The organism is Halomonas sp. DN3, assembly GCF_024137905.1.
GTDB lineage: Bacteria > Pseudomonadota > Gammaproteobacteria > Pseudomonadales > Halomonadaceae > Halomonas > Halomonas litopenaei.
The window spans coordinates 2,129,718-2,245,060 of sequence record NZ_CP099965.1 but is presented as its reverse complement, the minus strand read 5'-3'; the positions used below and the strand labels follow the sequence as shown (position 1 = coordinate 2,245,060).

The 115,343-nt window shown below is 63.9% G+C and carries 93 protein-coding genes and 1 tRNA gene (2 of these 94 cut by a window edge); 46 read left to right on the top strand and 48 right to left on the bottom strand.

From position 1 onward, the window contains the following. The 5 genes from NKF27_RS09680 to NKF27_RS09660 all read right to left on the bottom strand — a co-directional run. Positions 1-517, bottom strand: partial view of a helix-turn-helix domain-containing protein gene (locus tag NKF27_RS09680; protein ID WP_253556271.1) — the 5' portion only. It extends 443 nt beyond the left edge of the window; 517 of the gene's 960 nt are visible here — the first part of the coding sequence; its start codon is at positions 515-517; its stop codon lies off the left edge, out of view. Between the two features lie 110 nt (positions 518-627). Next, on the bottom strand, positions 628-2,715 hold the full coding sequence (locus NKF27_RS09675) for a hydantoinase/oxoprolinase family protein (RefSeq protein WP_253556270.1): 2,088 nt from the start codon (positions 2,713-2,715) through the stop codon (positions 628-630). Between the two features lie 9 nt (positions 2,716-2,724). Further along, positions 2,725-4,470, bottom strand: a complete 1,746-nt coding sequence (locus NKF27_RS09670; RefSeq protein WP_253556269.1) for a hydantoinase B/oxoprolinase family protein — start codon at positions 4,468-4,470, stop codon at positions 2,725-2,727. 223 nt (positions 4,471-4,693) lie between these two features. After that, a complete protein-coding gene (locus tag NKF27_RS09665) occupies positions 4,694-6,022 on the bottom strand; it encodes a cytosine permease (RefSeq protein WP_253556268.1) in 1,329 nt (442 codons plus the stop codon). A gap of 224 nt (positions 6,023-6,246) precedes the next feature. After that, positions 6,247-7,164, bottom strand: coding sequence for a LysR family transcriptional regulator (locus NKF27_RS09660; protein ID WP_045991484.1), 918 nt, complete (start codon positions 7,162-7,164; stop codon positions 6,247-6,249). A gap of 193 nt (positions 7,165-7,357) precedes the next feature. Here NKF27_RS09660 and NKF27_RS09655 point away from each other — a divergent pair, with 193 nt between their 5' ends. Together NKF27_RS09655 and ppnN are read left to right on the top strand one after the other, a co-directional pair. After that, a complete protein-coding gene (locus NKF27_RS09655; protein ID WP_045991485.1) occupies positions 7,358-7,696 on the top strand; it encodes a YfcL family protein in 339 nt (112 codons plus the stop codon). 26 nt (positions 7,697-7,722) lie between these two features. Further along, positions 7,723-9,096, top strand: a complete 1,374-nt coding sequence (gene ppnN / locus NKF27_RS09650) for a nucleotide 5'-monophosphate nucleosidase PpnN (RefSeq protein WP_108447897.1) — start codon at positions 7,723-7,725, stop codon at positions 9,094-9,096. An 82-nt stretch (positions 9,097-9,178) separates the two neighbouring features. On the opposite strand, the gene NKF27_RS09645 is transcribed toward ppnN, so the two are convergent. Next, positions 9,179-9,547, bottom strand: a complete 369-nt coding sequence (locus tag NKF27_RS09645) for a hypothetical protein (RefSeq protein ID WP_045991487.1) — start codon at positions 9,545-9,547, stop codon at positions 9,179-9,181. Beyond that, positions 9,547-10,011 (bottom strand): flavodoxin domain-containing protein, encoded by a 465-nt coding sequence (locus NKF27_RS09640; protein ID WP_045991488.1) that lies wholly within the window; start codon positions 10,009-10,011, stop codon positions 9,547-9,549. Before NKF27_RS09640 ends, NKF27_RS09645 begins: the two co-directional genes overlap by 1 nt. A gap of 152 nt (positions 10,012-10,163) precedes the next feature. On the opposite strand from NKF27_RS09640, the gene NKF27_RS09635 reads away from it, so the two are divergent. Together NKF27_RS09635 and NKF27_RS09630 are read left to right on the top strand one after the other, a co-directional pair. Beyond that, positions 10,164-10,370, top strand: a complete 207-nt coding sequence (locus NKF27_RS09635; RefSeq protein WP_045991489.1) for a DUF2788 domain-containing protein — start codon at positions 10,164-10,166, stop codon at positions 10,368-10,370. A gap of 241 nt (positions 10,371-10,611) precedes the next feature. Beyond that, complete coding sequence (locus NKF27_RS09630; protein WP_253556267.1) at positions 10,612-11,991, top strand: uracil-xanthine permease family protein; 1,380 nt, start codon at positions 10,612-10,614, stop codon at positions 11,989-11,991. 276 nt (positions 11,992-12,267) lie between these two features. On the opposite strand, the gene ihfA is transcribed toward NKF27_RS09630, so the two are convergent. The 13 genes from ihfA to NKF27_RS09565 all read right to left on the bottom strand — a co-directional run bounded on the left by ihfA (position 12,268) and on the right by NKF27_RS09565 (position 25,067). After that, positions 12,268-12,564, bottom strand: coding sequence for an integration host factor subunit alpha (ihfA, locus tag NKF27_RS09625; protein ID WP_045991491.1), 297 nt, complete (start codon positions 12,562-12,564; stop codon positions 12,268-12,270). Positions 12,565-12,621: 57 nt separating this feature from the next. Then, positions 12,622-15,003, bottom strand: a complete 2,382-nt coding sequence (pheT, locus tag NKF27_RS09620) for a phenylalanine--tRNA ligase subunit beta (protein WP_253556266.1) — start codon at positions 15,001-15,003, stop codon at positions 12,622-12,624. Positions 15,004-15,068: 65 nt separating this feature from the next. After that, positions 15,069-16,088 carry a phenylalanine--tRNA ligase subunit alpha gene (pheS, locus tag NKF27_RS09615; protein WP_045991493.1) on the bottom strand — a complete coding sequence of 340 codons (1,020 nt, stop codon included), beginning with the start codon at positions 16,086-16,088 and terminating at the stop codon, positions 15,069-15,071. 176 nt (positions 16,089-16,264) lie between these two features. Beyond that, complete coding sequence (gene rplT / locus NKF27_RS09610; protein WP_045991494.1) at positions 16,265-16,618, bottom strand: 50S ribosomal protein L20; 354 nt, start codon at positions 16,616-16,618, stop codon at positions 16,265-16,267. Between the two features lie 37 nt (positions 16,619-16,655). After that, the gene (gene rpmI, locus NKF27_RS09605) at positions 16,656-16,850 is read right to left on the bottom strand and encodes a 50S ribosomal protein L35 (RefSeq protein ID WP_045991495.1); all 195 of its coding nucleotides are present in this window, start codon (positions 16,848-16,850) and stop codon (positions 16,656-16,658) included. Between the two features lie 88 nt (positions 16,851-16,938). Next, complete coding sequence (infC, locus tag NKF27_RS09600) at positions 16,939-17,478, bottom strand: translation initiation factor IF-3 (RefSeq protein ID WP_083970214.1); 540 nt, start codon at positions 17,476-17,478, stop codon at positions 16,939-16,941. 94 nt (positions 17,479-17,572) lie between these two features. Then, positions 17,573-19,471 carry a threonine--tRNA ligase gene (gene thrS / locus NKF27_RS09595; protein ID WP_045991497.1) on the bottom strand — a complete coding sequence of 633 codons (1,899 nt, stop codon included), beginning with the start codon at positions 19,469-19,471 and terminating at the stop codon, positions 17,573-17,575. Between the two features lie 267 nt (positions 19,472-19,738). Beyond that, entirely contained in the window at positions 19,739-20,551 is an 813-nt protein-coding gene (locus tag NKF27_RS09590; protein WP_045991498.1) for an OmpA family protein, read from the bottom strand. 319 nt (positions 20,552-20,870) lie between these two features. Continuing rightward, positions 20,871-21,338, bottom strand: coding sequence for a DUF2489 domain-containing protein (locus NKF27_RS09585; protein ID WP_253556265.1), 468 nt, complete (start codon positions 21,336-21,338; stop codon positions 20,871-20,873). Between the two features lie 158 nt (positions 21,339-21,496). Continuing rightward, complete coding sequence (gene cyoE, locus NKF27_RS09580) at positions 21,497-22,414, bottom strand: heme o synthase (RefSeq protein WP_253556264.1); 918 nt, start codon at positions 22,412-22,414, stop codon at positions 21,497-21,499. Beyond that, positions 22,407-23,447: a heme A synthase gene (locus tag NKF27_RS09575; RefSeq protein WP_253556262.1), complete on the bottom strand. Its 1,041-nt coding sequence runs from the start codon at positions 23,445-23,447 to the stop codon at positions 22,407-22,409. The genes cyoE and NKF27_RS09575 overlap by 8 nt, the downstream gene beginning before the upstream one ends. After that, positions 23,440-24,093, bottom strand: a complete 654-nt coding sequence (locus tag NKF27_RS09570) for a hypothetical protein (RefSeq protein ID WP_253556260.1) — start codon at positions 24,091-24,093, stop codon at positions 23,440-23,442. Before NKF27_RS09570 ends, NKF27_RS09575 begins: the two co-directional genes overlap by 8 nt. Before the next feature lie 218 nt (positions 24,094-24,311). Further along, positions 24,312-25,067, bottom strand: a complete 756-nt coding sequence (locus NKF27_RS09565; protein WP_253556259.1) for an SURF1 family protein — start codon at positions 25,065-25,067, stop codon at positions 24,312-24,314. Between NKF27_RS09565 and NKF27_RS09560 the strand changes: the two genes are divergently transcribed. Beyond that, positions 25,066-25,257, top strand: coding sequence for a DUF2909 family protein (locus tag NKF27_RS09560; protein ID WP_045991503.1), 192 nt, complete (start codon positions 25,066-25,068; stop codon positions 25,255-25,257). The two genes, NKF27_RS09565 and NKF27_RS09560, sit on opposite strands and share 2 nt — an antisense overlap. Before the next feature lie 21 nt (positions 25,258-25,278). On the opposite strand, the gene NKF27_RS09555 is transcribed toward NKF27_RS09560, so the two are convergent. The 7 genes from NKF27_RS09555 to NKF27_RS09525 all read right to left on the bottom strand — a co-directional run bounded on the left by NKF27_RS09555 (position 25,279) and on the right by NKF27_RS09525 (position 31,210). Further along, complete coding sequence (locus NKF27_RS09555; RefSeq protein WP_222569057.1) at positions 25,279-26,142, bottom strand: cytochrome c oxidase subunit 3; 864 nt, start codon at positions 26,140-26,142, stop codon at positions 25,279-25,281. Continuing rightward, a complete protein-coding gene (locus NKF27_RS09550) occupies positions 26,139-26,774 on the bottom strand; it encodes a cytochrome c oxidase assembly protein (protein WP_253556258.1) in 636 nt (211 codons plus the stop codon). Before NKF27_RS09550 ends, NKF27_RS09555 begins: the two co-directional genes overlap by 4 nt. Positions 26,775-26,789: 15 nt before the next feature. Continuing rightward, complete coding sequence (gene ctaD / locus NKF27_RS09545) at positions 26,790-28,421, bottom strand: cytochrome c oxidase subunit I (protein ID WP_045991505.1); 1,632 nt, start codon at positions 28,419-28,421, stop codon at positions 26,790-26,792. Positions 28,422-28,631: 210 nt separating this feature from the next. Further along, complete coding sequence (gene coxB / locus NKF27_RS09540; protein WP_253556447.1) at positions 28,632-29,744, bottom strand: cytochrome c oxidase subunit II; 1,113 nt, start codon at positions 29,742-29,744, stop codon at positions 28,632-28,634. A 135-nt stretch (positions 29,745-29,879) separates the two neighbouring features. Beyond that, positions 29,880-30,053, bottom strand: coding sequence for a DUF2970 domain-containing protein (locus tag NKF27_RS09535; protein WP_083970217.1), 174 nt, complete (start codon positions 30,051-30,053; stop codon positions 29,880-29,882). Positions 30,054-30,128: 75 nt separating this feature from the next. Beyond that, positions 30,129-30,857 carry an LrgB family protein gene (locus NKF27_RS09530; protein WP_253556257.1) on the bottom strand — a complete coding sequence of 243 codons (729 nt, stop codon included), beginning with the start codon at positions 30,855-30,857 and terminating at the stop codon, positions 30,129-30,131. Next, the gene (locus NKF27_RS09525) at positions 30,857-31,210 is read right to left on the bottom strand and encodes a CidA/LrgA family protein (protein ID WP_045991507.1); all 354 of its coding nucleotides are present in this window, start codon (positions 31,208-31,210) and stop codon (positions 30,857-30,859) included. The genes NKF27_RS09530 and NKF27_RS09525 overlap by 1 nt, the downstream gene beginning before the upstream one ends. A gap of 205 nt (positions 31,211-31,415) precedes the next feature. Here NKF27_RS09525 and NKF27_RS09520 point away from each other — a divergent pair. Next, a tRNA-Pro gene (locus NKF27_RS09520) sits at positions 31,416-31,492 on the top strand. Positions 31,493-32,158: 666 nt separating this feature from the next. Here NKF27_RS09520 and NKF27_RS09515 read toward each other — a convergent pair. Further along, a complete protein-coding gene (locus NKF27_RS09515) occupies positions 32,159-33,175 on the bottom strand; it encodes a transporter substrate-binding domain-containing protein (RefSeq protein WP_253556256.1) in 1,017 nt (338 codons plus the stop codon). 1,251 nt (positions 33,176-34,426) lie between these two features. Between NKF27_RS09515 and NKF27_RS09510 the strand changes: the two genes are divergently transcribed. From NKF27_RS09510 to NKF27_RS09490, 5 genes are all read left to right on the top strand, one after another. Continuing rightward, positions 34,427-35,725: a hypothetical protein gene (locus NKF27_RS09510; RefSeq protein WP_253556255.1), complete on the top strand. Its 1,299-nt coding sequence runs from the start codon at positions 34,427-34,429 to the stop codon at positions 35,723-35,725. Between the two features lie 407 nt (positions 35,726-36,132). Continuing rightward, on the top strand, positions 36,133-39,879 hold the full coding sequence (gene recC / locus NKF27_RS09505; RefSeq protein ID WP_253556254.1) for an exodeoxyribonuclease V subunit gamma: 3,747 nt from the start codon (positions 36,133-36,135) through the stop codon (positions 39,877-39,879). Continuing rightward, positions 39,876-43,880, top strand: coding sequence for an exodeoxyribonuclease V subunit beta (gene recB, locus NKF27_RS09500; RefSeq protein ID WP_253556252.1), 4,005 nt, complete (start codon positions 39,876-39,878; stop codon positions 43,878-43,880). The genes recC and recB overlap by 4 nt, the downstream gene beginning before the upstream one ends. After that, positions 43,877-46,114 carry an exodeoxyribonuclease V subunit alpha gene (gene recD / locus NKF27_RS09495; RefSeq protein ID WP_253556250.1) on the top strand — a complete coding sequence of 746 codons (2,238 nt, stop codon included), beginning with the start codon at positions 43,877-43,879 and terminating at the stop codon, positions 46,112-46,114. Before recB ends, recD begins: the two co-directional genes overlap by 4 nt. A gap of 156 nt (positions 46,115-46,270) precedes the next feature. Continuing rightward, positions 46,271-47,266, top strand: coding sequence for an ion transporter (locus NKF27_RS09490; protein WP_253556248.1), 996 nt, complete (start codon positions 46,271-46,273; stop codon positions 47,264-47,266). A 261-nt stretch (positions 47,267-47,527) separates the two neighbouring features. On the opposite strand, the gene NKF27_RS09485 is transcribed toward NKF27_RS09490, so the two are convergent. Further along, positions 47,528-49,942, bottom strand: coding sequence for an AAA family ATPase (locus NKF27_RS09485; RefSeq protein WP_253556247.1), 2,415 nt, complete (start codon positions 49,940-49,942; stop codon positions 47,528-47,530). A gap of 778 nt (positions 49,943-50,720) precedes the next feature. Here NKF27_RS09485 and NKF27_RS09480 point away from each other — a divergent pair. The 3 genes from NKF27_RS09480 (at position 50,721) to NKF27_RS09470 (ending at position 54,151) form a co-directional block, all read left to right on the top strand. After that, positions 50,721-51,170 carry a LexA family transcriptional regulator gene (locus NKF27_RS09480; RefSeq protein ID WP_253556246.1) on the top strand — a complete coding sequence of 150 codons (450 nt, stop codon included), beginning with the start codon at positions 50,721-50,723 and terminating at the stop codon, positions 51,168-51,170. After that, positions 51,167-52,435 (top strand): Y-family DNA polymerase, encoded by a 1,269-nt coding sequence (locus NKF27_RS09475; RefSeq protein ID WP_253556245.1) that lies wholly within the window; start codon positions 51,167-51,169, stop codon positions 52,433-52,435. Before NKF27_RS09480 ends, NKF27_RS09475 begins: the two co-directional genes overlap by 4 nt. A 450-nt stretch (positions 52,436-52,885) precedes the next feature. Further along, entirely contained in the window at positions 52,886-54,151 is a 1,266-nt protein-coding gene (locus tag NKF27_RS09470; protein WP_253556244.1) for a beta-propeller fold lactonase family protein, read from the top strand. A gap of 197 nt (positions 54,152-54,348) precedes the next feature. On the opposite strand, the gene NKF27_RS09465 is transcribed toward NKF27_RS09470, so the two are convergent. Together NKF27_RS09465 and NKF27_RS09460 are read right to left on the bottom strand one after the other, a co-directional pair. Continuing rightward, positions 54,349-55,476, bottom strand: a complete 1,128-nt coding sequence (locus NKF27_RS09465) for a DUF2955 domain-containing protein (RefSeq protein WP_253556243.1) — start codon at positions 55,474-55,476, stop codon at positions 54,349-54,351. Next, positions 55,466-56,527 carry an HlyD family secretion protein gene (locus tag NKF27_RS09460; RefSeq protein WP_253556242.1) on the bottom strand — a complete coding sequence of 354 codons (1,062 nt, stop codon included), beginning with the start codon at positions 56,525-56,527 and terminating at the stop codon, positions 55,466-55,468. The genes NKF27_RS09465 and NKF27_RS09460 overlap by 11 nt, the downstream gene beginning before the upstream one ends. A gap of 268 nt (positions 56,528-56,795) precedes the next feature. On the opposite strand from NKF27_RS09460, the gene NKF27_RS09455 reads away from it, so the two are divergent. Further along, positions 56,796-58,415, top strand: a complete 1,620-nt coding sequence (locus NKF27_RS09455) for a glucan biosynthesis protein (protein ID WP_253556241.1) — start codon at positions 56,796-56,798, stop codon at positions 58,413-58,415. Positions 58,416-58,508: 93 nt separating this feature from the next. Here the strand turns inward: NKF27_RS09455 and NKF27_RS09450 are convergent, their stop codons facing one another. Both NKF27_RS09450 and NKF27_RS09445 read right to left on the bottom strand, forming a co-directional pair. After that, entirely contained in the window at positions 58,509-58,784 is a 276-nt protein-coding gene (locus NKF27_RS09450) for a type II toxin-antitoxin system RelE/ParE family toxin (protein WP_301271190.1), read from the bottom strand. Next, positions 58,781-58,978 carry a stability determinant gene (locus NKF27_RS09445; protein ID WP_253556239.1) on the bottom strand — a complete coding sequence of 66 codons (198 nt, stop codon included), beginning with the start codon at positions 58,976-58,978 and terminating at the stop codon, positions 58,781-58,783. Before NKF27_RS09445 ends, NKF27_RS09450 begins: the two co-directional genes overlap by 4 nt. Positions 58,979-59,462: 484 nt before the next feature. Here NKF27_RS09445 and NKF27_RS09440 point away from each other — a divergent pair, with 484 nt between their 5' ends. The 4 genes from NKF27_RS09440 (at position 59,463) to NKF27_RS09425 (ending at position 62,704) form a co-directional block, all read left to right on the top strand. Beyond that, the gene (locus NKF27_RS09440) at positions 59,463-60,500 is read left to right on the top strand and encodes a TRAP transporter substrate-binding protein (RefSeq protein WP_108133743.1); all 1,038 of its coding nucleotides are present in this window, start codon (positions 59,463-59,465) and stop codon (positions 60,498-60,500) included. Continuing rightward, positions 60,501-61,001 carry a TRAP transporter small permease gene (locus NKF27_RS09435; protein WP_253556237.1) on the top strand — a complete coding sequence of 167 codons (501 nt, stop codon included), beginning with the start codon at positions 60,501-60,503 and terminating at the stop codon, positions 60,999-61,001. It begins immediately after the preceding gene. Continuing rightward, positions 60,998-62,251, top strand: coding sequence for a TRAP transporter large permease (locus tag NKF27_RS09430; protein WP_108133744.1), 1,254 nt, complete (start codon positions 60,998-61,000; stop codon positions 62,249-62,251). The genes NKF27_RS09435 and NKF27_RS09430 overlap by 4 nt, the downstream gene beginning before the upstream one ends. A gap of 183 nt (positions 62,252-62,434) precedes the next feature. Then, positions 62,435-62,704, top strand: coding sequence for a hypothetical protein (locus NKF27_RS09425; protein ID WP_349622582.1), 270 nt, complete (start codon positions 62,435-62,437; stop codon positions 62,702-62,704). A gap of 60 nt (positions 62,705-62,764) precedes the next feature. Here the strand turns inward: NKF27_RS09425 and NKF27_RS09420 are convergent, their stop codons facing one another. Continuing rightward, on the bottom strand, positions 62,765-63,805 hold the full coding sequence (locus NKF27_RS09420; RefSeq protein ID WP_253556235.1) for a LacI family DNA-binding transcriptional regulator: 1,041 nt from the start codon (positions 63,803-63,805) through the stop codon (positions 62,765-62,767). 167 nt (positions 63,806-63,972) lie between these two features. Between NKF27_RS09420 and NKF27_RS09415 the strand changes: the two genes are divergently transcribed. The 4 genes from NKF27_RS09415 (at position 63,973) to NKF27_RS09400 (ending at position 67,923) form a co-directional block, all read left to right on the top strand. Beyond that, positions 63,973-64,956: a TRAP transporter substrate-binding protein gene (locus tag NKF27_RS09415; protein ID WP_253556234.1), complete on the top strand. Its 984-nt coding sequence runs from the start codon at positions 63,973-63,975 to the stop codon at positions 64,954-64,956. A 141-nt stretch (positions 64,957-65,097) separates the two neighbouring features. After that, a complete protein-coding gene (locus NKF27_RS09410) occupies positions 65,098-65,610 on the top strand; it encodes a TRAP transporter small permease (protein ID WP_253556232.1) in 513 nt (170 codons plus the stop codon). A gap of 6 nt (positions 65,611-65,616) precedes the next feature. Next, positions 65,617-66,909 carry a TRAP transporter large permease gene (locus NKF27_RS09405; RefSeq protein ID WP_253556230.1) on the top strand — a complete coding sequence of 431 codons (1,293 nt, stop codon included), beginning with the start codon at positions 65,617-65,619 and terminating at the stop codon, positions 66,907-66,909. Positions 66,910-66,972: 63 nt separating this feature from the next. After that, a complete protein-coding gene (locus tag NKF27_RS09400) occupies positions 66,973-67,923 on the top strand; it encodes an NAD(P)-dependent oxidoreductase (RefSeq protein WP_253556228.1) in 951 nt (316 codons plus the stop codon). Between the two features lie 110 nt (positions 67,924-68,033). Here the strand turns inward: NKF27_RS09400 and NKF27_RS09395 are convergent, their stop codons facing one another. Beyond that, positions 68,034-68,729, bottom strand: coding sequence for a DUF938 domain-containing protein (locus NKF27_RS09395; RefSeq protein WP_253556226.1), 696 nt, complete (start codon positions 68,727-68,729; stop codon positions 68,034-68,036). A gap of 167 nt (positions 68,730-68,896) precedes the next feature. Between NKF27_RS09395 and hutC the strand changes: the two genes are divergently transcribed. Next, the gene (gene hutC / locus NKF27_RS09390; RefSeq protein WP_222516867.1) at positions 68,897-69,604 is read left to right on the top strand and encodes a histidine utilization repressor; all 708 of its coding nucleotides are present in this window, start codon (positions 68,897-68,899) and stop codon (positions 69,602-69,604) included. A gap of 85 nt (positions 69,605-69,689) precedes the next feature. Here hutC and NKF27_RS09385 read toward each other — a convergent pair whose 3' ends face one another. Continuing rightward, positions 69,690-71,012, bottom strand: a complete 1,323-nt coding sequence (locus tag NKF27_RS09385; protein ID WP_213229000.1) for a YjiH family protein — start codon at positions 71,010-71,012, stop codon at positions 69,690-69,692. A 705-nt stretch (positions 71,013-71,717) separates the two neighbouring features. Here NKF27_RS09385 and hutI point away from each other — a divergent pair. From hutI to hutU, 3 genes are read left to right on the top strand one after another with little or no spacing between them, the layout of a single operon-like run. Continuing rightward, positions 71,718-72,929, top strand: coding sequence for an imidazolonepropionase (gene hutI, locus NKF27_RS09380; RefSeq protein WP_253556224.1), 1,212 nt, complete (start codon positions 71,718-71,720; stop codon positions 72,927-72,929). After that, entirely contained in the window at positions 72,922-73,905 is a 984-nt protein-coding gene (gene hutG, locus NKF27_RS09375) for a formimidoylglutamase (protein ID WP_213228996.1), read from the top strand. The genes hutI and hutG overlap by 8 nt, the downstream gene beginning before the upstream one ends. A 36-nt stretch (positions 73,906-73,941) precedes the next feature. Further along, on the top strand, positions 73,942-75,633 hold the full coding sequence (gene hutU / locus NKF27_RS09370) for a urocanate hydratase (protein WP_213228994.1): 1,692 nt from the start codon (positions 73,942-73,944) through the stop codon (positions 75,631-75,633). A gap of 213 nt (positions 75,634-75,846) precedes the next feature. Here hutU and NKF27_RS09365 read toward each other — a convergent pair whose 3' ends face one another. The 3 genes from NKF27_RS09365 to hrpB all read right to left on the bottom strand — a co-directional run bounded on the left by NKF27_RS09365 (position 75,847) and on the right by hrpB (position 80,048). Next, entirely contained in the window at positions 75,847-76,314 is a 468-nt protein-coding gene (locus NKF27_RS09365) for a YchJ family protein (RefSeq protein WP_253556222.1), read from the bottom strand. A 108-nt stretch (positions 76,315-76,422) separates the two neighbouring features. After that, positions 76,423-77,355 carry a glutaminase gene (locus NKF27_RS09360; protein ID WP_205254609.1) on the bottom strand — a complete coding sequence of 311 codons (933 nt, stop codon included), beginning with the start codon at positions 77,353-77,355 and terminating at the stop codon, positions 76,423-76,425. A 110-nt stretch (positions 77,356-77,465) separates the two neighbouring features. After that, complete coding sequence (gene hrpB, locus NKF27_RS09355) at positions 77,466-80,048, bottom strand: ATP-dependent helicase HrpB (RefSeq protein ID WP_253556220.1); 2,583 nt, start codon at positions 80,046-80,048, stop codon at positions 77,466-77,468. A gap of 299 nt (positions 80,049-80,347) precedes the next feature. Here hrpB and NKF27_RS09350 point away from each other — a divergent pair, with 299 nt between their 5' ends. Further along, positions 80,348-81,775, top strand: coding sequence for an NCS2 family permease (locus NKF27_RS09350; RefSeq protein WP_239452598.1), 1,428 nt, complete (start codon positions 80,348-80,350; stop codon positions 81,773-81,775). 186 nt (positions 81,776-81,961) lie between these two features. Here NKF27_RS09350 and NKF27_RS09345 read toward each other — a convergent pair whose 3' ends face one another. After that, on the bottom strand, positions 81,962-82,633 hold the full coding sequence (locus tag NKF27_RS09345) for a TetR/AcrR family transcriptional regulator (RefSeq protein ID WP_253556219.1): 672 nt from the start codon (positions 82,631-82,633) through the stop codon (positions 81,962-81,964). A 364-nt stretch (positions 82,634-82,997) separates the two neighbouring features. On the opposite strand from NKF27_RS09345, the gene xdhA reads away from it, so the two are divergent. The 6 genes from xdhA (at position 82,998) to NKF27_RS09315 (ending at position 92,078) form a co-directional block, all read left to right on the top strand. Further along, a complete protein-coding gene (xdhA, locus tag NKF27_RS09340) occupies positions 82,998-84,476 on the top strand; it encodes a xanthine dehydrogenase small subunit (RefSeq protein WP_253556218.1) in 1,479 nt (492 codons plus the stop codon). After that, positions 84,460-86,868 carry a xanthine dehydrogenase molybdopterin binding subunit gene (gene xdhB, locus NKF27_RS09335; protein WP_253556217.1) on the top strand — a complete coding sequence of 803 codons (2,409 nt, stop codon included), beginning with the start codon at positions 84,460-84,462 and terminating at the stop codon, positions 86,866-86,868. The genes xdhA and xdhB overlap by 17 nt, the downstream gene beginning before the upstream one ends. Beyond that, positions 86,865-87,704, top strand: a complete 840-nt coding sequence (xdhC, locus tag NKF27_RS09330; RefSeq protein ID WP_213228980.1) for a xanthine dehydrogenase accessory protein XdhC — start codon at positions 86,865-86,867, stop codon at positions 87,702-87,704. The genes xdhB and xdhC overlap by 4 nt, the downstream gene beginning before the upstream one ends. A gap of 269 nt (positions 87,705-87,973) precedes the next feature. After that, positions 87,974-89,269, top strand: a complete 1,296-nt coding sequence (gene guaD, locus NKF27_RS09325) for a guanine deaminase (protein ID WP_253556444.1) — start codon at positions 87,974-87,976, stop codon at positions 89,267-89,269. A 152-nt stretch (positions 89,270-89,421) separates the two neighbouring features. Continuing rightward, positions 89,422-90,468, top strand: a complete 1,047-nt coding sequence (locus NKF27_RS09320; RefSeq protein ID WP_108447844.1) for a rhodanese-related sulfurtransferase — start codon at positions 89,422-89,424, stop codon at positions 90,466-90,468. A 647-nt stretch (positions 90,469-91,115) separates the two neighbouring features. Then, positions 91,116-92,078: a cytochrome-c peroxidase gene (locus NKF27_RS09315; protein ID WP_253556216.1), complete on the top strand. Its 963-nt coding sequence runs from the start codon at positions 91,116-91,118 to the stop codon at positions 92,076-92,078. A gap of 154 nt (positions 92,079-92,232) precedes the next feature. Here the strand turns inward: NKF27_RS09315 and NKF27_RS09310 are convergent, their stop codons facing one another. From NKF27_RS09310 to NKF27_RS09285, 6 genes are all read right to left on the bottom strand, one after another. Continuing rightward, positions 92,233-93,228, bottom strand: coding sequence for an adenosine deaminase (locus NKF27_RS09310; protein ID WP_253556215.1), 996 nt, complete (start codon positions 93,226-93,228; stop codon positions 92,233-92,235). 47 nt (positions 93,229-93,275) lie between these two features. Next, on the bottom strand, positions 93,276-95,078 hold the full coding sequence (gene cydC / locus NKF27_RS09305) for a thiol reductant ABC exporter subunit CydC (protein ID WP_253556214.1): 1,803 nt from the start codon (positions 95,076-95,078) through the stop codon (positions 93,276-93,278). Continuing rightward, the gene (gene cydD / locus NKF27_RS09300) at positions 95,062-96,726 is read right to left on the bottom strand and encodes a thiol reductant ABC exporter subunit CydD (RefSeq protein WP_301271193.1); all 1,665 of its coding nucleotides are present in this window, start codon (positions 96,724-96,726) and stop codon (positions 95,062-95,064) included. The genes cydC and cydD overlap by 17 nt, the downstream gene beginning before the upstream one ends. 115 nt (positions 96,727-96,841) lie before the next feature. Then, entirely contained in the window at positions 96,842-97,840 is a 999-nt protein-coding gene (gene cydB, locus NKF27_RS09295; RefSeq protein WP_253556212.1) for a cytochrome d ubiquinol oxidase subunit II, read from the bottom strand. Positions 97,841-97,844: 4 nt separating this feature from the next. After that, positions 97,845-99,254: a cytochrome ubiquinol oxidase subunit I gene (locus NKF27_RS09290; RefSeq protein WP_253556211.1), complete on the bottom strand. Its 1,410-nt coding sequence runs from the start codon at positions 99,252-99,254 to the stop codon at positions 97,845-97,847. A gap of 311 nt (positions 99,255-99,565) precedes the next feature. Next, on the bottom strand, positions 99,566-100,555 hold the full coding sequence (locus NKF27_RS09285; RefSeq protein ID WP_253556210.1) for a calcium/sodium antiporter: 990 nt from the start codon (positions 100,553-100,555) through the stop codon (positions 99,566-99,568). 194 nt (positions 100,556-100,749) lie between these two features. Between NKF27_RS09285 and NKF27_RS09280 the strand changes: the two genes are divergently transcribed. From NKF27_RS09280 to NKF27_RS09240, 9 genes are all read left to right on the top strand, one after another. Beyond that, positions 100,750-102,177, top strand: coding sequence for a paraquat-inducible protein A (locus tag NKF27_RS09280; protein WP_253556443.1), 1,428 nt, complete (start codon positions 100,750-100,752; stop codon positions 102,175-102,177). Further along, positions 102,174-103,862 (top strand): intermembrane transport protein PqiB, encoded by a 1,689-nt coding sequence (gene pqiB, locus NKF27_RS09275; RefSeq protein ID WP_253556209.1) that lies wholly within the window; start codon positions 102,174-102,176, stop codon positions 103,860-103,862. Before NKF27_RS09280 ends, pqiB begins: the two co-directional genes overlap by 4 nt. A gap of 82 nt (positions 103,863-103,944) precedes the next feature. Further along, positions 103,945-104,526 (top strand): membrane integrity-associated transporter subunit PqiC, encoded by a 582-nt coding sequence (locus NKF27_RS09270; protein WP_253556208.1) that lies wholly within the window; start codon positions 103,945-103,947, stop codon positions 104,524-104,526. Positions 104,527-104,744: 218 nt separating this feature from the next. After that, on the top strand, positions 104,745-106,091 hold the full coding sequence (locus tag NKF27_RS09265) for a DEAD/DEAH box helicase (RefSeq protein ID WP_253556207.1): 1,347 nt from the start codon (positions 104,745-104,747) through the stop codon (positions 106,089-106,091). A gap of 95 nt (positions 106,092-106,186) precedes the next feature. Then, complete coding sequence (locus NKF27_RS09260; protein WP_253556205.1) at positions 106,187-106,687, top strand: hypothetical protein; 501 nt, start codon at positions 106,187-106,189, stop codon at positions 106,685-106,687. 82 nt (positions 106,688-106,769) lie between these two features. After that, complete coding sequence (locus tag NKF27_RS09255) at positions 106,770-107,999, top strand: MFS transporter (RefSeq protein WP_253556203.1); 1,230 nt, start codon at positions 106,770-106,772, stop codon at positions 107,997-107,999. Positions 108,000-108,042: 43 nt separating this feature from the next. Further along, positions 108,043-109,089, top strand: coding sequence for an asparaginase (locus NKF27_RS09250; RefSeq protein WP_253556201.1), 1,047 nt, complete (start codon positions 108,043-108,045; stop codon positions 109,087-109,089). A gap of 98 nt (positions 109,090-109,187) precedes the next feature. Continuing rightward, positions 109,188-109,424: a DUF2789 domain-containing protein gene (locus NKF27_RS09245; RefSeq protein WP_253556200.1), complete on the top strand. Its 237-nt coding sequence runs from the start codon at positions 109,188-109,190 to the stop codon at positions 109,422-109,424. A gap of 245 nt (positions 109,425-109,669) precedes the next feature. After that, the gene (locus NKF27_RS09240; protein ID WP_253556199.1) at positions 109,670-111,175 is read left to right on the top strand and encodes a diguanylate cyclase; all 1,506 of its coding nucleotides are present in this window, start codon (positions 109,670-109,672) and stop codon (positions 111,173-111,175) included. A gap of 63 nt (positions 111,176-111,238) precedes the next feature. Here the strand turns inward: NKF27_RS09240 and NKF27_RS09235 are convergent, their stop codons facing one another. After that, complete coding sequence (locus tag NKF27_RS09235; RefSeq protein ID WP_045990888.1) at positions 111,239-111,649, bottom strand: SRPBCC family protein; 411 nt, start codon at positions 111,647-111,649, stop codon at positions 111,239-111,241. Positions 111,650-111,747: 98 nt separating this feature from the next. Next, on the bottom strand, positions 111,748-113,064 hold the full coding sequence (gene yegQ / locus NKF27_RS09230) for a tRNA 5-hydroxyuridine modification protein YegQ (RefSeq protein WP_253556198.1): 1,317 nt from the start codon (positions 113,062-113,064) through the stop codon (positions 111,748-111,750). Positions 113,065-113,321: 257 nt separating this feature from the next. On the opposite strand from yegQ, the gene queC reads away from it, so the two are divergent. The 3 genes in view from queC to NKF27_RS09215 are tightly spaced (each overlapping or abutting the next) and all read left to right on the top strand, a layout consistent with a single transcriptional unit that may run on beyond the window. After that, a complete protein-coding gene (gene queC / locus NKF27_RS09225) occupies positions 113,322-114,053 on the top strand; it encodes a 7-cyano-7-deazaguanine synthase QueC (protein ID WP_253556197.1) in 732 nt (243 codons plus the stop codon). Further along, positions 114,046-114,699 (top strand): 7-carboxy-7-deazaguanine synthase, encoded by a 654-nt coding sequence (gene queE, locus NKF27_RS09220; RefSeq protein WP_253556196.1) that lies wholly within the window; start codon positions 114,046-114,048, stop codon positions 114,697-114,699. The genes queC and queE overlap by 8 nt, the downstream gene beginning before the upstream one ends. Further along, positions 114,699-115,343 carry the 5' portion of a 6-carboxytetrahydropterin synthase gene (locus NKF27_RS09215; RefSeq protein WP_253556195.1) on the top strand. Its footprint extends 201 nt past the window's final position, so the window shows 645 of its 846 coding nt (coding positions 1-645); it begins with the start codon at positions 114,699-114,701; its stop codon lies beyond the right edge, outside the window. The genes queE and NKF27_RS09215 overlap by 1 nt, the downstream gene beginning before the upstream one ends.

Here is a 115,343-nt window from a genome sequence, read left to right as displayed (position 1 = left end):
GGGAGCACTCATCGAAGCGACTGGCACAGATCGCCAGAAACTCGACGAAGGCCCGCCCCATGCCAGTGTTAGCCTCGAAGCAGTGCTGAGCGTAGCGCTCGACACCGCGCACCCGATGTTTCATCGAGGCATCCGGCACCTTGAACACCCACATGGCATTGGCCTGCTCGTAGCCGAAGCGATAGGGAAGATCCCCTCGCTCGACCAGAAACTGCCCCGGCTCGCAACGCAGCGAACGTCCACCCTGCTCGAAGAACACGCCGGCACGCTGGGGTATGGTCACCAGGAAAGAACTCTCCGGATCGGCGGCGATCTGCGCCTGGTCGCGGGAATACACTAGCCCGTCGGAACGGAGGCGTGACAGCGAGAAGTCCTGGTCGTCGGTCTTCCACACCTTGAGATCGCCGCGAAATGGCGCGTTTTCGTCGCGGTAGCTCAGGCTCAGGGGAAAGTAGGTGTCGGAGATCCAGCGCGACCAGCGCGCCCTGGTATCCTGTGTCGCGACCATGTCACTCATGCCAACCTCCTCGGCACTCGTGCCTCTCGTTATTGTTGTTGCGGTCTGGTGTGGCTGTCTCGTGGCGCAGAAGCCGGGATCGATCCTGCCGACCCCGGGAAACCGTCGCCTCAGCCGTCGATCGGGCTGAGCACGTAGCTTGCAGTGCTCGACAGTGCCGCCTTCCAGCCGGGTGGCAGCACGATATTGGTGGTGGCCTCCTGGATGACCGCTGGCCCTGTCACCTCATGCCGGGGGTCCAGTGCCTCGCCGTCGTAGACCGGCGTGGGCACGGGTTCGCCTTCACCGTCGAACAGCATATCACGGCGACCCAGCAGCGCCGCCTCAAGCTCCCCCCCTCGGGCCTCCAGGGTCGGCATGGTCGGCGGTTCCACCTCACCGATCACCGAGCACTCCAGGTTGACCAGCTCCACCTCGCTGTCCGGCTCGCAGTAGGAATAGAGCGCCTCATGGCGAGCGTGGAAGGCGTCGCGCAGCGCGCGCCAGCCGGCCTCATCGAATTCTCCGCGCTCGCTCTCGACCGTACACTCGTGGATCTGGCCCCGATAGCGGATCTCGAAGCGATAGCGGCAGGCAATGGCGTTATCCTCGAAACCGTCCCGCTTGAGCTCGGCGACGCCTTCATCACGCAACTCGGCAAGGCGCCGGTTGACCCGCGCGCGGTGCTCCGGGTCGTCATCCAGCGGCAGCACCAGCGAGGTCAGCCGCTCATGCTGGACATTGGAGATGATCTGGCCGAAGGCGCAGAGTCCTGAGGCCACCTTGGGCACCAGCACCTGGCGCACGCCGATCTCCTCGGCCAGGCGCACCAGATGCATGCCGGCCGCGCCACCGGCGCCGATCAGGGTGAAGTCGCGGGGATCGTAACCCTGCTCCACCGATACCCGGCGAATGCCATTGACCATGTTCAGATTGACCAGGGTGCAGATGCCGAAGGCCGCACGCTCGACGCTGATGCCCAGTGGCTCGGCGATCCTTTCGCGAATCGCCGCCACCGCCGCTTCACGGTCGAGGCGCACGGTACCGCCGAGCACCGCTTCAGGGTCGAGGTACCCAAGCACCAGGTTGGCGTCGGTGACGGTGGGTTCGCGTCCTCCCTTGCCGTAGCACACCGGCCCCGGCGAGGCGCCGGCGCTGCGCGGCCCCACCTGCAGCATGCCCTGTTCGTTGAGGTGGGCGATGGAGCCACCGCCGGCCCCCAGGGTCTCGACCTGGATCATCGGCACCCCGATGCGCTGGCGCAGGAAGTCCACATCCTTGCTGTAGTTGGTCTGGCCACCCCGGGTCAGGGTGATATCGAAGGAGGTGCCGCCCATGTCCACGGTGATGACGTTGTCGACACCGAGCGGCCCGGCCATGTAAAGCCCGGCCTGGGGCGCCGAGGCCGGGCCCGAGTTGATCGCCGCCACGGCCTTCTCGCGCATCACCTTGCCCAGCGCCAGTCCGCCGTTGGACTGGAAGTACTGTACCGGCTGGCGAGCGCCCAGTTCCTCGAACAGGGCGTCGATGCGCGAGACATAGCGCTGCATCACCGGACTCAGATAGGCGTTGACCACGGTGGTCGAGGTGCGGGTGTATTCGCGCACCTGGGGATAGACCTCACTGCCGCAGCAGACGAAGGTGTCGGGCATCAGCTCTCGCACGATGGCCAGGGCGCGCTGCTCGTGGTCGGTGTTGGCCACCGACCACAGAAACGAGATCGCCACCGCGTCCACCCCTTCACGCTTGAACAGCGCAACTGCGTCACGAATCGCCTCCTCGTCCAGCGGCTGACGCTCGCTGCCGTCGGCCAGCATGCGACCGCCGATCGGCCGGCGAAGATAGCGCGGCACCAGCATATGCGCCGGGGGATACTCCGGATCATAGCGATAGCCGTCTTCCTTGTGACCGAGGCGGATTTCCAGGCTGTCTTCATGGCCCTCGGTGCACAGCAGGCCAACCTTGGCGCCCTGACGCTCGATCAGTGCGTTGAGCGCCACCGTGGTGCCGTTGATGCAGAGGTCCGCGTTGGCCACCACCTCACTGGCGGGGCGTCCCAGCGCATCGGCGATCTGGGCAAGTCCTGCGCGGATCGCCTGGGTGCCGTCCTCAGGGGTTGAGGGGCTCTTGAACAGGCTGACGCCCTTGCCCCGCTCTGCCAGGATGAAATCGGTAAAGGTGCCGCCGGCGTCGATGCCGAGTCGATAGATTGCGGTCATGGGAATCTCCTAGCGTGTCTGGCGCAGTTGACGGGTGGCGGACTCATCCAGGTGCAGCTGGTCATCGACCACTACCCCGTAGTCCTGGCGGGCGCCCTCACGGGACACCAGACCATCACGGACGTCGCCGGCAACCTCCTGCGGCGGTCGTGTCCAGGGGTCGCCGAAGCCACCGCCACCAGGATTGACGTTGATGACCCGCTCGCCGGGTTCGATGGTCAACAGCGCATTGCGGTCATATACCGTCTCGCTGCCGTCTCCGTGGCGATGCACCAGCCGCCCGAGCTTGGGCTCGACCAGGGCATTGCGCGCACCGCCTGCGCCAGCAGTGGCGTACTGTCGTCCCTCGCCGAAGGCTACCGCCGTCATGGCGTGGTCCAGCGGCTCGATTTCCAGCCAGGTCCCGGACCCGCCGCGCCGCTCTCCCGCACCACAGCTGTCGGTCACCAGACCATAGCGATGGATCAGGATCGGATAGGAGGTCTCGAGCAGTTCGATGTCACCGGACATCAGCGCACCGAAGCAACACAGCGGGCCCCGTGAGTGCCAGCCGTCCATGGTCCGGGTGGCACCGGCGCCGGAGATGATCGACGCCAGCACCATGGTCACGTACTGCTCGTTGCCATGACGTGGGTCGAAACCGGCGATATTGATGCCGCTGGCGTGCCCCCAGGACGCGCTGACCCGCTCGGGCGCCGCCTGCTCGAAGGCCAGGCGTACCGCATCGGTCAAGGTCTCCATGGGCGTGGTGGTGCAGTTGGCGTGGGGTGCCGGCTCGCTGGCGTTGCACAGGGTCCCGGGCGGGCCCATATCGACGCTCAGGCAACGATAGAGCCCCTCGTTGTAGGGAGGCGGCAGCTGGGCGAACATCATCAGCCCCAGCAGCACACCTGACATCGAGTTGCCCTCATAGGAGTTGATGAAATAAGGCACCTGAGGGGGGCTGTCGATACGAATGGCCACCTCGTCGCCCTCAATCTTCACATGGGCGGTGATCTCGAGATCGCCAAGCCCATGGCCGGAATCCTCCAGCACGGCGGTGCCGCTGTACTCGCCGTCGGCCACCTCGGCGATCAAACTGCGCATCTGGCGGTCCGCCATCGCCTTGAGTTCGGCGATCGCCGCCTTGACGGTGTCCACACCGTAGCGCTCGAGCAGTCGCAGCAGGTGACGCTCGCCGACGCCGCAGGCACCGTATTGGGCATTGAGATCCCCTTCCTGATGCTCGCGGGCACGCATGTTGGTCAACAGCAGATTGATCACGTCTTCGCGACGGCGCCCCTTCTCCCACAGCTTGACCGGGGGAATCCTCAGGCCCTCGGCGTAGATCTCCTTGGCGTCGGGGTTGTAGCCGGCCGGGACCGGGCCACCGATATCCGTCAGGTGGCCCTTGCACACCGTCCAGAACACCAGTTCGCCCTCGAAGAACACCGGCTTGTACATGCAGCAGTCGATGATATGACTGCCCTTGTAGGCCGGGTCGTTGTGGTAGACGACGTCCCCGGGCGCGATATCCTCGCCGTAGAAGCCGGCCACCGCCTTCATGGCGGGAATCAAGGAACCCAGATGTATCGGGATGTCCTGGCCCTGCAGGATCATTTCGGGTACGGCATCGAACAGGGCATTGGAATAGTCATGGGCCAGATTGAAGACGCTGGATCGTCCGGTCTTTTCCAGCGTCAGGGTCATCTCGCGCTGCGCCGTCTCCAGCGCTCCCCGGACGACCGCCAGGGTAATGGGATCCACAGTTGTCATGGTCACTCCGCGCTCTTGTGGTTGTTGGAGTCGAAGCGGTGCGCCGCTCCTCATCGTCATCTTCTCGCCGACGGCCATCCAGGGATTGGCGTTGAAGGAGGCAGGAGTTGACACTGAGTGCACTGGAGGGTGGGCTGGCGACAAATGCACAGGGTCCGCGCCTGCGGAGGGAAACTCCGAGCGCGGACCCTCGTCGCCTGGGCACCGGGAGCCCTTGTGCAGGTCAATCCCGGGACGGCGATAATCCAGCGACGTCGATGGAACCGCCTGGCAGCATGCGTGACAGGGTGAAGGCCAGCAGGAAGGTGGCCGGTGCCGAGAAGCTGGCGAGGGTCGGCTGGTGCATCAGCACCACCCCGACCAGGCAAGCGCCAGCCCAGGCGCCGAGCCCCGCCAACCGGTAGACCGGCTCGTCTTCCTCGACACTGGCGGGTGCAGTTTCACGAGCGGCGCGGGACAGGATATGACTGAGCGCGACCCCGACCCAGGCGACCACGAAGATGCCTTGATAGGCCAAGGCCGTGAGCAGATAGCCGAACACATCGGCCGACATCAGCGCCCAGGCCAGGGCCGCCACCAGTGCCATGGCCAGTCCATAGCACGCCTTTCCAGGGCGCCACTGTCCCAGCAGGCTGGCGAGATTGGAGGTCGCCAAAAAGTAATTGGCGGTATTGATGCGGCTCTGGGTCACCCACACGAGCACAAGACCCGCCAGCCCCATCAGCTCCAGCAGGCCCATGACGATGGCCGCCTCGGAGAGCCCTGCGGTGGGCAGGGTGGCGTCCAGCAGGATGCCCACCACGGCGCTGAAGCCGAAGGCCAGCGCGTAGAACGGCAGGCCGAAGGTGATGCGAGCGTGGAAGCGACGATCGCGGTCCTTGCCGAAACGGGCGTAGTCGAAGGTAAACATCATCAGCACCCAGATACCCATGTAGTAGGTAAAGGTGTGCCACCAGCCGAAGGCCGGGGCGCCACCTTCAGGCACCCGGGTCAGCCAGCCCTCGGGATAGCCGTATCCATCGATGGCCAGCCACACTGCCGCCAGCATGCCCAGCAGATAGACCGGCAACAGCCAGGCGTTGAAACGGTCCAGGAAGCGCTGGACGCCGGCGCCGATCAGGGCGATACCGACGATCACCACGACCAGGGTGGTCAGCGCCATCGGCCAGCCACTCTGGTGGCTCAGCGCCAGGGCCATCACGTAGCCTTCGAAGACGGCGTAGTACAGCGCCGTGGCAAAGAAGATCAGGGTCGCCACCAGGGCTCCCATGCGACCGAAAAGCGTGCGGGAAAACTCGGCAACGGTGAGACCGGTGCGCTGGGCGAAACGGCTCAGTACCGCGTTGATGGCGCTGTAGACCAGGATGCTCATGACGATCCCGATCAGCGCATTGGCGGTGCCATAGCTTCTGGCCATGGCCGCCGCCACGACCAGATAGAAGATGGCGCTGAGCACGGCCCACCAGGCCATCATCAGGCTGGAGCGGGACATCCGGTCAGCGTCTTCCTGCGCCTCGCTTGGGCGGTGTTCAGTGATGGGGGGACTAGCCATGGTGATTTCCTCTTGTTGTTGTCGGCATCCGGATCGGACCGCAGCGAGCTAGTGAACGTCAGACGCCTGTCGGGCGTCGGCGGGCAACTTGCCCAGCGCGGATCACGGCACTGCCAGACTGAAAGGTCACAAGAGAAAAGGCTTGGCGCTCAGCGCCCCGGCGCTTGCGTCACAGGGCACTGACGGAAAACTGGCGGTTGATACAAGGAGGAAGGACTGACACCTCAACCCTCGGCCTGGCGACCCTCGGGGTGGCCGAAGCGCTCCAGATGACGCTGCTCGCGAAAGGCCTCGAGCAGGTGGTGGTAGCGACTGGGGACCCGCGCCCCGCGTCGACTGACGAGGTAGAGCGTCTCGTCCATGGGGTGGGTCAGGGTCATCTCGCGCACCTGACGTTGCCAGGGCGAGGTCTCGAGCACCAGGCGCGAGACCACGCTGAAGCCGAGGCCACGGGCCACAGCGTCGAGCACCATGCCCACCTCGTTGGTGAAGCCCTGTCGCGGGAAGTGGCTCATGGAGCTGAAGTCGTCGGGAAAATTGGCTCGCAGCAGGCTACCGGCCTTGTCCAGACCATCGGTATAGCTGATGAAGCCGAGCCCCAGCAGGTCATTGAGGCTGGTGCCGGTAAAGTCCGCCGGCACTACCAGGCTCAAGGGTTCGTCGTGCCACGCCTCACACTCGAGATCCGGGTGACGGGTGACCTCGGTGACGATGCCGAGATCGTGCCGACCGGCCAGCACATCGGCCAGGATCTCCTGATGAAAGGCGAAGCAATAGGATACGGTCAGTCCTGGATGCCGCTGCTGCTGGCCCAGGATAAACGGATAGAGCATGAGCCCGATGCTGCCGGGTGACGCCAGCCGACACTCGCCACTGTCGAGACTCTCGTCGTCCAGAGAGTGACGAAACTGTTCATGCTCGGAAAACAGCTTTACCGCGTAGTCGTAAGCTCGGCGGCCGGCCTCGGTCAGCCGGAAGCGGCGCCCCTGGCGCTCCAGCAGGGTCTTGTCCAGATAACGCTCGAGCTTGCGCACGTGCTGGCTCACCCCCGGCTGGGTCATCTCGAGACGCTGGGCGGTACGGGTGAAGCTGCCGGTCTCTACCAGGGTGATGAAGGTGCGGAAGTACAGGGCATTGAACATGGAGTGACGCCAGGGTGATCCGTCCGGTTTGCAGGCCAGCGACAAGCCAGGTCGTGGCTACTGCAAACCAAGGCCAATTGAGGAAATGCCCACGCAGTGAACGAGGCCCTTTCCTTGGGTCGGCATAGTCTACCACTTCGGCACGAAGCCCGCAGCGGTGCGCCCTGACGCCCGGCCGTGGTAGCATCGAGCCATGATCGAGCGTTCATTTCACACCACCTCCGACCAAGAGTTCACCACCATGCATGACCCCATCGCCGCCCGTGCCGACGCCATCCATGATGCCCTGATCGACATGGAGCGTGACGCCAGCGCCGAGGAGCTGTTTCCGCTGGGCTATCTGATTCCCCAGATCCCCCTGGTGGTGGACCAGCTGGACTACGACCCGAGCGAAGTCACCAGTGACGATTTCGACGCCGTCTTCCATGAATGGCTGGACGGCGCCTTTGCCCAGGACGGCATGAGCGACGCGGATCAGAGCGCCGTGCGCGCCCTCTTCAATCAGGCGTGTGCCAAGGCCCCTGCGCCCTGACAACCGCCCAGACAAGGAAGCCTTTTATGCCCGAGACCATTTCCACCACGATCTCCCCCGAGGGCAGCCTCGAGATTCTGTCCCAGCACGAGGTCAATCGTCTGCGCGACAGCTCCCAGACCGGCCTGCACGAGATGCTGCGCCGCTGTACGCTGGCGGTGCTCAATTCCGGCAACCCCATGGATGACGGCCTGGCCCTGCTGGAGACCTACCCCAACTTCGATATCGAGCTTTTGCAGCAGGACCGCGGGGTACGTCTGAAGCTGACCGATGCCCCCGCCGAGGCCTTCGTCGACGGCCGCATGATTCGCGGCATCCGCGAGCATATCTCCAGCGTGTTGCGCGACATCGTCTACGTCTACAACGAGATCCAGAACCAGTCGCGCTTCGACCTGGCCACCGGCGAAGGCACCACCAACGCGGTGTTCCATATCCTGCGTAAGGCCGGCACGCTCAAGCCTAGCCGGGATCCCAGCCTGGTGGTGTGCTGGGGTGGCCACTCGATCTCCCGCGAGGAGTACGAGTACACCAAGGACGTGGGCTACCACCTGGGGCTTCGCGATCTCGACATCTGCACCGGCTGCGGCCCCGGCGCCATGAAGGGACCGATGAAGGGCGCCAACGTCGCCCACGCCAAGCAGCGCCGCTACCCCGGCCGTTACCTGGGGGTGTCAGAGCCCGGCATCATCGCCGCCGAGGCGCCGAATCCCATCGTCAACGAACTGGTGGTGATGCCGGATATCGAGAAGCGCCTGGAAGCCTTCGTGCGCCTGGGCCACGGTATCATCGTCTTCCCCGGCGGGGTCGGTACCGCCGAGGAAATCCTCTACCTGCTCGGCATCCTGCTGCACCCGGACAACGCCGACATGGAGTTCCCGGTGGTGTTCACCGGCCCCGCCAGCGCCGCCGAGTACTTCCAGCGAATCGACGAATTCCTGGTCTACACCCTCGGCGAATCGGTGCGCGAGCTCTATCAGATCATCATCGATGACCCGACCGAGGTGGCCCGCACCATGCGCGCCAACATCGACAAGGTCACCGAGTATCGTCGCGCCCGCCAGGACGCCTTCTATTACAACTGGCGCCTGACCATCGCGCGTAACTTCCAGGAGCCCTTCGTGCCGACCCACGAAGCCATGGCGTCGCTGGCGCTGAACCGTGAACTGCCCAAGCACGAACTGGCCGCCAATCTGCGCCGCGCCTTTTCCGGCATCGTCGCCGGCAACGTCAAGGAACAGGGCATTCGCGCCATCGAGGCCCACGGCCCCTTCCGCCTGCACGCCGAGGCCGACCTGATGGAGAAGCTCGACGCCCTGCTGACGTCCTTCGTCGCCCAGGGTCGTATGAAACTCGCGGGTGACTATGTCCCCTGCTATACCCTGGGCGGCGCTGTCGCCTGATCGCCCTCATCCGTATCCGCAGCACCATAAACACATCGCCCCGAGCCGCAAGGCTCGGGGCGATGTGCATTGAGACCTTCAATCAATCCCGCTTCGAGAACACCAGCACCACGGCGTGCAGCAACAGCCCCGCGGTCGCCCCCTGGGAAAGCACCGCCAGACCAAGCGCCATGCCATCGACCAGGGTGCTGTAGATCGCCATTACCACCAGGCCCACGACCATGCAGCCCAACAGGGTGAACAGCATGCGTAGAAAGCGCGAGCGTCCCGCGCCATCGAGCAACCGCCACTGAAACAGGCTGGCCAGGGCCAGTACACCGAGCACGATATAGCCCAGCGTCTCGCGGGTATCGAGACCGGCCATCTGGTAGCGCGGCAAGGTCAGCGCCAGCACCAGCATCAGGCCGACCATCAGGCTCAGGCGAGCTGGGCTCGCGATCGCCCTGGCCATCAGGCCACCTTCAGGTTCTGACGGGCAATCCAGCCCTCGACCCAGGGCAGCGCCTCGTCATCGGCCATGAAGGTCTCCATGGCGTCGATCTCGAGCCGGTCGTCGAGGCGTGTTGCGCCCTGTTCCTCGAGCAGCTGGTCCAGGCGGCGCCCGGCGCCGCAGAAGGTTTCTCCGTAGGAGCTGTCGCCCAGGGCGATCAGGCCATAGCGAAGCTGCCCAAGGCCGGGGCTCTTGTCCTGCAACTCGCGCACGAAGCTAACGAAATTTCCCGGGAAGTCACCGCTGCCGGTGGTAGACACGCAGAACAGCGCCAGATCGGGTGCGTCGTCGGTGACGTCGGCCAGGGTCGGGTTTTCGAGCACCGAAACCTCGTAGCCCGCGTCCTCGAATAACGGCTTGACCTGTTCGGCTACGTCGAGAGCACCACCGTACATGGTGCCAACCAGTATCTTGAGAGTAGGCATGTGATGGAATTACCTGAGAATTTTGGTCGGATTCTAGCACGTAGGCTGGCGCCTGCGCATCCCTCGGGCGCTGCAAGCCGTGTCTGGACCGGATACCATGGCAGGCCAGTTCACACTCCCCCGCCCACCGCCACCACACAAGCGAGAGCCCCATGCGCGAGACCTTCGAGGCCTGGATCACCCCCATCATGATCGGCGGCCTGATCCTGTTCATGTGCTTTATCATCTGGGACCTGGCGAAGCAGTCCAAGGCTGGCCGCTTCGGCACCCTGATGCTGTTCATCGTGCTTGGCGCCGGCATGCTGGGCTACGTGGCAAAGGTCGTCATTACCTGGTATCTGGAAGGCAAGGGGGTCTAGCACCGCTCCTGGCGACACTTGCTCTCGTCGACTCTTCCACCAGAGCCTCGGCCTCCAGGTCGACATCGCCATTGTCCATGGCGTCGTTGTCTTACCGATTCTGCCGTTTTGTTCGTACCGCCGATATCAGGTATCGAACCATTGTTGTATACAGTTTGTCGTCCTACATTGGATACACTAGCGCTGCATAGTGTATTCAGTGACTAGAGACGCCCTGACAACAACCACAATGGCCAGGATCATGCAGACACCCCCCACGACACTGTTCGACTTCCACGGCCGGCCCGGCATAGCCCGGGCGCTGCCCATCTCGCTTCAACACGTGCTGGCGATGATCGCCGGTGTCATCACGCCGCCGCTTATCGTCGCCGGCGTGGTCGGCGCCACCCCGGCGGAAAAGCTCCAGCTGATTCAGGTAGCGGTGCTTGCCTCCGGCGTCTGCACCCTCTTCCACCTCTACGGCGTCTGGAAGTTCGGCGCCCGCCTGCCGGCCATCTTCGGTGTCGGCTTCGCCTATGTGCCAACGCTGATCGCCGTCGGCGCCCAGTACGGCATCGAAGGCATCCTGGGCGCCCAATTGATCGGTGGCATCACCATGATGGTGGTGGGCTACTTCATCCAGTTCATCCGCCACCTCTTTCCCCCGGTGGTGGCGGGCACCGTGGTGCTGGTGATCGGACTGTCGCTCTATGACATCGCCATCCGCTACATGGCTGGCAGTGGCAACGTCAACGCCGAAGGCTTCGGTGATCTCGTCAACTGGGGCCTGGGCGTTCTGACGCTGGTCACCGTCCTGGTGGCGTCCCAGTTCGGGCGCGGCGTGGTCAAGCTGTCGGCCATCATCATCGGCATGCTGGTGGGCTATCTGGTCGCCATACCGCTGGGCATGATCGACTTTTCCCCGGTGAGCAACGCCCCATGGCTGGCGGTGCCGGAGTTGATGCCGTTCGAGATGGAGTTTCACTCCGCGGCCATCATTTCCATGGTGGTGATCTGCGTGATCAATTCGGTCCAGACGATTGGCGATCTCTCCGCGACCAGCGTGGCGGGGATGAACCGGGAACTGGCGACAAAGGAACTCACCGGCGGCCTGCTCGGCAATGGCCTGACGACCACCCTGAGCACCTTCTTCGGTGCCCTGCCGACCTCCACCTACAGCCAGAACGTCGGCATCGTGGCGATCACCAAGGTCATCAGTCGAAGCGTCTTCATGCTGGCGGGTGTCATCGTGCTGCTGGCCGGCCTCAGCCCCAAGTTCGGCGCGCTGATGACGACCATCCCCTATCCGGTCATCGGTGGCGCCACCATCACCGTGTTCGGGATGATCACGGTGACCGGCATCCAGCTGCTGATCAAGGACGAGATGACCGCCCGCAACATGACCATCGTCGGGCTGTCTCTCGCCCTTAGCCTGGGCATCACCTCGGTGCCGTCGGCGATCGAACAGTTCCCGGAAACGGTCAAGGACGTGGTCACAGGTGCACCCATCGTGATCGCCGCGATCAGCGCCTTCCTGTTGAACCTGCTGTTGCCGCGCAAGACACTGGCCCAGGAGGCCCAGGAAAGAGAGGAAGAAGCCCGACAGACGAATCTCGATCGCCAGAGCACCGAGGAAGGCTGACGCCCGGTGCACCGGTGACCTTGATATCAGCCACGGCTGCAAAGGCTCTGTTGCAAGGCTCCACTCCAGCCCCGCCACAAAAAAAGCGCCGCCCTCTTGGGGCGGCGCTTTTTCCGATAACACTTTCCGTCACGACCTTCGGTTACGACACTTCTTTAGGGTGACGCCTTTACGGGCCGGAACCTTTCAAGACGGCGCAAGACGTCGCAAGACAACACTATCGTGGAGCGACGCTTGGCGATCGGGCGAGGCCGGCAAAGCCAAGGCTTCACACCTCTAGGCTTCCTCGGGATGCCCCACCTGGCTTTTCAATTTCTGCCCGGGCCGGAAGGTCACCACACGCCGAGCCGAGATCGGAATCTCTTCTCCCGTCTTGGGATTTCGCCCAGGCCTTTCACGCTTGTCGCGCAGATCGAAATTGCCGAATCCCGACAGCTTGACCTGCTCGTTTTCCCGCAGACAGGCGCGAATTTCCTCGAAGAAGGCTTCCACCATGGTCTTCGCCTCCCGCTTGGACAGGCCGAGCTCGGTATGCAGATGCTCGGCCAGTTCTGCCTTGGTCAACGCTCCCATGTTCTTATCCTCATGGTGATGGTCACGCCAACCGTCCGCGCCCGTCAGGGGAAAGCGTCAGGCACGCAGCTCGGCATCGAGTCCCTGCCGAGCCGTTGCCACGATGGCATCGACCAACTGATTGATTTCTTCGTCATTTAGCGTGCGCGAAGGATGCTGCCAGGTCAAGCCCAAGGCCACACTCTTACGACCTTCGGCTACGCCTTTACCCTGATAGACGTCGAAAAGCCCCAGTTCGGTGAGCCATTCACCGGCTTCGGCACGCACGCGGTCGAGCAGCGCCTGCACCGGCTGGTCCTCATCCACCACAAAGGCCAGGTCGCGACGCACCTCGGGATACCGTGACAGCGGCGCAAAGGCAGGGATGCTGCCCTGGCTGAGCGCGTCGAGGCGCACCTCGAACAACACGGCGTCGGTCTTGAGACCAAGCTTGGCCTTGACCGCCGGGTGCAGGGTGCCGATCCAGCCGGCTTCCTCGCCGCGATGGAGGATGCGCGCGCACTGTCCGGGATGCAGTGACGGGTGCTCGCCCGGCTCGAAACGCCAGGCGTCGGCGCTGCCGGTTACTTCGAACAGACTCTCGAGGTCACCCTTGAGATCGAAGAAGTCGACCTTGTCGCGACCGCCGGCCCAGCCTTCGGGAAGGCGCGAGCCGCAGACGATGGCGCCGAGCATCGGCACCTGCTCCAGTTCATCGAGCTCGCCGCGGAAAACGAGGCCGCTCTCGAACAGGCGCACACGGGGCTGCTGGCGATTGAGATTGTGCTCAAGCGCCCTGACCAGGCCCGGGAACAGGCTCGCCCGCATCACCGACAGATCCGCAGAAATCGGGTTGGCCAGCACCGGCGACACCGCTTCGGGCAGCAGCACACGCTGCAGCTCCGGGGCGACGAAACTGTAGGTGATCGCTTCCTGGTAGCCACGTGCGGTCATCTGACGACGCAGCCGCGACAACGGGCTTCTGGCCTCATGGTCTGCCTTGAGGGCCAGGCGCACGGCTGGGCGACGCACCGGCAGACGGTTATAGCCGTGAATCCGCGCCACTTCCTCGATCAGGTCTTCCTCGATGGTGACGTCGAAACGCCAGCTCGGCACCTTGACCCGGAAGCCAGCGTCGATGCTTTCCACCGCCATGCCCAGGCGCTCGAGGATCTCGCCGACCTCGGCGTCGTCCAGGCGCTTGGACAGCGCCTTGGCCAGCCGATCGGTGCGCAGGGTCACCTCACGCTGAGCCGGCAGGTGCGCGTCGGATGCCTGCTCATTGAGCGGCCCGGCTTCGCCGCCGCAGATGGCGATCAGAAGCTCGGTGGCCCGCTCGATGGCACGGCGCGTCAGCTCGGGATCGACGCCGCGCTCGAAACGATGCGAGGCATCGGTGTGAAGCCCGTAGGAGCGCGCTTGCCCGGCCACCGCCAAGGGGGTGAAGAAGGCGCCTTCCAGGAAGATATCGCGGGTGGCCTCGCTGACACCGGAGTGTTCGCCGCCCATCACGCCGGCCAGGGCCAGCGGTCCCTTCTCGTCGGCGATGATCAGGGTGCTCGGGTCGAGGCTGACGGTCTGGCCATCGAGCAGCACAAGCTCCTCGCCCTGGCGCGCCAGACGCACGATCACGGCACCCTCGAGGTTGGCACGATCGAAGGCATGCAGCGGCTGACCCAGTTCCAGCATCACGTAGTTGGTCACGTCCACCGCCGGATCGATGGCGCGCACGCCGCTGCGGCGAAGACGCTCCACCATCCACATCGGCGTGGGACGGTTGATATCGACGCCCTTGATCAGACGGCCGATATAGCGCGGACAGCGCTCAACGTCCTCGACCCTGACCGGGAAGGTTTCGTCATGACTGGCCGCAACCTCGGAGATCTCCGGCTCGTTCAGGCCAAGACGGTTGAGCACGCCGACTTCGCGGGCCAGGCCCTGGACGCTCAGACAGTCACCGCGGTTCGGCGTCAGATCGACCTCGATGGTGTGGTCATCCAGGCCCAGGTAGTCACGCAGGGCGGTGCCCACCGGAGCGTCCTCGGGCAACACCAGGATGCCCTCGGAGGTGCCCTCCTCAAGGCCCAGTTCGGAAGCTGAGCAGATCATGCCGCGGGACTCGACGCCCCTGAGCTTGGCCTTCTTGATCTTGAAGTCACCCGGCAATACCGCGCCCACCCGGGCGAACGGGATATGCTGGCCGGCGGCCACATTGGGGGCGCCACATACCACCTGCACGGTCTCGCCGCTTCCGTCGTCGACCTGACAGACGTTGAGCTTGTCGGCATCAGGGTGCTGGGCCTTGTCGACCACCTTGGCCACTACCACCTCGCTGAAGGCCGCCGCCACGGGTTCGACGGCGTCCACCTCGAGCCCCGCCATGGTGATCTGGTCGGCAAGCCCCTGGGTGGAAAGCTGCGGAGATACCCACTCACGCAGCCACTGTTCGGATACTTTCATGAGGACTCCTTGACGTCCTGTTCCTGCATTCGATGTTCTTTATCGGGCCCTCTGGCCCGCAGCGCTCAGTGAAACTGACGAAGAAAGCGCAGATCGTTTTCAAAGAACAGGCGCAGATCGTTGACGCCATAGCGCAGCATGGCCAGGCGCTCGGCACCCATACCGAAGGCGAAACCGGTATAGCGCTCGGGATCGATGCCGCCGTGACGGAAGACTTCCGGGTGGACCATGCCGCAGCCCATCACCTCGAGCCAGCCGGTGTGGGAGCACACACGGCAACCTTCACCGGCGCACATCACGCAGGCGATATCGACCTCGGCGGAGGGCTCGGTGAAGGGGAAATAGGACGGACGGAAACGTACCGACAGGTCATCGCGCTCGAAGAAGGCATGCAGAAAGTCTTCGATAGTGCCCTTGAGGTCGGCAAAACTGACGTCTTCCTCGATCAACAGGCCCTCGACCTGATGGAACATCGGGGTATGGGTCAGATCCGAGTCACTGCGGTACACACGACCCGGGCAGACGATGCGGATCGGCGGCTCCTCGGCCTTCATGGTGCGCACCTGGACCGGCGAGGTGTGGGTGCGCAGCAGCCGGGTGGCGTCGAAATAGAAGGTGTCGGCCATGCCCCGCGCCGGATGGTGGGCCGGGATGTTCAAGGCTTCAAAGTTGTGGTGGTCGTCTTCGAGCTCTGGCCCCACCGCCACCTCGTAGCCGATGCGACGGAACAGGCCTTCGATACGCTCCAGGGTGCGTGTCACCGGATGCAGGCCACCGGTCGGCTGTCCACGACCCGGCAGGGTCACATCCAGGCGTTCTGCGGCAAGCTTGGCGTCGAGCTCGGCCTTGGCCAGGGCCTCGCGCCGGGTATCGAGTTCCTTGGCCAGCTCCTGCTTGGCCTGGTTGATGCGCTCACCGGCCGCCGGGCGCTCCTCGGCGGGCAGCTTGCCGAGCCCCTTGAGCAGCGCGGTCAGTTCGCCCTTCTTGCCCAGGTACTTGACGCGAATCTCGTCGAGTGCGGCCATGGAGTCGGCTGACTGGATGGCGTCGCGAGCTTGTTGAACCAGGTCGGGAAGGTGGTCCATACGTTGAGCTCCGATATCGTTGATCGTTCAGTGGTGGAGTGGTCGCGCAATAGTAGAGAGATCGCGATGAAAAAGGGGTCGCCAAAAAAACAGGGGAAGAGCGGCTGCTCTTCCCCTGGGGCGATCATGAACGCTCTTCTCTCCATGGGGAGAGCTCGCTCATCATTCGAACGCGCTTACTGGGCAGCCTTGGCCTTCTCGACGATGGCAGCAAAGGCTGCCTTCTCGTGAACGGCCAGGTCAGCCAGGACCTTGCGGTCGATTTCGATACCGGCCTTCTTCAGACCACCGACGAAGCGGCTGTAGGACAGACCGTGCTGACGGGCACCGGCGTTGATACGCTGGATCCACAGGGCACGGAACTGACGCTTGCGCTGGCGACGGTCGCGGTACGCGTACTGGCCGGCCTTGATGACGGCCTGCTTGGCAACGCGAAAGACGCGCGAACGGGCACCGTAGTAGCCCTTGGCCTGCTTCATGATCTTCTTGTGACGACGACGGGCGACGACACCACGCTTGACACGAGTCATAGCACTCTCCTGACGTTAAAGGGGGTTCACCAAGGGTTTATACGTACGGCAGCATGCGACGCACGAGTGCCTTGTCGGCGTCGTGGATCTGCTGCATGCCGCGCAGCTGACGCTTACGCTTGGTGGACTTCTTGGTCAGAATGTGACTACGGAAGGACTGCTTGTGCTTGAAGCCGTTGGCAGTCTTCTTGAAGCGCTTGGCAGCGCCGCTGTTGCTCTTGATCTTCGGCATGAGAATAACTCCGCTCGAGTTTCTTTAGAAAATCCGGGGCCAATGGCCAGCCTTCACAGGCTGACCAATCGTTGAACCGGCCGTCGGATCACTTCTTCTTGGGGGCAATGATCATGATCATCTGGCGCCCTTCCATCTTGGGGAAGGATTCCACGGTCCCGATTTCCTCGAGATCCGCTGCGATCCGTTCCATCAGCTTGCGGCCGATGTCCTGGTGCGCCATTTCACGCCCGCGGAAACGCAGGGTGACCTTGCCCTTGTCGCCACCTTCGAGGAATCGAATCAAGTTCTTCATCTTGACCTGATAGTCACCCTCGTCGGTGCCAGGACGGAATTTGACTTCCTTGACCTGGATTTGCTTCTGCTTCTTCTTCTGAGCAGCCTTCTGCTTCTTCTGCTCGAAGACGAACTTGCCGTAATCCATGATCTTGCAGACGATCGGATCGGCATTGGAAATCTGTACGAGGTCCATCCCTTCCGCTTCGGCACGCTCAAGGGCGTCGCGGGTATCCACGATGCCAAGCTGTTCGCCGTCGCTGGCGATCAGGCGGACCTGATCTTCGGTGATGCGCTCGTTCATTGGCGGACGCTTGTCCTGGGGGCGTCCTCTGGGGTTGCTTCTCTTGATGGTTCCGTCTCCACTGTAGCTTTGGAAGGTGCGAGAGCTGGGAAGGTGCGTGCCTAGAGCCTCACACGAGGGGGCGACCCATGCCGCCTACCCGTTAGTACCGCTCGGCCTGAACTCGTTCAATAAAGGCGTCCACGGTCATGGTGCCCAGATTTTCGCCGCTGCGCGTACGCACAGCCACCGAGTCGGCCTCTACTTCCTTATCTCCGACCACCAGGAGATAGGGTACCTTCTGCAACGTATGCTCGCGAATTTTAAAGCCGATCTTCTCGTTCCTCAAGTCCGACTTGACGCGAAGACCGATTTTTTGCAGTCGTGAGGTCAAGGCTTCGGCGTATTCCTTCTGGGCATCGGTGATGATCATCACCACCGCCTGCTCCGGCGCGAGCCACAGCGGCATGGCGCCGGCGTAGTGCTCGATCAGGATGCCGATGAAGCGCTCCATCGAACCGACGATGGCACGGTGCAGCATGACCGGCGGCTTGCGCTCGCCCTCTTCGGTCACGTACTGGGCACCCAGGCGCGTGGGCATCATGAAGTCGACCTGCATGGTGCCGACCTGCCACTCGCGGCCCAGGCAGTCCTTCATGTGATACTCGATCTTGGGACCATAGAAGGCGCCCTCGCCCGGCAGCTCCTGCCACTCGACCCCACAGGCCTCCAGCGCGCCACGCAGGGCGTTCTCGGCACGATCCCAGGTGTCGTCGTCGCCGATGCGCTTTTCCGGGCGCAGGGCGATCTTGATCGCGATATCCTCGAAGCCAAAGTCGCTGTAGACCTTGAGCGCCTGGCGATGGAAGCTCGTCACCTCAGGCTGCACCTGCTCTTCGGTACAGAAGATGTGGCCGTCGTCCTGGGTAAAGGCGCGCACTCGCATGATGCCGTGCAGCGCGCCGGACGGCTCATTACGGTGACAGCCGCCGAATTCGCCGAAGCGCACCGGCAGTTCACGGTAGCTGCGCAGGCCGGAGTTGAACACCTGGACGTGGCCCGGGCAGTTCATCGGCTTGAGCGCGTACTCACGCTTCTCGGACTCGGTGAAGAACATGCCGTCGGCGTAGTTATCCCAATGGCCGGACTTCTTCCACAGCGACACGTCCATGATCTGGGGACAGCGAATCTCCTGATAGCCGCCCTCCTTGTAGACGCCACGCATGTACTGCTCGACGCGCTGCCACAGGGTCCAGCCGTTGGGGTGCCAGAACACCATGCCCGGCGCCTCTTCCTGCATGTGGAAGAGATCGAGACGACGCGCCAGCTTGCGGTGATCGCGCTTCTCGGCCTCCTCGAGGCGGTGCAGGTAGGCCTTGAGCTGCTTCTTGTCGCCCCAGGCGGTGCCGTAGATGCGGGTCAGCATGGCGTTGTCGGCATTGCCGCGCCAGTAGGCACCGGCCAGCTTGGTCAGCTTGAACGCCTTGAGGTGACGCGTGTTGGGCACGTGGGGCCCACGACACATGTCGGTATATTCCTTGTGGCGGTAGAGGCGAATAGTGTCGCCTTCGGGAATCCCGCGCACGATTTCCTGCTTGTAGGGCTCATCGCGATGCAGGAATTCCAGCATCGCGGCATCGCGATCGACGTACTCGCGGACCACGTCGTACTCTTCATCGATCAGCTGCTTCATGCGCTTCTCGATGGTCTCGAGGTCTTCCGGGGTGATCGACTGGCCGAAATCGATGTCGTAATAGAAGCCGTCGGTGATCACCGGGCCGATGGCCATCTTGGCCTCGGGATAGAGCTGCTTGACCGCGTGCCCGATCAGGTGGGCACAGGAATGCCGGATGATCTCCAGGCCTTCCTCGTCACGTGCGGTCAGGATCGCCACCTCGGCGTCCGTCTCGATCAGGTCCGCGGCGTCCACCAATACGCCGTCGATCTTGCCGGCCACGCAGGCCTTGGCAAGTCCCGGGCCGATGCTCTCGGCCAGTTCCATGACGCTAAGGGGGGAATCGAAGGTTCTCTGACTGCCGTCAGGCAGTGTCACGATGGGCATGCAAGCTGTCCTTGTGCGCAGTGGTGATCCATACCAGGGATCACGTGTCGCCAAAATGGATTCGAGGGGTGAAACAGCGACATAGAATATCAGAAATGGCGCCACCGGCGCCATGCTCTACCCCTGCGAAGGGCGTCGCGACACCTCTGGCGAGCGGGATGGCAAGACAGGCCACCATCACCCAAAACGCAGCGAGGCGCCCGAAGGCGCCTCGCTGATGTCATCGCGCTCGATCAGACGATCGAGACGGACTCGGTCAGGGCAGACTTACTGCCACTCACCCAGTTCCACACGACGGTTTTCCGCACGACCTGCATCGGTGTCGTTGGTCGCGATGGGCTGCTCTTCACCGTAACCGATGGCACGCATGCGGTTCGGCTGAACACCCTGGCTCGCCAGGAAGCGAGCAACGGAAGCGGCACGCTCCTGAGACAGCTGCTTGTTGTAGCTGTCGGAACCGACGCTGTCGGTGTGACCTTCGATGCGCACGCCGACGTTCGGGTTGGCGCGCAGACGCTCGGCAACACCAGCCAGAACCTGCTCAGCCTGAGCGGTCAGGACGGCGGAGTCGAACTCGAAGTTCACGTCACGCAGGACCAGGTCCTTCTCGCAACCGAGGGAGTTGACCTCGACGCCAGCCGGAGTACCCGGGCACTGGTCCTGGAAGTCCGGCACGCCATCGTTGTCGGAATCCAGCGGGCAACCCACTGCGTCCACGGCGACACCGGCCGGAGTACCCGGGCACTGGTCGTTGGCGTCGTAGACGCCGTCACCGTCGGAATCCTTCGGAGCGTTCATCGGCTCCTTGTTCGGCTCGGCACACAGCAGAGCGCCAGCCACGGTGCCGACGGTCGCGCCGACAGCAGCGCCGGTTTCCTCGTCGTCATCGCTGGTGGTGCCGTAGCCGATACCACCGCCGATCAGACCACCGGCGATACCACACACCATCGGGTGCTGGTACCACGGCTTGGCGTCAGATGCGCTCATGCCGGAGGAGGACTGAGAGGCGGAGCTGGCGCAGCCGGAGAGGCCGACAACCAGTGCAGAACCGAGCAGCAAGCCAGTCGTTGATTTTTTCATGTAAGACTCCTTCTTCTATCTGACACTCAATGCTGAATACGGGTAACCCTGTTCTTCAGCGGGTCCAATGTTGTGCCGATCGAGAAACAGGATAGGTACCCTACTTCCTCATAGGCAAGAAAAGCATGAAATACAGCGCCTAGCCAGTCTATTAGTCGCCAATATCTCAACGTCTTCTGCCAACGGCCCATCGTGCAAGACAATTGCTGCACGACCAATCCCTTGCAGGCGATATCATGACGTATCGCTTCTGTACAATCAAACTAGCACAGGCGATACCCGCCCGTCATTCACTTCATCGAACAGTGTTCGAGATCGCTCAATTGAGAGAGTCGGGGTAACGGGCTTGAAAATCCAGCGCAGCCTGTGCCGCAGCCAGCACATCGTCGCGATTCGCTTCTTCCACGGCCAGTCGCTGCTTGTCTTCAGCGAACCGCTCCTTGGGCGTAAGCTCTTGACGCGCCTGATGTGTGTGCAGATGACGGGTCTGTTCGTAGACCTCGGCAAAGACCCTGAACTCGCGCCGCTCAAGCAGTGCCGGATCGATGATCTCGAACAATACTTTCAACCGCCAGCAGCCTTCGGTCACATCGACCTGACGCTGCAATAGCGCCGACGCAACCAGACCGAGGTTTTCCAGGCCATTTTCCCTGGCACGACGTTCCTCGTCCCGAATCACTCCCTCTCGGCGCCGCACCTCAATCTTCAACGACCAGGCGTACCACGCCAACGCGGCAATGATGACAATGCCAAGCCCGAGCAAGGCATAAGCGAGCGTCGTGGACATGCAGCCCCCTGTGCGATGGTCAAAGGGAGCATTCTACACATCTGCCAGGGAGGCTGAACCATCCATCACGAGAAAGGCCGCTGACTACCGTCTGCATTGTTGCCACCTGTCGATGTCACTTCTGTGACACCGAACCGTTGAACGAAGGTAGTCGGCCCTCACGGACTCAAGGCGATGCTCAGATAGTGATCCAGCAACAAGGCCAGAAAGACGCCAAGCAGATAGCGGATGGAAAACCAGAAGGCCTGCAAGGGCGCCTGGTCGTCGTGTCCACGCCAGACCCTGAGATTCCACTGCATGAAGCGTAGATTGAGCACACAGACGCTGACCAGATAGAGCCAACCACTCATGCCGATGGTGAACGGCAGCAAGGTGGCCGCCACCGTCAACCAGCCATATAGCCAGACCTGCAGTCTGGCAAAGGCGAGGCCATGGGTTACCGGCAGCATCGGTACGCCGGCCTCGGCGTATTCATCGCGCTTGTAGATCGCCAGCGCCCAGAAGTGCGGCGGCGTCCAGGCAAAGATGATCAACATGAGCAGCAGCGGTTCGGCTCCCACTGTCCCGGTCACGCTGGTCCAGCCCAGCAGTGGCGGCGCGGCACCTGCGACACCACCGATGACGATATTCTGCGGCGTGGCCCGTTTCAGAAATACCGTGTAGATCAACGCATAACCGACCAGCGACCACAGCGTAAGCCAAGCGGTCAACGGATTGACGGTCAGCGCCAGCAGCGCCACCCCTGAGGTGGACAATGACAGCGCCCAGGCCAGCGCCAGTGGCGTCGACAAGCGACCGGACGCCAGCGGGCGCCGCGAGGTGCGATGCATCCGCGCATCCAGCTTGCGATCCACCACGTGGTTGATCGCCGCCGCCCCGGCGGCGGCCAGTGCAATCCCGATAAGCCCGCACACCATGGCGTTAAGCGCAGCTGGCGATATCGCACCGGGGATCGCCAGCAACATCCCCACCAGGGCGCATACCAGCATCACCATGACCACTCGCCATTTGCACAACGTCAGCAAGTCACGCCATAGCGGATGGGTCGCTGCCCCCATGGCCTGTGCATCACGCATGGAGCCACCCTCCTCTGGTCTGGCGTTGACGTCCCTTCACCGCCTGTCTTGAATGGCGCAGCTTCCACGCTACCAGGGTAAAACTGAAGACCAGCAGTACCGCGCCGGCAGTATGTAGAAGCGCCAGGCCCAGCGGCAGCCACAGCAGCACATTGGCGATACCCAGGGCGACCTGCAAAGCTGTCGCTCCTGCCAGCGTCAGCAGCCAGGGCCGCATCTCACGGCGATGCCAGCGACGGATCACCACCAGTGCCAGCGCCAGCGTCAACGCCAGCGCTCCCAGCCGATGGGCCAGATGGATCGTCGTGCGTGCTTCGGCGTGCAGGGCCCCGTGCAGATAGTTGGGCCCCACCGTCTGGGTAAGGTGAAAGCCCTCACCCCAGTCGGTGTCGGGCACCCACTGGCTATTGCAGGTGGGAAACCCCTGACAGGCGATGCCCGCGTAGTTGCTGGAGGTCCAGCCCCCCAGCGCCAGTTGCAGCACCAGCAGCATGGTGGCCACCCCCATCAGCGCCCCCAGTGGTCGGGCAGCGAGCGCCGCCTCGTCCCTGGCGACACGACGCAGGCGCAGATGCAGCCAGACGAACAGCGTCATTACCGTGAGTCCACCCAGCAGGTGAAGGGTTACCACCTGGGGCCACAGCTTGAGGGTCACGGTGTAGGCACCGAAGGCCCCCTGCACCATCAAGGCGGCGAACAGCATCAGCATCAGACGCCAGGGAAACCCAGGCTTGCGCCGCCTGGGCCAGGCCAGCACCAGCAGGGCCATCACCATGACCCCGAGACATCCGGCCAGGTAGCGATGAATCATTTCCATCCAGGCCTTGGATGCCTCCAGCGGTGCATCCGGACTATGCAGCAGAGCGCTGCTTGCATCGGGCACGACCAGCGCCCCATAGCACCCCGGCCAGTCGGGACAACCCAGCCCCGCATCCAGCAACCGGGTGAAGGCACCGGCCATGATGACCAGGGCGGTGAACAGCGCCCCCACAAGACTCAGGAGCCGCAGCGTCGCCAGGCGTCGATCATTCATGGCGCACCTCCTGGCGGGCGTCTTCGCTGGCACCTTGGCTGTCGTGAAGACTGACCAGATCAGCAGTACCTGCGGTAGCCTCGGCCTCACCGGGATCTTCGCCCAGGGCAGCAAGCGGTGGCTCGGGGTTGCGCTTGAACAGATGCTCGATGTCGTCCATCACCGCCCGGGTCTCCACCCCGGCAGGATAGGCGACCGCCACCCACCCCTGGGGATCAAGCAGCCACGCCTGCCCCTGACTGGCCCACTCCGGCGACTCGGTCCAGGTCATCAGCGACTCGCCAGGCAAGGCGGCAGCGTCTCCGCCTACGCGCAACCGACTCAGACGATGGGCGTCCTTGCCCAGCGCCCGGTGCAGGCGCCACCAGCGATCCGCGTCTTCGGCGCAGCTATCGCCGCAATCGTAGGCCAGGGTCCAGGCATGCGCCGCGAGCTCCCCTCCACGATCGCGACTGGCAATGTCTGTGCGCTCAAGAGCCGGCCACCGGGACAGCGGCGGCACATCGGCATCAAGCGCCCCGTGGGCGGTACGGTTGTCGGGAATCCCGATACGGAACTCGACCATGCCCCAGGCAAGCGCCATGGGCATCACAAAGATCGCGATCAGTGCGACCAGCTTCAGCCGCTGCCACCCCATCGTCGTCATCCTCGCACCTCCACTCCTTGCGTCGACACGTTCCGTCCTGTCGTGTCCGCTGGGCTATCGGGTATCTGTCGTTCTCGCGCTAGTGTCGTGCTCTCGCGCTAGCCTCTTGTCCTCGCCGATGTCGCTTGTCTTTCGACCCTTTCCTGTCCTTCGCGGCGTTGTTGTCTTCCGCGGTTTTCTTTCGCGGTTTTCTTTCGCGGTCTTGCCATCTCACGGCCTTAGCGTTCTTGCCTCGCGGTCATGTCGGCGATCGACGTTTCAGGGCGTGAGGTACCCGCCGCCCACAGGTCACGATAGAGTCGTCGACCTCCAAACAGCAGCGCCAGCAGCGCCACCAGCGAAAGCCCCCACCACTGCAGTGCATAGGCCAGATGTCGCTCTGGTGGCATGACGTTAGGCGTCCACCAGTCCTCCAGATGCCCGGGACCCTGGCGCTGATGCAGCCAACCGGCAAAGCTGAACTCCTCGTTCCAGGCTCCGAGTTCGATGCGCTGCAGTCTCGTGCCTTCGAGGTTGTCACCGAACCGCGGCGTACGCCGGCCATCCGCCTGCCAGTCACCGCTCAGCGACACCAGCCCCTTCGGCGTCTCTGCGTAGGGCGCCTGGCGCGACACCCCTGTCTCGAGAAAGCCGCGCTCCACCAGCCACCGCTGTCCCTCGACGTCGACAAAGGGCGTGAGCACCGCCACCCCGAGTCGATTGCCAAGCATCCGATTGTCCAGGTAGAGGGTTTCGTCGGCCTGAAAGACGCCTTCGAGTGACAGGCGGCTGCCGTCCGGCGGCAATGTCCCTGGCATGTTCAAGGTCGGTGCCTCGGCAAGGTTTGCAAGATAGTCGCGCTTGCCGGCGGCGCGCTCCCACTGCCATAGTCCAAGGCCGATACCCAGCACCATCAGCGCTGCACACAGCAGGCACCAGGCCACCAGCCGCCCCGGACCACGCCTTTTCCCCTCACTCGAACGGACTCTCACCATGCTGCTCAAGATCCTGATTCTGATCGTGTTCGTGGCCATGCTGGCCAGTCTCGCGGCCGGGGTCGGCTTCCTGCTCAAGGACGACAGCCACTCACGCCGCCTGCTGGTCTCGCTCAAGATCCGGGTAGCCCTGGCCGCCCTGCTGCTGGCGTTGCTGGCCTATGGCTTCGCCACCGGTACGATCGGCTGAGCGGCCCCCACGCCGCCTGCCTCAGAACACGTAGACGAAGATGAACAGCCCCAGCCAGACCACGTCGACAAAGTGCCAGTACCAGGCAGCCGCCTCGAAACCGAAGTGATTGTCGCCACTGAAATGGCCCTTGCGGATACGCATCAGGATGCTGGCCAGGATGATGGTGCCGATGATGACGTGGAGGCCATGGAAGCCCGTCAGCATGAAGAAGGTCGAGCCGTAGATGCCCGCCTCCAGGGTCAGGCCCAGATGATGGTAGGCCTCGTAGTATTCGACCCCCTGGATGATGATGAAGCAGGTACCCAGCAGCACCGTGCCGAACAGCCAGTTGTGGGTGGCACGACGCTCGCCCATCTTCAACGCTTCGTGGGCCACCGTCAGGGTAATGCTCGAGGACACCAGCAGCAGGGTGTTGACCAGCGGCAGCTGCCACGGGCTCAGGGTCTCTGTCGGCCCCGAGATGGCGCTGTCCGGTGGGTTCTCCAGCGGCCAGCTGGCGGTGAAGTCGGGCCACAGCAGCGCCGTCACGCCCTTCGCCCCCTCACCATCGAGCCACGGCAGCGCCAGGGTCCGCACGTAGAACAGCGCCCCGAAGAAGGCACCGAAGAACATCACCTCCGAGAAGATGAACCAGCCCATGCCCCAGCGGAAGGAGCGATCCATCTGGGCGTCGTAGAGCCCGGACATGGACTCCTTGATGACATCCCTGAACCACAGCACCATCACCGCCAGGATGCCCACCAGACCCGCCAGCATGATCGGCGACCCCGCCGCCCCGTGCACCAGCCAGGTGCCCCCGCCGACCATCATCACGCCCATGGCCAGGGAACCGAGGATCGGCCACTTGCTGGTCGCGGGTACGTAGTAGCTGCCACCACTCATGCTTCACCTCCTGGATCTTCGCCAGACGCCGGTCGGCGTCCCTTGTCACTGCCCGGTGCGCCGTCGGCCACCGTCGTCACCGCCACGTCCGGTCCCTGGTCCTGCGGGTAGAGCGTGTACACCAGGGTCACGGTCTTGATCTCTTCGGGGAGATCGCGGGTCAGTTGAAACACCAGTGGCGCCTCGAAACTCTCCCCCGGCGCCAGCCGTTGATTGTCGAAACAGAAACAGGCCAGCTTGCGCAGATGTAGCGACGCCGGAGACGGGGTCACGCTGGGCACCGCCCTTGCTACCAGCGCCTGGTCACCCAGATTGCGAAAGGTGAAATACACCTCCGTGCTCTGCCCTGGGTGAACCCGAACCTGGCGACTGTGGGCCTCCAGCTTCCACGGCAGTCCCGCACTGCCACGGGTCACGAACTGCATCGTCACCGTGCGTTCGGTATCGACCTCTTCGTGCACCAGCGTCTGAGCGCTGGTCGAGGTCTTGCCGTTGAGGCCCGTCACCTGGCAGAAGACGTCATACAGCGGGACCAGGGCAAACGCGAAGCCAAACATCCCCGCCAGCACCACCAGAGTCTTCACCACGGTTCGTCGAACCTGGGGACTGCGATCCTCGACGACGTCCGTCATGGCGACACTCCCGACTCAGTGCTCCACCGGCCGATACTGGGGCGGGTGCTCGAAGGTATGCAGAGGCGCCGGGCTCGGCACCGTCCACTCAAGATCCTCGGCACCATCCCAGGCCTTGGCTGGCGCCTTCTTGCCGCCCCGCACGCACATGATCACGATGACCACGAACAACAGTTGCGAGAAGCCGAACATGAAGGCACCGATACTGGAGAGCATGTTGAAGTCGGCAAACTGCAACGAGTAGTCGGGAATTCTTCGCGGCATGCCGGCAAGCCCGGAAAAATGCATCGGGAAGAAGGTCAGATTGACCCCGATCATCGACAGCCAGAAGTGCCACTGGGACAGGCGCAGGTGCGGGTAGTGGCCGGTCCACTTGGGAAGCCAGTAGTAGACCCCCGCCATGATCGAGAACACCGCGCCGGGCACCAGCACGTAGTGGAAGTGCGCCACCACGAAGTAGGTGTCGTGGTACTGGAAGTCCGCCGGCGAGATCGCCAGCATCAGCCCCGAGAAGCCACCGATGGTGAACAGCACCACAAAGGCGATGGCGAACAGCATCGCCGGCTCGAAGCTGATCGAACCCCGGAACAGGGTGGTGATCCAGTTGAACACCTTCACCCCGGTCGGCACTGCGATCAGCATGGTGCTGTACATGAAGAACAGCTCCGCCACCAACGGTAACCCCACCACGAACATGTGGTGAGCCCACACCAAAAACGACAGGATGGCGATGGAAGCGGTGGCGTAGACCATGGAGGCATAGCCGAACAGCCGCTTGCGGGCGAAGGTCGGAATGATCACCGAAACGATGCCGAAGGCCGGCAGGATCATGATGTAGACCTCGGGATGCCCGAAGAACCAGAACAGATGCTGGAACAGCACCGGATCACCACCGCCGCCGGCATTGAAGAAGCTGGTGCCGAAGTTGATGTCCATCAGCATCATGGTGACCACCCCGGCCAGCACCGGCATTACCGCGATCAGCAGGAAGGCGGTGATCAACCAGGTCCAGACGAACAGGGTCATGTCCATCAGGCGCATGCCCGGTGCGCGCAGGTTCAGGATGGTGGCGATGATATTGATCGCCCCCAGGATCGAGCTGATACCGGCGATGTGCAGCGATAATATAAAGAAGGTGGTGGACGGCGGCGCGTAGGTGGTGGACAGCGGCGCATAGAAGGTCCAGCCGAAATTCGGTGCCCCACCCGGCATGAACAGCGTACTCAACATCAGGGTAAAGGCGATCGGCAGCAGCCAGAAGCTGAAGTTGTTGAGCCTCGGCAACGCCATGTCCGGCGCCCCGATCTGCAGCGGCACCATCCAGTTGGCCAGTCCGACGAAGGCCGGCATCACCGCACCAAACACCATGATCAGGCCATGCATGGTGGTCATCTGGTTGAAGAACTCGGGCTGCACCAGCTGAAGACCGGGCTGGAACAATTCGGCCCGTACCACCAGCGCGAAGACCCCACCGATCAGAAACATGGTCAGGGAGAAGATCAGATAAAGGGTACCGATCTCCTTGTGATTGGTGGTCAGTACCCAGCGCATCAGACCGCCTGGGCGATAGTGATGCTCGTCGTGTCCCGCCGAGCTGGCCTCGGAGGCCGACGACTCGAGTCGATGCTTGGGAGGCAGTGACGCCATGGCGAAGATCTCCCCTGTTGGCCGCCTGCCTGACTCTTGGCGGGCGTCGATGGTGCGTTCAACGTGACTCCTGAGAGCCCCCGGTTGCTCGGACTGGTCGTTCGTCGACCATCCCTTGTTCGCTATTCCCTTGCTCGTTCATCTCTTGTGCTTGCATTTCCCGGCACCTGAACGGCTCTCCAATCGCGATCCCGACAGCCGTTCGTCCGGCTACTCGGACAGCATGTCGGCGATATCGGCCGGCTGGGTCACCTCGCCTGTCTCATTACCCCAGGCATTGCGTTCGTAGGTGATGACGGCGGCGATCTCCACCGGATTCAGGGTGGTGCGGAAGGCCGGCATGGCGGTACCCGAGACACCATTGACGACGGTATCCAGATGGCGCTCCGGCTCGTCCAGCAGTGCCTGGTTGCCCGCCAGCGCCGGGAAGGCAGGCGGCAGGCCACTACCATCGGCCTGGTGACAGGAGGCGCAGATGGAGCCGTAGACCTGCTCGCCACGCTCCATCAGTTCGTCCATGGACCACTCGCGATCCACCCCCTGGGCCTCCTGGGCAGCAGCGGCCTTGCGCTCGGCCAACCAGGTATCGAACTGCTCCTGCTCGACCGCCTCGACCACCACTGGCATGAAACCGTGATCCTTGCCGCAGAGTTCCGCGCACTGGCCGCGATAGATGCCGGGCTCGTTGATGCGCACCCAGTTTTCGTTGACGAAGCCTGGCACCGCGTCCTGCTTGACCGCCAGTTCGGGCACCCACCATGAGTGGATGACGTCGTCGGCGGTCAGCAGCAGGCGTACCTTCTTGCCCACCGGCAGCACCAGTGGTTCATCGACTTCGAGTAGATAGTTTTCCCCCTTCTCGCTCTCGCCGGAGATCTGCTCGCGGGGGGTCGCAAGGTTGGAGGTAAAGTCGACATCTTCACCCAGGTAGCTGTAGTGCCAGCGCCATTGCTGGCCGGTCACCATCACATCCAGGTCGGCGTCGGAGGCGTCGTACATCTTCTTGAGCGTGGCGGTAGCCGGCACTGCCATGCCGACCAGAATGAGCAACGGCAGGGCCGTCCAGATCACCTCGACGGTGGTGTGCTCATGGAACTTGGCGGCCTTTGCGCCCTGGGAGTGACGATAGCGGAACAGCGAGTAGAACATGGCGCCGAAGACCACCACGCCAATGATCACGCAGATCCAGAAGATCGTCATGTGCAGCGAATAGACCTCACGACTGACGTCCGTCACCCCGACCGGCATGTTCCAGTCGGACGCCTGGAGGTGCCCTCCGAGTCCTGCGAACAGCGTTCCCGCAGTCATCCACACATGCCGCATGCGCATCGATGCCTCCTGGAGCTCGTTGTTATCTTGTTCGCTCGCCAATGGCTCGAGTATAGAAGAGCCTGGTCACTGCCCCGCCTGTAGCGGGCCGAGCCTTCAACGCAAGACGCCACCCTGCCAACGGGTCGATCAACCCGCCGCCAGGGTGGCGATCACGATCAGAATCACGACAAACAGCACCCCCATGAGGATGCCTACGACGATAAAGCTGGACGCCTTGCCGGTGGTGAAGTCTTCCTGACGCCGGGACTCGCGTTGCACGCCGAAAAACGCGGCGAGTACCGACTTGATGGTCTTCCACATCTTGACCTCCGGCCCAGTCCCTTCGCTTGACCATAGTTCAGCCGGAGACAATTTGCGTTGCGCATTAGACGAAGGTCAGAGTCCGAATATCGCCACAATCAGTGGAAGCAAGAAGGCGGTGATCAAGCCCGTCAGTCCCATGGCAAGCCCAGAGAAGGCACCGGCCATGGCCCCCAGCTTGGCGAACGCCTGGGCCGTACCGAAACCGTGGGCCGAGAGCCCCATGGTAAAGCCCTGGATCACCGGGTCCTTGATGCCAAGCAGACGAAAGATGAACGGCCCCAGCGCACAGCCGATGGAGCCGGTAATCAAGACGAGTCCCGCCGCCAGTGACGGAATACCGCCAATCTTCTCCGCCACCCCCATGGCAATGGGCGACGTCACCGAGCGCGGTGCCAACGACAGCACGGTCTCGGGCGCCGCCCCGAACAGCAGCGCAATACCTAGGGTCGAGGCCACCGCGGTCACGATACCCGCGCCGCAAGCCACCAACAGGGGCAGCAGCAGCTGACGCACCCGCTCGCGATGGTCATACAGCGGGATGGCCAGCGCCACCGTGGCGGGCCCCAGCAGAAAGTGGATGAACTGGGCGCCCTCGAAGTAGGTGGCGTAGTCGATCCCGGTGACCAGCAGGAAGGTGATGATCAGGGCAATGCTCAGGGTTACCGCGTGAAGCAGCGGCGTGCCGCCCAGCCACTTGTTGATGCGCACGGCCAGGGCAAAGGCCAACAGCGTGACCAGCAGCGACAACAGCGGATTGCCGGACAGATAGACCCATAGCTCGTCGAGTTCGGCCACATCCATTACTGACCTCCCCGGCGAGCGGCCAGCCTTGCCATGACCCAGGCGGTGACCGCCAGGGTCAATGCCGTGGACAGCACCAGCGTCGCCGCAATGGCGAGCCAGTCATCGGCTATCAACCGGCCATGCACCATTAGCCCGACACCCGCAGGCACAAACAGAAGCGTCAGGTAGCGCAGCAGACCCTCCCCTGTCGTACGCAGGCTCTTCGGCACCTTGCCGCGAATCGACAGCCCGATCAGCAGGATCACCATTCCGATCACCGGACCGGGTATCGGTAACGTCAGCCCCCGCGCGATCAACTCACCAGCGAACTGACACGCCAGCAGTAGACTCATTCCCAGAATCAGCGGCATTCCCTGGTCCTCCTCGTGTCCCATTGCCTACCATTAGTGTGTCAGAGCACGGACAAAGTGGGCAGCGCTGACGCCCGGGGCTGGTCAATTTCCAACCAATTGAAATAAAAGCGCAAAAGGGGCTTTTCATTTTGAAATGAACGCGCTAGTATACGCCTCGTCTTCGGGGGACAGGCCAGACGGTCACACAACCCATAGGCCAAGTCGGAGCGTGGCGCAGCTTGGTAGCGCGTTGCAATGGGGTTGCAAAGGTCGCAGGTTCGAATCCTGTCGCTCCGACCACTGAATTCAAGAATCAGGCTCTTGCGGACATTTTCGCGAGAGCCTTTTTCGTTTCTGAAGCCCCTATCCCCTCCAGGTGTCAGCACGCACCACTTTGTGACCAGATGATCCCCCGCCCTTCCCGACGCCTCACAACGAAAAGACCCACGTTCGACCCGATGCATGTGCAAGTGACTTACCGCTTGCCGCCCACGCACATCGCCACGCGGTCAGATTTTCCGTGCCAAGACGATTGGTTACGCCTCAACATCCAACAAGCCTCCTCTGCCCTGCCCAAGAGCCGCCTACAAGGCTATCTGAAGACCGCTAGAGAACCGACAGGGCCAAGGCAGCTTGAGAACCGAAGGGCTTACAGAGCCCCACTGGACGCCACAGACAGGTTTCCAGTGAAGAGAACCGGGATATTTCAAGCAGGGGGTACGGGAGCCGGTGGGGGTCTGTTCAAGAACAATGGGACGTTTTGAGCTCTTGGAGACCCCCTCCCTCTTTTGGAGAGTGGAGGCCGAAGTAAAGTACTTGAATTTTTTGGTGTTTTCCACGTTAAACGCTATGACTGACATACCAATGGCAAGTGTCAGGTCCCGGGCAGGGGTACACATGTATCAAGCGAATAGCTTCTCGACAAGATCAATAGAGAACGTGGCGGGCCATGCCCGCCACCTGATATTACAAATGCCTAGCAGCCACCTCCCGGAACTGCCCATTTTCCTGAATAGACTTCAACCCCTGGTCGATCCGGCGCAAGATGATTCGAGTTTGTGGATTAGTTCGCATCCCCACCGCATGGAGCGTCTGAATTGTTGACAGATCAATCACCTCAGCGGTGCGTTCTTCCATATCTAGGCTTTGGATGATGCGGTCAGAGGTGTCAATGTTGACGGAAACAAGGTCCACCTCCTTCGAGGCCAACATCTCGAAGCAATCCTCCGGTGTGGCAGGACTAACCCGGGTAACACTCGGCTCAACAAGCCCCGCTGCTTCAAGGTCGTGTGTGAAATACCCATCTGGCCGGCATAGCGTCATGCCGTTTGCATCCTCAGCTGAACTGATATTTTCTACTTCCCCCGCGCGCCCATAGAAAGTCACAACAATTTCGTGTAAAGGACGCGACCAAAGCAGGTTTTCACAGCGCCAGACAGAGCCTTTCCCGAGATTACCGGTGCTGCTGCAATCCGGTTTGAACCAAGGATACGCAATGTCATAATCCCCCTCTTCCAAGAGTGGCGAAAGATGGACTGACCAATCCCCGATTGGTCGGATCAGGTAATCGGCCGGTTGCCCTCCAAACTGCAATGCGCGATGAATAAGTTCCGTACTGAAGCCTCCTTCAGGAAGACCTTCTCCAACATATGGCGCGTAGTTCTTACCTGTAAGAATCCTAATATTCTGTGAGCTCGCATCCTTTATTTCTGGCAATTGTCCAGTGGGTCCTGGCTCGCTCAAACAAGGAACAAACAGATCTTCACCTACGGGAACAATATTCGGGCTAGTCAGAACACCCGGGTTGAGATCGAAGATTTTTTGGTATGCTCTGGGGTTATCGTAAGCACGCATTGCCATATCTGAAAGAGAGTCTCCACGCTGTGTCGTATAAGTAGAATTACAGGAAATCTCTTGTGCCTGGGTCGAAACTGCTCCCGAAAGAAGCAACGTCAGAAGCGGAAGACCGAATAACATTTTCATCGAATTCACCTTGATTCCCCTCCATTAGCTGATAAAACTGAACCTCTCTACCCTAAAGCAGGCCTTATACCAATGAGCTATCACTAAAACCTTTTCTATTTTATTACTAAAAATCACATTAGTGTATTACGATTATTGGTTAGAAGTTCGTGTGAGCCTGGGCCTCATGTCGTTGAATCAACTTTTAGCCTCTACCTCCAATAACGGATATTCAGTAATTTTCTTTTCGTCAATATAATATACCTCCAACCTTCTTCAACCCTTGAGCAGGCCGATCCCCGCATTCTAAAGCAGTCAATCCCCACCACTTACCACACTCTTCATTGCCGTATAAGAAAACGTAATAAGAGCACCTACAGGATTCACGCGACCTGAAGGCCAACGATCTCCATATCATTACCACAAGCGTAGTGAAGATTTTTAAGAAGCACACACCACTTCACGAACCTCTGCCGGGGAAGAATTCAGCAAGGGGTTTGGGAGAGTACTTTTCCATCGAAGAGAGGTTTAGATCGTTGGTACTATTGCACCAGAGGCAATACGGACACGATATTCAACCGCCCTGCGACCCGAACTACTATTTATTCCGATGTCGTGCACTACACTTCACATCGGCTTTAGTGCCAACCTTTGCTCGCTGTGTCTAGCTGATTAGATTGTAGTAGAGTGAGACTTCAAGCATCTTCGCCATGGACCGATGCAGGTGCTGACTCGAGAAAGCATCAGGTAAGATCGGCAAGAGATGATCCCGGCATCGTCCAGGCACATCGCCACGCTATCGAGTATCAATATCTTTCAGCAGCCATGATCAAATAATTGGTTGCTATCGGACATCGTGCAGAGGTCTACTTACAGACGATACCAAGCCCCATTGGATTGCCAGCGACATCTTTGTTTGCAAAATAGAATTGTTCTCATTGGGGCTCATTCGCCAATACGACACCGGGACCTACGAGCATTAGAATTTCCAACCATACACCTCATCATTGGACACTATCTGCTACCAACCGGGAGGCACCTCTATTCGCCATAGCACAGCAGATGCCAAGATCTACTGCTGCTCAAGCGGAACTTATTATCCTTCACTGAAGTGCTTCGTCTTGTCAGACATGAGCTACTTAACCTAGAAATTACTTTTCTCGTAAACACCTTGTAGATATCTACTACAATCAACACCAATCAAATTAGAACTATCCATTCACGTTATGCAGCTACAATAAAGTCAACAATGAATACTAGAGGTATCTGGACATGCTCCGGTCTAAACGATCGCGTGCAGCATTCTCAGCGCTTTCGCCATATAGCCTCGTTCCCGCCGCCATGGTGAGAATATCCGCAACTGCATTGCCAAAAAACAATCGTTTGATCAAGCTTTCAGCACAGCATTTGCTTTCGCCAGTCACCGTACTGTCTTGTCTGATCTATCTCATGGCACTGTCGGTTGACGCCACTGCAACACAGAGTGATACCAAGCAAGAAGCCTTTTCGATGGAAACGTTGCGCGCTCTCGTAGAGCTTTCCCAGGACGACAGCAACAGTGCCTACTCGGTACACCCCTCCTATCCCAGAGACTGGGAGAGACGCGAAAGAAGGCTTATCACCATCTATGAGCGCGGTGTCCCCGTCATGGTCCACTCTCACCGCTACTACGGCGCTACCGGCTGGGATATCGGTATGTCATTCAGTTGTGCGCCCGGCAACAAGGTGCACTACACCCAAATGCTATTTGCCGGCGGGGACGGGTACGACCTTTCGCCCGACGCGGACCTTTCGCTCAGAATATTCCCATACGGCGGCGGCCAAACGGTGATTCCGGTGACGCTGATCGAGGCGCTGCCTGATGCAAGGGGGCTTATCCGTGTCCACAGTACCTTTTCTCCTACCGAGCGATTTTTCTCCTCTCTAGGCCCTACGACCAACTTTCAAGTCCAGTTGAAAGAGAACGGACAATCGGTGCCGTACTCAAGTGGTACAGACTTCTCGACCTTCCATGAAAACGTCAAGCCCGTGCTCGATGCCTGCGCTGGTATTCAAACGAGTGGCCCCGCCAGTAATCTCGCCCAGAAAGAGGGGCAAAGCTCAGCGCCTCGGTCACCCCCTCACTCGCCCGGAGTCTGGACACCCAACGAACATGACATCCTGTTGGCACTGCGGGCCGCTGTCGAGGCAAAGATGGCGCAGATCGACGCCTTCGCCAGCCAATGCGAGACCGTGGGTGAGACCCAAAACCCCTTCGCGGCCTTAGCTTGTATTGGTACTGGCTTCGGCTCCTTCAACTCCGACAGCATGAACCTCGACGTTCGGTCTGTGTCACTGGATGAGTGCGTGCGTTCGCAACAGGATTTTGCCTATTGCCGCTACACTGTGGATGCCGACTTCAGCGGCACTGGCCTGATGGGCGAACTTTCGGGCTTATTCAACACCTCCATGGCGATGGGGGGAGCGAGTTACGGGCAATTCTCCTTCCGGGATGGCCGCTGGTATCTCGAACGCACCTACGAACGGTGTAGCTGGGGTGGGGAGCAAATCCGGTGTGAGTGGAAGGAATAAGATGCAGCGATACCGCCCCCCTATCCCTCCACTCATTGGCGGTATCACCGCTGGCTCCAGCGCATTGACTCCGACACGATGATATGGCTGCACGATCGGCCTACGGCTCCGTGAGCTGCTACTGAGCCCTGCTCACGCACGAATCGTCTCCGACTCACGAAACGCCTCTGATCGATGTCAGCCCGCCATCGACCTAGCCCGGTCTCTCCGGCGCCCCCCCATCGGCACCGCTCGAGAGCAAGATATGGGTGCTTCAAGCCGCCTGTCGCCTCAATGCGGATGATCCCCGCCGCCGCATCCATTAGGCTATGCCGAGACGTCCCGACGATAGCGATGCGTGTTCTGCTTAAGCTAGCGCCGTCACCGCCTCGGGCTGCCACGCCTTCACGCAGTACAGAGAACTCGCCATGACCGATACCACCGCCGCCTCGGGCTTGATCGTCCTGCAGGGCAACCGTATGGAGGATCTGCGTGATCTGACCCTGAAGTGGCTGGGGCGACGCCCGCTGCATCCGCTGGCGCGCACCCTTTTTCTGGTGCAAAGCAACGGTATCGCCCAGTGGCTCAAGACCTCCATCGCCGAGCGCCAGGGCGAACCGGGCTACGGCGTCTGCCTCGGCACCGACGTTGCCCTGCCCGCGCGCTTTCAGTGGCAGGCCTATCGAGCGGTGATCGAGGCGGTGGAAGGCCCAGGCCAGGTGCCGACCACCTCTCCCTGGGACAAGAGTCGCCTGCGCTGGCACCTGATGAAGCTGCTGCCCGAAGCCCTGGACGACCCGCTGTTCGAGCCGCTGGCGCGCTACCTGCGCGAGGACGATGAGCAGCGCAAGCGTTACCAGCTGGCCGAGCGCCTGGCTGACCTGTTCGATCAGTACCAGGTCTATCGCGCCGACTGGCTCACCGCCTGGGAGGCCGGCAACGATGTGCTCACCCTGCCCGGTAACCGTGTCACAGAGGTCCCCGATGACCAGCGCTGGCAGCCGGCACTGTGGCGCAGGATCAGCGACGCCCTGCCCGCCGACCAGCGCCACAGCCACCGCGGCGCCGTGCACCAGCGCTTCAAGCGGGCCGCCGAACAGCTGACCCGCGAGGTCGAACAGGGCGAGACGGCCTGTCCCCCGGAAATACCGCCGCGTATCGTGGTATTCGGCATTTCGTCGCTGCCCCAGCAGACCCTGGAGGTGCTGGCCGCCCTGTCCAGCATCAGCGAGGTGGTGCTGTGTCTGCTCAACCCCTGCCAGTTCTACTGGGGCGAGATCATCGAGACCCAGGAGGTACTGCGCCGCCACGTGCGCCAGCGCCGTCGCCAGGGTATGCCAGTGGAGCTTCACCACTCGCTCGAACACCTGCATCTACACGCCCATCCGCTGCTGGCAGCATGGGGCAAGCAGGGCCGCGACTACCTGCAGCTACTCAGCGAACATGACCACACCGACGTGGAGGCGTTGAGCGCCCTGCTCGACGACTCGGTGGATCTGTTCCTGGCGCCGCCCACCGACACCCTGCTGGGCCAGCTGCAGGACGACATCCTCAATCTGCGCCCGCTGGCAGAGACCCAGGCCGAGTGGCCAGCGCTTGATCCCGAGCAGGACCACTCGATCCGTTTTCACATCTGCCACAGCCCTCAGCGTGAACTGGAGGTTCTGCACGACCAGCTGCTCGAGGCCTTCGCCGAGGATGCGACTCTCGAACCCAGGGACGTGATGGTGATGGTGCCGGACATCAACGACTACGCGCCCTATATCGACGCGGTATTCGGCCAGTTCGCCCCGGGCGAGAAGCGCCACCTGCCCTACCACGTGGCCGACCAGCAGGAACGCCATCGCGAACCCATGCTGGTGGCACTGGAGACCCTGCTGTCGCTGCCGCGTCTGCGCTTTCGCGCCAGCGAGATCCTCGACCTGCTGGACATCCCGGCCATCCGCACGCGCTTTGGCCTTGGCGAGGGTGACCTTTCCACCCTGCAACGCTGGATTCGCGAGGCCAACGTGCGCTGGGGCCTCGATGCCTCCCAGCGAGCCGAACTCGGCCTGCCGGAACACGACGAGCTGCACACCTGGCGCTTCGGCCTCGAGCGCATGCTGATGGGCTACGCCGTGGGCGAGGCCAGCGACGACGGCGAGGACTGGGGCGACATCGTGCCCTACGACGAAGTCGCCGGCCTCGACGCCACCCTCGTGGGTCCGCTGTACCGGCTGATCATGACCCTCGACGAAGTTCGTCAGAGCCTGCTCGAACCCAAGACGGCCAGCCAATGGGACCATGTTCTGGGAACCATGCTGGAGCGCACCCTGGCCCCCGGCTCCAGTGCCGAAGAGGCCTTGCTCGGGCGCATCCAGGCGGCGCTCGAGACCTGGCACGAGGAGGTCGACTCGGCCGAGGTCGGCATCCGTCTGCCCCTGGCGGTGGTGCGTGAAAGCTGGCTTTCGCGCATCGACCAGCCCCAGCTGTCCCAGAGCTTCATGATGGGTCGCATCACCTTCGCCACCCTGATGCCCATGCGCGCGATCCCCTTCCGCCACGTCGTGCTGCTGGGCATGAGCGACGGCGCCTACCCGCGCCGCGCCGAGGCCATGGACTTCGACCTGATGGCCATGCGCGGGCACTATCGCGCCGGCGACCGCTCCCGGCGTGACGACGACCGCTACCTGTTCCTCGAGGCGCTGCTGTCGGCGCGGGACCGGCTGACCATCAGCTGGTGCGGACGCAGTCCCCAGGACAACGGCGAGAAGCCGCCCAGCGTGCTGGTCGGGCAACTGCGCGACCACCTCGGCAAGGGCTGGCGCCTTCCCGACCAACCGCCCCACGATGAGCGCTCGCTGGCCGAAGAGCAGCAGATGGCCGAGGCCCTGCTCACCGCCCTGACCACCGAGCACCCGCTGCAGCCCTTCGGCGCCGGCTACTTCCTGGCGGACTCGCCGCTTTATACCTATGCAGACGAGTGGCAGACCCTGCACCAGCGTGATTCACGTCACCCGGACCCCATGGCGGCCACCTCAGCCGATGAGGCGCTACCACCCTGGCGCCCCGAGGGCGCCATCGGCCTGTCGCAGCTTTCTGGCCTGCTGCGCGATCCCGTCAGCGCCCTGTTCCAGCAGCGCCTGTCCACCAGCATGCGCGACGAGCAGACGCTGAGTGACGACGACGAACCCTTCGCCTTCGCCGGCCTTGCCAGATGGCAGCAGCGCGAGGCCTTAGTGCAGCCGCTTGGCCAGCGTCTGGCCCACGACCGCGCCTGCGATCCCGCCCTGTTGATCGAACGCCAGGTCCAGCGCCAGCAGCGCGCCGGCCACTATCCGCCGCCACCGGTGGGCCCGGTGATCCGCCGCCAGTTGCTGGAGCGAATCCCCGACGCCCTCGACCACTACCGCGAACTGCTAGAGCGCTACCCGCGCTCGCTAGAGCGGGCACCGCAGCTTCGCCACGACAGTCGCCTTCCCTTGCCCGACTCCAGTGAGACCCTGGTATTGGAAGACGCCCTGTCCCACCTGCACGCGACACAGGCGCCGTCCCAGCCCGAGGCCACCGAAGAGGGCGACGCGGGCCCTGGTGAGGTCGCCCGCATCGTGCTGTTGACCAGCCAGATCCACCAGGGCGAGCATTTTCACTGGAGCCAGATTCTGCGCCACTGGCCGGCGCACCTGGCGCTGCAGTGCCTCTACCCGAATTCGCCGAGCCACCTGGTATCACCCAGCGGCGTGCTGGAGATCCCCGGCATGTCCCGCGAACAGGCTGCAAGACGGCTGGATGCGCTGATGAGCTGCTGGCTCACCGCCATGCAGGGGGCCACGCCCTGCCACCCCGACATCGCCTTTGCTCTGCTCGAGGAGTACCCCGTGGCAGAGGATACAGCCTGGCCGCCGGCAGACGCCCGGTCATCAGCCACACTGCGCAAGGCCTGGGAGCAGGCCAGGGAAAAGCTGCCGGAGCGAAGCCCGCTGCTGCTGCGCGAGTTTCCAAGCCTGGATGAGCTGATCGGCGACGATGGCTTTGTCGAGGCCTGTCGTGAGCTCTACGCCGACCTGCATGGCTGGATCAGCACCGCGCGCAGCGCTCGCAAGGGCTCTGGCAATGGCTCTGACAAGGGCTCTGACAAGGGCTCTGACAAAGCATCGGGCAAGAGTAACGCCACCACCGGGAAGGAATCCTCATGAGCCTGCCGTCCGACCTTTTTTCCACCGACGACCAGCCGCCCTCCCCGGACAACGCCGGCCAGACACCGCTGCCATTGGCGCTGCCGCTGCGGGGCAGCCAGTTGATCGAGGCCAGCGCCGGCACCGGCAAGACCTTTACCATCGCGCTGCTCTACGTGCGTCTGGTGCTGGGCCACGGCCAGCCCGACAACCCGGCCAGTCGACGCGACAATGGCTTCAGCCAGCCGCTGGTGCCGCCGGATATCCTGGTGGTGACCTTTACCGAGGCCGCAAGCCAGGAGCTGCGCGATCGTATCCGGGCGCGCCTGGTCCAGGCCGCCGAGGCCTTTCGCGCCGGCGACAGGGACGACGGCTCGACCACGGCCCCGGACGACGGCCTCGCCGAACGCGACCCGCTGCTGGCCGCACTGCGCGACGACTTCGAGCGCGACGCCTGGCCCGCCTGCGGCCGACGACTGATGCTTGCCGCCGAATGGATGGACGACGCCGCCATCTCGACCATCCATAGCTGGTGTCAGCGAATGCTCAAGGAGCACGCCTTCGACAGCGGCAAGCTGTTTCGCCAGGAGGTGGTCAAGGATCTCGGCGAAATGACCCAGGAGGCGGTCACCGACTACTGGCGCACCCGCGTCTACCCCCTCGACGAGCCCCTGGCCGCGTCCATGGTCGAGCTGTTCGGCTCGCCCCAGGGGCTTAACAAGGCGCTGCGCAACCTGCTCGGCCGCGAGGATGCCAGCCTGGTCTTCTGCGGCGAGCCATTGGCCGCTGGCGATTTCGGTGCCCATCTCGCCCAGTTCAGCGACGCCCGTGGGAGCGCCGACAGGCTGGAAGACGCCGCCCGCCGCGCCTACCTAGATGACAAGGAGACGGTGCACGACTGCCTGCGCACGCTGCGCCCGGCGATGCACGGCAGCAGCTTTCGCGGCAAGGATGATGACGACACCTTCGACGGCTGGCTGGAACAGCTCGGCGACTGGGCAAACGGCAAGCTGCCCCTTGCCGAGGCGAAGTTCGTGCAGAAACTCGCGCGCTCCAAGCTGCGGGTAAAAAAGGGTACCGAGGTGCCTGAGCTTGGCCTGTTCGAGGCCCTGGAGGCGTGTCGCGATAACGACGAGCAGGTCGAGATACTGCAGAGAGAGCTCTACCCCCAGGTGCTGGCGGATGCCCGTGACTGGGTCAGCCAGCGGCTGTCCGAGCAGCTCGAGGCCAACGCCCAGATGGGCTTCAACGACATGATCACCGGGCTTGCCGGGGCCCTGGACGGCGACGGTGGCGAGACCCTGGCACGGCGCATTCGCCAGCAGTTCCCGGTGGCCATGATCGACGAGTTCCAGGACACCGATCCGGCCCAGTACCGCATCTTCGAGCGGGTGTATCGTATCGGCGATGCGACCACCGCTGAGCCAGACGCCCAGCACGACCTGGATGGGCCAGGCGCTCCTGAGCATGACGCCACGGCGCTGATCCTGATCGGCGACCCCAAGCAGGCGATCTACGGCTTTCGCGGCGGCGACATCTACACCTACCTGGGCGCCCGTCACGCCACCCTCGGGCATCACCACAGCCTCGACACCAACTTCCGCTCGAGCGAGGCCGCCGTGGCGGCAGTCAACCGGCTGTTCGCGTTTGCCGAACGTAGCCACCCCCGCGCGGCCTTCCGCTTCGCCGCCGACGACCACAATCCATTGCCCTTTCAATCCGTCGGCGCCAATGGTCGCAAAGAAACCCTGTGCCTGGATGGCAAGCCCGCCACGGCGCTGACCGGCTGGCTGATCGCCGACGGCAACAAGGACAACGGCTGTCTCAACAAGGAAGGCTACCTGCGCGAGGCATCCCGCCACTGCGCCGACCGCATCGCCGACTGGCTCAATCAAGCCAGTCCTGGCGAGGGCACTCCAAGCGCCGGTTTCGCCACCTCAAGGAACGCCGGTGACGACAAGCTCAAACCGCTGAAGGCCGGCGATATCGCTATTCTGGTGCGCGATCGCAGCGAGGCCAGCGCCATCCGCAACGCCTTGAGCGAGCGCGGCCTGGCCAGCGTCTACCTGTCGGATCGTGACAGCGTCTTCGCCACCGCCGAGGCCCGCGACCTGCATCACTGGCTGAAGGCCATGGCCAACCCGGAGTCGGTGTCGACCCTGCGCACGGCCCTGGCCACCGCCACCCTGGGCCTGGGGCTGGCCGAGCTTGACCGGCTGCAACGCGACGAGACCGCCTGGGAGCGGGTACAGGAGCGTTTTCTTGGCTACCGCCTGCGCTGGCAGCGTAGGGGCGTGCTACCGGCGCTGCGCCAACTGCTGCACGACTACCGGATTCCCGAGCGACTGCTCGGCGCCCACCAGGGCCAGCGTCGTCTGACCAACCTTCTGCACCTGGCCGAGTGGGCCCAGCAGGCCAGCGATACCCTGGACGGCGACCACGCCCTGATTCGCGTGCTCGCCGAACACCTGGACGACCCCGGCCACGACGAGCAGATCCTGCGCCTGGAAAGCGACGCCGACCTGATCCAGGTGGTGACCATCTTCAAGTCCAAGGGACTAGAGTATCCGCTGGTGTGCCTGCCATTTCTGTGCACCTACAAGGAGATCAGCGGCCAGTCCGGAACGCCGCTCTACCACGTCGACGACCGGCCGCTGCTCGAGCTGGCGGCCAAGAAGGAGATGGCCAAGGAGGGCTTTGAGCTGGCCGACGACGAACGGCTATCCGAGGAGGTGCGGCTTCTCTACGTCGCCTTGACCCGAGCGCGCCACGCTACCTTCGTTGGCCTTGCGCCCCTCAAGCTCGGCAACGCCAGGAGCGCCACCCTGCACAAGTCAGCGCTGGGCTACCTGCTGGCCGGCGGTGAGGCGATCCCTGACCTGACAAACCTGCGCGAGCGCTGGGAGAGCATGAGCGGTGGCTTCGAGGCCATCGCCCTGGACGCCATCGACGCCAACAGTGATAGCCCCCAGATCCAGTACCACCCGGTCACCACCGAGCTCGCTACCAAGGGCGCGCGCACGCCCAGCCACCGGCCCTTTGCCCCCTGGTGGATCGCGAGTTACTCCTCGCTTGCCCAGAAGGGAGCCACCGCCCCCGAGACACCCGAGGCCGAAGTGCTCGAGGAAGAGCATCTGGACGCCCGCCTGGTGCCCGCGGCGCGAGAAGCCGGTGCCCCCCAGCCCGGCACCCTGCACGCCTTCCCGCGGGGCCCTGGCCCTGGCACCTTCCTCCACGGCGTGCTGGAGGCGCTGGCCGAGCACGGCTTCAACAGCGCGCTTGACGATACCGGCCTGCTCGCCCGACTGGCCCAACGCTGCCGCCGCCGGGGCTGGGAAGAACACACCCAGGCGCTGACCGATGGCATCCGTCGCTGGCTGACCACGCCGTTGACCTCGACCACACAAGAGCGCCCCGACGGCGAGGTTGTCGACGATGGGCCGGTGCTGGCGAGCCTTGAGCGCTACCGCGCCGAGCCCGACTTCTGGTTCGCCACCCATGACGCCATCACCCCGGCCATGGACAAGCTCACCCGCCAGCACCTGTTTCCCGGCGAGCCCAGGCCCCAACTGGGCTATCAGCGCCTCAACGGTCTGCTCAAGGGCTTTATCGACCTGTTGGCCGAGCATCAGGGGCGCTTCTATATCATCGACTGGAAGTCCAACTGGCTGGGCCCCGACGATGACGCCTACCATCAGGACGCCATGCGCGCCGCCATGCTCGACAAGCGCTACGACATGCAGCTCGCGCTCTACCTGGTGGCGCTGCATCGCCACCTGCGCCAGAGCCTGCCGGACTACGACTATGACCGCCACGTTGGCGGGGCCATGCTGGTCTTTCTGCGCGGTATTGCCGCTCCCTCGCGCGGCGTCGCCGCGATCAAGCCGCCCCGAGCCTTTATCGAGGCACTCGACGATATCCTGGCGGGACAGGCGGGCAGCGCTGCAACCACCGCCCGGAGCAGTGATCCAGGCGATGACATGATCGATGATCAGGACAGCAGCGGGGAGGCAATGGCATGAGCGAGACTAACCCTGAGGTTCACAGCACAGAGAACGGCGAGACTCCGAGCGCAATGACCACGACCGCCCTGCCGTCCACGCCCTTTGCCAGCCCGGAACAGGCACTGGCCGACCCCGAAGCCCTGCTGTCGCTGCTGTTTGCCTGGGCAGAGCACGGCTGGATCCGTGATCTGGACGCGGCACTGCCCCATCGGCTGGCCAGGCTCGCCCCGGACGGCGACGCCAGCTGCCTGCTGGCGGCCATGCTGGTCAGCCACCAGGCCGGCCAGGGCCATCTGCTGCTGGACCTGAATCAGGCCCGCCGCCAGCCCGAGTCGCTGATCGCCGTCGCTCGCGACGTGGCGCGTGACGACACCGCCCCGCCCCCGCCGGAGGCCCTGCTCAGCCGACTCGGCGACGACTGGGTACACCGGCTTCAGCGCTGGTCGGCGGTGGCGCAAGGCCCAGGCGCAAGCCCCCTGGTTCTCGAGGCAGAGCGCCTCTATCTACGCCGCTACTGGCGCAACGAACAGCGAGTCGCCAGCGCCATCGCCGCGCGGCTGTCGACGTCCGACGCTCCAACCAAGGATCATCCAACCGAGGACACTCCAACCGAGAACCATCCGACCGCCGACAGTGACGCCGCCCGCCTGCGTCCGGTACTGGACACCCTGTTTCCACCGTCCGATCCGCGTGCCGCCCAGGCCGCCTCCCAGAAGCTCGCCTGTGCGCTGGGCGCACGCGCGCCCTTCGCGGTGATCACCGGCGGCCCCGGCACCGGCAAGACCACCACCGTCATCCGTTTGCTGGCGCTGTTGCAGACCCAGGCCATCGCTGAGCGCGGCGCCCCCCTGGCGATACGCCTGGCCGCCCCCACCGGCAAGGCGGCGGCGCGACTCAGCGAGTCCATTCGTGACCAGATCGCCGCCCTCGACGAACTGCCGCTGCCCGACGCCGCCCGGGTGCGCGCATCGATTCCCCACGAGGTCTCGACTCTTCACCGGCTGCTCGGCGCCCGGCCCGATACCCGTCACTTCCATCATCATCGCCTCAACCCTCTGCCACTGGACATGGTGGCGGTGGACGAAGCGTCGATGGTCGATATCGACATGATGGCGGCACTGCTCGACGCCCTGCCGCCCCATGCTCGCCTGGTGCTCCTCGGCGACAAGGATCAGCTCGCCTCGGTGGAGGCCGGCGCGGTGCTTGGTAACCTGTGCGCCCGGGCCGAACAGGGTCACTATCGCAACGATGTCAGCCACTGGCTCGAAGCGGCTACCGGCCTTTCGTTGCCCGAAGCGCTGCACGACAGCGACGGCCGGGCGCTGGATCAATCCGTCGCCATGCTGCGCCACTCCTTTCGCTTCGATGACGCCAGCGGTATCGGCCAGCTCGCCCGCGCCATCAACGCAGGCGACAGCCGGCGGGCACTCGCGGTGCTGGACGACGACGCCTTTCCCCAGGCCCAGCGCCAGGCCCTTCCCCGCGCCAACGAGCGGCGCCTGATGACCCTGGCGCTGGACGGCCGAGGCCAGGACGCAGCCTGGGGCTATCGCTTCTATCTGGGCGCCATCACCCCGCGCCCCGACACCCCGGAAGCTGGCGCACTCGAGCAAAGCGGCCTGCTGCGGCCACGCCCGGCGCTCTCGTCCGAGCGAGTCGAGTGGGACCGTTGGGCCTCTGCCATCCTCGAGGCCCACGCCCAGTTCCAGTTGCTGACGCCGCTGCGCGCCGGCCACTACGGCGTCGAATCGCTCAATCAGCGCATCGAGCAGGCGCTGGCGCGGGCCGGACTGATCGACAAGCCGGATCACAGCACCCACTGGTACGAAGGCCGTCCGGTGCTGGTCACCGGCAACGACTGCGCGCTCAAGCTGATGAACGGGGATATCGGCATTGCCCTCAAGGTACCGGTGGAGTTCGCCAACCCAGAGGCCGGCACCACCCTGCGCGTAGCCTTCCCCGCCGGCGATGGCCAGGGCGGCATCCGCTGGGTGCTGCCCAGCCGGCTGCAGCGGGTCGAGACGGTATTCGCGATGACGGTGCACAAGTCCCAGGGCTCCGAGTTCGTCCATACCGCCCTGGTGATGCCGGACACCCTGTCGCCGATCCTGACCCGCGAACTGGTCTACACCGCCGTCACCCGCGCCAAGAAGACCTTCACTCTGCTCAGCGCAAGCGACGTGGTGCTGGCCAAGGCCATCGAACGGCGGATTGCGCGTCAGAGTCGGCTGTTTCAGTCGCCCGGAACATAGGCCCTGCAAAGTCCCGGTCGCACTACCTGTCAGCAGAAAGCCGCGTCCTCACAGCGCCAACGACGCTTTGGCACAAGGCGAGGTGGGGATGCGGCCAACGCAAGGACGCTCTAGGCTGGTGAAGAAAGGAGTGTCACACGCATCCAAGGAGGATTCATGCCCGCCACCCGCACGACCTCGCCCGCCCTGGAGCGGGCTCATCTGGTGTGGGACCTGTTCATCATCGCGCTGGTGATCGCCAACCTGGCGCTGTTGCTGTTCGACAGCCTGTTTCTGCTGCCACCGCTCAACGCCGCCTTCGAGGCGGCGGCTCCCGGCCTGCACGGCGCCTACGACCGGCATATCCATGCCAACTTCTTCAGCATCGACTTGGCCTTCGTCGCCGTTTTTCTGTTCGACGTACTGCTCAGCTGGGCCGTCGCCATCTACCAACGGCGCTACCACCGCTGGTTCTTCTACCCCTTCGTGCACTGGTACGACGTGCTGGGGTGCATTCCCCTCGCCGGCTTCCGCCTGCTGCGTATCCTGCGTGTGATCTCGCTGCTGCACCGTCTCCACCGCCTGGGCCTGATCGACGTGCGTCGCTGGTATCTCTACTCGGTTGTCGCCAAGTACGCCGACATTCTGATGGAAGAACTCACCGATCGTATCGCCATCCGCCTGCTCGACAACGTCCAGGAGGAGCTCACCAGCGGCGACGGCCTGGCCTCACCGGCCATCGAGAAGATCGTCACGCCGCGCAAGGAGGCCCTGGTGCGGGAAGTCAGCCAGCGCCTCGAGACCATGGTCGGCGACATCGCCTACCACAACCGTTTCGCGACACTGGCCTACGTCCGCGGCCTGGTCGCCCGAACCCTGGCCGAAACGCCAGAGCTTCAGCGACTCAAGCGTCTGCCCATGGGCTCCCAGCTCACCCAGGGGCTGGAGTCATCGATGTCCGACCTCGCCTGCCACCTGGTCGATGAAGCCCTGAATGGCCTCAAATCCAGGGAGTTTTCCTCGCTGGTCGAACACATGGCCGACACCGGCTTCGACGCCTGGCTGCGCACCGACCCCGAGACCGAACAGATCACCGAACAGGTGCTGGTCGACATGCTGGAACTCCTCAAGGAACGTATCGCGGTCAAGCGCTGGCACGACAAGTACGCGTGAACCGAAATGGGCCACGGGAACTTCCTGTGGCCCCCTCTGGGTTCAGGGGGGCCTGTCATTCGGTTGGCAGGTTTCGGCCAGAAGCGGACTTTCGGAGAGTCTTCATGTACGCTTGCAGCAGGGGCGCGACTTCAGGAGCGCCCCTTTCCTGTTCTTCTTTGCCTATTTGCTCATTGAGACCGCCATCTCCTTTTCGCATAACGCCCGCATTTTCGGCTGGTTTGGAGCGCAGAGGAAAACCAGTCCAACTGCGTACTTTTGTTAGGCATGTTCTACCCCAATACTTTGAAGTAACGCGGAATACTGGTCTGGATCTTTCTCTTCAATTTTACGTAATATAAAACTCGCCGTTGTCTTCATCTCAGGAACATCAATGGGTAAAACACTTCTCTCAAAGACACCCGCCAAATGGGAGAACTCATTATTGATGCGATCCGTTAATGACGCAGCCAATGCATTATCTCCGAAAAAGCGCGCCAATTTGTCATCTTTTTCTACTGCATTTGGATACTTATAGTACAAAAAAGCCTCTAGAAACTTACGGGCATTTTTCCCAAAATTATAGTAGCAATCATGATTTTCATCACCGTCTATTTTGGCATGTGCACACTTATAAATTTGGTGGAACAGGAAATTGAACTCTGTGACGTAGTCTTTCAGGTATCGAGGCATCAACATAATATCACTGACTTGATCTGTTCGCGCAATGATAAAATATTGAGATTTATTTTTATTCAATGCACCGGGGAGCCGCTTCAGATACTTCAAAAAATCCAAGTTGTGAGTTGAAATAAATAGCTGCTTAAAACGATCACGTTCTTTTATCTCACCACCATCTTCATATTTCTCCGGCGTTACAATCTCAGCGTTAATAAGACTGTAAACAAAAAAGATATGATTTGCATCCAAACTGGAGATAGGGTCGTCGATCCAGATTATTGGCTGGTTGCCTTTAGTCTCTATGTCATCAAGTTTAGCCATGAAGTAACAGAAGGCTATCAAACTACATTCACCTTCACTGAGGTGGAATGCTTTTTTGTCATTTCTAGTTACCTCAAATCGGTATCCAGATGATGTATCCCCGGGGATTGCTTCAATGGCTTTGAGTGAAAGATTCTGATGGCCGAAGAAATCATTCAAATAATCATTTACACGGTCAGCGCCCTTGCTTTCATCTTTTAGCTGAGTCTTCAGTTCAGCTATTTTCTCTCGTTTTGCATTAACTTTTTCTTTCGCCGAATTCCTAGCTTCCTTCGCTAAGCCCATAGCGTCATTCAGAAATTCAATGGCCGTATTCTCTTCTTCATACTTTATGTCAGTTATGAATGTAAAAACCTCATGGAGGCGGAGAGCCGCACGAGCTTCATATTGTTCAGAGCTTAGTGAAGCCGTAAGCTGGTTGGATTCGTGTCTGAGTTGCTCATACAATCCCCTGACCGCATTCAAATCTTTTTCAACCGACTCAGGTGTATTGAATTCAAGAGGTGTGAAAATTTCATCTCTTCGTTTTTCGATCTGTTCTTTTATCGAATCCAGACTCTCAATGTAAGACGCTGATAGGGTCGACAACTGTTCTGTCAGCGAATCCAAGTTAGCTGTATAGGTAGAGTAGAAATCCGTTTTTTTGACTTTCAGTAGATCAGGAACTCTGGATCGCTCACGTTCAATCGATCCAAGCAGGGTTTCCAGCGCTTGACGAAGAGCTTCAGACTCCTGATTAAAATGCTTGTCCAGCTTCTCCCACAAACCTTCTGGAAGGTCGCTACCACAAAATGCGCACTTATCTCTTTTCTCTTGATGGTGGCCCCGACCAACCCTTACCCACGCTGCCAGAGCCGCATCGTTCAGCAACTCCTGAATTGGTTCAGATGCCTGAATCTTTTTTTCGATTAACTCTTTTGCCTTTGAAGCGATTACAGAGTATTGGAGATTGAAAGAGGTTGATTCAGGGATTTCCGATTTGGGTTCTTCTCTGAGGAGGTCATAAAACTTACCTACTTGCTCGTCAGTAAGCGGAGAGTAAGTGTCTTCAGTGACAGCCGAAATATCTATCTTTATTTTAGAAACATTGTAGTTGGCATCACCAAACGCTTTATTATGTTTGATTCCAGTGCCTGCCTTATTGGCTTTATCACGTAACTTTCCCTCCAATTCTGACAACTTGTCGCCATGGTCTTTTCGGGCTTTTGTGAAACTCTCCTCAGCACCGACGAACTCCCCCAGCAGTCCAGACTTGTTCTCTTCATTGCCAAGGTCGGCTTCATGCTTCTCGATTTCTTCTTCAAGCTTTGTATTATCTTCCCCCAATATAGCGAAAGAATTGATAGCCTGTTCATTATCAACAATGAAACGCAGATTGTCCCTGACAAAGTCCTCATTGAATACCCGAACGACTTGACCATGATTGCTTAGTGAATTCTGCGTAGCAGTGCTGCCTCCATCAAAAGACACCCGAAACTCGGGTGAACTATATTTCTCTGAGATACAACCGACTTCTAAAGCTCGAAGGATTCGAGAAAGCGTTGTTTTTCCAGAATAATTGCGCCCGTACAGAATGTTTAGTCTTTTAAATTCTGCAACATTATTCCCAGTGTCTCGCACGGATGATGACCACTGAAAATCATCATAGACAGCCATACCTTTTATTGAGTCTATTTTTTTAATATGTCCGCTCATGCATGTCCTTTTTGCAAATGTCTAACAAGTATTAGACGGAACGTCTCTGATATTTAATGAACACGCCGACACGTTCATCAATATTTACTTAATGCTGTACTTTCCATAATCTACTAAGAAATATTCGAACTAAGTATAGATAGGCTGTATAACACCGATGAACGTGCTGGCGGCCTTTGCCAGCATGGCCGCTTTGGGTCGAAACCAGAACTTCTGGCATATCCCAGTGTGCTCCCCTCAACCTCTACGTTTTTCCAACGCTTTGCTGGAGTAAATAAAACGCAACCTCGGCATTAGATACGCCAGCGGCTTTTGAAATTCTCGCTCACCGTATAAAGACTAATATCCCAACATTGATCGCGCCAGCACAATCCCCCCCCCTCTTTCGTCGAAAACGCTGACTCACTTGATCAACGTCTGCTGTCCTTACTTACCCACTTGCGCTACGGCAATCAGCCATGCAGAACGCACGCTACCACCAGAATGTCACCGGCCTTGGAGCTATCGCCCTATCCCTTGGCTTTCATCCACGGCCTGGCTCATGCGTACCAGGCCTCGTCAGTCGCTAAACCTCACCATCCTTCGCTCTCGCAAAGCAGACTCATCCCACCAAACTAACTTTGCCCCCTGCCCTCCTGTGCTGGCGCAGCCATGCACGTCCTGATACTGTATATTAAAACAGTATCTGCGATTCAGGAGGCCCCCATGCGCGACGACTATTCCCTTGTTTGGCGAACCCTTTCGTGTAGCGCCTATGGCAACGACGGGAGCCTGTGCCATGAGTCTTGAGGTGGAGGTGCTGGGGCAGGTCGATCCCCACGCGCCCGCAACCGCCTTGCCGCTGGCGGCGGCCGAGGTTCGCGCGGGCTTTCCGTCACCGGCCGATGACTACCTGGAGGGACAGCTCGATCTAGTGGCGCATCTGGTGCCCCACCCCAGTGCCACCTTTTATCTACGCGCCAAGGGCGAGTCGATGAAGGGCCTCGGCATCTTCGACGGGGATCTGCTGATCGTGGATCGCTCGCTGGAGCCGCGCAGCGGCTCGGTGCTGATCGCCAGCGTCGACGGTGAGCTGACCTGCAAGCAGCTTGGCTATATCGGCAATCGTCCCTACCTGCTGGCGGCCAACGAGGCCTTCGCGCCGATTCCACTCAACGGTCGCGACTGCGACCTGTGGGGCGTGGTCACCCACAATATCCACGCCCTGGCAGCAGGAGTCGCGCGGTGATCGCGCTGGTCGACTGCAACAACTTCTACGTCAGCTGTGAGCGGGTCTTCGACCCCTCGCTTCGCGGCAAGCCGGTGGGGGTGCTGTCCAACAACGACGGCTGCGTCATCGCCCGCAGCCAGGAGATCAAGGACCTCGGCGTTGCCATGGGCATGCCTGCCTTCAAGATCGAGGGCGCGCTGCGCAGGCAGTGCATCCTGCTGTCGAGCAACTATGCGCTCTACGGCGACATGTCACGTCGGGTGGTCGATACGCTGCGGGAGTTTGCTCCCGCCGTCGAGGTGTACAGCATCGACGAGTGCTTTCTCGACCTCGCTGGCATGGCGCCCGCCGGGCTGGACGCCCACTGCCGGCGCTTGCGACACACGGTGATGCGCCACACCGGCATTCCGGTCGGCGTCGGCGTGGCGACCAGCCGCACCCTGGCAAAGATCGCCAACCACCAGGCCAAGAAGGATCCCCACGCAGACGGCGTCCATGTGCTCGAGGCCGATTCAGCGGCAACCCGGGCGCTGCTGCAACGCCTGCCGGTCACCGAGGTCTGGGGCGTTGCCGGGCGCACCGCCGCCCGGCTTGGGCAGCTCGGCATCGAGTCCGCCTGGCAGCTACGTGAAGCCGACCCCAAGCATATTCGCCGCCATTTCAGCGTGGTGCTGGAACGCACGGTACGCGAGCTTCGCGGCGAATCCTGCATCCGCCTCGACGACGTCGGCGCCCCGCGCGAACGGATCATGACCAGCCGCTCCTTTGGTCGGCCCACCGACGATATCGCGCAGTTGCGCCAGGCAGTGCGCGCCCACGCCGGCCGCGGTGCTGAAAAGCTGCGCGGTCAGGGCTGCGTGGCGCGGGCGCTGCTGGTGTTTCTGAAGACCAACAAGCATCGCCAGGATCTGCCCCAGCACCATCCTTCGCTGGTGGTTCCGCTGGAGCGTCCCAGCGACGACAGCCTCGAGATCGTGGCAACCGCGACCCGGGCGCTTGCGCGTATCTATCGCCCAGGACACCAGTACATGAAGGCCGGCGTGATGCTGCTCGACCTCGCCGACAAGGCAAGCCTGCAGCAGGATCTGTTTGCCGTCGACGACGCCAGACAAGCGCGCAATCAACGCCTGATGGACACCCTGGACGCGATCAACCAGAAGCACGGTCGCGGCGCCTTGAGCCTTGGCAAGACCAGCGTGGACGCGGCCTGGCAGCTCAAGTGCGAACATCGCACCTCGCGCTACACCACTCGCTGGGATGAGCTGCCAATTGCCAGGCTGTAGCAGTCGGTATGACACACACCTTGACGGGCGGCCACCCTCTTTTCCCCCAAGATACCAACACGACGAACGGAAAATCTGTGCGCCAGGCCATCACACAGGCTATCGCCGGAAGCAGTCAGAAATTCTCAAACCTTTACGCGCGTTTGACGACAGTCACCTGCATCATGGCGGCGCAATCTTGCCTAAGCTTTATCTCAACAACGATTCTTTAAAGCACAGTTTCTGCTAGATGCTCTCACTCCGGCAACTTCAACGATGGCAATTGAATGACGTGCACGCTGATCCCGGCGACGCCGTCGAGGCCATGGCGCGAGCCAGCTGACCTGGGCTGCTTGCCCTGGTAGGCGTAAGGACTCACCGGCGAGCACCTACATAAACCACGACTAGCCCGAGTGCCTGGAACTGCCGGCATCGCGGCACAAGAAAAGCAAAAACTGACCAAGGTACGCTATGAAAAATCCAGTCTTGATGGGCCTCGTCCTGCTTTCGGTTTCCCTGCCTGCCATGGCCAGGGACGTGACGGGTGGTGTCTACGTCGCCACCAACAACGCCGACGAGAACTCGCTGATCGCCTGGCGCCAGTTTGACGATGGCACCCTGGAGAAAGTCGGCGAGTACACCACCGGCGGCACGGGCAACGGCATGGATGGCGGCCTCGACCCGCTCGGTTCGGCCTACGGCGTGTGGCGTTCGGCAGACAACCGCAACGTACTGGTGGCCAACGTCGGCGACGGCACCCTGTCGTCACTTCACGTCGAAGACGACCTGACGCTGACGCTCAACAATGTGGTGGATGCCGGCGGCGCCAAACCCAAGGCCATCGACGGCCATGGCGACATCGTCTACGTCGCCAGCACCGATGGTGCCAACGAAGAGCCTGGGGTGATCAAGGGCTTTACCATCGATGGCGATGGCAAGCTGAGCGAGATCCCCGACTCCGTTCGCCCGCTGGACGATTCTCCGGTCAGCATGGAATTCACCGAGGACGGCAGGTACCTGACGCTGGTCGGTTTTCTTACCGGCATGGTGCATGTCTATGCGGTGGAAGACGATGGCCTGCTGTCCGAGGAACCGATCTCGAGTCTCGAGTCGCCGCACCTGAGCGAGGAGCGCTTCTTCGCTCTGCCCATTGGCACCAAGCTGGTCACTCGCCCGGACGGTCACAGCACCCTGCTGGTGACCGAAACCCGCTATATCACCCAGGGCTATCAGTTCCACCCGTCATCCGAGGAGTCCAAGGCCAAGTATCCCTTCCTGCAGGAATACGAGGGCCAGACCGGCTCCATGTCGTCCTACGACATAGACGAGAACGGCAAGCTGACCCTGGTGTCGGCGGATGTGATGACTGGCGACGACATCTGGGGTGGCGAGCAGGCCGCCTGCTGGGTCACCACCTCGGAAGACGGCAAGTACGCCTGGACCACCAACTCCCATACCTCGAGCCTGTCGACCTTCAGCGTCGATCCCGAGGACGGCAGCATCGCTCTGCTGGAAGAAGCCGCCTACCGCGCCGAGGATTACAACGAGTATTTCGCCGACATGGACCTGAGCGCCGACGGCAACTACGTCAACATCATCAGCGGCAACACCGGCAAGACCTGGGTGTTCGAGATCCAGCACGATGATGGCAGCCTGAGCGTCGTCGACGCCTATCCGGGCAGTGCCGAAGTCCACTCCTACGGGCTGGTGACCATCCCTCTGCCCCAAGGCGGCTAGGCGACTTCTTGGAGAAGGCCCGGGCGTCCACGACCAGAGCCACGACGCTGGGCCAGAAGGCTATGTCACAAAGCTATGCCACAAAGCTTCACCAGAGAGCTGACCAAAATCGCCAGATCAAGCGGGTAGGTAAAGTAGCTAAAAGAGGGGGCCGTGCTGACACGGCCCCCTTCTCTATTGCAAGCAGCATAAAAAACTCAGCTCGTGTGAGGTGCTTCCCGGCTCGAGACCGCAGGCCATAGATCCAGCAGCCGATGCAGTACCGCCATCACCGCCAGGGTGGCCAGCAGTGCCACGCACATCGAGCTGAACCGATAGACGGCGTCGACGACCAGATCCTGATCGGGTCTCAGGTACTGGCCAAACAGGATACCCAGGGTCGTCAGCCCGCCGAAGCCGATGCCGGAGCCGGCGTTCTCGATGACGTGCTCCCGTGCGAACAGCAAAAGACCGATGGCGTAGGCCAGCAGCACCAGCAGCAGATGATCGCTCTTGGTGAACAGCACCAGTTGCAGCACCAGTGCCAGGTTGCAGCCCAACAGAGTGCCGATGGCACGACGCCAGGCCGACATCCGGGCGCCATGGTAGCCGAGGGCAAACAGGATCAGGATGGTCGCCATCTGCGCGGACAGGGAGTCGCGCAGATCGAGCAATTGAAACACCAGAAAGGACAGGGTCGCGGTCAGCGCCCCGATCAACGCCTGATGGCGCTTCAGCGCCGCCGTCTTGGCCTGACGTGGTGGCGGCTGTCGCGGCGTGACATCGGGAAACAGCCAGTGCATCAGGGCGGCGATGGCCACCGCCAGAAAACTCGCAACGGTGTTGCTGGCCAGCAGGTCGAACAGGTCGAGGTCGGGGTAGCTGGCGAAATGCAGCATGATGCTCAGGGTCAGCACGCCGTTGGCGCCGAACACGAACAACGGCCCCCTGGCCATCAGCGTGAAGCGTCCCAGGAACATCAGGAACACCAGTCCCGTCATCACCACCGGCAGATGCTGGGTCAACCCCACCACCAGGCTGATCTCGACCACATTGAGGCAGGCGTTACCCAGGAACTGGCGCACCACATGGGCGTTGAACACCGGAATGATCCCCAGCAGAAACATCGGAAAGACGGTGAAGAAGACACCATAGTTCCAATGCATCAGCTGGCTGATCAGAAAGCCGAGCCAGGCCCCCACCGCGATACGCAGACACTGGCGCAGGCCGTTGTCGCTGAGCTTCGAGGCCTTCGGTTGCTGCTGCCCTGACGACGCCCGTGGCAGCTTAATAGACGACGCCCGTTGCTGCTTGTTAAACGACGCCCGTAGCCGCTTAGTAAACATAATGCAGCCAGGACATCAGCCGAATCTGCAGCGCCCCCAGCGGATGGGCCAGCGGGTGCTCCCCAGGAAACAGCTGCACCGTGGCGCGGGAGCCGGTGGGCAGACTCGTCGGAGCGTCCCCGGCCAGCGAAAGGTGCAGGCGAAGGCGCTGGGCGTCGCGCAGCCAGCGGTCGCTGGTGGGGATGTCGGCCAGGTTACCGTCGGCGCTGATCTGTCCGTCGTAGACCCCGGCGTCGCGCTTCTCTACCCGGGCGGCAAAGACCTGGCCGGGCATGGCGTCGAACACCACACGGGCCTCGTCGCCGGCGGCGACCTTGCGCAGGCTCTTCTCGCGGAAATCCGCGATCAGTTCGACCTCATCAGTGATCAGCGCCAGCGCTGGCTGTCCCTGGGTGGCGTAGTCACCCACCTCGAGTTGCAGGTTGCTCAGCGTGCCGGAATGCTGGGCCCGCACCAGGGTGTGGTCGAGATCGAGCTCGGCCTGCTCCAGGGCGTTGCGGGCCTGACGCAAACGCAAGTTGGCTTCCCCTTCGGCGCCCAGTTCGGCCTCCAGGCGCGCCACTTCGGCCTCGGCGGACTTGACCTCGGCCTGGGCCTGACGGTCGGTGGCTACCAGGCCATCGAGGCGCTGGCGCGAGATACTGTTCTGGCTGATCAAGCGCTCACCTCGCCGGCGCTCCTGGGCGCTCTCCTGGGCCCTGGCGCGAGCCGCTTCGAGGGCGGCGCGGGCCGATGCGATGCTGGCGCTCAAAGTCGCGTTCTGCTGACGCGCTGCCTCCAGTTCCAGTCGCGCCTGCTCAAGCGCCAGCTCGAAGGGCGCGGGGTCGATACGAAACAGCGGATCACCCGCCTCGACATGGTCGTTGTTGCTGACGTGGACCCGCTCGACGGGGCCGCTGACTTCCGGGGCGATACGCACCACCGGGCGCATGACCCGCGCCTCCGGGGTCATCGGCATGTAGGTATCTGCCACCACAAAATAGGCAAACATCAGGACGAACATGCCCAAGGCCAGGCGAACGATCCACCTGAAGCGCTGGTCGGGGGTCATGGTATTCCTCTTGGTTACACGACGGGCTGACTTGACGGGCTCACGTGACGGAGCCGCTCGGTATTTGACGAAGGCGTCCCCCGTCGACCGGCCGCGTAGACTAGCACTTTGTTAGCCTGTTAACAATATTGCGATCCTTCATGCACCCTTCCTGAACCTTTGCCGATTCGTGCAGTCGTACCCTTCGACGTGCTCGACCAGGCGTAGCGACTGCTTACCCAGGCAGTCGCCCGACACCCGACATGCTCGACCCACAAGGATGATGGATATGCAGCGACGTGACTTCCTCAAGGCGGCCACCGCCCTCAGCGCCTACGCCCTGCCAATCTCTCCGCTGCTGGCCGCGCTGGACCAGCGGCTCATGACCACCGGAGAAAAGGTCTCCTTCGACTACGCCTGGCTGAAAGGCTTCGCCCGCCATCTGTCGGGGCAACCTCACCAGGATCACGAAGGCGAACTGCCCGACCAGCTCAAGTCCCTTTCCTGGGACGACTACCAGGCCATCGGCTACCGCGCCGACCACGCCCTGTGGAGCAACAGCGACGCGCCCTATACGGCCCAGCTGTTTCACCTGGGTCGTGGCTTCACCACCCCGGTCAGGATCTACCAGGTCAGCCAGGGACAGGCGCAGGAACTGGCCTACGACCCGGCGCTATTCAACTTTTCCGCGGGCGATGGGGATAGCGTGGTCGATACCGATACGCTGTCCGAACGCCTCGGCTTCGCCGGCTTCCGCCTGCACCATCATCAGGACCCCAAGCGCGATATCGCGTCCTTCCTGGGCGCCAGCTACTTCCGTGCGGTCAGTCAGAGCATGCAGTACGGCATGTCGGCCAGGGGCCTGGCCATCGACACCGCCGGCAGCGAACCCGAGGAATTCCCCGACTTCACCCGCTTCTGGCTGGAACAGCCCGAGGGTGAAGACAAGGTCATCGTCTACGCCCTGCTCGAGTCGGAGAGCACCACCGGGGCCTACCGCTTCGATATTCGTCGCGACGTCGAAGGCGTGGTCATGGACGTGGCCGCCACCCTCTATCCGCGCAAGACGATCGAGCGTCTGGGCATCGCGCCACTGACCAGCATGTACCTGGTCGGCGAGAACGATCGTGACGTCAACTATGACTGGCGCCCGGAGATCCATGACTCGGATGGGCTATCGATCCACACCGAAAGCGGCGAATGGCTGTGGCGCCCGCTGGTGAACCCGCCCCAGCTTCGCTACAACGCCTATTCCGCCACCAATGTTCAGGGCTTCGGCCTGGCCCAGCGCGACCACGACTTCGACCACTACCAGGACGATGGCGTCTACTACGATCGCCGACCCAGCGTGTGGGTCGAACCTACCGAGGGCTGGGGCGAAGGCAGCGTGGACCTGGTCGAGCTGCCTGCCAAGGACGAGACCTTCGACAATATCGTGGCCTACTGGCAACCCAAGACTCCGGTGGAGGCCGGCCAGGAGCTGCGCTACGCCTATCGTCTGAGCTGGTACGACCTGCCGCCACAGCAACCCAGCCTGTCGCGCTGCGTGGCGACCCGTACCGGACTGGGTGGCGTCGTCGGCCAACGTCGCGAGTACTTCAGCTGGCGCTTCGCGGTGGACTTCCGCGGCGGTCCCTTCCCCTTCGATGACGCAAGCGAGGTCGAGGTGGAGCCGGTCATCGAGACCAGCGCCGGGCGTATCGAGATCACCTCGGCCCGACCACTGGACGCCATCCAGGGCTACCGGGCCATGTTCGATGTGGTGCCACCGGACGAGGGCACCGAGCCGATCAATCTGCGCCTGTATCTGCGCGATAGCGAAGGCAAGCCGCTGTCGGAGACCTGGATCTACCAGTGGACGCCGCCTCCCGGCGATGAGCGCGAGCTACATAACCCCGATCACTTGTAGTCGCCCCACCCACCGCTGATGCGGGGCGTCGCAAGGGCGCGCCGCATCCCCCGACACGAGCTGGCCACGCCTTGTTACCGGACGGTGAAAAGGTCAGGGATAATTCTGGCGAGCGTGAACCACTGCGGTAACTTCGATGCGATCCGTTACCTGATAGATCACGATAAAGTTGGGGTGGACCACTATCTCCCGTGTACCGGGAACCCGCCCTACTTGATGGAGGAAAGGGTGCTCGGCAACCGAGGTAACAGCAGATTCGAGTCTACTGCGAAGTCGCAGAGCCGCCTGGGGATCACGTTCTGCAATGTAGCTGATCACTTCCAGCAAATCGGCAACAGCGCCGTCGTGCCAATGGATTGGCAGACTCACGCCTCTTCGCCACCGCGTCGCTTCCTCGCATCGTTGATGATGATGTCGACCTTGGCCATGACCTGATCATGAGACATTCCCTGGCCTGGATGATCGATGCTGCGCTGAACCTTTTCACGCAACCAGCGATCATGGCTCTCCGCCTGCTCCTGCGTCTCGAACTCGGAAATTATCGGATCCAGCTTGGTGGTCATGAAGTTTCTCCTTCAGACTCCCTAGGCGCTGTCGGAAAAGTCGACGAGCGATGGTTAGACAAGGCAAAAATCGGTGAGAAAGCGCAGTTTACGGGGTGTAAATGAGCATTTTGACCGGGCTGGCGCACCAGCCGATTTTTAACGCCGTATTACCGAGCGCAGGCAGTATTCAGACAAGCCCTAGTCTAGCGGACGTCCTGGCGTTTGACACTGGTCCTCGACAAGCCATGGCATCAAAGAGATCACTGCTAGCGACAACGCCGGCCTCCGTTTCGGCATTAGTCTGCCACGCTCCATTTTTTCCTTCCTGTCTCCCCCCCCCCTCAACCCGGCCGAATTGACCGCGTGGCGCCGCTTCCGGCATGATCGTGGCTGCTAGATCACTCCAACCTCTCAACAAAAACAAGGCGCTAGGCGGCTACCATCGTAAAGTGACGGCCCGCCGAGAAGACGCCATTTCGCTGAACACCACCAAGGAACCCCCATGACACGCCACATCGCGCCCCGCCCCCTTGCCCTGACCACCCTGGCCGCCGGCATCGCTCTGTCCACTGCGCTTGCCACGTCCGCCGCCCAGGCCAACGACTTCGCCGACATGGACCCGGTCAAGCTGCGCCTGGCCCACGTGGTCAACGAGCAGGACGGCTTCCATATCGCCGCCACCAAGTTCGAGGAACTGGTCGAAGCCCGCACCGAAGGCAAGGTCGACGTCGAGATCTTCCCCAACGCCACCCTGGGTGATGAGCGCACCCTGCTCGAGGGCATGCAGATCGGCACCGTCGACATGGGCGTGATCACCAACGGCCCGGTGGCCAACTTCGTCGAGCCCATGGCGGTGTTCGAACTGCCGTTCCTGTTCGCCTCGCCCGAGGAGGCCTACTCGGTACTCGACGGCCCCATCGGCCAGGAACTGCTCGACAGGCTGGCCGACGTCAACCTCAAGGGCCTGGCCTACGCCGAGCGCGGTTTCCGCAACCTGACCAACTCCGAGCGCCCGGTGGCAAGCCCCGAGGACATCGACGGCCTGCGCATCCGGGTCATGGAAAACCCGGTCTACGTCGACACCTTCCGCGAACTCGGCGCCAATGCCGTGCCGATGGCCTGGACCGAGGCGCTGACCGCCATGCAGCAGGGCACCATCGATGGCCAGGAAAACCCGATCAACGTGATCCACTCGTTCAAGCTTAACGAGACCCAGGACTACATGACGCTGTCGCGCCACACCTACGCCCCGGCGATCTTCGTCATGGGTATGCCGTCCTGGCAGAAGCTGCCCGAGGCCGCCCAAGAGGTCGTCGAGGCCGCCGCCCAGGAAGCCGCCGAGTACGAGCGTGAGCAGAACGCCGCCATGGCCGAACAGCAGCTTGCCGAACTCAAGGAAGCCGGCATGCAGATCGAGGAGTCTCCCGACATCGCCGCCTTCCAGGACGCCGTCGCTCCGGTCTACGAGACCTACGGCGAGCAGTTCGGCGACTACCTGCCGCGCATCCAGGAAGCGCTGAAGGCCGGGGAGTCCAAGTAAGTGCTGTCCCTGCTCGAACGCCTTGAGCGGGGACTCGACGCCGTGACACGCCCGGTGGTGTTCGCCGCCATGGCGGCGTTGATCGGCGTCATCTCCCTGCAGATCATCTCCCGGGTGGCCTTCACCGCGGTGGGCTGGACCGAAGAGGTCGCACGCTTTCTGCTGGTCTGGATCACCTTCCTGGCCGCTACCCTGGCCTACCGCGCCGGCCGTCATATCGCCGTGACCTTCGTGGTCGACGCCCTGCCCGGCCTTGGCGGACGAGTCGCCAAGATCATCGCACACCTGGTGGTGCTGGCCTTTCTGCTGGCGCTGATCATCATCGGCTGGAACTACATGCAGTTGCAGAGCTTCCAGAAGTCGGCGTCACTGCGCCTGTCGATGACATGGATCTACGCGGTGATGCCGCTGGCGGGCGCCTTGATGGCCTTCACCACCCTGGTGGCGATCGTGCGAGAGCTCACCGGCCAGACGCCGGCGAGCCCGCAGGAGGTGACGTGATGCTGTTGCTGTTCATCTCCTTCGTGGTGCTGATGCTGATCGGCGTGCCCATCGCCTTCACCATCGGCGCCAGCACCCTGGCGACGCTGGTAGTCCAGGGCACACCGCTCGCGGTAGTGCCCCAGCAGATGTTCCAGGGCATCAACACCTTCGCCCTGGTCGCGGTGCCGATGTTTATCCTCACCGGCGACCTCATGGCCCAGGGCGCGGTCAGCCGCAAGCTGGTCGACTTCGCCGACAGCCTGTTCGGCTTTCTCAAGGGCGGGCTTTCGCTGGTGTCGGTACTGGCCGGGATGTTCTTTGCCGCCATCTCCGGCTCCGGTGCGGCCACCACCGCTGCGGTGGGCTCGAGCCTGGTGCCGGAACTCAAGCGCAAGGGCTATGACCCGGCCTCCGCCGCCAGCCTGATCGCCGCCAGCGGCACCATCGGCGTGGTGATCCCACCCTCGGTGCCGATGATCATCTACGCGGTCATCGCCCAGGAGTCGGTGTCGGACCTGTTTCTGGCGGGCTTTCTGCCGGGGCTGGCCATGGGTCTTGGCCTCGGTGCCATCGCCCTGGTCCAGGCCCACCGCCGCCAGTACCCCCACGGCAGCCCGCTGTCGCTGGCGACCATCTGGCGGACCCTGCGTGCAGCAAGCTGGGGGCTGATGACGCCGGTCATCATCCTCGGCGGGATCTTCTCGGGGGTCTTCACCCCCAGCGAGGCGGCGGTGGTGGCGGTGGTCTACGCCCTGCTGGTGTCGCTGTTCGTCTATCGCGACCTGACCTATCGGGACGTCTACGCCGTGATGATCCGCTCGGCGATCACCACCTCGGTGATCATGCTGGTGATCGCCACCTCGGCGGTGCTGAGCTGGACTTTGTCCAGCGCCCAGGTGCCGGCCCAGATCGCCCAGTCGGTGCTGTCGCTGTCCACCGATCCCTACGTCATCCTGCTGCTGGTGGTGGCGGTGATCCTGCTGACCGGGGTGTTCATCGAGACCGCCAGCGCCCTGATCATCCTGACCCCGGTACTGTTGCCGCTGGTGACCCAGCTCGGCATCGACCCGGTGCACTTTGGCCTGATCATCGTGGTGGGGCTGGCGATCGGCATGATCACCCCGCCGGTGGCGATCAACCTGTACGTGGCCTCTTCGGTGACCCAGCTGCCGCTCGAGCGTATCACCCGTGCCATCCTGCCCTACCTGCTGGGGCTGATCGGCGTGCTTTTGCTGGTGGTCTACGTGCCCCTGTGGCTATCCTCCTGACGCCGGAGGCTATCGTCCTGACGCTGGAGGCGAAAAAGCCTATTTAGCGCCAACCAGCGAGCCGCGGATGCTGTCACCAGGATCCGCGGTTTTTTCTTTGCTGCCACAGCGCCATACTGGCGATGGACCGCTTCATCGGCGACTCCTTTGCAGCTTCACCGTACCCTGACATCCGGAGCCCTCATGTCCCTTCGCCTGCCTGTCGTTGCCCGTCCCGGCCTTCGCGCCTTCCTGCACCAAGCAAGGATCGGCCTGCCGAACCGCGCCATGATCACCGCCATGATCGCCGCCCTGCTGCTGGCAAGCCTCGCCGGCTGCACCACTTACACCTACGATGACGGACACAAGGAGACGGTCTGGGGCGTTCCCCCGGTGGATGAGCACAAGACCGAACAGGAGCGCCAGAACGAAGGCGTCAAATATCGTGAACCGGGCGTTATCCCGGAAGAATGATGGCCCGATTTACCCCCCCACTTCACCGGTGGTACAGGCCTCGCCAGGACCTGCTGACGCTCAGGTGCTGCCGCCCTTCACCAGGGTGAATCCTAGATCGCGGATCGGCTGTTCCGGAGTCTTGCCGGACAGACGCTCGAGCAGCAGTTCCGCCGCCTGGGTGCCCATCTCGCTGCGGGCCACCGCCAGGGTGGTCAGCTTCGGCGTCAGGTGCTCCGCCAGCGGCAACCCCAGATAGCCACCCACCGCCAGCTCCTCGGGAATCCTGATGCCCTGGCGGCTGGCCGCCAGCAGCACGCCGCTGGCGACGATATCGTTGGAGCAGTGGATGGCTTCCGGTCGCGGTGTCATCGCCATCACATCCTCCAGCGCTCGTACGCCGACCTCGTAGGACGCCGGCTCGTGGTACTCCAGCACCCCGCCACAGGCCGCGCCCGCCTCCTCCAGCGCTCGCTGGTGGCCCTCCAGGCGCTGTGCCGCCCGGTAGTCATGCCCCAGGTGAGAGCCGACGAAGGCGATACGCCGATAGCCCTGCTCAAGCAGATGGGACGCCATAGCGTGACCCAGGGCAACGCCGTCCACCCCCACGTTCATGTCGATGGGGTCGTCACCCACTTCCATGATCTCCACCACCGGGCGCCCCCAGTCCCTGAGTCGCGAGATCACCCGGGGCCGGTGGCGTAGACCGGTCAGGATCACCCCGGACGGCGAATAGCCGAGCACCGTATCGACCAGACTCGCCTCGCGGTCCAGATCCCAGTCGGTGGTGGCCAGCAGCATCTGATAGCCCGCCGCCTCCAGTCGCTTCTGGATGGCATCGATGACCTCGATAAAGGTCAGGATCGCCAGCGACGGCACGATCACCGGGATCACCCGGGTGCCCGCTGCGGCAAGCCCCCCGGCGATCAGGTTGGGCACATAGCCAAGCGCCTCCACCGCCGCGTCGACGCGTTCTTTGACCTCGGCGGAGACTCGCCCCGGCGTATTCAGCGCCCGCGATACGGTGATCGGCGCGACCCCCGCCTGCCGGGCCACGTCGGCCAGGGTCACTCGGCCCTTGCCCCGGTGGCGCTTGCGTGAGCGAATTTCCTGGCTGTCCATCGGCGTCCTTCCTCGCAGATTCCTTTGGCCACAGTGTAACCCAAGACCAAAGTATGGGTAGCGCTACCATCTTAATGGTAGCGCTACCCATGCAATGTCGGCTACCTTTCGACTACGCCTCGACGCAACAGCGTCGTCGGACGATACGCCCCGAGGAGACAACGACAATGAACGCACGCAGCCTCACCCCCCTTGCCCTGGTCACCGCCATCTCGCTCGGCGCCGCCGGCACCGCCGGCACCGCCGCCGCCGAAGACCTGGCCATCGCCATCCACACCGACCCGTCCCACGCCATGTTCAAGATCGGCGAGCGCCTCAAGGACACCATCGAGAGCGAGTCCGATGGCGAGCTGACGGTAACCCTGCTAGGCACCGAGGTCGGTGGCGAGCGCGACCACCTGGAAGGCGCCAGCTACGGCGAGTACGCCATCGCCCTCGGTGGCTCCATGCCGATGACCCTGTATGCCCCCGAGTTTGCCGCCGCCGACCTGCCCTTCGTCTACGACTCCAGTGACCAGGCCCGCAAGATCTACGAAGGCGAGATCGGCGAGGCGCTGAATCAGAGCCTGATCGCCAAGGGCAACATGCGCCTGGTGGGCCTGTCGGCACGCAACCCCCGCAACCTGACCTCAAAGACCCCGGTCAAGACCCCGGAGGACGTCAGCGAGGTGCGCATGCGCGTGCCGGAGATCGCGCCCTGGGTCGCGGTATGGGGCGAGATCGGCGCACTGCCGAGCCCGATCGCCTGGCCGGAGGTCTACACCTCGCTGCAGACCGGCGTCATCGACATGCAGGAAAACCCGGTGGACAACATCTACGCCGGCAAGCTGTTCGAGGTGCAGGACTATGTCAGCCGCACCGAGCACGTCTACTCGTTCTTCCACTGGCTGATGAACGAAGACGTCTATCAGGAACTGTCCGACGAACACCGTGACATCGTCCTGTCCGCCATCGACGACGCCACCACCTGGGGCGATCAACTGGTCAGCGATGGTCAGGCGGAGCTGTTTGAAAAACTCAAGGAAGAAGGCATGGAGGTGGTCGAGCCCGATGTCGCCGCCTTCCGTCAGGCCGCGCGCCCCGCCGTGGAAGAGATCGCCCAGGACTACGACCCGGCCGTTCGTGACTATGTGCTGTCACTGATCCAGTAAGTCCGAGGCGGCGCCAACCCCAAAGGCGTTGTTGCCTCGAGGGTTTGCACAGCATCTGACCGTCCCACGGGGCCTCGCCGACCGAGGCCTCCCTCTCTTGAGTCAAGTCCCCGCCACCCGGCGGGGGCAACGGAGTGTCCGATGACCTCTTCTCCTACCCTGTCCCGGGCACTGGGTGCTTTCTGGTGGTTGTTGACCACCGTGGTAGTCGGTGCCTTCGGCCTGATGCTGCTGGTCATGGCCATTCAGGTAATCGCACGCTATGCCCTCGGTGTCGCGGTGCCCTGGACCGACGAGGTTTCCCGCTATCTGTTCCTGGCGGAGATCTTTCTCGGTTCCGTGCTGGCACTGCGCTACCAGGAACACATCCGCATCACCGTCGTCACCGACCTGCTGCCAGCGGGCGCCCAGCGCTGGGCGGCGGTCGCCGCCGACGCCATCAGCATCCTGGTGCTTCTGATGATCATGGGGGGCGCCTTCAACATGATGGAGCGCACCGCCGGCATCTTCGCCAGCACCTTCGACATGAGCTTTTCCTACCTGTACCTGATGCAGCTGGTCGCTGCCGGCCTGATGGCACTGCTGCTGGTGGAGGACCTCGTCGTTCGTCTGCGCGGCAAGCCTCCCACCTTGCCTGACGAACCCAAGGAGTAAGACACCATGGAAATCTTTGCCATCATGTTCGTCGGCCTGATCGTGCTGCTGATGCTGGGGGTGCCGGTCGCCTTTGCGATGATCGCCTCATCGGCGGCGGTGCTGGCCTATACCCGTGGCTTCGCCGAGATCCCGCTGGAGATGATCGCCCAGCGCACCCTGTACGGCGTCAACAGCTTCACCCTGCTGGCGATCCCCGCCTTTCTGCTGATCGGCCGGCTGATGAACTCGGCAGGCATCTCTGATCGGGTGTTCGACGTGGCGCGCTGCGCCGTGGGTCACCTCAAGGGCGGGCTCGGCCACGTCAACGTGCTGGCCAGCATGCTGTTTGCCGGCATGTGGGGCTCAGCGGTGGCCGATGCTGGCGGGCTTGGCGCGGTGGAGATCAAGGCCATGGAAGACGATGGCTTTCCCACCGACTTCAGCGCCGCGGTCACCGCCAGTTCCGCCACCATCGGGCCGATCATCCCGCCCAGCATTCCGGCGGTCATCTATGGCGCCCTGGCCAACGTCTCCATCGCCGCGATCTTTCTCGGCTCCATCCTGCCGGGCCTGTTCATGGGTGCCGGGCTGATGGTGATGGTGGCGGTGATCTCCCATCGTCGTGGCTACCCGACCCGGGCCCGCGCCACCATGGCCGAATTCACCCGTGCACTGTCGCGGGGCCTGCTGCCCATGCTGACGCCAGTGATCATTCTGGTCGGCATCCTGTCGGGGCTTTTCACCCCCACCGAGGCCTCGGTGGTGGCGCTGCTCTACTGCATGATCATCTCGTTCTGCGTCTATCGCTCGATCACCCTGCGCGAGTTCGTCCAGATCCTGCGTGACACCGCCATCGACACCTCGGTGCTGCTGCTGATCATCGCCGGCAGCGCGCTCTATAGCTGGATCCTGGCGCGTTATCAGGTCACCGCCCTGGTCCCCGACTTCCTGCTCGCTACCGTCAGCGACCCCATGCTGCTGCTTCTGCTGTTGAGCCTGTTCATCCTGCTGATCGGACTGTTCATCGATTCGGTGCCGGCGCTGTTTCTGCTGACGCCGCTGCTGGTGCCGGTGGTGGTGCAGTACGGCATCGATCCGGTGCACTTCGGCGTGCTGATGATCTTCAACCTGATGATCGGGCTGATCACGCCACCGGTGGGCACGGTGCTGTTCGCCATCCAGAAGATCACCGACCTGCCCTTCAACACCCTGGTGCGGGCCACCCTGCCGTTCTACATCCCGCTGGTGGCGGTGCTGATCGTGATCACGCTGTTTCCGTCCATCGTGATGTTCCTCCCCAACCTCTTGCTCAAATGACGCCGCGACCGGGCAAGGCTCCAGGTCCTTGCCCGGCGGGCTTATCTCAATAGGAGTCATGCCATGGCTGTACTGATCACCGGTGGCCTCGGCCACGTCGGTTCCTGGGTCGCCACCCTGCTCGCCCGCCAGGGCAAGAAGGTCATCATCTGCGATATGGCCGCCCCCCACGTCGACCGCATGGGGCTCGACTATCTCGAGGAAGTGCGTGACAACGTCCACTTCGAAGCGGTCGACGTGCTCGACACCCACACCCTGTTCGAGACCTTTCTGCGCTATCGCGACGAGCTGGAAGGGGTCATCCACGGCGTCTCGGTGATCGCCGGGCCGAGCTTCCAGACCCGCCCGTTCAAGCACCTGTCGATCAACGCCATGGGCACCCTGAACGTCTACGAGACCTGCCGCCTGCTGGGCATCGACAAGGTGGTCAACATGAGCTCCGGCGCGGTCTACGGTGACGCCGCCGGCCCCCAGGTCGAGACCATGCCCTACAAGGCCACCGACCTTTACGGCGCCACCAAGATTTCCGGGGAGCTCTACGGCGACCAGTACACGGCGACCTATGGCATGGACATCCGCCAGGCCCGACTGTTCTTCGTATATGGCCCCGGCAAGCGCCCGTCCCACATGCACGCGGTCTACCAGGCCATGTTCGGACCACTCGAGGGGCTGCGCGATGTGCACCCGGACAACGGGCGTGACCAGACCACCGACTGGACCCACGTCGAGGACACCGCGAGGGGCATCCTTGCGCTGTTCGATGCCGACAGCGTGCCTCACCGCCACTACAACATCTCCTGCGGGGTGCCGATCGCCCACCAGGACATCGTCGACAGCGTCACCGACCTGCTCGGCCACGACAGCGGCATGCGCCTGGGTCCGGGCCCCTTCGTGGTGCGGGGCAGCCCCCTGGACATCACCCGCGCGCGCGAGGATCTTGGCTTCGAGCCACGATTCACCGATATCCGCGAGGGGCTCGAGGACTACCATCGCTGGCTCAAGAAGAACGCCTGAACCGACACGGCCGGCCTGTCAGTGGCAGGCCGGCCTGTCATCTGTGTATCGACCTCTGCCCGGCCTGTCAAAGGCCAGCCGCTCGCAGACGGGGCGATCCGCTCCCGCCATCATTGCCGACGGAACACCAGCGCCAGATTGTTGGCCGGCAGCTCGTGGACGGCCTCCCGGCTCAGGCCGTGCGCGGCGGCGACCTCGGTCACCTGCTCCAGGTCCCGCACGCCCCAGCGCGGATCACGGCGCCTCAGGTCGGCGTCGAAGGCCGCATTGGACGGCGCGGTGTGCTCACCACCTCGCCGGTAGGGACCGTACAGCAACAGCACGCCACCCGGCTCGAGGTGGGCCTCGGCCTTTGCCATCAGCGCCGGCGTCACCTCCCACGGTGAGATATGGATCAGATTGATCGCCACCAGGGCGTCAAAGGTTGCCTCCGGCCAGGCTTCCAGCACGTCGCGGCGTACCGGCGCCAGCAGATTGCCGCCCTGCGGTGTCACTTGCCCGGACGTTCCCCCCGACGGCCCCTCCTTCAGCGTCTCGCTTTCGCTTTCCCCCTCGCTATCTCCCCCCTTGTCCCCTTCTGCTACAAGCGTGCGCCAGGCAGCGATGGACGCCAGCGCCGTTTCGGAGACGTCACTCGGCTGCCATACCCAGCCCGGCTGGCACTGCGTCATATAGAGTCCGTGCTCACCACTGCCGCTGGCGAGCTCCAGCACGCGGGCATGGCGTCCCAGGCACTGGCGCAGCACCGCGTGGATGGGCTCGCGATTGCGAAGCGCCGCTGGACTGGAGAGTCTCGCGTCGGACATGGGAAAACCTCACGGTAAACAAGGGGAGTAACAAGAGCGGCAATGGCCAAACGAATATAACGGAAGCATGGTAACGTCTGGCATCAACGGCTTGCGCAACGATGCCAAGCGATGATCGTCCCGGTACACTAGCAAAAGATACCCTTCATCTTCACCAAGGACGGCCCATGGCTCGACCCGCGCCTCGCTACCTCGAGATTCAACAGCACATCCTGGCCAAGATCCAGCGGGGGGAATGGCCCACCGACCATCGCATCCCGGGTGAGGAGCAGCTGGCGCTCGACTTCAACGTCAGTCGCATGACCGCCAACAAGGCCATCCGCGAACTGGTTCAGCGCGGCTATCTTACCCGCCAGCCGGGCGCGGGAACCTTCGTCACCGAACGCAAGGCGGAATCCTCGCTGATGGAGGTCCACAATATCGCCGAAGAGGTCCGCGGTCGCGGCCATCACTATCGGGCCAGGGTGCAGCGTGCCGAAGCGATCGATGCCAGTGAGGACATCGCGTTGCAACTGGGGGTCAAGCGAGGCAGCAAGGTCTTCCATACCCGCATCGTTCACCACGAAAACGACGAGCCCATCCAGCTCGAGATGCGCTACGTCAATCCCCGCCACGTGCCCGACTATCTGGACGCCGACTTCACGCTCACCACGCCCCATCAGGTGCTGATCCAAACCTGGCCGATCACCGATATCGAACACGTGGTCGAGGCCGTTTCGGCAGACACGCAACAGGCCGAGGAGCTGGCCATCTCCACCTCCCTCCCTTGCCTGCAGTTGCGGCGGCGCACCTGGTCAAATGACCTGCTCATCAGCTACGCCGTGCTGATCCACCCGGGAGATCGCTACAAGCTGCGCTCGGCGTGGAAGGACTGAGCGACGGACACAGCCTCCACCAATGCACGAGGGCCGGACAGTGATTGTCCGGCCCTCGTACTTACGGCGACAGCGATCGACAAGGTTACTGCAGCAGCATGGCCGCCGGGATCGCCATCACCAGGGTGAGTGCCACCCGCACCGCCCACACCACCAGCATCTGCCAGATGGTGATGGGAATCCGGGTGGCCAGCACGCAGGGAATGGACGCCGAAAAGAACAGGATGGACGACACCGACACCACGCCGGCGGCAAAGCGCGCCACGAAGTCGATTCCCGCGTCGCCACCGAGCAGCAGCGCCGGCAGGAACATCTCGGCCAGGCCCGCCGCGCTGGCCTGGGCCAGTTCCTGGGCATTGTCGATGCCGAAGATCGCCACCACCGGATAGAACAGCCAGCCCAGCCATTCGAACACCGGCGTGTACTTGGCCACCAGCAATCCCAGCAGTCCCACCGACATGATCGACGGCAGGATGCTGATCGCCATCACCAGCCCTTCGGTCAGATTCTTGCGTACGCTGGATCCCAGCCGCGGCGCCTGCTCGGCCACCTTGATACCGGTGCGCCACGCCAGCGCCAGGCGATCCCCCTTCTGCGCTTCAGGTTCGCCGTCGGTCGCGGTGTTGTCCATGCCTGACAGCGGCCACAACCGCGCGGTCACCGCCGAGACAACGAAGGTGATCACCAGGGTGATCCAGAAGTAGGCGTTCCAGTAGTCCATCAGCCCCAGGGTCTTGGCGACGATGATCATGAACGGCGCGGAGACGGTAGAGAAACCGGTGGCAATGATGGCCGCTTCTCGGGCCGAGTACTGGCCACCGGCGTAGGCACGGCTGGTGATCAACAGTCCGATCGAGTAGCTGCCGACAAAGGAGGCCACCGCGTCGATGGCGCTTCGACCCGGGGTACGCCACAGCGGGCGCATGACGGGCTGAACCAGGATGCCGATCAGCTCGAGTAGCCCATAGCTCAGCAGCAGCGCCAGGAAGATGGCACCGATCGGCACGATCAGCCCCACCGGAATCACCAGCTTGTCGTAGAGAAAGGGCAGCATGTCCGGCTGATGCAGCAGTGCCGGGCCGGCAGAGGTCATGGTCAAAAGCGCCGCCACGACCCCGAGAAGTTTCAGCACGGTGAAGATCTTGTCGGTGAGACTGCGTCGCCAATCCCCCTTGATCAACGGATAGGCCGCGCCGGCGATGATCAGCGCCAGGGCGTAGAACCTCGCCCAGTCACCGAGCCCGGCCCGGGCCGCGGTCACCAGATGATCCAGCGGAATCGTGGTTCGACCTTCCCAGGCAACCGGAACAAAGAAGATGAAGATGCCGATGGCGCTGGGCACCAACAGCTTGAACAACAGCAGGCCGAGGGGTGTCTGGCCTACCGAGGAACCAGGAGTCGTCGCCATGAAGGGAACCTCGTCGAAGTGTGAACCAACTCGTAAGTGTCATCTTGTTTGTATATACATTTCAACCGCTATAGTGGCAAAGCACTCCCCCACAGCGCCTTTAGACGATGGTCTAATACGCCACAAACTTCTCCTCAGATTCGTTCGTTAAACGGCGTTATCACGCTCCGCTAGACCTCTTTCCTGCAGCGTCGCAGACAGGCCGCCGGTCAGGGCATCGGACGAACCGGCAAGGACTCCAGAACCACACTTTCCTGTATATACATGATGCTGTCGAGCGATCCCATGGGGCACCCGACGCCTTCCGCGCGTGCCTGAAACGCTCTCGGGCCCCTCGACGACTCGGGGTTCAGAAAAGCCGGTAACGATCCCGCGGCCAAGACGGAGTGCACTCGGCCTAGCCGACCTGCGCTCCCCCGGGGCGATGCTTCAGAGAGGACAGGCCTGGTGCATCCGCGACCCTGTATATACGTTTATCGAAGCAATCCGTCGGGATTTCACGCCTATCCGCGCACTACGACCATGGTCTATTGATGCGCCATGACCTGAAAGCGAGCCCATAAAACGCCTGCAAGCCGCTGTTTCAACAACCATCCATCAGGCCCAAACCAGGGTTCGGGCAATGCATCACTGGCGACTCGGCTGCTTGACGAAACGGCCTGAAGGCATTATTTGTATATACATTACCCGACACGGAGCATCCCCATGTCCGAGCAATCCAAGCGCCTGCTGTGGCGCGATCTGGCGATCTTCGACGGACTGACCACCCTGCCCGAGCGTCACTGGGTAGCGGTCGAGGATGGACGGATCTGCGAGCTGGGCACCATGCAGACCCTTGACCCGAGTCAACATCGCGACGCCGTCGACATGGGGCAAGGCGGCGTCATGACGCCGGGCCTGATCGACTGCCATACCCACCTGGTCTTCGGCGGGCAGCGCAGCGACGAATTCGAGCTGCGCCTGCAAGGCGCCTCCTACGAAGAGATCGCACGTCGCGGTGGCGGCATCCTGGGCACCGTTACGGCGACCCGGGAAGCCGACGAATCGGCCCTGTTCGACGCCGCTGCGAAGCGTCTCACGTCGATGATCGAGGACGGCGTGACCAGCGTCGAGATCAAGTCCGGCTACGGCCTGACCCTGGCCGACGAACTGAAGATGCTGCGGGTGGCACGACGTCTCGGCGAGCAACTGCCCGTTCGCGTCACTACCACCCTGCTGGCCGCCCATGCCCTGCCACCGGAGTATGCAGGCGACGCCGATGGCTACATCGAGCTGGTGTGCAACCAGATCCTGCCGGCGGCCCACGCCGAGGGCCTGGTCGATGCGGTCGACGTGTTCTGCGAGCGCATCGCCTTCTCGAGCGAACAGTCCCGGCGCGTGTTCGAGGCGGCCAGGGCGCTTGACCTGCCGGTCAAGGCCCACGCCGAGCAGCTTTCACTGTCCGGTGGCGCTGCCCTGGTGGCCCAGTTCCGAGGGTTATCCGCCGACCATATCGAGTATCTGGACGACGACGGCATCGCGGCGATGGCCGATGCCGGGACCGTCGGCGTCCTGCTGCCCGGCGCCTTCTACACCCTGCGTGAAACGCAGCACCCACCGATCGACACCATGCGTCGTGCCGGTGTCGCCATGGCGGTGGCCTCGGACGCCAATCCTGGCACCTCGCCCATCGTGCTGCCGACCCTGATGCTGAACATGGCCTGCACCCTGCTGCGCCTGACGCCCCAAGAGGCACTGGCCGGCATGACCCGCCACGCCGCCCAGGCCATCGGCCAGCCAGACCTTGGACGCATCGCCGTCGGCGCTCCCGCCGATCTGTGCGTCTGGAACATCGATAGCCCGGCCGAACTGGCCTATGCCGTCCAGCCGGGACGACTCAAGCATCGCCTGCTGGAGGGCGTATTGACCCATGGATGAGCAGCTCGCTTCCCCCTCGTCTCCCATCGCGCCGCTGACCGAAGCGGACATGGGTATCTGGCAGGGGCGTATCGACCCCGAGCCCAACAGCGAGCGCTGGCACCAGCGCATCGCCGCCTACCGTTCCGGCGCCGAGCCTGGCGTCGTGGTGACGGGCTTTGCCAGTGATGCCGGTGTCGCCCGCAACAAGGGGCGGGTGGGCGCCGCCGATGGCCCAGCCGCCATTCGCCGCGCCCTCGCCCCCATGGCCTGGCACCGCGACGCCCCGGCCTACGATGCCGGCGACGTTCACTGTGTCGGCAATGGCCTCGAGGATGCCCAGGAGGCGCTGGGCGCGCGGGTGACCGAGATCCTCGACCAGGGCCACCAGCCGGTGGTGCTGGGCGGCGGTCACGAAGTCGCCTACGCCAGCTGGCGCGGCCTCTCCGAGCATCTGGACAAGGGCCACCGCAGGCCCACCGTGGCGATCATCAACCTGGACGCCCACTTCGACCTGCGCGACCCCAGCGAACAGACGTCTTCCGGCACGCCCTTCGCCCAGATCGCCGCCGACTGCGCCCGGCGTCGCTGGCCGTTCCGCTACGCCTGCCTCGGGGTCAGCCAGGCGGCCAACACCCGCGCCCTGTTTCACACCGCCAAGCGGCTCAAGTCGCTGGTGGTCGAGGATCGCGAGTTTCGCGATAGCCGCATCGCGTACATCAAGCGCGACGTGCAGCGTCTGGTAGCCGACTGCGATCACGTCTACCTGACCATCGACATGGATGTCTTCCCTGCAAGCGATGCCCCTGGCGTCAGCGCTCCCGCCTCGCGGGGCGTGATTCTGACCCACTTCGAGCCGATCCTCGAGTTCCTGCGTCGCTCGCGCAAGCTCCGCCTGATCGACATCGCCGAGGTCAACCCGGCGTATGACATCGACCAACGCACGGCGCGTCTCGCCGCCCGCCTGGTCCATCAACTGACCCGGTCCAACGCCTGACCGAGCCTTTTATTCCCTTTCACCACAGGTACCGACATGAACCAGATCACGCCCTCGCTGAACGACCGTCACGATCCTTCGCGCAAGATCGCCGCCCCCACCGGCACCGAGCTGTCGTGCAAGAGCTGGCTGACCGAAGCCGCCCTGCGCATGCTGATGAACAACCTCCACCCTGACGTCGCCGAGCGTCCCGAGGATCTGGTGGTGTACGGCGGCATCGGTCGCGCTGCCCGCACCTGGGAATGCTTCGACAAGATCGTCGAGGTGCTCAAGCGCCTGGAGGACGACCAGACCCTGCTGATCCAGTCCGGCAAGCCGGTGGCGGTGATCCCGACCCACAAGGACGCGCCGCGGGTACTGATCGCCAACTCCAACCTGGTGCCGGCCTGGGCCAACTGGGAGCACTTCAACGAGCTCGACAAGAAGGGACTGATGATGTACGGCCAGATGACCGCCGGGTCCTGGATCTACATCGGCTCCCAGGGCATCGTCCAGGGCACCTACGAGACCTTCGTCGAGGCTGGCCGTCAGCACTTCAACGGCGACCTCAAGGGCCGCTGGGTACTGACCGCCGGCCTCGGCGGCATGGGCGGCGCCCAGCCGCTGGCGGCGACCCTGGCCGGCGCCTGCTCGCTGAACATCGAGTGCCAGCAGTCGAGCATCGACTTCCGTCTGCGTACCCGCTATCTGGACGAGCAGGCCAACGACCTGGACGACGCGCTCGAGCGCCTTGCCCGCTACACCAGTGAAGGCAAGGCCATTTCCATCGGTCTTTGCGCCAACGCCGCCGACGTCCTGCCGGAACTGGTCAAGCGCGGCGTCAAGCCGGACATGGTCACCGACCAGACCAGCGCCCATGATCCGCTGCACGGTTACCTGCCCTCTGGCTGGACCTGGGACGAGTACGTGGCCCGCGCCAAGAGCGAGCCCGACGCAGTGGTCAAGGCCGCCAAGGCCTCCATGGCGGTGCATGTGCGCGCCATGCTCGAGTTCCAGAAGATGGGCGTGCCCACCTTCGACTACGGCAACAACATCCGCCAGATGGCCCAGGAAGAAGGCGTCGAGAATGCCTTCGACTTCCCCGGCTTCGTCCCGGCCTACATTCGTCCGCTGTTCTGCCAGGGCATCGGCCCGTTCCGCTGGGTGGCGCTGTCCGGCGATCCGGAGGACATCTACAAGACCGACGCCAAGGTCAAGGAGCTGATCCCCGACGACGAGCACCTGCACCACTGGCTCGACATGGCCAAGGAGCGCATCAGCTTCCAGGGTCTGCCGGCGCGTATCTGCTGGGTCGGTCTGAAGGATCGCGCGCGCCTCGGCCGCGCCTTCAACGAGATGGTCAAGAACGGCGAACTCAAGGCGCCCATCGTCATCGGCCGTGACCACCTCGACTCCGGTTCCGTGGCCAGCCCCAACCGCGAGACCGAGTCCATGCTGGACGGCAGCGACGCGGTGTCCGACTGGCCGCTGCTCAACGCCCTGGCCAACACCGCAGGCGGCGCTACCTGGGTCTCGCTGCACCACGGCGGGGGTGTCGGCATGGGCTTCTCACAGCACGCCGGTGTGGTCATCGTCGCCGACGGTACCGACGAGGCCGATGCCCGCCTGGCCCGCGTCCTGCGCAACGACCCGGCAAGCGGCGTGATGCGCCATGCCGACGCCGGCTACGACATCGCCAGCCAGTGTGCCCGCGACAACGGCCTCGACCTGCCGATGCTCAAGGACTGATGCCGTCCCGGGCGCGGCCAGCCGCTGGCGCGCCCGACCCTGGCATCGAGGCGCCTTGTCCCTGAGGGCGCCTCCTGCCCGGGAGCGCCATGTAAAAAGCGCAGACGCCTGCACAAAGGCCGCCCCTCAGGCGGCCTTTATCGTGTACAACCGTGATTCACTTCGATGCCACTTGATACGTGCGCCGACGCCCCTGAAGCGGCCGGCGACGGGTCAGGCGCAGCACTGCTTGAACTTGCGCGCACTGCCACAGGGACAGGGATCGTTGCGTCCCGGCTTGAGTCGAGACACCCTGGCCTCGCCATCCAGATAGACCCAGCGCCCCTGGTAGCGAACAAAGCGCGAACGCTCTTCCAGCACGCCCCAGCGCTGGCGCCCTCTCGGACCCTCGGCATAGGTCGCACGAAACTGCACCCAGCCCTGATCGCCTGTTTCACCGCTATCGAGTATCTCGAGACGCTTCCAGCGGGTATCGTCGTCACCGCCCAGTTGCGCCGGGCAACTGTCCGGGTGCCAGCTATGGCGAAGGTAGTCCTCGAGCCCGAGGGCGAAGGCCGCAAAGCGCGAGCGCATCAGCGCCTCAGGCGAACCTGCGTTCTCGCCCTGGTGCAGCAGACCGCAGCAGTGCTCGAGGACCAGGCCACTGCCGCAGGGGCAGCGGGTGGATGACGTCGTGTTCAAGGTGCGGCTCTCCTCTCATCTACCTTGCGTTTTGCCACAGCGCGGGCCTTGTACGAACACCCGACGTGGGTGGCAACGCTTTAAACAGACTGCCGACCTGTACCGGCCTCACGCAAATACCGACCAGCCGGTGGCCTTGGACAGCCCTTCCAGGGCAGCGGTGCCCTTGAGCGAATTGCCGTAGCGATCCAGGCCCGGCGACCACACTGCGATCGAGGCCACGTTGGGCACCACCGCCATGATCCCGCCCCCGACACCGCTCTTGCCCGGGAAGCCGACCCGATAGGCGAAGTCCCCCGAGCCATCGTAGTGGCCGCAGGTCATCATCAACGCATTGATCGCCCGTACCCGCTCGAGCCCGATCATGCGCTGGCCCTCGAAGCCACCACACAGAAAGCGTGTGGCCCTGGCGAGCTGGGCGGTGGACATCTCGATGGCGCAGTGATGGAAGTAGGTGCCCAGCACCCGGTCACAGTCGTTGGTCAGGTTGCCGCAGGAACGCAGGAAGTAGGCCAGGGAGAAGTTGCGATCCCCGGTGGCATGCTCGGAGCGCGCCACCTGCTCGTTGATGTGGATGTCCTCGTCGCCGGAGGCCTCGCGCAGAAAGCGCAGAATCTCGCCGAGGGTATCGCGCGGCGCATTGCACCCGAGTACCGCGTCGGTGGTGACAATCGCCCCGGCGTTGATGAAGGGATTGCGGGGAATGCCCTCTTCCACCTCCAGCTGGACGATGGAGTTGAAGGCCCGGCCCGATGGCTCGCGCCCGACCCGCTGCCAAAGACCATCGCCGTGACGCCCCAGCGCCAGCGCCAGGGTGAAGACTTTCGACACGCTCTGGATCGAAAAGGCCTTGGCGGCGTCGCCGGCATGAAACTCCTGTCCATCCACGGTGCACACACTGATGGCGAACTGACGGGGATCGACGCAGGCAAGTTCGGGGATATAGCTTGCCACCTGGCCCCACTCGCCAGCCTGACGAGCCTCGCGATCCAGCCTCTCGACCAGCGCCTGCAGTTGTTCCGGCGTAAGGGTCTTTCCCATGAGCGTGATTCTTCCAGGAGCCTGACAAGGCTGGCGATGGTCGCCCCCTCCTTCGTGGCTGTCAACGCCGGTTCCCGGCCGGGGACAATCTCCCGGGCGATATGTCCCGCTCAGCGCCCGCGCCGCTTGGTGCGCATGGTCGCCTCGGCGGCAAGCGGATCTTCTGGCCAGGGGTGCTTGGGGTAGCGGCCGCGGTTCTCCTTGCGCACCTCGGGGTAGACGTTGTGCCAGAAGCTTCGAAGGTCCATGGTCGTCGCCAGCGGCCGCCGCGCCGGGGACAGCAATTCCAGGCGTACCGGCACCCGCCCGTCGACGATACAGGGCGTGGCTTCGCAACCGAACAGGGCCTGCAGCTTGGCGGCCAGCACCGGCACGATACGCGTGCCGTGCTCGTCGCCGTCGTCGACCTCACGCTCATAGCGCAAGGCCGCACTGTCACCGCTTGGCAGCGCCAGCCGTCGCGGTGCCAGCTCGTCCAGCTGGCCCGCCAACGGCCACGGCAGACGTTCGCGCAACAGCCGTTCCCAGGGCAGCGCCAGCACCTGATCGAGCCTCGACAGGCCATCCAGATGCGGACCGAGCCAGTCCTCGAGCTCGGCCATCAGGCTGGCGTCGTCAAGCTCCGGCCACTGGGGATCATGCGTCCGTCGCAACAGCGCTACCCGTCTTCTGAGCTGTTCTGCCGCCTCGTCCAGCGGCAGCGCCTCGCGCTGCCCCAGGGCGTCGAGCAGCGCCCTATGCCTCGCCTCTCGACTCGGCGGTCCTGCCAGGGGCTTGCGCTCCAGCACCACGGCATCGAGGGCGCGTACCCGCTCGCCTTCCAAGCGTCCCGCCGATGCGTTCCAGGCGACCCGTTCGGTCCAGTCGACAAGTTCAGGAAAATGCGCCAGCAGTGCCGCCTCCTCGATCCGCACGCCGCGATAGAGTCTGGCCTCACGCTGGCGACCGTCCAGGTCCACCGCGACCAGCAGGGGCGCATGGGCCAGGGGGTGATCGCTTGCCAGCGTCACCAGGCCACCGCCACGCAGGCGAAAGCGTCCGGGCGAAAGGTGCTGAGCGACACGGTCGGGGTAGGCGCAGAGCAGAAGCTCGCCCAAGGTTATTGAGGCGCCCGGCTCGCCTGTCTCACGCGGCTCGCCCATACGGGCCTTGTCCAGCGCCACCCCGGCGCGCTTGCACAGTCGCCGGGCCTCCCGCTGCCAGGCAGGGTCTGGCCTCGGCGACGACAGCAGCGGTACGAACACCCGCTCCAGATCCGGCTCCCGTGAGGCGCCCTGACGACCTTCCAGCCAGGCGGCCAGGGCACAGGCCAGGGCCAGCGACGCCTCGCCGGCGCGGCTGGCTCGCTCCAGCATGGCGGCGAGCCGGGGATGCACCGGCCAGCGTCCGGCTGCCCGGCCCAGCGAACTCAAGCCGCCATCAGGCTCGACCAGCCCGAGGGACTGCAACAGCCGACGCCCGCTATCCAGGGCCGCTGTCCCTGGCGAAGTCACCCAGGCAAGCGCGGACACGTCCTTGACGCCCCAGCGCGCGAGTTCGAAGGCCAGGCCGGACAGGTCTGCCTGGTGGATCTCCGGCTCGGCGTGGGGCGGCAGCGGCTGCTCTTCCGCCCACAGCCGATAGCAGCGTCCGGGCCCCTGGCGCCCTGCCCGCCCACGCCGCTGATCGGCGCTGGCTCGGTTGACACGGCGGGTCTCGAGACGCGAAAGCCCGGTACGCGGGCTGAACACCGGCACCCGCTCCATTCCGGCATCGACCACGCTGCGCACGCCATCCACGGTGACACTGGACTCGGCGATGGCGGTGGCCAGCACCACCCGACGCCGGCCATTCGGGTCAGGACGAAGGGCAGCGCGCTGCTGCTCGAGCGGCAAGCGTCCATGCAGCGGCAGTACCGCGATATCCTCCAGCCGCTCGCCCAGCCAGCGCCCGAGACGTTCGATTTCGGCAACCCCAGGCAGGATCACCAGCACGTCGCCAGCAGGATCACCACCACCCCTGGCATCGTCATCTCCGCCATTGGAGACAGGATCGGACGCCTGCAGCGCCTCCATGACCACCCGGCCCTGCTGCTCCTCCGCCGAGGCGCGCTGGGACAGCGGCCGATACAGCGTCTGGACCGGATACTGCCGCCCCGGGCACTCGATCACCGCCACGTCCTGCCCCAGCACGCCTTGCATGGCGGCCACGTCCAGGGTGGCGGACATCACCACCAGGCGCAGGTCCTCGCGCAGCCCCTGCTGGACGTCGAGGGCCAGCGCCAGCCCCAGGTCGGCCTCCAGACTGCGTTCATGGAACTCGTCGAAGAGGATGCCGGTGACGCCCTCCAGCATGGGGTCATGCTGCAGCATGCGCGACAGCACGCCCTGGGTGACGACTTCGAGGCGAGTCGTCGGGCCGACGCGGCTCTCGCCACGCATGCGATATCCCACCGTCTCGCCCGGCCGCTCGCCCAGCAACTCGGCCATGTGGCCCGCCGCCAGACGCGCCGCCACCCGACGAGGCTCCAGCAGCAGCAGACGCCCGCGACCATCGTCGCCACCGCACCAGTCACAGTCCAGCAGGGCCAGCGGTACCCGAGTGGTCTTGCCGGCCCCGGGCTCGGCCACCAGCAGCGCCCGGTTGTGCTGTTCAAGCGCTACGGTGAGCTGAGGCAGTCGGGCATCGATGGGCAGGCTGGGCGGTGAAGACATCGGCTCGGGGGCTCCTCGGGCGGGACGGGACGGGACTGAACTGGGCTGCACTGGCCTGCACAAGCAAGGCAGCAATGCGCCGCCGATGATAGCACGCCGTTCCCCCAGGGCCCGGCGGCAGCGACCCCGCCCGAGGCCTAATTTGTATACACCAGAAACAACATTTTGTTGCCAGTAGATGACGTTTTTGTCTACGCTCTTCAAGCTGACCGAAAGGTCAGGTTTTTTTAGCGCGACGCCCGTCGCGGCATCACCCAGACAATCGACAGCGGCCACTACAACGACAAGAGGACCCTGAGATGAGCGAGACCACGTCCACGCTTTCACCGCGCGACCGTCATCCGGCAGCCAGCGCGAGTCGCCCTGACGGCGACGACGGTACTGCGGATCAAACCAACCAGGACGCCGTCGGCCGGCTTGCCTGGCTGGATCGCTACTTCAACGTCAGCCGCCGGGGCAGTTCGCTGAAGACCGAACTGCTGGCCGGGATCGCCACCTTTCTGGCGGGCATGTACATCATCGTGGTCAATCCGGCGGTATTGTCGGACGCCGGCATTCCCTTCTCAGCGGCGCTGTCGGCTACGGTGGTCATCAGCTTTCTGAGCAGCCTGGCCATGGCGCTGTACGCGCGAAACCCCATCCTGGTGGCGCCCGGCATGGGCATGAACGCCCTGTTCACCTACACCCTGGTACTGGGGGCGGGTCTGTCCTGGGAGGTCGCACTCGGATGCGTGTTCTGGTCCGGTGTGATGTTCGCCGTACTAGCCATGTTCAACGTCCGCGAGGCGATCATCGACGCCATTCCGCCGTCGCTGCGCTACGCCATCACCTGCGGTATCGGCCTGTTCATCACCTTTATCGGTCTCAAGAACGCCGGCTTCATCGTGGCAAGCCCCGCCACCCTGGTCAGCCTGGGCAGCCTGGACGCAAGTCTCGCCACCTTCTTCATCGGGCTGATCGTGACCGCAGTACTGGTCATTCGCGGCTTCAACGGTGCCCTGATCCTCGGCATCGCCACCACCACCCTGCTGGCCGCACCGATGGGGCGTCTGTGGGGTGACGAGGTGGTCGTGGCATGGCAGGGACTGGCCGCCTGGCCGGACTTCTCGGCGCTGGGCCAGGTCGACGTGCTGGGGGCTCTCAAGGTCGCCTACCTGCCCTTTATCTTCGTGATGCTGTTCACCAACTTCTTCGATGCGCTGTCGTGCTTCATGGCGCTGTCGGAATCCGCGGGACTCAAGGATGCCAAGGGCAACCCGCGCAATCTCAAGCGCTCGATGACGGTGGACGCCTTCGCCTCGATGATCGCCGCTCCGCTGGGCACCAGCGCCGCCCAGACCTTTATCGAGTCCGGCGCAGGGGTCGCCCAGGGCGGGCGCACCGGCCTGACCGCGCTGGTGATCGCGCTGCTGTTCCTGCCGTTTCTGTTCCTGTCGCCGCTGCTGTCGCTGGTGCCGGGCATCGCCACCTCGCCGGCGCTGGTGCTGGTCGGCCTGTTCATGATGGCCCCGGTGGGCAAGATCGACTGGGCACGCTTCGAGGAGGCCTTTCCGGCCTTTCTGGCGATCATCCTGATGCCGTTGACCTACTCGATCACCCTGGGCATCGCCTTCGGCTTCATGAGCTTCGTGCTGATCAAGCTGGCCACCGGCAAGTTCACCGAGATCAAACCCGCCATGTGGGTGTCCGCGGTACTGTCCGCGATCATGCTGGTGACAGCGCAATAGCGTAAGCAAGCGCCACCGGGCCTCAGCCCCGTGGCGCCGACACCACCCCGCAGTCCTTCAATATCACCTGGGTCAGAAAATCGGTGACACGCTGCATATTGTCATCGGTGAAGTCGTCATGGCCGGTGATGCCGGCGACCTGGCTTTGGCAGGTAATGAGCAGCGTAGTGCTGGCGACGTCCCCTGCTATGGCGCGGAGGAAGATCTTACACCGCAACCCTTCAAGACCACCTGGGTCAGAAAATCGGTGACCCGCTGCATATCGTCATCGGTGAAGTCGTCGTGGCCGGTGATGCCGGCGACCTGGCTTTGAAAGTCTGCATAGTGCTGGGTCGCCGACCAGATCAGGAAGATCAACGATACCGGGTCCACCGGGTCCATCAGGCCGCGCTCGGCCCACTGACGAAACACCTCGGCACGGCTTTCGACCCAGTCGCGCAGCTCGCCACGCAGATAGTCCTGCAGAAAGGGAGCGCCCTGAAGGATCTCGCCGGCAAACAGGCGCGAGGCCTCGGGGTGGCGTCGAGACATCTCCATCTTCGAGCGGATAAAGGCACTGAGCACCTCGGCGGGATCATCATCCACCGAGATATCGTCGAGCATCATGTTCCAGCGCTCCATCACCCCTTCCAGCAGGCGAACGTACAGCGCCTTCTTGCTGCCCATGTAGTAGAGCACATTGGACTTGGGCAGCCCGGCTTCCTCGGCAATCAGCTTCAGGCTGGCGCCCCGATAGCCGTGACGCGAAAACACTCGCTCGGCGGCGTCGAGTATGTCGCGTTCGTTACGCTGGCGAATGGCACCAGCCTCCGCCTCCAGCGGCGCCTTCAGCGCCGTGTCATCAAGCTGTGAGCCCATGGTTATCCCGGTCGTCGAATCGCCCGCCACCGCCGGTTGCAGGTGGGTCGGCAAGGAGGAAAAGAGTGCCTGAACCCCACCGCTCTGGCAATTGGGCAAAGCGGCTAACCTGGCGCGACAGCGCCTGTGACGGGCAGCTTTTTAGGCCTCTGCCGTGGTCGCCGACAGGAACACGCGGCGGGCACCGAAAAAAACTCGACGGCGTGACTTGAAGAAGCTGACCGATTGGTCAAGAATGAAGTTACTCCCTTGCCATGGCGATGCCCCTTGGTACCGACTCGCTGACAACCACTCGGCTAAGACAGCAACCAGGACATCGACCAGGACATCAACGACGACAACGACAACATAAGCGGACCTGACCATGATCGAGTTCTTCCTCAACGGGCGGCCACGGCGCGTCGACGCCGAGGCCCACCTCAGCGTGCTCGACCTGCTGCGCGAGCGCCTCAACCAGACCGGCACCAAGGAAGGCTGCGCCTCCGGCGACTGCGGTGCCTGCACCGTGGCGATCGGCGAGCCCGATGCCGACGGCAACCTGCGCTATCACAACGCCAACGCCTGCATCATGCCGGCCCACCAGCTCAATGGACGCCACCTGGTCACCGTCGAGGGGTTGTCCCGGGGAGACGAGCTGCACCCTTGCCAGGCCGCCATGGTGGAACACCACGGCAGCCAATGCGGCTTCTGCACTCCGGGTATCGTCATGTCGCTGTTCACCCTTCATGAAGATGACCGCACACGGCCCGCGCCACTGACGCCTGAGCGACTGGAAGCGGCGCTGGGCGGCAACCTGTGTCGCTGCACCGGCTATCGCCCGATCCGCGACGCCGCCCTGGCCATGGGCGACACCCCGGGCTTCCGGCCCGAATGGCTCGACGATGACGCCCTTGCCCGAACGCTTGCCACCAATGTGGGAGAGCCTGCTACCCGCACCGGCTTTTACCAGCCGCGCCGCCTCGATGAACTGGTCGAACTGCGCGCCCGCCACCCCGACGCCCGCCTGGTGGCCGGCGGCACCGATCTCTGGCTCGAAGTCACCCAGAATCTGGCGGACTTCGCCGAGGTCATCGACGTCACCCGGGTAGAACAACTCAAGGTGCTGGAAGCGGGCCACGACGCCAGCGGTCGACCAGGGATGTGGGTCGGCGCTGCCGTCACCTACACGCAACTGGAGCCGCTGTTTGCCGAGCGCTATCCCGCCTTTCATCATCTCCTGCATCGACTGGGCTCTGGTCAGGTGCGCAACCGCGGCACCCTGGGTGGCAACGTGGCCAACGCCTCTCCCATCGGCGACACCCCACCGGTGTTGCTGGCACTCGACGCCCGCCTGCGCCTGACCGGACCCGGCGGCAGTCGCGAACTCGCCGCGGCAGACTTCTTCATCGACTACAAGAAGACCGCCCTGGCGCCGGACGAGTGCCTGGAAGCGATCTTCCTGCCGACGCTGGCAGCTGACCGCCAGCTCAAGGTATGGAAGCTGTCAAAACGGCGTGAGGACGACATATCGGCGGTACTCGGTGCCTTTAGCTGGACCCTGAAGGACGGCAGCATGGCCGAGGTGCGCCTGGCCTTCGGCGGCATGGCCGCGATCCCGGCCCGGGCAACCGGCGCCGAGGCGGCACTGGAAGGCCATGCCCCTTTACCCGAGCGGTTCGCCGCCGCCATCGATGCGCTGGCCGAAGACTTTCAGCCCATGAGCGATGTGCGTGGCAGCAGCGACTATCGTCGACACGCCGCCGCTGCACTGATCGAACGCCTGCGCCTGGTCGTCGCCGACGCGGCATCCCAGGACTCTCAGCACCCGACCCAGGAGGTGATGCTCCATGCGTACGCTCACTGATCTGACCACACCCGCCTCCGCGGCCAGCGATACTGCCGAGACTCCCCGCCACGCACCGGCGACCAAGGGCTTCTCGGGCAGCGCCGCACGCCACGAAAGCGCGGTCAAGCACGTCACCGGGCGCGCCGCCTACATCGACGACCTGGCGCTGCCGGCGGACGCGCTACACCTGGCGGTGGGTCTCTCGCCGGTCGCCAGCGGACGCATCACCGGGCTGGACCTGTCCGCCGTGCGCAGCGCCCCGGGCGTGGTCGACGTGATCAGCGTCGCCGACGTCCCGGGCCACACCGATATCGGCCCGGTCTTTCCCGGCGATCCGATCATGGCCGACGGCGAGGTACTCTACGCCGGTCAGGTGATCTTCTGCGTCGCCGCCACCAGCCATCGTGCGGCGCGCCAGGCGGTCAAGAAGGCGCGTCTGGAGATCGACGAGGTCGAGGCGAGCCTCGACCCGGTGGCCGCCGCCGAGGCCGGGGACGTGGTGCGCCCGACCCACCGCCAGCAGAGCGGTGACTGGGAGGCCGCCCTGGCCGGCGCGACGCACGTCATCGAGGACGAGCAGTTCGTCGGTGGCCAGGAGCACTTCTATCTGGAGGGGCAGGCCTGCGTGGTCCACCCCACCGAAGACGAAGGCGTGATGGTCCACACCTCCAATCAGCACCCCAGCGAAACCCAGAAGCTGATCGCCGAGGTGCTGGGCATCCCCTTCCACGCGGTCACCGTGGAGGTGCGCCGCATGGGCGGCGGCTTCGGCGGCAAGGAGACCCAGGCCTCGCCCTGGGCCTGCCTGGCGGCGCTGGTCGCCCGACGCACCGGCAAGAGCTGCCGTGTTCGCCTGCCCCGGGCCGAGGACATGAAGGTCACCGGCAAGCGCCACCCCTTCCACAACCGCTATCGGCTCGGTGTCGATGAACAGGGCGTGATCCAGGGCGGTGACATCACCGTCATCGGCGACTGCGGATACTCGCCGGATCTGTCCGAAGCCATCGTCGACCGCGCCATGTTCCACGCCGACAACGCCTATTCACTGGGCCAGGCTCGGGTCACCGGTCATCGCGCCCGTACCAGCACCGCGTCAAACACCGCCTTTCGCGGCTTCGGTGGTCCCCAGGGCATGATGGTGATCGAAGCCGCCATGGAGGACATCGCCCGCCGCGTGGGCGAGGACCCGCTGACGGTGCGCAAGCGCAACCTGTATCGTCAAGGCCGTGACCTGACCCACTATGGCCAGACGGTGGACCAGATCACGCTGCTGCATGACCTGATCGAGCGGCTCGAGACCTCGAGCGACTACTGGTCCCGGCGCCAGGCGATCACCGAGTTCAACGCCGACAGCCCGGTCATCCGCAGAGGCCTGGCGCTGACCCCGGTGAAGTTCGGCATCTCCTTCACCGCCCAGCACCTCAACCAGGCCGGTGCCCTGCTGCACGTCTACACCGACGGCAGCGTGATGATCAATCACGGCGGCATCGAGATGGGTCAGGGCCTGCACACCAAGGTGTGCCAGGTGGTCGCCCGCGAGCTGGGGCTCGATCTCGAAGCGGTACGCATCAGCGCCAGCCGTACCGACAAGGTGCCCAACACCTCACCCACGGCGGCCTCCAGCGGCGCCGACCTGAACGGCCAGGCCGCCCGCGACGCGGCCAGCAAATTGAAGTCGCGGCTGTTCGACTTCGCCGCCGAGCGCTACCAGCTCGACCGTCAGGACATGCGCCTGGCACAGGGCGAGCTGATCGCCGGCATCGGCGGCAGCGAACGACGTATCGCCTGGGGCGAGCTCATCCAGGACGCCTACCTGGGTCGGGTGTCGCTGTCCGAGAAAGGCTTCTACGCAACGCCGTTGATCCACTACGATCGGGCCAGCGGCAGCGGACGCCCCTTCTACTACTTCGCCTATGGCGCCGCCGTCGCCGAGGTGGCACTGGACACCCTCACCGGCGAGTACCAGGTGGATCGGGTCGACATCCTCCACGACGTGGGCGACTCGCTCAATCCGGCCATCGACGTGGGCCAGGTGGAAGGCGGCTTTATCCAGGGCATGGGGTGGCTGACCAGCGAGGAACTGAAGTGGAACGAGCGGGGCCAGTTGACCTCGTTCGGCCCGGCCACCTACAAGATCCCCGCCTACGGCGATCTGCCGGCCACTTTCAACGTCGAGCTGATGCAGGGCCACCCCAACTCCATGGCCAGCATCTACCGCTCCAAGGCGGTCGGTGAGCCGCCCTTCATGCTGGGGATGTCGGTGTGGTGCGCGCTGCGCGACGCCCTGGCGAGCCTCACCGACTACCGCCAGGCGGTACGGCTGGACACCCCGGCGACACCTGAGCGGGTCATGGCGGCGGCACGCCTGGCACGCCGGGTGAATGAGAGTCGCGCAGGAGGCACTCCATGAGCGGCGAGCGCTGGTACGACGCCCTGGCCCGCCTCCGGCGCGCCGGCCTGCCCCATGTGCTGGCCACCCAGGTGACCAGCCAGGGGTCGACCCCGCGTGAGCCTGGCGCCAGGATGGTGATCACCGCCGACGCCATCATCGACACCCTGGGCGGTGGCACCTTCGAATGGCAGCTGATCGCCTGCGCCCGGGAACGCCTCGAGCGCGGCGAGGCCGGCCTCAGCCTGGAGGCCTTTTCGCTGGGTGGCCGCAGCGGCCAGTGCTGCGGCGGCTTCGTCAATGTGCTGCTCGAAACGGATCTCGGTACGGCCACGCGCCTGGCGCTGTTCGGCGCCGGCCACGTGGGCCGCGCGGTGGCCTCATTGGCGGCGCCGCTTGGCTGGCGACTCGACTGGTACGATAGCCGCGAGGACGCCTTCAGCGGGCTCGACCCGGCCCCAGGCCAGCATCACCACCGGCTTGACGACTGCAACGCCAGCGCCGAGTCGCTGCCTGCCGGCAGCCACGTGCTGGTGCTGACCCACGACCACGCCGAGGACTACGCCCTGGTCGAGGCACTGCTCAGGCGCGGCGACATGGCCTCGATAGGGCTGATCGGCTCGCGCAGCAAGTGGGCCAGCTTCCGCGGGCGACTGGAGCGTGCCGGCATCCCGCACGATCGCATCGACGCCGTGCGCTGCCCGATCGGCGACTCCGGCGGCGACAAGACGCCCTACGCCGTCGCCCTGGCCGCCCTGGCCGAGCTGCTGCCACTGGCAAGCCCCAGGCCGGAGGGGGCACGTCGCGACGCGCTGCGCGGCCTGGAAAGCGCAGAGGTACGACGCCTGTTTTCCTGAACCTGTCCTGGCCCGGCCTTACCCGTCTGACCGGGTAGCGCCAGGTGTCTGCCTCCCTGGCCGCCGCGCCTGCCGCCCCCTGAACACAACGTCACCGCCACAGTGCGATGACGCGATGCCCCTATAAGCGACGACCCGATAAAGAGTGCCCCATGACCGAGACCCCTAACGCCTCTGCCAGCACCGCGCCCGCGCCCGAGGCTTTTTCCGGAACTTCCGCCGCCGCCTCCACCAGCCCCGCTGGCGGCCCCTGCTCATCGAGCTGGGTCATGCGTGCGCGCATCCTCAGCTTCAACGCCGATCCCGGCGATGGCGACACCCCGCTCGAGGGCAGCGTCAGCTACTTCGCCGACGGCGTGCTGTGGTGGGCCGAGGGTGTCGTTCAGGCGGTGGGCGACTATACCGAGCTCGCCCCCCACCTGCCCGCCGACGCCAGCGTCATCGACCACCGCGACAAGCTGGTGATGCCAGGCTTCATCGACAGCCATGTGCACTACGTGCAGCTCGAGATCATGGCCTCCTACGGACGCCAGCTGCTCGACTGGCTCAACGAGTACACCTTCCCCGAGGAATGTCGCTTTGCCCAGCGCGAACACGCCGAGCAGATGGCCGACGTCTTCCTTGACGAACTGATGCGAGTAGGCACCACCACCGCCCAGGTGTTCTGCTCGAGCCATCCGGCCTCGACCGACGCCTTCTTCAGCGCGGCCCAACGCCGCGACCTGTGCATGCTGGCCGGCAAGGTACTGATGGACCGCCATGCCCCCGAAGCGCTCACCGACGACACCTACGGCGGCATCCGCGACAGCGAGCGCCTGATCAGTGACTGGCACGGCACCGCGCGTCTCGGCTACAGCGTCACCCCGCGCTTCGCGCCTACCTCCACCCGAGCCCAGCTCGACGCCGCCGGTGGCCTTCTGCGCAATGACCCGAGCCTGTGGCTGCAGACCCACCTGTCGGAGAACCTGGGTGAGCTCGACTGGGTGGCCGAGCTGTTTCCGGGCAGCCGCGACTACCTGGCGGTCTACGAGGAATCCGGGCTGGTGGGGCCGCGCAGCACCTTTGCCCACGGCATCCACCTGGACGACGAGATGCGTGCGCGACTGGCCGAGCGCAGCGCCAACATCGCCTTCTGTCCCAGCTCCAACCTGTTTCTCGGCAGTGGCCTGTTTGACCGGGCCGGCGCCCGGGCCCAGGGGCTGAATCTGACGCTTGCCAGCGACATCGGCGCCGGTACCGACCTGTCGGGACTTGCCACCCTCAAGGCGGCCTATCAGGTCGGTCAGCTCAGGGGCACACCACTGACCGCCTGGGCGGGTTTTCATGATCTGACCCGAGGCAACGCCGTATCGCTGTCGCTGGACGATCGCATCGGCAGCCTGACCCCCGGTCGCGACGCCGACTTCGTGGTCATCGACCTGTTCGCCTCGCCGCTGCTGGCCCGACGCATGGGGCGCACCCAGTCACTGGCAGAGGAACTGTTCACCCTGATGATGCTGGGGGACGACCGCGCCATCTACGAGACCTGGGCGGGGGGACGCCTGCAGCACCGCCGCCAGACCTGAAGAACCCGACGACAGGCGCCGGCGACCGGCGCTTGCACTGGGTGATGGCTGGCCGGGAAATTCCTCGGCGAGTGCGCTAGAATGCGCGCCTTGAATACCACACGCTGCCAACGCTGCTCCGGATTTACGCTCCGGCTCGCACGAGGACAACCATGAGTCACGATACCTCACCCCCTGACACAGCCACCGAAACCGCCACTTCTGGTCCAGACACCCTGGTGGTGTGCGCGCTTTACAAGTTCGTCACCCTCGACGACTACGAGGCGCTGCGCGAGCCGCTGCTCGACACCCTGCTCGAGCATCAGGTGCGCGGCACGCTGCTGCTGGCCCGTGAAGGCATCAATGGCACCGTCGCCGGCACCCGCCAGGGCATCGACGCGGTGCTCGCCTGGCTGCGCGCCGACCCACGCCTGGCCGAGCTCGACACCAAGGAGTCACTGACCCGTCGTGCGCCCTTTATGCGTACCAAGGTCAAGCTCAAGCGCGAGATCGTGACCATGGGCGTCGAGGGCATCGACCCGCGCCATACCGTCGGCACCTACGTGGACCCCAAGGACTGGAACGACCTGATCCAGGACCCCGAGGTGCTGCTGATCGACACCCGCAACGACTACGAGGTCGAGGTCGGCACCTTCGAGGGCGCGGTCAATCCGGCCACCAGCGCCTTTCGCGACTTCCCCGAGTACGTGAAGAAGACCCTGGACCCGAGTCGCCACAAGAAGGTAGCGATGTTCTGCACCGGCGGCATCCGTTGCGAGAAGTCCACCGCCTACCTCAAGGAGCAGGGATTCGAGGACGTCTACCACCTAAAGGGCGGCATCCTGAAGTACCTGGAGGACGTACCGAGGGACAAGACCCTGTGGCGTGGCGAGTGCTTCGTGTTCGACGACAGGGTCACCGTCGACCATGACCTCAAGCCCGGACGCTATGACCAGTGCCACGCCTGCCGCATGCCGATCACCGAGCAGGACAAGCAGAGCGAGTACTACGAGAAAGGCGTCTGTTGCCCGCGCTGCTACGACCGTCTGAGCGACGAGCAGAAGGCCCGCTTCGCCGAGCGCGAGCGCCAGATGCGCCTCGCCCGGGAGCGCGGCGAAGCCCACCTGGGCGCCGACGCGGTGGCACGCATGGAAGAGCGTCGCGAGGCCAAGCGACGCGCCAGGGAAGCGGCGCGCGAGGCCAATCGCCAACAGGGCTGATACACGGCTTCTGGTGTTGCACGCCCGTTGATGCACGCCGGCTCATGCACGCCAGCCCTCCAGCCACAACATCAGCAACACCACCCGCCAGACCAAACAAGAGGCGCCCTGGGCTTTCTACCAGAGACGGGCGCCTCTTTTGCGTGTCACCGAGCACTTCGCCGGTAGCGAAGGGCGCGCCGAACCGCCCCCAGGTGCACTGAAAGAAACGGCGTCGGCCTGTTCAATCGCTTCCTCGCCTCGGTCGGCGATCACGCCGAAAACACCTCAAATTCCGACGCTTTCGCCTCGACATCATGCCTTAACAACTTTCCACACCACCCATTGCCTGAAAAGCGGCCGCTGCACACACAAGATCACCTATTACTAATACCAGCGCGGGCAAGCCACAGTGCCATCTGGTGACAACAAGCACGCCTTGGCATCGGGATTCGTCGTCGACCTGTGCCGATACTGGTTTACCCCATGCCGTTCGCCGAAAAACGGCAGCCCCAGGTCGCCCGCCCAGACGGCATACCGTGACGTAACGAAGAGAACACATCATGCGACCTTGGCCCGACAACCGTCCCCCTGCTCTTGCCTGCACTTTATTGACTGGCACTTTTTTGACCGGCACTTTTTTGACTGGCACTTTTCTGGCCTGCAGCATGGCCGTCGCCTCCCAATATCCAGCGGCAACAAAATCCAGCGCCGAATCCGACGAGCAACAGGACTATCGGCAGTATTTCACCCCTCTGCCCTCGCTTCCCCCCATCCCCGCCGACAACAGCCTCACCGCTGAGAAGGTAGCGCTTGGCAAGATGCTGTTCTTCGAACCCCGGCTGTCGAAGAGCAGCAACATCAGCTGCGCTTCCTGTCACAACCCGGCTCTGGCCTGGACGGACCGGCTGCCGACGGCGGTCGGCCACGATGGCCAGGTGGGAGAACGCAACTCCCCCACCGTGCTCAACTCGGGTTTTCTTGGCTCACAGTTCTGGGACGGCCGTGAACCCGATCTGGAAGGCCAGGCACTAGGCCCCATCCAGAACAGCATCGAGATGGCCCACGACCTGGACGGCGCCCTTGCCCGCCTTTCCGCCGTCGAGGGATATTCCGAACTGTTCCAGACGGCATTTCCCGCCGACGAGGCTCCGCTGTCCTCCGGCAACCTGGCCGACGCCATCGCCAGTTTCGAGCGCACGCTGAATACGCCGAACGCCCCGCTGGATCGCTACCTGCTGGGTGACGAGGAAGCTCTGACCGACCAGCAGAAGGCAGGCATGAAGGACTTCGTGGACATCGGGTGCATCAGCTGTCACCGCGGCGCCAACTTCAGCGACAGCCTGTTCCACCCGATTCAGGTGCCGGGATCGGATGATCTCGGGCGCTTCGCGGTCACCAACGAGGAAAGCGATCGACAGGCCTTCAGGACGGCCTCACTGCGCAACGTCGCCCTGACCTACCCCTACTTTCACGACGGCTCGGCCGAGACGCTTGAAGACGTCGTGCCCATCATGGCCGAGCAGATGCTCAAGCGAGAGCTTGATGATGCCACCGTTGAACGGCTGGTCAGCTTCCTGCATGCCCTGACAGGAGAGCAGCCAGTGGTCACGGTGCCTGCTCTGCCCTGATCCAGCCCTGATCCAGCCCCGGGCCAGCCCGGCATCGGCTTCGTTTCAGGACTGACACCAACAACCCCTGCAAACGCCAGCGCCGCCTCCCCGACAAGGGGCAAGGCGGCGCTTGATGAGCCAGTCCCGGCGTCAGGCAGTTTTCAGACAAGCCCTAGGATTCCACCAGCCGCTGTCTCAGCGCCTGCCTCCTGTCCTCATCCATGAAGGCCGCCTCGATGGCGTTGCCGGCCAGCCACTTGAGGGTCTCGTTGGACCAGCCGAAGGCCTGCTGACAGGCGGCGAAGTTGTCGCGCATGCCACCGCCGAAGTAGGCCGGGTCATCGGAGTTGATGGTTACCACCAGTCCTGCGTCGATCAGCGTCGGCAGGCCGTGATCCTCGAGCCGTTCCACCACTTTCAGGCGCACATTGGACAGCGGACACACCGTCAGCACGGTGCCTTCGTCGGCCAGCCGCTCCATCAGCTCGACGTCCTCGATCGCCCTTACGCCATGGTCGATGCGACACACCTGAAGCTCATCCAGCGCCTCACGGATATAGCTCGGTGGCCCCTCCTCTCCTGCGTGGGCCACGCGTTCAAGGCCCAGCTCCCGCGCCCGGGCAAAGACCTCCTGGAACTTGCTCGGCGGATTGCCTCGCTCAGCGCTGTCCAGCCCCACGGCACTGAAGTGGTCATGCCAGGGCGTGCTGTCCTCGAGCAGCTGCATGGCATCGGCGGCGGGCTGATCACGCAGAAAGGCGAGGATCATGGCGGTGGAAATATCCAGCTCGGAGCGAGCCTTGGCACAGGCGGCCGTCAGGCCCTCCATCACCTCGGACAGCGCCACGCCACGGGACAGGTGGGCCTGGGGGTCCACGTGCATCTCGATATGCACTACCCCCTCGGCGGCGGCGCGCCGGAAGTAGTCCATCGCCAGGTCCTCGAAGTCCCGGGCGCGGACCAGCACGCTCATGCCCTGATAGTAGAGATCGAGAAAGGACTGCAGGTCGCTGAAGTCGTAAGCCTGTCGCGCCGCCTCGATATCGGCGTAAGGCAGGCTGACCCCGTTACGCTCGGCCAGCGCAAACATCAGCTCCGGCTCCAGCGTACCCTCGATGTGCAGATGCAGTTCCGCCTTGGGCAGGCGGGTCAGAAAGTCGTCGGTCATGGTGTCTGGCCCTGTGGCTTCGAACCGTAGAAATCAGGTGTCATCTTTCACATGGTGACGCATTCGCCCCGGGCTTGCCATGGCGTTCCGGCCGCCATCTCGATGACCCTGGGGATGTGCTCCATGCCGGGCGACGGCGAGTCGGGATCATGATGGTGCACCAGCATCAGCACCGTGCGTCCGGCCAGCCAGGGGCCGATGCCCTCGGCCACCCGCCGCGCGGTGGCCGCATCCAGCGAGGCAAAAGGCTCATCGAGCACTACCAGGGCGGGATCGGTCAGCCACAGACGCGCCAGGCCCAGACGTCGCGCCTGGCCGCCGGAAAGCTGTCGCCCCCCTTCCCCCACGCGTGTCTCGAGCCCAGCGGGCAGACCCTGCGCCCAGTCGGCCAGGTCTACCGCAACAAGCGCCTGCCACAGCCGCTCCGGGCTCGCCTCGGGGGCGCCCAGACGCAGATTCTCGGCAAGGCTTGCGTCAAACAGCTCCACCCGCTGGGTCAGACAGCCCACTTGGCTGCTCAACCACTGCGGGTCCAGGGCTTCCACCACTTGGCCGTCCAGAGTCAAGCGACCCTGGTGGCCTCGCAGCTCCCCGGCAAGCAGCGCCAGCAGCGTCGACTTGCCACTGCCGGAGGGGCCACAGATCGCGGCCCTTTCCCCTGGCGCCAGCCGGAAGCTCAGGGGCGACAGCGCCTGATCGAGCGCCCGCGGATAACGAAAACTCAGCGACGTAGCACAGACCTCCAGCCCTCCACACTCGGCGGTCCCGCTTCGAGGCGCAGCGTGCACTGCAACAGCTCGGGTGGTGTCTGAGACGTTTGCAGGCGCTGCACGCTGCCGGTCGATGGCATTGAGCCGCTCGGCGGCGGCGAGGCTCGCGCCGGCCTGGGTGAAGGCGGCAGGCAGGCTTGCCAACCCCTCGGCCAGGGCCAGCGAGGCCAACGGCAGCATCACCAGCACGGCGGCGCCAATCTGGCCGCCACCGAAGGCGGCGAGGCCACCGATCAACACAAGCCACCAGGCGCCCCCCATCACCAGCGTTGTCAGGACATTGCCAAACCCGGTGATCAGTGACAGTCGCCACTGAGCCGCCAGCAGCTCGTCCTCGAGGGCTTCAAGCTCGCCACGGCGGCGCGCCAATGCGCCGTAGGATTCGAGTTCACTCAGACCGCCAAGGGTTTCGATGATTGCCGAGCGCAGTCGCTCCAGCCCGGCGACACGGCGACGACAGGCCGCAAGACCCAGGCGGGCCTGTCCGAGGGTCAGCCAGCTCCAGCCGAACAGCAGCAAGACGCCCAGCACCAGCGCGGCCTGGGGCAGCCACACCGCCACCAACGCTACCAGTGCCGCCCCCAGCACCAGCGCCATCGCCGCCGGCGCCAGCAGCCGCAGGTAAAGCGCGTCCAGGGTATCGATATCGGCGGTCAGACGGTTGAGCCAGTCGCCGGATCGCCTTGCCCCGAGGCTGGCGCCGTCCATCGCCACCAGGCCCGAGAAGCAGCGCGCCCTCAGGCGAGCCAGCAGTCGCAGGATGGTGTCGTGGTTGTAGAGGCGTTCGACGTAGCGTGACACGGTGCGGGACACCGCAAACAGACGAATGCCCGCCCCGGGGGTGTAGACGTCCAGGGTAGCCGCCATACCCGCGGCCAAGGCCGCGCCGGTCAGGGCGCTGGCGGTGATGAACCAACCCGACACCGCCAGCAGCCCCAGCGCCGACAGCGCGGTCAGCACCATCAGCACCACGCCAAGCACCAGGCGCCGACGAAACGACGCATGCACCTCGATCCACGGACGCAGACTGGCAATCCCCGCAGCGAATCCCGTATCCGTGCGCTCAGTCGACGACGCCATCGGCCACCTCTTGCTGTTCTCTTCCACTCGCGGTGACTCGCCCATCGAGCAGCTCCACACGCCGGTCCCCCATCGCCAGGATGGCCGGGTGATGGCTGGCGATGACCAGCGCCCGGCCCTGGCCGGCCAGACGCCGAAAGCCGCCAATCAGTACCGCTTCGGTCTCTCGATCCAGACTCGCCGTCGGCTCGTCCAGCAGGACCAGCGCGGCATCACTCAGGAACACCCGCGCCAGCGCCAGGCGCTGGGCCTGGCCGCCGGACAGGCCCAGGCCATTTTCGCCGATCCGGGTATCGAGTCCCTCGGGCAGAGCCGCGACCAGCGTCCCAAGCCCCGCCTGCTCGAGCGCAGTGCGCAGGTCGTCATCGCCAGCGTTCGGCGCCGTCAGGCGAAGATTGTCGGCGAGGCTGCCCTGGATCAGCAGCGGGCGCTGGTCCATCCAGGCGAAGGCGATGCCCGGTGCCGATTGGCGCATCCCTTCGCCAGGCCCGACAAACCCCGCCAGCATCGCCAGCAGGCTCGACTTGCCGGCACCCGATGGGCCGCTGATCACCACCACTTCACCGGCCTCCACCCGGAAGTCCAGCGGACCCAGCACGCGGCCACGCCCAGGGTGATCCAGGCAGGCGCCTTCGAGCCGCGCAAGCTGGCCACCGGACAACACTGAAGAAGCGGGACTTTCCGCAGTGCCAGGCGCCGAGACGGGCGACACTCGCGAAGGATCGATGGGTTCATCGAGCAGTTCCGTCAGGGCCTGGGCGGCGGCCAGCGCCGAGGCACGGTCGTGGTAGTGCTGGGACAGTGTGCGCAGCGGCTGAAAGAACTCCGGGGCCAGCAGCAGGATGGTCAGGCCACTGGCCAGCGTCAGCGAATCGGCCACCTTCAGCGGCAGGTCCCCGAGCAGGCCAAAGCCGATGTAGATGGCCAGCGCCGCAATCGCCACCGAGGAGAAGAATTCGAGCACTGCCGATGACAGAAAGGCCAGCCGCAAGGGCTTCAGGGTGCGCCGGCGATAGTCGTCGGCGACCTGGGCAACCTCGTCGGTGACCCTGTCGCCGGCACCGAACAGTCGAATGGTGGCGATGCCACGCACCCGATCGACGAAGTGCCCGGACAGTCGCGTCACCGCCGCGAACTGGTCGCGATTGAGCGATTCGGCACCCATGCCCACCAGCGCCATGAACAAGGGAATCAGCGGCGCGGTGATCGCCAGCAGCAGCGCCGCCAGCCAGTTGTGCCAGGCGATGATGGCGAAGATGACCAGCGGCACCACCATCACCACCCGAAGCTGGACCCAGAAACGTGAGGTGTAGCCGTCCAGTGCCTCGACCTGCTCGACAAGGCGATGGGCCAGCCCGGCACTGTGATGGCGACCGGCACGCACCGGTCCCAGCGCAAACAGATGCTCGAGCAACTCGTGGCGTACCGCGCGGCGAAGGCGCTGGCTGGCTCGCTGGGCCAGACACTCCTGAGCAAAGCCAGCCCCGGCACGCAGCGCCAGAAGCCCCAGTAGAGAGACAAGCCAGGGCCATAGCTGGCTCAGGGAACGGTCACCCTCGATCGCCAGTACCAGCACCTTGGCCAGCAGTACCCATTGGACCACACCCGCGAGTCCTGCCAGCACCGCGAAGGCCGCGGCCAGGGTCAGCGGACGACGCTGAGCCCCGGTGTGCTGGTCGAGCCACAGCCGCGCCCTGGTGGCCTCGCCGCGAGACGACTCAGAACGAGGCGACTCAGAACGAGGCGACTCAGCACCAGACGACTTAGTGATAGCCGCCCCCTCTTACCTTGCCGCGGAACACCCAGTAGGACCAGGCGGTGTAACCCAGTACCACCGGGATCACGAACAGCACCCCGAGCAGCAGAAACAGCTGGCTCTCCGGAGCCGAGGCGGCGTCCCACAGGGTGATGTCCGGCGGGATCAGGTAGGGCCACTTGCTGGCCACCAGCCCCAGGTAGGTGAAGAAGAACAGTCCCAGGGTAGCCACGAACGGCTGGCCCTCGCGGCGACGGGCCACCGAACGCCACACCATGGCGGCGCACAGCAACGCCAGTGCCGGGAACACCCAGAACAGTGTCAGGTGGCCGAACCAGCGCTCACGCACGAACTCGTCGACGAACGGCGTCCAGATACTGATCACGGCAAAGCCCGCCAGCACCAGTCCCAGCAGCCTGGGTGTGATGCGGTAGGCCCATTCCTGCACGTGCCCCTCGGACTTCAGAATCGTCCAGGTCGCCCCCAGCAGCGCATAGCCCGCCATCAGCGCAAGGCCAGTGATCACGGTGAAAGGCGTCAGCCAGTCGAAAGGACCGCCCACGTAGACATTGTTGGTGACCTCGAAGCCCTCGATGTAGGCGCCGACCACGACCCCCTGACAGAAGGTGGCGACCATCGAGCCCCAGCAGAAGGCACGGTTCCACCAGTGGCGATTACGTACCGACTTGAAGCGGAACTCGAAGGCGATGCCACGGAAGATCAGGCCGGCCAACATCAGGAAGACCCCAAGATAGAGCGCCGGCAGCAGGATGGTGTAGACCAGCGGAAAGGCCGCCAGCAGTCCCGCCCCGCCGAGTACCAGCCAGGTCTCGTTGCCGTCCCATATCGGCGCTACTGAGTTCATCATGACGTCCCGGGCGTGCTCGTCCGGGGCGAAGGGGTAGAGGATACCCACCCCGAGATCGAAGCCATCCATCAGGATGTACATCATCACGCCGAACCCGATGATCAGCGCCCAGATGGCAGAAAGATTGATCAATTCCATGTCATCAGCTCCCGAACTGGCGGCCGGCGTCGGCCTCGAGGGTGGCGTGGGCGGCGGACAGCGGGCGCTTGGCCGTCTCGACCTCGTCGTCGTGGGGCACCTCGGCCAGCATGCCCTGGCGCACCACCCGGGTGAGGTAGTAGCCCCCGGTCAGGAACACCACCGCGTAGACCAGCACATAGCCGATCAGGGTGGCGAGCACCATCCAGCCACTGAGCGACGGCGTCACCGCCTCGCCCTGGGTCATCATGCCGTACACCAGCCAGGGCGCGCGGCCCGCTTCGGTGACGAACCAGCCGCCCAGCACCGCGATAAAGGGCGCCACACTCATCAGCCTCAGCGTCTGCAGGAAGGGACGACTCTTGTACAGACGACCGCCACGGCGCAACCACAGGCCGGTGAAGGCCACCGCGATCATCAGCATGCCCATGCCGACCATGGCGCGGAATGACCAGAACACGAACCACACCGGTGGTTGCTCCTCTACCGGGACCTCCTTGAGCCCGGGCACCTCGCCATCCAGGTCATGGGTCAGGATCAGGCTGGCCAGGCGCGGAATGCCGATCTCGAAGTGATTTTCCTGGGCCTCCTTGTCCGGCCAGGCGAACAACAGCAGCGGCACCCCGGACTGGGTTTCCCAGTTGGCCTCCATCGCCGCCACCTTGGTCGGCTGATGCTCAAGCGTATTGAGACCATGGGCGTCGCCGACCACCGCCTGTACCGGCGCCAGCACCAGCAACAGCCACATGCACATGGACAGGGCCTTGCGGTTGGCCTCGACGTCGCGACCGATCAGCAGATACCAGGCGCTGACGCCGGCCACCACGAAGCCGCCGGTCAGGAAGGAAGCCAGCGCCATGTGGGCAAAGCGATAAGGGAAGGAGGCATTGAACATGGCCTCGCCCCAACTGGTGACGCTGAAGTGGCCATCGATCATTTCCACCCCGGCGGGGGTCTGCATCCAGCTATTGGTGGACAGGATCCAGAAGGCCGAGATGAAGGTGCCCACCGCGACCATGATGGCGGCGAACAGGTGAACCCCCTCGGCCACCTTGCCACGTCCAAACAGCAGCACCCCGAGGAAGCCGGCTTCCAGGAAGAAGGCGGTTACCACTTCATAGCTCAGCATGGGGCCGAGGAAATTGGACGTCGCCTGACTGAAGTTGCTCCAGTTGGTTCCGAACTGGAAGGCCATGACGATCCCGGAGACCACGCCCATGCCGAAGACCACGGCGAAGACCTTGACCCAGAAGGCGGCCAGTCGATCCCAGGCGGGATTGCCGGTCTTGTAAAAAAGTCCATGCAGGACAGCGACATAGGACGCCAGCCCTATGGTAAAGACGGGGAAGATGGCGTGGAAGGATACGACGAAGGCGAACTGTATACGTGACAGAAGCACGGGATCCAGTTCCATGAGCGACTCCTCGAGGCAGGGATGACCGACGGCACCGCCCTGCCTCAGGAGCACAACCCGACCGAAGCAGGACAGCATCGAACCCGAGCGGAAAAGAGTCGATAGAGCGCAGCCTTGCTCAGCCGCTCTGTCTACCCACTATAGTATGCACAATCATGCATATCTGATTCCGCTTGCCCCCAGCATAGAGGTCCCGCCGGCCTCTGTCCCATGGCCAATTGTCGCACGCATCCATGGCCGATCACCTACCCGCTTGTCCGCCACCCGGCCTTGCCTTCGCCGTAACAATGGCACAGTAGTCGGGCGCCAGCTCACGCCTGCCCCAGCACCAGCGATACCAGATAGGCGGTGTAAGCCAGGTAGACGGTGACCAGAACGCCACCCTCGAGCCGATTGATGCGCCCCGCCCGGCCCTTCCTGCCCAGTGCGAACACCGCCATCATCAGGGTCATGGCCGTCATCAGCGACCAGTCCCGCAGCAGCACCTCACGTCCGGCCTCGATCGGCGCGATGACGGCGGCCAGCCCCACCACCCCCAGGGTATTGAACAGGTTGGAGCCGACCACGTTGCCCAGCACCAGATCATGCTCCTTGCGACGCAGGGCGCTGATGGACGAGGCCAGTTCCGGCAGCGAGGTGCCGATGGCGACCACGGTCAGGCCGATGATGACGTCGGACACCCCGAGCCCCTGGGCGATATCCACCGCGCCCCACACCAGCAACCGGGAACTGACGACCAGCAGCGCCAGGCCCAGCAGAGTGAGGAAGATCCCCTTGCCCAGTGACATGGGGTGAGCATCGAGTTCCTGTACCGTATCGGTGGCCAGGGCGTCCGCCCTGGCGGCGGCTTCCTCGCGCCGGCTCTGGATCACGCTTGCCACCATGAACACCAGCAGCGCCAGCAGCAGCAGCGCCCCCTCGAGGCGGGAGACAAGTCCGCCCCACATCATCAACGCCGACACCAGGGTGGCGGCGCCGAGTACCGGCAATTCGCGCCGAATCACCGATGAATGCACCGCCAGGGGGGAAATCAGCGCCACCAGCCCCAGAATCAGGCCGATGTTGGCGATATTCGAGCCATAGGCGTTACCGAGTGCCAGCCCCGGGTTGCCCTGTGCCGCAGACAGCGCCGACACCGTCAATTCCGGCGCCGAGGTACCGAAGCCGATGACCAGCATGCCCACCAGCAAGGGCGACAGTCCCAATCGCGCTGCGGTGGCCGCGGCGCCCTCGACAAAGCGCTCGGCGCTCCACACCAGCACTACCAGGCCACCCAGAACCGCCAAAACGGGAAGCAACATGTCAACTCCTCACCCATGATTTCGGTCGCATCTTTGTCTATGGTGTCACCCACGTCAACGTGCCACACTATTTAATTCGCAGGATCAGCTTGTTAAGCCATCAGCGCCTGATTCGCGACGAAAAGCAGACAAACAGAATCCTCTTTCAAGGCCGGAGTTCACCTACCACTGTGTCGACCCCCGTACGTGGCCCCCTGGAACGGATCCGCAACGCCTCCGTCACCCAGCATCCTCCCCCCGAGGTGCGCATCAGGTCGCGCCGGCGTCTGCGCGCCTGTCACGAGTGCGACTGGATCATGGCGCTGCCACCGCTGCGCCCTGGTGAAGAAGCGGACTGTGTCCGCTGTGGTCACGACCTGGTCAAGCGCCACGCCTTTCCCGCCCAGCGCAGTCTTGCCCTGGCGCTGGCGTCGCTGGTGGCACTGGGGCTGGCGCTGTCCTTTCCGTTTATCGGGTTCAGCACGCGTGGCGTCGGCAACGAGATAGAAGTGGCCCAGACCGCCACCCAGATGCTCGAACACCATCAGCCCATCGTCGCCATGGTGGTCATGATGTCGATCATCGTGTTGCCGGCAATCTATCTGCTGACGGTGGTGTGGCTGCAGCTCAGTCTGATGCTGCCTCGTCGGCTGCCCTATAGCCGTACCCTGGCCCGTGGACTTTCCCATATCGCCCCATGGCTGATGGCCGACGTCTTTATCGTCGGCACCATGGTGGCGCTGATCAAGGTGGCGGGACTTGCCGAAATTTCCCTCGGTCCGTCGTTCTGGGCCTTTATCGCCTACGCCATCCTGCTGCTGGCGACGACCCTGTCATTGGACAAGGACTGGCTGTGGTTCTCGCTCAGCGGCGAGCCGCTGGCACCGGAGGGCACACGCACCGGCGAAACCGCTGCCTCCCAGGGGCTCACTGGCTGCCCCACCTGCGGCCTGATCAACTGCCTGGACAGCGAGGGCCATGGCCGTTGCGTACGCTGCAGCGAGAAGCTGCACGCCCGCCGGCCGCGCAGCCTGCAGACCACCTGGGCATTGCTGTTCACCGCCGCAGTGCTCTATATCCCCGCCAATGTCTATCCCATCATGTATACCACCAGCCTCGGCAGCTCGGACCCGCAGACCATCATTGGCGGTGTCATCTACCTGGCCAGCCACGGTTCCTGGCCGGTGGCACTGGTGATCTTCGTGGCCAGCGTCATCGTGCCCATCGGCAAGCTGCTGGCGCTGATCTGGCTGTGCCTGGTGGCGCCGCGGGCACCGGGCATGCGCTCGGTGGTGCGGGCTCGCCTGTACCGATTGACCGAGCTGATCGGACGCTGGTCGATGGTCGACGTCTTCGTGGTGGCCATCCTGGTTGCCCTGATCCGCGCCGGCGCGCTGATGTCGATCGATCCTGGCCCCGCTGCGCTGGCCTTCGGTGGTGTGGTGATCATCACCATGCTGGCGGCCATGAGTTTTGACCCTCGCCTGCTGTGGGACGGCAGCGAGGATCCCTGCAACCCGATGGACTCCGGGGATGATGACGGGTCGCACGAAGACCGCTACGGCGACCACTCGGGCCTGGCGTCCGACGCCGCCCCTTCACCCCATCGCACTGCGCCGGATGAACAAGGAAGCACATCATGAGTGACGCCGATAAGCGCCACCCCGACAACCCGCCAGCGCCGTCCGACAAGGACATGCACCGCGCCGCGCCGACCCAGCAGAAACGGCTGTCGCCGGTGTGGATCGTGCCCTTCGTGGCACTGCTGATCGGCGCCTGGCTGGTCTACGACAACTATGCCAGCCGTGGCCCCCAGATCGCCCTGCATCTGCCATCCGCCGATGGCATCGAGGCCGGCAAGACCTTGATCAAGACCCGTAACGTGGAAGTCGGCAAGGTCACCTCGGTAGCGCTCAGCGACGATCTTTCCGGCGTAGAGATCACCGCTCAGATGGAGCCCCAGGCCGAGAAGATGCTGGTCGAGGACACCCATTTCTGGGTGGTCAAGCCGCGCATAGGGCGCGAGGGTATCAGTGGACTCGGCACTGTTCTGTCCGGTGCCTATATCCAGCTCGAGCCGGGCCGCAGCGAGGTGGATGCCCGGGAATTCGACGTCAGCGACCAGCCCCCGGTCGCGCCACCCGGCGCCCAGGGGCTGCGCCTCAACCTGGTCAGCCAGGTCGGCAACTCGCTCAGTGTGGGCGACGCCGTCACCTTCCAGGGGGTCAGTGTCGGGCGGGTCGAGGAGGCCGACTTCGATGTCTCCACCCAGAGCATGCACCACCGCATCTTCATCGAGAGCCCCTACGATAGCCTGGTCACCGAGAACACCCGTTTCTGGGCCACCAGCGGCATCGACGTGCGCTTCGGCTCCGACGGCTTCCAGGTGCAGGTCGAGTCGCTGGAAGCGCTGCTCGGCGGCGGCGTCACCTTTGGTGTGCCCGACGATGTCCCCGCCGGCAAGGAGGCGGATGAGGACGCCAGCTACGAACTCTATGCCGATGAGGAAGCCGCCCGCCAGGGTACCTTCAATCGCTATCTCGAGTACGTGCTGCTCAATGAGGACACGGTGCGCGGCCTGTCTCGCGGGGCCCCGGTGGAATTCCGTGGCGTGCGTATCGGCACCGTGGCAGCCGTCCCCTGGAACTTCACCTCACCGCAGCCGGAAAACCGCGACAAGCTGGCCATCCCGGTACTGATCCGCATCGAACCTCAGCGTCTGGGCATCGGCGCCAACGAACTGGATCTGCAGGAATGGCGCGAGCGCTTCGACCGCCTGTTCGAACGCGGCCTGCGCGCGACCCTCAAGAGCGGCAGCCTGCTGACCGGGGCGCTGTTCGTCGACCTCAAGATCGACGAAGAGTTGCAGGGCCAGTATCTGGCCGAGACCTTCGCCGACCGTCCGGTGTTCCCCACCGCCTCGGCTGGCCTTGCCCAGATCCAGGCCCAGGTCACCGCCCTGCTCGACAAGCTCAACCGCCTCGAGATCGAGCCTATCCTGTCGGGACTCGACCGAAATCTTCAGGTCTCCGAGGCCATGCTGACCCAGGCCCGCTCGCTGGTGCAGAGCATGAACAGCCTGCTCGACAACCCCGAGACCCAGGGCTTGCCCGGCAACCTCAACCAGACCCTGGTCGAGCTGCGCCGCACCCTCGACGGGCTGTCGCCGGAATCCAGCGTCTATCAGGACCTGACCCGCACGCTGAACGAGGTCGAACGTCTGGTGCGTGACCTGCAGCCGGCCGCTCGCAAGATCAGCGACGATCCCCGCGCGCTGCTGTTCGACAGCATCCAGACCGAGGACCCGATTCCGCGGGCACCACGCTGATCGCCACCCGCCTGAGTCTGTGGACTCGGGCGGGTGAGACGGAAGCATCGACAACACTGACCTCACCGGAAAGGAGTTCTCCATGAGGCCGATACATCGCCTGTGTGTTCCCCTGCTGGCGCTGTGGCTGGGCGGCTGCGCCAGCGGCACCGCCCCCATGAACCACTATGTGCTGCCCCCGGATGCAGGCAGCAGCGACGCCCGGGTCCCCAGCGCCGACGATACCCCGCTGCTGGTGTCCACGCCCAGGCTCGCCAACTACCTCGAGGCCGAAGGCATCGTCCTTCAGCTCGATGACATCTCGCTGAACGAGGCCAAGTCCCACCAATGGGCGGCACCGCTGGCACAGCAACTCGAACGCGGCCTGCGCGACCGGCTTGAGGCCAGACTGCCTGGACGCCGGGTGCTGCTGTCCGGCGACAGCGGCAACGCCTTGACCCTGGAGTTGAGCGTCGACCGCTTCCAGGGACATTACGACGGCTACGCCGTGGCCTCGGGACAGTGGCTGCTGCGTGACGACCAGCGCCAGGTGGTGGACAGCGACAGCTTCGAGGCCACCGAGTCGCTGGACAGCGACGGCTATTCGGCACTGGTACGGGCGCTGGGGCGCACCTGGGATCAGGTGGCCGATGATATCGCCGCCCGGGTCCGCGTCGCTCCCTGAGCGTCTCGACAACGCCTCCCCACCCCTCATCAAGGTTCTGCCGGCCCGACTTCTTTTCACCCCCGCCGATGCGCCGGGCCGGCAAATCTGGCATCATGCCCGCAACGGTGACGGGGGTCCCCCGCTAGAGCGGTCACCGAATTTTTCCCCACGCCTTGTCCGGGACCGACGCCATCAGAACGGTGGCGTCCAGCGAGTGCGTGCGTGCTGGAGTTTGCATGAGTTTTTCCGATCTCGGCCTGCGTGCCGAATTGCTTCGCGCCGTCACGGCGCAAGGCTATGACACCCCGACTCCGATTCAGCGTCAGGCCATCCCCGCGGTACTCAAGGGTGGCGACCTGCTGGCCAGTGCCCAGACCGGCACCGGCAAGACAGCGGGCTTTACCCTGCCGATGCTGCAGCGCCTGGCCGATGGCCCTCGCCCCTCCAAGCGCCAGGTCCGTGCCCTGGTGCTCACGCCCACCCGTGAACTCGCCGCCCAGGTCGGCGAGAGCGTGCGCGACTACGGTCAGCACCTGTCGCTGCGTCACCACGTGATCTTCGGTGGCGTCGGCCAGCAGCCCCAGATCGACGCCCTGCGGCCCGGTCTCGATGTGCTGGTGGCAACGCCTGGCCGCCTGCTCGACCTGCACCAGCAGGGCCACGTGGATCTGTCGAGCGTCGAGATCCTGGTACTCGACGAAGCCGACCGCATGCTCGACATGGGCTTTATCCACGACATCCGCCGTGTGCTGAAGCTGTTGCCCGAGAAGCGTCAGAACCTGCTGTTCTCGGCGACCTTCTCCAGCGAGATTCAGGCGCTGGCCGACAAGCTGCTCGACCGCCCGGAAATGATCGAGGTCGCACGCCGCAACACTACCGCCGAGACCGTCGACCAGGCCGTCTACCGAGTGGACCGCGAGCGCAAGCGCGAGCTGCTGTCACACCTGATCACCAGCCAGCGCTGGTTCCAGGTGCTGGTGTTCACCCGCACCAAGCACGGCGCCAACCGCCTGGCCGAGCACCTCGACAAGCGCGACATCTCCGCCATGGCGATCCACGGCAACAAGAGCCAGTCCGCGCGCACCCGCGCCCTGGCGGCGTTCAAGTCCGGCGAGCTGCAGGTTCTGGTGGCTACCGACATCGCCGCCCGTGGTCTCGACATCGATGAGCTGCCCCACGTGGTCAACTTCGAGCTGCCCAACGTCGCCGAGGACTACGTCCACCGCATCGGTCGTACCGGTCGTGCCGGCAACGAAGGCCAGGCCATCTCGCTGGTGTGCGTCGATGAGCATGGCCTTCTGAAGAACATCGAGCGCATGATCAAGCGTGACCTCGAGAAGCGCATCGAACCGGGCTTCGAGCCCGACCCCAACGCCAAGCCGGAACCCATCGAGAACGGCCGCAACAAGCGCGGTGGTGGTCAACGCCGCAGCCAGGGTGGCAACAACAGCTCCCAGCGCGGCAACGGACGACGTGGTGACGGCGGCGGTGGCGGCGGCAATGCCCGCAACGGCAATGGCGAGCAGCCTGCACGTCGCAGGCGCAGGCGCTCCGGCCAGGGCAACCGCCAGGGACAGGCATAAGCGCGAGCCTCGGCTCAGGCAACGCCCCGAGCGGCGGGACAAGAGCAATCCAGGGGGCGACTTGCCGCCCCCTTCCATCTCAGCAGGACAGCGATATGGCATCTCCAGAACTGATCAAGGAATATCGCCGCTTCCGGGCCTTCCAGAAGCAGGCGCAACTCGACACCGAGCATCGCGGCGCCCAGGCCAAGATCGACGAGGCAAGGGTCAGTGCCGCGCGCATGACCGAGGCCTACCGCAGCATGGCAGAGAAAGGCGCCGAGCAGGGGGCCTGCTATCGCACCCTCTACCTGCGCGACCATGACGGCGTGGCGCTGACCTGTGAAGGCTGGATGTTCGTACGTCGCGTGCTGGCCGAAGGCGGTGCCACTCGCGTACGCGCCAGCCTGCTGGAGACCTTCCGCCTGGAGAATGGCCAGTGCGCTCCCGGTGATACTCCGGTCGAAAAGATCACCCTGGAGATCTACGATCAACTGCTGGTCGACAAGGGCATGGCCACCGCTGTGCGCATCGACGGCGTCGACGGCGATCGCCACAGCCAGTTCCTGACCTTCAATGACCAGGTGCGTGGCGATCTACGTCGCTTCCTGAAATAACCGTACAGGCCGCCGTCCGCGGGGCCTGCGCCTCCGGCGGCGCGCCTTCCCCGCTGTGGTGGTCCAGCCGCTGGAGCCCCCGATGAAGGTCTCGTCCCTGCCCTGGCGCTTTCTGGTGCTGATGGTACTGGTCGGCCTCAACCTGAGACCGGCACTCTCTTCGCTCGCCCCCCTGCTCGCCCGTGTGCAGCAGGATACCGGCCTGTCCCCCAGCGCCATCGGTGCCCTGACCACCCTGCCGGTGCTGTGCCTGGGGCTATTCGCTCCGCTGGCGCCTCGCCTGTCGCGCCAGTACGGCCCGGAGCGCGCCTTGTCGCTGGGTCTTGTGGTCATCACCGCCGGTCTACTGCTGCGCTGGCTGGGCAGCCCCCTGGCACTCTACGCCGGCACCCTGCTGGTGGGCGCCGGTATCGGTGTGTCGGGTGCCCTGCTACCGGCGCTGGTCAAGCGGGAGCTGCCCCGGGGCGCCGACCTGATGACCGGGGTCTACACCATGGCCCTGTGCCTGGGCGGCGCCCTGGGCGCCGGCCTGGCGATTCCTCTGAGCGACCTGCTGGGTGACTGGACCCGCAGTCTGGCGGCCTGGTCATTGCTGGCCGTGGCGGCGCTGATCGCCTGGGAGCTCTACATGCCGCGCACCGCCGCTACCCCGCGGATGGCAGGCGATCCCGGCACAGGCATGACCCGTGGCCTGCTGCGCCAACCACTGGCCTGGCAGGTGGCGCTATTGATGGGCACCCAGTCGTCGCTGGCCTACATCGTCTTCGGCTGGCTGCCGACGCTGTTGATGCAGCGGGGCATCGGCGAGGCCGAGGCCGGCCTGTTGATGGGCATGTCGGTGATGGTCCAGCTGATTTCTGCGCTGCTGGCTCCCTGGCTGGCCCGCTTTGGTCGCGATCAACGCCCGGCGCTGCTGCTGGTACTCGCCAGCACCGCCAGCGGCCTGTGGATCCTGTTGATGGCCGACACCTCCCTGCGCTACCTCGGCGCACTGCTGCTGGGACTCGGCCAGGGCGGCAACTTCTCCCTGGCGCTGACCCTGATCGTGCTGCGCAGCGCCGATTCGCGTCTGGCCGGCCGACTGTCCGGACTGGCCCAGGGTGGCGGCTATGCCCTGGCCGCCCTGGGCCCCTTGAGCGTCGGTATCATGCTCGACCTGCAGGCACCGATCACCGCCATCGCCTGGCTGTTGATGGGGATCGCCGCGGCCGCCGCCAGCTTCGCCTGGTTCGCCGGTCGTCAGCGTCAGCTCTGCTTCGATGCCGACGATAATGTCATCACCCGCTGCGCGCCTCGCCGAGGCTCACGCTGATACTGTCACTCGTGTCTTCACTCCTTGTGCAGGAAGCCCACCCATGACCCACTCACCCCTGGACCCGGTGCTGGTGATCTATGCCGGCGGCACCATCGGCATGATCGAGACGCCCTCCGGCCTCGCCCCCGGCCCCGACATGGAAGCCCGGGTGCGCGAGGCCCTGGCCACGCTGCCTGACGATCGCCGGACCGCCCTGTCACCCTTTAGCTGGTTCGAGGTCGACCAACCCATCGACTCCAGCGGCGCACGCCCCGAAGACTGGGCCCGGCTCGCAGTGCTGATCGCCGAACGCGCCCATAGCCATCGCGGCGTGGTCGTGCTTCACGGCACCGATACACTGGCCTGGACCGCCTCGAGCCTGGCCTACCAGCTTCAGGGCATCGATCGCCCGGTGGTGGTCACCGGCTCCATGGCGCCGCTGGCCCACCAGAACAGTGATGCCCTGTACAACCTCGAGAGCGCGCTGCGCTACGCCGCCATGCCTGAGTTGCAGGAAGTGGCGGTGAGCTTTGGCGACAAGCTGCTGCGGGGAAGTCGTGCACGCAAGTGGCACACTCGCGAACCCGATGCCTTCGAAAGCCCCAACCTGGACCTGCTGGGGGAGCGCCACGGCAACGACGTCCGGCTGTATCGCGAGCACAGCCTCGAGGCAACGCAGCGCGGTGCGCCCCGCTACGAGCTTGGCGATTATCATGGCCTGGGGGAGCAGGTGATTCGGGTGGTGCTGTGGCCGGGTATTCAGCCATGGCAACTGGCGGCATGGCTGGATGATGACCGCGTCAAGGGCGCCTTGATCGAGGTGTGGGGCGGCGGCAATGTGCCTGACGACCCCGAACTTGGCGCCGTGCTGGCAGAGGCCAGCGGCCAGGGCAAGCTACTGGTCGCGATCAGCCAGTGCCCTCACGGAACCATCGACATCGGACACTACGCCGCTGGCCAGATGCTGGCCGACGCCGAGGTGGTATCCGGCGACGACATGACGCCTGAGGCGGCCTATACCAAACTGGTGCACCTGCTGTCGCTGCCCCTCTCGTTGGAGCAGAGGCGTCGGCTGTTTCGGACCCCGCTGGTCGGTGAACGAGGTTGACAACCCGCAGGTCGGACAGCAATTTTATGCTCTGTTGACACTCAAGGGGCCATGATGGAGTAAGGTTAGGAAGTCCCCGTCATGACAAGGAGTTGCTCATGGAACACCCGGATCATCCCTTCAGCGAATTGTTTGAACAGCTGGGCCTGGCATCCGAACCGGAAGCCATCAAACGCTTTATCGATCGCAACTCGCCGATTCCCGAAGGGGTCGAGTTGCCCGATGCGGCCTGCTGGAACGAGGGACAGGCGGAATTTCTGCGCGAAGCCATCGAGGCCGATGCCGACTGGGCCGAGGTGGTAGATCATCTGGACGCTTCACTGCGCAAACCCTAGGGCTTGTCCGAAAAGTGCCTGCGCTCGGTAATACGGCGTTAAAAATCGGGTCAAGATGCTCATTTACACCTCGTAAACAGCGCTTTCTATCCGATTTTTGCCTTGTCTGACCATCGCTCGTCGACTTTTCGGACTAAGCCAAAGCCCGCTGCGCGAGCCGCTGATGTCGGCGGCTCGCGCCACTATCAGGCCGATGGATCGGCCCTGACACCAATCGCACAACGACAATCGATGGCCTTTTCGACGTGACCTGCCTTCCCCCTGATATCGAAGCGCGGCTCGAGCCCGCCACGCGTCTTCCCTCTCTGCCTGCCGTGGTATCCGAGCTGCTGGTACTGGCGAGCAATCACGACGCGCCGCTGACCGACTTCGCGACCCTGCTGTCCCGTGACCCGGCCCTGTGCCTGCAGCTGCTGCGGCTGGCCAACAGCCCCTACTATCGCCGCGGTAGCGATCCCGTCATCTGCTGCGAGCACGCGGTGACACGCCTCGGTATCGATGGCACCCTCACCGCGCTTTTGGGCTTCACCCTTGTGCGCGACGCGACCCGCGGCCCCCTGGCCGACTATTGGCGACGTACCCTCGCGGCCGCGCACCTGATTCCGGCCATCGCCAAGGTGGTGAATCCCCGCCAGCCGGGCGAACTGTCAACGCGCGCCCTGCTACGCGAGGTCGGGGTACTGCTGCTGTACGCATTGGACCCGAACTACTTCGAGCTGACCGCCCAGGCCGCCACCCGCGAACAGCGCCTGGCTCTGGAACACCGGCATCTTGGCTGCGACCGCGACCAGGCGTCGAGCTGGCTGGCACAGCGCTGGCAGCTGCCCACCAGCCTGTTCCTTCAGCGCCCTCTCGAGCCGGAAGACCAGCGTCACCACGAATGGCTCGACGGCATTTGCCTGGAGCTGGCCGACGAACTGGCCGGATGCTGTCTGGACGACGACAGCGACGCCATCCCCGCCGTGCTTCATCGCTTTCAGCGACGCATGAACATGGACGGCAATGCCCAGGCACGTCTTGTCGATGAGCTCGCGAGTCGCCTTGAGACCTTGCCGGACTTTCTCGCCACCACGCTGTCGGCAGATGAGGATATCGAACGCCTGCTGGTCGCCGGCAAGCAGCGCCTGCATGGGCTGACCATGAGCCTGGCCGAGCGCTTGCACCATCGTGAGGACCAGCTGATATCGCTCCAGCGCGACAACGAGGCACTGGATGTGCGCGCCAGCACCGACGCCCTCACCGGCCTTGCCAATCGCGCCGCGCTGGAACAGCGCCTCGAGGAGATGCTCGAGGACGCCCATACCCGAGACAGACCGCTGTCGGTGCTGTTTCTCGATCTGGATCACTTCAAGCCGCTCAACGACCGCTATGGCCACCGGCTCGGCGACATCGTGCTGGTCAATGTCGCCGCTACCCTGCGCGACGCAATCCGTGAGTCGGACCTGGCGGCCCGCTACGGCGGAGAGGAGTTCGTCATCGCCCTGCGGAACACGCCGGAGGCAGGAGCACTGCGAGTCGCACAGCGGCTACAGCAGTGGTTGTCCGAGCAGCCCATGGCCCAGGTCGACCAGCGCCCCCTTTACGTCAGCGCCTCCATCGGCATCGCCCAATGGCAGCCCGGCATGGACAGCATCGAAGCAGCATCGCTGGTGGAAAAGGCGGACCTGCAGATGTACCAGGCCAAGCAGGCCGGCCGTGCCCGCATCAGTCAATGTGAACAACAGCAGGAGCGCACCAGGGAAACCCCCTGAAGCAGCACCTGATCAGAACAGGATCTACGCCAGACGCCGCGGCAGTAGACGCCAAGTCGCTCGCTAGAGACGCGCCTCGACCCGCTCCAGGATCTGGGCGCTGACCTTGGCGACCAGCGGGCGAGCCGCGCGATTGACCGCCTTGGCGACCAGCCGATTGCGGATCTGGTAGTCGACGATCAGGCTGACCGCGGTACCTTCATCGACCGCTTCGAGTTCATAGCGGCCCTGATTGCGCACACCGTCGATCGACTCCCAGGCCAGCCGGCTGGGCGGCGACTTCTCGGTCACCTGCACCTCAAAGGTCCAGTCCATGCCGACCGCGTGGACATGCCAGCGATAGCGATCGTCCCCGAGCGGCTCGATCTCGGTGATCAGATCCGAATAGTCGGCAAAATCCTCGACCTTTTCGAGCAGGGCGAAGACGCGCTCGGGAGGCGCGGGAAGCGTGGCGCTGTGTTCGATGGTGGGCATGGCCAGACCGACTCCTTGCCTGAGGGATGCTCCAAGGTAAGGCTGCTACGGAGCCTAGCATCCCGGTTCCCCAGGCCCTTGTAAAGCCGTGCCTATCATCAGGCTGACGGCAGGTCCCGCAGCAACAGAGCGAACTCGAATTCATCAGGCGACAGCGCCTCCCCCGGCAGCTTGAGCCTTACCCGGTGACCATCCCCGGGCGCTACCTTCAGCGCGCTGCCGTTGCCCGCCTCCATCGCCTCAAGGGTGAAGCGACGGTTGCCGGAGGGCAGCATCAGCTCGAGGCGATCGCCGACCTCGAAGCGGTTCTTGACCTCGATATCCAGCCAATCTGGTCGCGACTGACCCACTACCTGGCCGACGAACTGCTGGTGGACGCCCACCGAGTGCCCACGCTCGTAATTCTGATACTCGTCGTGGACGTGGCGTCGGTAGAAGCCTTCGGTATACCCCCGATTGGCCAGGTTTTCGAGCTCATCCATCAGCCCCATGTCGAAGGGGCGCCCGGCCACGGCGTCATCGATGGCACGACGATAGACCTGGGCCGTACGTGCCACGTAGTAGGGGGACTTGGTCCGCCCTTCGATCTTCAGCGAACTGACCCCCATCTCGGCGAGCCTCGCCACATGCTGGACGGCGCGCAGATCTTTTGAATTCATGATGTAGCTGCCGTGCTCGTCCTCGAACACCGGCATCAGTTCGCCAGGTCGCTGAGGATCCTCGATCAGCGCCGAGTTCTCCTCCCAGCCCTGTGCCACGTCCTGCGCCGGGATCAGATCGCCACAGGCGTCAGTGCCGGCCGGGTGGGTCCGGTAGTTCCAGCGACAGGCGTTGGTACAGGTGCCTTGATTGGGGTCGCGCCGGTTGAAGTAGCCCGACAGCAGACAGCGTCCGGAATAGGCGATGCACAGGGCACCGTGAACGAAGGTCTCGATCTCCAGGGTCGGGCACTCGGCACGGATCTCGGCGATTTCCTCAAGCGACAGCTCTCGCGACAGGATCACCCGGGATATGCCCTGGGACTGCCAGAAGCGAGCCGCCGCGTGATTGACCACGTTGGCCTGCACCGACAGATGTATCACCTGGTCCGGCCAACGCTCTCGCACCATCATGATCAAGCCAGGGTCGGACATGATCAGCGCATCCGGCCCCGCCTCGACGATCGGCGCCATGTCCTTCAGGTAGGTCCTGAGCTTGGCATTGTGCGGAGCGATATTGGAGGCCACGTAGAAGCGCTTGCCACGCGCCTGGGCCTCAGCGATGCCTCGAGTCAGGTTGTCGAGGCCGAAGTCATTGTTGCGCACACGCAGTGAGTAGCGCGGCTGACCGGCGTAGACCGCATCGGCGCCATAGGCGAAGGCGAAGCGCATATGCCGGTAGGTGCCGGCCGGTGACAGTAGTTCAGGGGCATTCATCCAGGCGTCTCTCTCGTGGGCCGGGCTTGGTCCGGGCTTGTGCCGGGCATGGTTCGGGATTAAACCGGGCAGACAGCAGTAAACCGCGCAGCCTGCCACAACCGCGAGCAACGGACGTTGACAAGGAGCAAGTCGCCGGCATCAACGCCGCACTGGTGTTGCCGTCCGGCTTTCGTTACCCTTGTCGCGCCGGACCGGACCCCGGCCGCTGGCGATTCTTGTCGCCACCCCAAATTCTCCGAATCGAGACCCCCTTCATGAGCACGACTTCCCGCTCCACCGTGGTGATCTACTCCGGTGGCATGGACTCTTTCACCGTACTTCATCGCGCCTTGCACGAAGGCCTCGAAGTTCACGCCCTGTCATTCGACTATGGCCAGCGCCACGCCCGCGAACTCGAGGTGGCCCGCCATGTCTGTCAGGAGTTGAAGATCCCTCATCAGGTCGTCGACATCACCGCCATCCATGGCTTGATCGACAACTCTGCGCTGACCGACGCCAATCGCAAGATCCCTGGCGGTGACTACGCCGAAGACAACCTCGCCGCCACGGTGGTCCCCAATCGCAACATGGTGCTGCTGTCGCTGGCCATCGCCAAGGCGGTGAATATCGGCGCCAGTCGCGTCGACTACGGCGCCCACGGCGGTGACCACGTGCTCTATCCGGATTGTCGTCCCGAGTTTGTCGAGCAGATGAATGCGGTGGCCGCCATCGCCAATTTCTCGCCGGTAGAGATCCACGCACCCTATCTACGGTCCAGCAAGAGCGAGATCCTGGCCGACGGACTGTCCATGGGACTGAACTACCGCGACACCTGGACCTGTTACGAGGGCCGTCGCCTGGCCTGTGGCCGCTGCGGCAGCTGTCTGGAGCGGCTCGCCGCCTTCGCCGACCAGGCTGTCGAAGATCCGTTGGCCTACGCCGCCAATACCCGGCAGGAGCCGGCGATTGCACAGGCAGACCAGGGCGGAGCGCACCAGGATGTATAGCGTCAAGGAAGCCTTCTATACCCTTCAGGGAGAAGGCGTACAGGCCGGCCGCGCCAGCGTCTTCTGTCGCTTTGCCGGCTGCAATCTCTGGTCGGGTCGCGAGCAGGACCGCGCCAGCGCCCAGTGTCGCTTCTGCGACACCGACTTCGTCGGCACCGATGGTCAGAACGGCGGACGCTTTGCCACCGCCGGCGCCCTGGCCGAGCACATCACCCGCTTGTGGCCACACCCCCACGAGGGTGTCACGCCCTACGTCGTGTTCACCGGTGGCGAGCCCCTGCTGCAGCTGGATGCCGCCTTGATCGACGCGGTGCACGCTGCCGGCTTCGAGATTGGCGTGGAGACCAACGGTACTCTGGCCGCGCCGGACGGTATCGACTGGCTATGTGTCAGCCCCAAGGGCAATGCGCCGCTGGTGCAGACCCGCGGTGACGAGCTGAAGCTCGTCCATCCCCAGACCGACGCCCCGCCGGAACGTTTCGAGGGGCTCGACTTCGACCATTTTCTGCTGCAGCCGATGGACACCTCCGGGCTGATGCCCAGCGACGCTCGCAAGGAGCCGCTCTCAGCCACGGTAGCGCACTGCATGGCGCATCCACGCTGGCGGCTGTCGCTGCAGACCCACAAGATCGCGGGGATCGACTGATGGCACTCTTTGTACGACGACTGACACATCTCGACGTGTCGCTGTGGTGTCCCGATCGTGGACTGATCGGCGCGAGCTGGCTGGTCGACGTCGAACTCGATGGAGAGCTCGGTGAAGACGGCATGCTGTTCGACTTCGGCGAGGTCAAACCCTGGATCAAGGCGCGTCTCGACGGTGGCGCCGATCACACCCTGCTGGTGCCTACCGAAGCCCCTGGCGTCAGCGTCAGCGAATGTCGCGAAGGTATCTGCGTACGCACCACGACGCCCTACGCCATGGAGGTGCGCGGGCCCCGCCAGGCCTTTACCCTGCTACCCTGGCGCAGAATCACCCCCGAGGCCATGGCCGAGCACCTGTCACGCCAGTTGATGCGCCAACCGCCCGAGCGGGTATCCAGCATCGAACTGAGCCTCGCCGATGAGTCCATCGATGGCGCCGCCTACACATACAGCCACGGCCTTCGCCGCCACGCCGGCAACTGCCAGCGTATCGCCCACGGCCACCGCTCGCGGCTGGAAATCGTTCAGCGCGGCGTGCGACAGCCGGAGCTCGAGCGCCGCTACGCCCGCTGGCTCGACGATACCTACCTGGTGGACGAACACGACCTGGAACAGCACCAGGGCGAAATGCTGCAGTGCGGCTAC

What these genes read in the sequence shown, in the direction of transcription:
- ihfA (WP_045991491.1), bottom strand. Translation starts at nt 12,564, where the DNA reads ATGGGAGCGTTGACCAAGGCAGAACTGGCCGAGCATCTGCATACCGAG.
- NKF27_RS09440 (WP_108133743.1), top strand. Translation starts at nt 59,463, where the DNA reads ATGACACGCCACATCGCGCCCCGCCCCCTTGCCCTGACCACCCTGGCC.
- NKF27_RS09310 (WP_253556215.1), bottom strand. Translation starts at nt 93,228, where the DNA reads ATGACCGACGACTTTCTGACCCGCCTGCCCAAGGCGGAACTGCATCTG.
- NKF27_RS09260 (WP_253556205.1), top strand. Translation starts at nt 106,187, where the DNA reads ATGGCATCTCCAGAACTGATCAAGGAATATCGCCGCTTCCGGGCCTTC.
- NKF27_RS09405 (WP_253556230.1), top strand. Translation starts at nt 65,617, where the DNA reads ATGGAAATCTTTGCCATCATGTTCGTCGGCCTGATCGTGCTGCTGATG.
- NKF27_RS09350 (WP_239452598.1), top strand. Translation starts at nt 80,348, where the DNA reads ATGAGCGAGACCACGTCCACGCTTTCACCGCGCGACCGTCATCCGGCA.
- thrS (WP_045991497.1), bottom strand. Translation starts at nt 19,471, where the DNA reads ATGCCCATCGTGACACTGCCTGACGGCAGTCAGAGAACCTTCGATTCC.
- rpmI (WP_045991495.1), bottom strand. Translation starts at nt 16,850, where the DNA reads ATGCCGAAGATCAAGAGCAACAGCGGCGCTGCCAAGCGCTTCAAGAAG.
- NKF27_RS09345 (WP_253556219.1), bottom strand. Translation starts at nt 82,633, where the DNA reads ATGGGCTCACAGCTTGATGACACGGCGCTGAAGGCGCCGCTGGAGGCG.
- NKF27_RS09415 (WP_253556234.1), top strand. Translation starts at nt 63,973, where the DNA reads ATGAACGCACGCAGCCTCACCCCCCTTGCCCTGGTCACCGCCATCTCG.
- NKF27_RS09235 (WP_045990888.1), bottom strand. Translation starts at nt 111,649, where the DNA reads ATGCCCACCATCGAACACAGCGCCACGCTTCCCGCGCCTCCCGAGCGC.
- NKF27_RS09410 (WP_253556232.1), top strand. Translation starts at nt 65,098, where the DNA reads ATGACCTCTTCTCCTACCCTGTCCCGGGCACTGGGTGCTTTCTGGTGG.
- NKF27_RS09320 (WP_108447844.1), top strand. Translation starts at nt 89,422, where the DNA reads ATGAGTCACGATACCTCACCCCCTGACACAGCCACCGAAACCGCCACT.
- NKF27_RS09675 (WP_253556270.1), bottom strand. Translation starts at nt 2,715, where the DNA reads ATGACCGCAATCTATCGACTCGGCATCGACGCCGGCGGCACCTTTACC.
- NKF27_RS09670 (WP_253556269.1), bottom strand. Translation starts at nt 4,470, where the DNA reads ATGACAACTGTGGATCCCATTACCCTGGCGGTCGTCCGGGGAGCGCTG.
- NKF27_RS09385 (WP_213229000.1), bottom strand. Translation starts at nt 71,012, where the DNA reads ATGGCGACGACTCCTGGTTCCTCGGTAGGCCAGACACCCCTCGGCCTG.
- NKF27_RS09265 (WP_253556207.1), top strand. Translation starts at nt 104,745, where the DNA reads ATGAGTTTTTCCGATCTCGGCCTGCGTGCCGAATTGCTTCGCGCCGTC.
- NKF27_RS09630 (WP_253556267.1), top strand. Translation starts at nt 10,612, where the DNA reads ATGCAGACACCCCCCACGACACTGTTCGACTTCCACGGCCGGCCCGGC.
- hutG (WP_213228996.1), top strand. Translation starts at nt 72,922, where the DNA reads ATGGATGAGCAGCTCGCTTCCCCCTCGTCTCCCATCGCGCCGCTGACC.
- NKF27_RS09490 (WP_253556248.1), top strand. Translation starts at nt 46,271, where the DNA reads ATGCCCGCCACCCGCACGACCTCGCCCGCCCTGGAGCGGGCTCATCTG.
- NKF27_RS09655 (WP_045991485.1), top strand. Translation starts at nt 7,358, where the DNA reads ATGATCGAGCGTTCATTTCACACCACCTCCGACCAAGAGTTCACCACC.
- NKF27_RS09535 (WP_083970217.1), bottom strand. Translation starts at nt 30,053, where the DNA reads ATGTGGAAGACCATCAAGTCGGTACTCGCCGCGTTTTTCGGCGTGCAA.
- NKF27_RS09465 (WP_253556243.1), bottom strand. Translation starts at nt 55,476, where the DNA reads ATGTTTACTAAGCGGCTACGGGCGTCGTTTAACAAGCAGCAACGGGCG.
- NKF27_RS09445 (WP_253556239.1), bottom strand. Translation starts at nt 58,978, where the DNA reads ATGACCACCAAGCTGGATCCGATAATTTCCGAGTTCGAGACGCAGGAG.
- NKF27_RS09530 (WP_253556257.1), bottom strand. Translation starts at nt 30,857, where the DNA reads ATGGATGTGGCCGAACTCGACGAGCTATGGGTCTATCTGTCCGGCAAT.
- NKF27_RS09665 (WP_253556268.1), bottom strand. Translation starts at nt 6,022, where the DNA reads ATGGCTAGTCCCCCCATCACTGAACACCGCCCAAGCGAGGCGCAGGAA.
- xdhB (WP_253556217.1), top strand. Translation starts at nt 84,460, where the DNA reads ATGCGTACGCTCACTGATCTGACCACACCCGCCTCCGCGGCCAGCGAT.
- NKF27_RS09560 (WP_045991503.1), top strand. Translation starts at nt 25,066, where the DNA reads ATGCTGCTCAAGATCCTGATTCTGATCGTGTTCGTGGCCATGCTGGCC.
- NKF27_RS09590 (WP_045991498.1), bottom strand. Translation starts at nt 20,551, where the DNA reads ATGAAAAAATCAACGACTGGCTTGCTGCTCGGTTCTGCACTGGTTGTC.
- cydB (WP_253556212.1), bottom strand. Translation starts at nt 97,840, where the DNA reads ATGGAATTGATCAATCTTTCTGCCATCTGGGCGCTGATCATCGGGTTC.
- NKF27_RS09455 (WP_253556241.1), top strand. Translation starts at nt 56,796, where the DNA reads ATGCAGCGACGTGACTTCCTCAAGGCGGCCACCGCCCTCAGCGCCTAC.
- NKF27_RS09565 (WP_253556259.1), bottom strand. Translation starts at nt 25,067, where the DNA reads ATGGTGAGAGTCCGTTCGAGTGAGGGGAAAAGGCGTGGTCCGGGGCGG.
- NKF27_RS09480 (WP_253556246.1), top strand. Translation starts at nt 50,721, where the DNA reads ATGAGTCTTGAGGTGGAGGTGCTGGGGCAGGTCGATCCCCACGCGCCC.
- queC (WP_253556197.1), top strand. Translation starts at nt 113,322, where the DNA reads ATGAGCACGACTTCCCGCTCCACCGTGGTGATCTACTCCGGTGGCATG.
- NKF27_RS09640 (WP_045991488.1), bottom strand. Translation starts at nt 10,011, where the DNA reads ATGCCTACTCTCAAGATACTGGTTGGCACCATGTACGGTGGTGCTCTC.
- ppnN (WP_108447897.1), top strand. Translation starts at nt 7,723, where the DNA reads ATGCCCGAGACCATTTCCACCACGATCTCCCCCGAGGGCAGCCTCGAG.
- recD (WP_253556250.1), top strand. Translation starts at nt 43,877, where the DNA reads ATGAGCGAGACTAACCCTGAGGTTCACAGCACAGAGAACGGCGAGACT.
- hutC (WP_222516867.1), top strand. Translation starts at nt 68,897, where the DNA reads ATGGCTCGACCCGCGCCTCGCTACCTCGAGATTCAACAGCACATCCTG.
- NKF27_RS09425 (WP_349622582.1), top strand. Translation starts at nt 62,435, where the DNA reads ATGTCCCTTCGCCTGCCTGTCGTTGCCCGTCCCGGCCTTCGCGCCTTC.
- hutI (WP_253556224.1), top strand. Translation starts at nt 71,718, where the DNA reads ATGTCCGAGCAATCCAAGCGCCTGCTGTGGCGCGATCTGGCGATCTTC.
- NKF27_RS09245 (WP_253556200.1), top strand. Translation starts at nt 109,188, where the DNA reads ATGGAACACCCGGATCATCCCTTCAGCGAATTGTTTGAACAGCTGGGC.
- NKF27_RS09400 (WP_253556228.1), top strand. Translation starts at nt 66,973, where the DNA reads ATGGCTGTACTGATCACCGGTGGCCTCGGCCACGTCGGTTCCTGGGTC.
- NKF27_RS09285 (WP_253556210.1), bottom strand. Translation starts at nt 100,555, where the DNA reads ATGTTGCTTCCCGTTTTGGCGGTTCTGGGTGGCCTGGTAGTGCTGGTG.
- hrpB (WP_253556220.1), bottom strand. Translation starts at nt 80,048, where the DNA reads ATGTCTTCACCGCCCAGCCTGCCCATCGATGCCCGACTGCCTCAGCTC.
- xdhC (WP_213228980.1), top strand. Translation starts at nt 86,865, where the DNA reads ATGAGCGGCGAGCGCTGGTACGACGCCCTGGCCCGCCTCCGGCGCGCC.
- NKF27_RS09290 (WP_253556211.1), bottom strand. Translation starts at nt 99,254, where the DNA reads ATGGAACTGGATCCCGTGCTTCTGTCACGTATACAGTTCGCCTTCGTC.
- NKF27_RS09395 (WP_253556226.1), bottom strand. Translation starts at nt 68,729, where the DNA reads ATGTCCGACGCGAGACTCTCCAGTCCAGCGGCGCTTCGCAATCGCGAG.
- NKF27_RS09570 (WP_253556260.1), bottom strand. Translation starts at nt 24,093, where the DNA reads ATGACGACGATGGGGTGGCAGCGGCTGAAGCTGGTCGCACTGATCGCG.
- NKF27_RS09525 (WP_045991507.1), bottom strand. Translation starts at nt 31,210, where the DNA reads ATGCCGCTGATTCTGGGAATGAGTCTACTGCTGGCGTGTCAGTTCGCT.
- NKF27_RS09470 (WP_253556244.1), top strand. Translation starts at nt 52,886, where the DNA reads ATGAAAAATCCAGTCTTGATGGGCCTCGTCCTGCTTTCGGTTTCCCTG.
- NKF27_RS09315 (WP_253556216.1), top strand. Translation starts at nt 91,116, where the DNA reads ATGGCCGTCGCCTCCCAATATCCAGCGGCAACAAAATCCAGCGCCGAA.
- ctaD (WP_045991505.1), bottom strand. Translation starts at nt 28,421, where the DNA reads ATGGCGTCACTGCCTCCCAAGCATCGACTCGAGTCGTCGGCCTCCGAG.
- NKF27_RS09270 (WP_253556208.1), top strand. Translation starts at nt 103,945, where the DNA reads ATGAGGCCGATACATCGCCTGTGTGTTCCCCTGCTGGCGCTGTGGCTG.
- rplT (WP_045991494.1), bottom strand. Translation starts at nt 16,618, where the DNA reads ATGACTCGTGTCAAGCGTGGTGTCGTCGCCCGTCGTCGTCACAAGAAG.
- NKF27_RS09515 (WP_253556256.1), bottom strand. Translation starts at nt 33,175, where the DNA reads ATGAAAATGTTATTCGGTCTTCCGCTTCTGACGTTGCTTCTTTCGGGA.
- NKF27_RS09550 (WP_253556258.1), bottom strand. Translation starts at nt 26,774, where the DNA reads ATGACGGACGTCGTCGAGGATCGCAGTCCCCAGGTTCGACGAACCGTG.
- cyoE (WP_253556264.1), bottom strand. Translation starts at nt 22,414, where the DNA reads ATGCGTGATGCACAGGCCATGGGGGCAGCGACCCATCCGCTATGGCGT.
- NKF27_RS09645 (WP_045991487.1), bottom strand. Translation starts at nt 9,547, where the DNA reads ATGGCCAGGGCGATCGCGAGCCCAGCTCGCCTGAGCCTGATGGTCGGC.
- NKF27_RS09360 (WP_205254609.1), bottom strand. Translation starts at nt 77,355, where the DNA reads ATGGGAAAGACCCTTACGCCGGAACAACTGCAGGCGCTGGTCGAGAGG.
- guaD (WP_253556444.1), top strand. Translation starts at nt 87,974, where the DNA reads ATGCGTGCGCGCATCCTCAGCTTCAACGCCGATCCCGGCGATGGCGAC.
- NKF27_RS09635 (WP_045991489.1), top strand. Translation starts at nt 10,164, where the DNA reads ATGCGCGAGACCTTCGAGGCCTGGATCACCCCCATCATGATCGGCGGC.
- xdhA (WP_253556218.1), top strand. Translation starts at nt 82,998, where the DNA reads ATGATCGAGTTCTTCCTCAACGGGCGGCCACGGCGCGTCGACGCCGAG.
- pqiB (WP_253556209.1), top strand. Translation starts at nt 102,174, where the DNA reads ATGAGTGACGCCGATAAGCGCCACCCCGACAACCCGCCAGCGCCGTCC.
- cydC (WP_253556214.1), bottom strand. Translation starts at nt 95,078, where the DNA reads ATGGCGTCGTCGACTGAGCGCACGGATACGGGATTCGCTGCGGGGATT.
- queE (WP_253556196.1), top strand. Translation starts at nt 114,046, where the DNA reads ATGTATAGCGTCAAGGAAGCCTTCTATACCCTTCAGGGAGAAGGCGTA.
- NKF27_RS09485 (WP_253556247.1), bottom strand. Translation starts at nt 49,942, where the DNA reads ATGAGCGGACATATTAAAAAAATAGACTCAATAAAAGGTATGGCTGTC.
- NKF27_RS09460 (WP_253556242.1), bottom strand. Translation starts at nt 56,527, where the DNA reads ATGACCCCCGACCAGCGCTTCAGGTGGATCGTTCGCCTGGCCTTGGGC.
- NKF27_RS09250 (WP_253556201.1), top strand. Translation starts at nt 108,043, where the DNA reads ATGACCCACTCACCCCTGGACCCGGTGCTGGTGATCTATGCCGGCGGC.
- hutU (WP_213228994.1), top strand. Translation starts at nt 73,942, where the DNA reads ATGAACCAGATCACGCCCTCGCTGAACGACCGTCACGATCCTTCGCGC.
- yegQ (WP_253556198.1), bottom strand. Translation starts at nt 113,064, where the DNA reads ATGAATGCCCCTGAACTACTGTCACCGGCCGGCACCTACCGGCATATG.
- NKF27_RS09585 (WP_253556265.1), bottom strand. Translation starts at nt 21,338, where the DNA reads ATGTCCACGACGCTCGCTTATGCCTTGCTCGGGCTTGGCATTGTCATC.
- recB (WP_253556252.1), top strand. Translation starts at nt 39,876, where the DNA reads ATGAGCCTGCCGTCCGACCTTTTTTCCACCGACGACCAGCCGCCCTCC.
- NKF27_RS09660 (WP_045991484.1), bottom strand. Translation starts at nt 7,164, where the DNA reads ATGTTCAATGCCCTGTACTTCCGCACCTTCATCACCCTGGTAGAGACC.
- NKF27_RS09555 (WP_222569057.1), bottom strand. Translation starts at nt 26,142, where the DNA reads ATGAGTGGTGGCAGCTACTACGTACCCGCGACCAGCAAGTGGCCGATC.
- pheT (WP_253556266.1), bottom strand. Translation starts at nt 15,003, where the DNA reads ATGAAAGTATCCGAACAGTGGCTGCGTGAGTGGGTATCTCCGCAGCTT.
- NKF27_RS09255 (WP_253556203.1), top strand. Translation starts at nt 106,770, where the DNA reads ATGAAGGTCTCGTCCCTGCCCTGGCGCTTTCTGGTGCTGATGGTACTG.
- recC (WP_253556254.1), top strand. Translation starts at nt 36,133, where the DNA reads ATGACCGATACCACCGCCGCCTCGGGCTTGATCGTCCTGCAGGGCAAC.
- NKF27_RS09420 (WP_253556235.1), bottom strand. Translation starts at nt 63,805, where the DNA reads ATGGACAGCCAGGAAATTCGCTCACGCAAGCGCCACCGGGGCAAGGGC.
- pheS (WP_045991493.1), bottom strand. Translation starts at nt 16,088, where the DNA reads ATGGACCACCTTCCCGACCTGGTTCAACAAGCTCGCGACGCCATCCAG.
- coxB (WP_253556447.1), bottom strand. Translation starts at nt 29,744, where the DNA reads ATGCGGCATGTGTGGATGACTGCGGGAACGCTGTTCGCAGGACTCGGA.
- NKF27_RS09575 (WP_253556262.1), bottom strand. Translation starts at nt 23,447, where the DNA reads ATGAATGATCGACGCCTGGCGACGCTGCGGCTCCTGAGTCTTGTGGGG.
- NKF27_RS09510 (WP_253556255.1), top strand. Translation starts at nt 34,427, where the DNA reads ATGCTCCGGTCTAAACGATCGCGTGCAGCATTCTCAGCGCTTTCGCCA.